Raw genomic sequence first — 113965 nt, forward strand, 5'->3', positions numbered from 1 at the left:
CGGTCGCCGAACGCGACAGCGGCGATCCCATTGCAAGCCAGGTGTCGAAACGCCTGCCCGCCGACGATTGAGGAGAAGGAAAATGACCGCGATCCAGCCGATCGAGCGCCTCGACACGCATGAGGTGTTCAACCAGCCGCCGCCGTTCGAAGATGTGAACCTGTTCACCGGCGACCGCGCGCTGGTCGATGCCGTGGAACGGGCGGGGGCTGGCGAACATGGCGACCGGCTGACGACGCTCGGCGCGCGTTGCGGTTCGGCGGAGGTGATCGAATGGGGTGTGGAGGCGAACCGGCAGGTGCCGGTGCTCGAAAGGTTCGACCGCTATGGCCACCGTATCGACGAGGTGCGCTTCCACCCCGCCTATCATGAACTGCTGCGCCTCGGCCTCGACAGCGGCTTTGCGGCATCGGCGTGGGACGGCAGCGCGCGGGGGCATACGCTCCACGCCGCGATCCTCTTCCTGACCGGGCAAGCCGATTCGGGCACGAGTTGTCCGATGACCATGACGTATGCCTCCGTGCCCGCCTTGCGCGCCGAGGCGTCGGTCGCCGACGCCTGGGTGCCGCGCATCGCGGCCGGCCGCTATGACCCGGCATCCCGCCCGGCGACCGAAAAGGCGGGCGTCACCGTCGGCATGGCGATGACCGAGAAGCAGGGCGGCAGCGATGTGCGCGCCAACACGACCCGCGCCGAGCCGACGGGGGAAGAGGGCTGGTACAGCCTGACCGGGCATAAATGGTTCTGCTCGGCGCCGATGTGCGACGCCTTCCTGACGCTCGCCTATTCCGAAGGGGGGCTGACCTGTTTCCTGGTTCCGCGCTGGCTGCCCGACGGGACGCGCAACGCGGGTTTCCACGTCATGCGCTTGAAGGACAAGCTGGGCGACCGTTCGAACGCTTCGTCGGAAATCGAATATCACGGCGCGCTGGCGCAGCGGCTGGGGCCGGAAGGGCGCGGGGTCGCGACGATTATCCAGATGGTGCAGCACACGCGGCTCGATTGCGTGATCGGATCGGCGCAGCAGATGCGCGGCGCGCTTGCACAGGCGCTGTGGCATGCGGCGCACCGTTCGGCCTTTCAGAAAAGGCTGGTCGATCAGCCGGCGATGGCGGCGGTGCTCGCCGACCTTGCGGTCGAAAGCGAGGCGGCGACCGCGCTCGGCTTCCGGCTCGCGCAGACGTTCGACGAAGGCGATGCGCTCGCGCGGCTGCTGACGCCGATCGCCAAATACTGGGTTTGCAAGCGCACGCCGGGCTTCGTTTACGAGGCGATGGAGGTGCTCGGCGGCGCGGGTTACGTGGAAACGGGGCCGATGCCGCGCCTGTTCCGCCAGTCGCCGCTCAACGCGATCTGGGAAGGGTCGGGCAATGTCATCGCGCTCGACGTGCTGCGCGCTATCGGGCGCGAACCCGAAGGGGTGGAGGCGCTTCACGCCTTCCTGGCCGCCCAGCGGGGACGCGATGCGGCCTATGACGCCTGGGTCGATGCGATCGACCTGACCGGCGCACAGGAAGGCACGGCGCGGCTGCTCGTCGAACGGCTCGCCCTCGCAGCGCAGGCCGCGACCCTCATTGGGCAGGACAACCCGATGGCGGAAGCCTTCTGCCGCCTTCGGCTGGCCCCGCGGGGCAGCGCCTATGGTGCATTCGATGCGGCGCTGGACGTGCGGCCGATCATCGACCGCGCGATGCCCGCATCGTGAGCGTTCGCATCGCCAACGACGGCGCAGTGCGTACCGTCACCATCGACCGCCCCGATTGCCGCAACGCCGTCGACCCGGCCACTGCGGACCTGTTGCGGCAGGCCTTCGTCGATTTCGAAAGCGACGACAGCGCGGCGGTCGCGGTCCTGACCGGCGCGGGCGGCCATTTCTGCGCAGGCTTCGATCTGAAGACCGTGGGGGCCGGCAAGGACCGCTACGAACCCGAAGGCGAGGGGCCGATGGGGCCATCGCGAATGCTGCTGACCAAACCCGTGATCGCGGCGGTCGAGGGCTATGCGGTGGCAGGCGGCCTCGAACTCGCGCTGTGGTGCGATCTGCGTGTCGCATCGCGTAGCGCGATCTTCGGCGTCTTCTGCCGCCGCTGGGGCGTTCCGCTGGTCGACGGCGGCACCGTTCGTCTGCCCCGTATCGTGGGGCAGGCGCGTGCGCTCGACATGATCCTTACAGGTCGCCCGGTCGATGCGGCCGAGGCACTGGCGATAGGGCTCGCAAGCCGCGTGGTCGACGAAGGCAGCGCGCTTGCCGCGGCTCAGGCGCTGGCCGCGGAGATCGCGCGATTTCCCGCGCAGTGCCTGCGCACCGACCGAATGTCCGCCTATCGCCAGTGGGACCTCGATCTTGCCGAAGCGCTGCGCTTCGAAGGGCGCGAAGGCGCGGTGCCGCTGGCCGCCGAAGCGGAAGCCGGCGCACACCGCTTCGTCAGCGGCGCGGGACGCGAAGGGCGGTTCGACTGAGACGGTGGACCGGCGCCGTCTCGCCGGGAATGCCCCTAACGGTCGGTGCCGCCGCGATCCGGGCGTGCGAACTCGATCAGATCCCACCGGTTGCCCCATGGATCGGCCCAGACCGCGACACGGCCGTAGGGCTCGTCTCTGGGCGCCTCTTCGAACTGCACCCCGGCCGCTTGCATCATGCGATAGTCGGCGTCGAAATCTTCGGTTTCGAGAAAGAGCCAGACACGTCCGCCCCCTTGCTCCCCGATCGCGGCGATCTGCCGTTCGTTCGCGGCCCGGGCGAGCAGGATTTCGGTTTCGCCGCTCGGCGGCGCTATCCTGACCCAGCGTTTGGCCCCTCCGAGATCGGTATCCTCGAGACACCGAAAACCGATATTTCCGAAGAAGGCCAGCGCCTCGTCGTAGTCGGGCACGAGCAAGGAGAACAAGGCGATGCGTCTCGGCATTTGGGCAGGGCTTCTCTTCTTTTCCACGGACGAAGGCGGCGTTACCGACCGTGGGGCGATCGCGCTAGCAGTGCCTGTCTTGCGCCCTCCCGTCGGCTGCCCGAGTGTCGCGGCGCCGATCCCCGATCCGCTCAGATCACCGCCAGTTGCCGGTTGGTCAGCGAACCGCCGTACTGCCGCTGCAGCCGCACCTTGCGTTCGAGATCGTCGATGATCGCACCGCTGAAATCGACGCCGCTGAGGTCTTCCATGAAGCTGATTCCACCCGGAGTATCGACGTTCAGCTCCATCATCTTGTTTCCGGCAATGTCGAGCCCGGTCAGGTACATGCCGTCGTCGATGAGCTTGGGCCCGACGATTTCCGCGATCGTCAGCGCGGCTTCGTCGGGCGCCCGCATTTCGACGCCGCCGCCGGCCGAAACGTTCGACCGGTGATCCTCCGTCTGGCTGAACCGGTGCAGGCAGGCATAGGTATCGTCGACTCTGAGGGGGTGGCCGTTCAGGGTAATCATCCGCAAGTCGCCATCTTTCGCCGCAGGAAGATATTCCTGCACGATGGCATAGCCGTCGCGGATTACCGCTTCGGTGATCTGGTTGAGGTTTTGCCGGCTCTTCTTGTCGATGATGAAGACACCCTGACCGCCCGAACCCTGAAGGGGTTTGATCACGCCTTTTCCGCCGTGCGCGTCGAGAAATCGCTTAACCTCCTCGGGTTCGCGGGTGATCGTGGTCTGCGGCCGCACGCTTTCGGGAAATCCCTGGAAATACGTCTTGTTGACCGCGTCGGTGAGATGTCGGGGATCGTTGAGCACGATCGTCCGCCCGAGCGAGGCGAGCTGCGCGAACAGCAGGCTGGACGATGGCGCCCAACTGCGCGTGGTCAGCTCTTCGGCCGGATCGCTGCGCAGCATGAGTATGTCCCAATCGGCCAGGCGAATGCGGGTTCGCTCCCTTTCCGGGGCCTGCAGATGCGCCAGATAGCCGGTATCGTCCTCGAACGTCTCGATCTTGCTGAGAGTGGCCATGGCACAGATGCCGTCCTCCCAGTCGTAGATGAAATCGCCCAGGCCGACGAGTGCGACCTCGTGCCCGCGCGCAACGGCTTTGCGCGCCAGGCGGACCGTGGTGTAGTTGTCCTGCTCGGTCGCCACGTCGTTGACCACGAAGGCCAGTTTGATCGTCTCGGTCGTCATCGTTCGGGGCTTTCCTGATAGAGGGCCGCAAGCGGCAGTTCGCGCGCTTGCCCGAGCCGGTCGCGGGCCGCTGCGTCCGCGTAGTACGAGGGCAGCAGATCGGGCGGATGAAGGATGCCGTCCGCGATCAGCTTCTGCAGGCTGGGCAACTGCTTGAGCGCGAATTTGCCGAGGAAGAGGATCGGGAAATCGCCATCGTGGTGCAGATGGGCGAGAAGCTCCGCGAGGCCTTTCAGATAGAGCGCGTCCTTGGTCAGGCCGCCGCCGCGCTTGGCGCGCACGGCCGTGTCGAACGCTTCCTTCGATCGGATGCCGTGCTCTTCGACCAGGCAGGCGTAGATTTCCGGTCCCGCCTTTCGTTCCACGGCCATGTGCACCGCGACGACGCGGGCGGCGATGATCCGCAGGCGCTCGGCGGGAAGGTAGCCGGCGAGATATTCGCCGAGGACGGCGAGCCCTTCCTGCAGAATGTCATAGTCGGCGAGGCCGCCGGCCAGCGTATGAAGGGGTTGCCGTCTGCCGTTGTAACGGGTCACGACATGGGTGCCGATCTCGTGCTCGATCAGGGGGCGCACGCGATGGCCCGACACGCGGTAATCGTGGGCAACGTGAAAATCGTCCCCCGCGACATACATCGATGTGCCGGGTGTGGGATCGACCACGACCCCGCAGCGGAAGTCGGGGCAGCGCTCCCGATAGCCGGCGATGGCGGCCCGGGCCGCCTCGCATACTTCCTCGACGCCGACGTCCTCCTCGTCCGGGGGAAGAATCGGGACCGCCTCCAGCACGTCCAGCGCGGTCTGCAGCAAGCGTTCGCTGACGTGCCCGAACAAGTCGATACTGGCGAGGATAAAGCCGTCCTTGCCGCGCATCCGAACCAATTCGATCTGACGGTCCAGTTCGCGCTGCTTTTCGAGCAGGAGTGCTTCGATCAGCGGGTTTTCGATGTCGCGGACCGGCAGCGCGAAAAGTTCGCGCCGCAGGACGGGCGCGTCCTGCTCGAGCCCTTCGCCGAACCGGCTATCGGGCATCGAACGGAACGAGGAGGCGCGAAACGCTTCCCAGATCTCGTCGATATTCGTCGGCGTCAGGCGAGTGAGCCAGTCGATCCTGCGGTCCATTTCGGCCAGTGCGCGATCGACCGCCAGAGCGGCCGGGCAAAGGCCGTTGCCGGGACTTTCCCGACGATTGGCGGAACCGGGGAGCATTGTCACGTCCCGCCGTTCCCGCGCTCACCGCGCTCTGCCGGGTGAGCGGCAAGCCAACGGCGCGCCTGGTCCACTGCTGCATGGAAGCCGGCGCGCAGATCCTGGAGGGCGAGAATGTCGGCCGTGTGCCCCCATTCGTCCATGAAGATCTTCTTGTACTCGAGCGTCAGGACGCAGGCGGCATCGCCGAATTCGGCATGCAGCCATTCGGGAAAGTGTCCCCCGTCCTCCCACCGGACGTTGATCCGAACGTCGGGTGGGCGCCCGGCGACGGGACGCGAGCGCAGCGCCGCGGCGAAACGGTCGAGGAGACCGCCATAGATTGCCTTGTTCAAAGTGGTTGCGCCCAGATCGATATCGGGATTGGCACGCGGATCCGACGGCTCCGCGTGCCGACCGTCGCGGCGGTGGTTATAGCTGTGCAGGTCGAGCACCAGGACCCGGCCGTGGGCCGCGATCATCGTCTCCATGCGGGCGGCGATCCAGTCGTAGAATTGCCGGTGAAGCGCCAGCGAGACGTCCTTCTCGGCATCCGGCAGTGCGGCATTCCAGATCCGCAGACCCCAGGTGTCTTCGGGATCGGTGGTCACGGCCTTGTCCGGCGGCCGGTTGAGGTCGAATTCGAAGCGCGACCGGTTGGCACGGACGATCGTATCGCCCGCGGGAAGGAAGAAGTCGGTCAGCGGATCTTCCTCCCGCAGACGCTCGTCCTCGCCGATCTCGAGCCAAGGGCGAAGCGAAGGGCGGATCGTATGGCCGGCATGGATTGCGGCGATCATGACCGGCCCGGGCTGGACCACGGCGTCCCAGGGCGGCGCTGCCCGGATCGTTTCGGCTCGTTCGCTTTCCGGCGCGTCTGTTCCGTGCGGTGCGGCCCCGAATCTCAAATTCGCATGCTGCATGTCCGACGAACGGGATCGCGCCGAAGGTGTTCCGCGCCGGGGGCGATCTGAACGAACCGAAACGCCCGCTGGAGGCGGGAAAGGCGAACGTATCCGTCTGCCGGACGAAAAATCGAAACCGCCAGGCCCGCGGCCGGTTCGCATATCCGGTGCACTGCGGCGGCAGTGCCCGCGGTGCCTTCTTGCCGCCGCGTTCAGCCCCGCCGGGGGCTGAACGATCGCGGTGCGGCGGGTACCTGCTTGCAATCGGGTTGGTCGGAGACGCTGCGAAGCAGCGCTATCATCGCCTCGCGTCCCCGATCGGAGAGATTGACGATGACCCTCCTTTGATCGAGTTGATCGGTGCGGCGTTCGATCAGCCCCGCGTCTTCGAGCCGATCGATAAGACGCATCGCAGAAGTTGGCGTGGTATTGCACGCCAGCATCAGATGCTTGACGTAGACGATGCCGCCTTCCTCACCGTTTACAAACAGTTCGAGAAGAATGTCCCACGCCGCATCCTTCACCAGGTTTGGAGGGATCACGTCGCCTATCGTCTTGCGAGCCCGAATAAAGCGCCGCGCGTGCTCGACAAGCTGCCGCTCCTCCACCGACCGGCCTTCACCGGCGCGGGCCAGAGATTCCACCGTTCTGCGGGATGTCGGTGAAATATTCGATTTTTCATTATAGGGTTTAGTTCTCATAATCTTCATAACTTTTTCTATACCATTTCTCTGCCTTCACGATTTAGAAAGAAATATTACTAACATTTGTTAATTTGTTTGTCGCCATATGTCAGATCTGACACGATCTGGTGCAGCCCGGTGCTGTGCGATCCTTTGAACAGGACAAGATCGCCATCGGCCAGTTCGGCAGCCAAAGCCTCTTTCAATCCGGCAAGCGACGAGGGGCGGCCCGCCCTGCAATGTTCGGGCAGTTCGGCCCAGAAGCCGTCGTAGAGCGGGCCGAGCGCATAGATCCGGTCGATCGGTTCGCGCGCGATCCGCCGGGCGAGAGCGGTGTGATATTCGATCGCATTCGGACCCAGTTCCGCCATTTCCCCCAGCACCGCGATACGCCGCCTGGCCCCGGCCCTGGAGCCGAGCAGCGCGATCGCGGCTTCCATCGATCCGGGGTTGGCATTGTAGGCTTCGTCCAGGATCGCCACTCTGGCGCCGTTGATCTCGGCAGCGAGTTCCCGGCCCCGGCCTTCCAGCGCGGAGAAGCTCGCCAGCCTGGACAAGGCCGGCCGGGGATCGTGGCCGAGGGCGGAAAGGGTCGCGACCACGGCCAGCGCGTTCAAGGCCATATGTTCGCCCGCCGCGCCGAGGGTGAAGGTCAATCGCTCGCCGCCCACTTCCGCCGCGACACGGCTGGAGCCGCTGTCGTAGTCGATCAGCCGGACGTGGGATTTGTCCGATCGGCCGAAGTTGACGACGCGCAGGCCGCGGCTTCGTGCGGCCAGGTGCACCCTTTCCCATTCGGCCATATCGCGGTTCAGTATCGCCACGCTGCCGGCGCGCATCCCTTCGAAGATCGCGCTCTTGCGCCGGGCTATGGTGGCCAGATCGCGGTGATATTCCAGATGGGCGGGCAGGACATTGGTGAAGATCGCAATGTCGGGACGCGTCAGGCGGGAATTCTGCGCCATGCGGCCGATCGCTAGTTCCAGCACGACATGCGGCACGCCCCACGGGATCGACGCCAGATTCCACGCGATGCCGTGCGGCAGATTGGCGCTGTGCCGCGTCTGCCCGACCGGACCATAGGCCGAAAGCGCGTGTGCCAGCATCGCGACCGTGCTGGTCTTGCCCGCGCTGCCCGTCACCCCGATCACTTTGCCGGACATCTGCTCGCGCGCATATCGCCCCAGATCGAGGATCGCGGCATTGACATCTTCGACCTGGATCGAGGGCGTGGCCGAGTCGGGAAACCGTTCGGCATCCTCGCCGATCAGGGCGGCTGCCTTGTCCGCAAGATGGCGGGCGGAGGCCGGGGCGACGCCCCTGACGCCTTCGGGCGGGCGCAGCACGATGGCGTCGCCTTCGCGGAAGGCCGGCGCATAAGTGCACAGGCCGCTCGCCTTCCAGTCCGGCGGCGGGGGGGTGTGCCAGCGTCCTCCCGTCGCACGTGTCATGTCCGCGGCGGCCCAGTGCCGCTCCTCTCCCGCGGAGGCATGGGGAGCCCCACTGTCTTCCGCCCCCCGCGCGAGGAGATATTTGCGATAGGCGACCAGGCCGGAGAGGTAATGCTCGACGTCGTCGATGCGAATGCGGAAGGCATGGTGGCGGATGAAGAAACTTCCGGCGATCTTGGCCGGACGCGCGAAAAACATCGCCAACTCGGGCCAGAAGTGGCCGTTGAGCAGGTAGTGCGCGCGATGATCGAGCGCACGGTAGAATCGCGGCAGATCGACGCCCTCCAGAAGCCGGCTCCGTTCAGGATCCCGCCGCAGCCGCGAAACCATGCTCTCCGCCGCCGTCATCAGCTCCAGCAATGTCGGGAACGTGGTGATCCGTTCGAGCACGAAGTCGATATGGGTGCGAAAATTGTCGATGCCGAACCGGAAATAGCGGTCTTCGGGCCGATATCGGGTCAGCTCGTTGACCGCATAGCTCAGCCAGTGATCGTGCGCTTTCCAGTGCTGCTGCGCGATAAAGCGATCGAAGGCCTTTTCGACTGCGACAAGCCAGCGCTCGTCGCCGGTCGCTTCGTACAGCCGCATGAGAGCGAAAGCGGCCTCGCCGTCGTAATAGATGATCCGGAAGCGCTCCTTCTCCTCCAGCGTAGGATGGACGAGGACATGGCGGAATGTGCCGGTTTCATCGTCCTGCATGTGCAGGATCCCCAGACCCAGCCGCTCGGCCAGCGCCAGGCTCTCTTCGCTGCCGGTCAGGGCATGGTGCTTGAGCAGCGCGAGGATGGCGACGGCATTGCCGCCGAGCTTGATCTCTCCGCCCACGTCGACGAGGAACGCCGCGTCACTTTCGCCGGCGAGAGAGACAGTTTCGATCAGCTCTCCGGTCAGAAACGCCCGCGCCCGCTCGACAGCCCGTTTCAGGTCGGGGCTGCGCGTTACCTCCCACGCTTCGAGCATGGCATAGACCGTGCTCGCATGGCGCAGCGCATTGTAGGCGCGGATCGGCCGGTCGAAGCAGGGGTGCCAGCCGTAGTGGAACTTTCCGTCCTCGCCGACTTGCGAGGCGAGATACGTGCTTCCCGCCTCGATCAAGCCGGTCACCTCGTCCGGGCCGAGACGATCGATCGTGCGTCGTCCGGAATCGAGACCTGCGTTCGCTATCGGGTGCACCGTCCGATCGTCCCCGGCGAAGGCCCCCCGCGTCGTGAACAGCCAGACCGGGTCCCCGTCCGCGAACGACAGATCCGTCAGGCCGTGACGCCGGGCGGCATAGATCGCGAAGTTCTTCTCGTTCAGCACTGCGGCGGCGGTCCGGTTCCCGCCGTAGAGCATGGCGTTCGCGTTGAGTTCGGTTTCGAGGAAGGCGTGCCGGAACTCCGGGTCGAGCGAAATGCCGAGGCGGAAATAGTTGCGCTTGATATTGCGCAGCGCGGTTTTCAGTTCGGCCCAGGTTCGACGTTCGACCGCATCGACCCAGTCGACCCGCACCCATCGGGCGTCCGCGCCCTGGGCCAGGGCCTGGCGGGTTCCGACATCCCAGGCCTCTTCCGCCGTTCGCCCGGTCGCCGTCAGCGTTTTCGCGCGCCTGTGACCGTCCGTGAAGGAGAAGAACAGAATCGCCCGCGCTTCCCCCTCGACCAGCGTCGGCGCTGCCTCGCCGAGGCATGGCCGAAGCCGGTCGAGGCGGGTGGCCAGGCCATTGCTCATCGCTCCCGCAATGCCTCCCGCGCCCTGTTTATCGGTTTCATCAGATACTGCAGGACAGTCTTCTGCCCGGTGTGAACGTCGACGGTGGTGATCATGCCCGGTACGATCGGAAACCGTTCGCCTGCGTCGTTGACGAGGGCATTCGACTTTGTGCGGATGAACACGCGATAATAGTAGATTTCGGGGTTCACCTCGTCGCGGATCGTGTCGGGCGATATCGTCGCGACTTCGCCCTCCAGCCCGCCGTAGATCGAATAGTCGTATGCGGTGACCTTGACGGTGGCGCGTTGGCCGGGGTGAATGAAGGCGATGTCGCGCGGCGACATGCGCGCCTCTATCATCAAGCGGTCTTCCAGCGGGATGATCTCCATCAACCGGCCGTTCGGCGGGATCACGCCGCCCACGGTGGAAACCTGGATGCTCTTGACGATTCCCTTGACCGGCGAGCGCAGGGTCAACCGGTTCAACGTGTCGGAACGGCCGCGCACCACCGGTGCCAGCGCCTCGACCTCTTCGTTCGCCTGAGCAAGTTGCTGCCGTGCCTCGACCTGATATTGGGACCGCAGATCCGCCTTCTTCAGTTCCAGGTCCGCCAGCTGCCGTTGAAGGCGAATGACCTCCACATTGCTGGCGGCTCCGACCTCGATCAGCGATTCGCCGATCGCAACCTCGCGCCGGATGAGCGCTATCGACTGGTCGATCAGACGTTCGGATTCGGCCAGGCTGGCCCGCCGGGTATCGTAGAGGCGCCGCTCCGCCTGCTTGAGCTCGGGAAAATCGTCCAGCTCGGCCGGAAAGGTCAACGGCGTCCGGTTGACCTCCGCCTGCAACCGCGCCGAAGCCGCCAGCGCGGCCCGATACTTGGCCGCGCTCTCCTCGAACGTCGAACTGGCCTGGGTCGGATCGAGCTGAGCGAGAATCTGGCCGGTCTCGACGATATCGTCCTGCTGGACGTGCAGCCGGGCAAGGATTCCGCCCTCGAGCGTTTCGATCACCTGTTCGCGCATCGTCGGCACCACGCGTCCGCTGCCGGTCGCCACTTCGTCGAGGGTGGCAAACCAGGCCCAGGCGATGACCGTTGCGAACAGCAGGCACAGTATCCAGACGAGGCGGTTCGACAGCTTGAGGCGGGGATCGCTCCGCTCGTCGAAAAGCCCTTCGTCTGTTGCAGCCAGCGCGGTCATGCTGCCTGGCCTTTGCCGTTCACCGCGCCGTGCATCGTTGCGAGCGCGGCCTGCTTGGGCTGGTCGAGCGTGATCCTGCCGTTGTGCAGGACGACGATCCGGTCGACCAGTTCGAGCGCGCGCATGCGGTGCGTCGCGATGACGACCGTGCGGCTTCGGCTCCACTCGCCGAAGTGCCGGATGAAATGCCGCTCGGTGGCTTCGTCCATCGAGGCGGTGGGTTCGTCGAGCAGAACCACCGAGGGCTGGCGCAAGAGCAGCCGGGCGAGCAGCAGGGCCTGGGTCTGCCCTCCCGACAAGCCTATACCGCCTTCCTGGATGATGTAGTCGAGCCCCGATTGCGTGCGGCGGACGAAATCGGCGGCGCCGACGATATCCAGCATGTCCGCGATCTCGCGGTCGGAGGCGTGGGGGGCGCCCATCGTCAGGTTGTCGCGCAGGGTGCCGTGGAACAGCCTGCTGTTCTGCCCCAGCAGCCCGATGTCGCGGCGCACGTCGGCGGGATCGATCTGATGCAAGGCCAGGTCGTCGACCGTAACCTCGCCCCGGATCGGCGGGAGCAACCCGGACAACCCTTGCAGCAAAGTCGACTTGCCCGCCCCGTTGCGACCGAGCAGCGCGATCTTTTCGCCGGCCGCGATTTGCAACCGCTTCACGGTCAGCACGGGGGGCGCGCTGAGGTCGCCGTAAGCGAAAACCGCCGAGCGAAGTTCGAAATCGCCCTTGATCGCCGGCACTTGCAGGCGCTGGCCTTGCTCGGGAGTATCGACCGGAAGCGCCATGATCTGATCGACGCCCTGAATGCCGACTTTCGCCTGCTGAAGCCGGTTGAGAACCTGGGTCACCTGCCCGATCGGCGCCATCATCCGCGAACCGAGGATGGAGGCCCCCACCAGAGCGCCGGTGGTCATGTCGCCGGCAATCACCATGGGGGCGCCGAAAAACACGATCGTGGCATAGACCGCGTTCTGGATATTCTGCGCCCAGGCGGTGAGGGCGTTGGTCAGGCTGCGCAGTTTCAGCTGCGCCTCGCTGGCAACGGCGTTGAAGTGATTCCACCGGCGTTGCAGCGGTTCCTCGGCCTGGAGCGTCTTGACATCCTCGATCCGCTGCACCGCCTCCACCAGAAGCGCGTTGCGAAGGGAGGATTCGCGCATCGCTTCGGTCGCATGCGCCCGCAACTTTCGTTGCGCGAGCAAGCCGGGCACGACCAGCAACAGCAGGGCGCATAGCGGCACCAGCGCCAGAGGGCCGGCGATGAACCAGAAGACGCCCAGGAAAAGCAGGAAGAACGGAATGTCGGCGATGGCCGCCACCGTGGTCGAGGTCAGCAGTTCGCGCACCTGCTCCAGGTCGCGCAACTGGGCGATGAACGTGCCGGTGGACGCGGGGCGGTCGCTGTTGCGCACGCGCAGCGCGTGGCCGAACACCCGATCGGAAATGCGCAGATCGGCCCGCCGGCCGAGCACGTCGATAATCGTCGTTCGCAGCTTGGTCAGCGTAAAGCTGAATCCGATGGCGACCAGCACGCCGATGAACAGGACATAGAGGGTGGTGAAGGATTCGGCCGGCACGACCCGGTCGTAAACCTGCATCGAAAACAGCACCCCGGCCAGGGCAAGCGAGTTCGTGACCAGCGATGCGATCACGATGCCCGGGTACATCCGGCGGTCCAGCAGCAGGATCCGGCGCAGCCAGTGATCTTCGTAAGGGCGGATATAGGTGTCGACCCTGGCATCGGGGACGGCGCCGGACGGGCGGGGGATGACGAAGACGGCGCTTGCCTCGACCAGATCGGCGAGCGCCATCCGCTGGTGCAACCCGTCTTCGCCGGCGACGGAGAGATTGACGGTTCCGTCGTCGCCCACCCCCGTCACCACGGCCAGGTCGCCGTCGCCGAACTGGGCGATGAGCGGCAGGCGCCAGCTGCTGAGCGAAAGCGATCCGGGTTCGGCAAAGCGCACCTGCAGGCCGGCATGCCGCGCGAGCGCCCGAACCCGTGCCTCCCACCCCCGGCCGTCCTGCCACTGGTCGGACAGGCGCGCAGCCTCCGCCGATACGGGCAGGCCATATTGCCGCGCGATCTGCCGAAAGGCCTCGATCCAGTTGCCGGGCCGAAACGCCCTTTCGTGAACGACGTCCGCCGTCACAGGATCGCCCCCCCGACAACGGTTCCGCTCAGACCGAAGGCGTCGCGCGCGGCGCCGGAGGTCACCAGGCAATCGATCTGCAATCGGCGCAAGTCGTGCCGCGTGTTCGCCCGGTCGAACCGCACCTGGTGCAGTTCCTGTTCGGCATTGAGCAGATCGACCAGCGTCTTGGTGCCCATCTGAAGGTATTGCAGGCGATAGAGCTTGCCCGTCTCGCGCATGCTCGCCTCGCGGAAGGCCAGAGTGTCGATCACGCGATCGAAACTTTCGACCTGCCGCTGCCCCTCGGCCAGAAGGCGGCTGACTTCGTTGTGTATGCGCGCTTCGGCCGCATCGGCCGCGCCCAGGGCATGGGAGGCTCCGCGCACGCGGGCACGGTTGGCCCCGCCGTTGTAGAGCGAAGTCGATACGTTGATGCCGAAGTTGTATTCCTCCCGATCGCCGAACGGGTCGTGGATGTCGGTGGCGCCGCTTACGGAAAGCGACACCGTCGGCAGGCTTTCGGCCTGCGAACGCTCGAATTCGGCCAGGGCCCGGTCGCGCTGCGCCCTCACTTCGCGGATGGCCGGCACGGCGGCCCAGTCCGGCGTTCCGCGCTGGCACGACTGCATGAGGTTTTCGGGAAACTCCATCGAGACCGGGGGCGCCCGATCGCGGCCGAGAAGATGGGCGAGCGATGCCTGCCAGCGCTGGCGCTGGGCCTCGATCTCCTCGATCGTGGCCCGTGCGGAATAAACCCGGGCATCGGCCTGAAGCAGGTCGGCCTTGGTCGCCGCGCCGCGTTCGTACCTGTGCTGCACGAGTTCACTGATGCTGCTGACGCTTTCCAGCTCGTCGACGGCGATCTGCCGCAGCGCCTCGATCCGCTGAAGTTCGATGACCGCATAGACGGTGTCGCGGATCAGCGTGTCCACGGCGATCAGAAGCCGGGCCTCCCCGATGCGCGTATCGGCCTCTGCCGCGGCGACGGTGCTGCGGACTTTGCCGAAGTCGTATAGCATCTGCGACACCGAGATGTTGGCGCGCGGACGCCAGCGGCTCTGGCCGATATTGTCGTAGCCCGATCCCACCCCGGCGTTGATCCGGGGCAGGTATCCCGCTTCGGCAACGTCGATCTCCTCTGTTCGCGAGGCGAGATCGGCCTCCGCCTCTTCTATCGAGGGATGCCAGGCGACGGCTTCGCGCGCCGCGGCGCCGATCGTGAGGGGCGAGCCGTGGTCGGGCGGCAGGGCGGCAAGACCTGAGGGGAAGCAGGGCGCACAGGTCAAGACGAATACCGCAAACCATCGATACTTTACAATTTCTCGTTCAGACTTCCCACACCTCACTTGTACCGCCTTGTCGCGGTGCGCGTCGCTCGATTCGACTTGCACAGTTAACCACTGCTTCCTCGGTACAATGGATCAGATTACTGAACTGTTACTATTTTCGAGTTCATCAATACGATCGGTATTCAGATAGCTGAGCGGGTCGAGCGTAACGTCCGGTCCGGTTGAGGAAACCGGTGCAGCATTGTCGCCGGTATTTGCGATCTGGAATGCTTCCTGGTCGCTGTTTTCGAGCAAATAGTGATCGAGAACGGGATCGAGGCTTCCATCATCTTCTTGAATTAGAGATGTCATAAAGCCGTTACTCGACATCGGCGAGAGGGCCGACAGGTCCGTACTGTCCTCGTTCGTGAGAGCGAACGCGTCCAGCGGCACGATATCCTGTTCCATCGTGCCGAAGGCAGCGAAGGCCGCAGCGGCATCGGGGGGACCGGCGAAGTCCAGCGTCACCGAAAGCGTTGCCGTTTCCGTGTCGCCGTTCGGCGCCAGGAGCGTGTAGGTGAACGTATCGACGTCCCCGTATGCGCCCGTGAAGCTGGGGTTGGCTTCGTACGAATATGTGCCGTCGGGATCGATCGTCAGCGTGCCGTAGGTTCCGGCGACGACTGTGCCGGCGCCGGCCACCAGGGTGCCGTTGACCTGCGAAACGACCGATCCGGCAGGCGCGACATCCGCACCGCCAGCGCCCGCATCGGTGACGACGTTGCCCGACACGGTTCCGCTGACTGTGGCGGGGGGCTCATATTCGGTGATCGTATCCGACGTGGATTCGATCGACAGATTGCCCAGCAAGGTTGCGTCGAGCAGCCCGCCGTCATTGCCGAGCGTGACGTAATAGGTCGCACCGCCGGAAAATTCGGGCAGGACCAGTTCGTCTGCCGCCCAGCTGGCGCCGAGTATTCCGCCGCTTCCCTGAAGCCAGTCGGCTTCGAGGTGGACGCGGGTTGCCGTGCTGCTGCCATGCTCGACCCGGTAGACGATCAGGTCGAAGTCGACGTCGCCGAACAGGCTGAGGTCCAGGAGAGCGCTGCCGTCTCCATCCACGCTCACTTGCCTGGTGGCATTCTCCGCGACATCGAATGTCAGGAAGTCGCTGCCGCCGAGAAGCGTTGCGTCGATGGTGTCGCCAAGCAGCCCGACGTTGAGCAGTCCGCCGATGTTGGCAGTCTGCGTCGGCTGGGTCGACGTATCGGGCGTCACATCGAGGAAGAGCGTGACTTCGTTGTCGACCGCGACGAGCAGATCGGGCGCGGTGACCGTTGTCGTCGCCGATGTGTTGCCCGCGGCATCGGTCGCGGTGACCAGCAGCTCCTCGCCGTTGGTCTGCGCCGGGATGGTCACGGTGTAAGTGCCGTCGGCCCCGACCGTTCCGGTTCCGAGTTCGGTCGTGCCGTCGGGGGCATAGACGGTGATCGTCGCCCCGGCCTCGCCGGTTCCGGTCACCGTGGTGCCGGTGGCATCGTCGACATCGGCGGTGGGGGCATCGGGCGCAGTGAGGTCCGGCGCCTCGACAGGCGTCGCCGGGGATTCGTTACCCGCGCCATCTGTCGCCGTGACGAGCAGGTCCTCGCCGTTGGTCTGCGCCGGGATGGTGACGGTGTAAGTGCCGTCGGCCCCGACCGTTCCGGTGCCCAGTTCGGTCGTGCCGTCAGGGGCGTAGACGGTGATCGTCGCCCCGGCTTCGCCGGTTCCGGTCACCGTGGTGCCGGTGGCATCGTCGACATCGGCGGTGGGGGCGTCGGGCGCAGTGAGGTCCGGCGCCTCGACAGGCGTCGCCGGGGATTCGTTTCCGGCGTCATCTGTCGCCGTGACGAGCAGGTCTTCGCCATTGGTCTGGGCAGGGATGGTCACGGTGTAATTGCCGTCGGCCTCGACCGTTCCGGTGCCCAGTTCGGTCGTGCCGTCAGGGGCGTAGACGGTGATCGTCGCCCCGGCCTCGCCGGTTCCGGTCACCGTGGTGCCGGTGGCATCGTCGACATCGGCGGTGGGGGCATCGGGCGCAGTGAGGTCCGGCGCCTCGACAGGCGTCGCCGGGGATTCGTTACCCGCGCCATCTGTCGCCGTGACGAGCAGGTCCTCGCCGTTGGTCTGCGCCGGGATGGTGACGGTGTAGGTGCCGTCGGCCCCGACTGTTCCGGTGCCCAGTTCGGTCGTGCCGTCAGGGGCGTAGACGGTGATCGTCGCTCCGGCCTCGCCGGTCCCGCTCACCGTGGTGCCGGCATCGTCGATCTCGGCGGTGGGGGCATCGGGCGGAGTGAGGTCCGGCGCCTCGACAGGCGTCGCCGGGGATTCGTTTCCGGCGTCATCTGTCGCCGTGACGAGCAGGTCTTCGCCATTGGTCTGGGCAGGGATGGTCACGGTGTAAGTGCCGTCGGCCCCGACCGTTCCGGTTCCGAGTTCGGTCGTGCCGTCGGGGGCATAGACGGTGATCGTCGCCCCGGCCTCGCCGGTTCCGGTCACCGTGGTGCCGGTATCGTCGATCTCGGCGGTGGGAGCCTCGGGCGGGGTCGTATCGGCGGCGACCAGGTCGATCGTCAGCGTGGCCGTGTCGCTGGTGCCGTCGGCATTGACGAGGCGATAGGTGAAGACCTCCGCGTTGCCGACTGCGGCGGTATCGTCGTTCGGCGTATAGGTATAGCTGCCGTCGGCATTGATGAGGAGCGTCCCGTACTGGCCGTCGACAACGAGGCCGTCGGTCACGGCGACGAACGTCCCGCCGCCGGTGTCGATTTCCAGCACCGCGCTGCCCGATGCCAGATCGTCGTTCGCCAGGATATTGCCGCTAACGGGATCGCCGTCTGCGGTGGTCGTGTGGAATTCGCTATCGAGCGTAAGCGTGATACCGGCTGCCAGCAGGCCGCCGCCTTCGTAGATCACGCGGTAATTGCCGGGCGACAGGTCGTCGGCCGTAACCTGGACCCGGTTGTCCGCCAGAATGTCCAGCGTGAGCAGGTCTAGCAAGCCGCCGCCGGACGTGCTCGCGATATCTTCGAAAGAACCGTCGGGCAATTCGCGCTGCAAAGTGAACTCGACGTCCGACAGCACGGTCGCGATGCTGTCTACGGAAAGCGTAAACACGGTATCGACTTCGGTCCGGTCGGCGACCGTGAAGTCATAGGTTTCGCTGAATGTACCGACCGCCAGAAGATAACTCGTGCTGGTGCTGTCGGTCGTCGTCTCGACAGTCATCGCGAACTCGACCTCAGCGCTGTCGTCGATTGCATCGGCATCGGCGTCCGCGTCCGCGTCTGCATCGGCGTCAGCATCCGCATCGGCATCGGCGTCAGCATCTGCATCGGCGTCCGCATCGGCATCCGCGTCTGCATCGGCGTCAGCATCAGCGTCTGCGTCAGCATCGGCGTCGGCGTCGGCGTCGGCATCCGCATCAGCATCGGCGTCTGCGTCGGCATCTGCATCAGCGTCCGCATCGGCATCCGCGTCAGCGTCGGCATCCGCATCGGCATCTGCATCAGCGTCCGCATCGGCATCCGCGTCGGCGTCGGCATCCGCATCGGCGTCGGCGTCGGCATCCGCATCGGCGTCCGCATCCGCATCGGCGTCCGCATCGGCGTCCGCATCCGCATCCGCATCAGCGTCTGCGTCAGCGTCAGCATCGGCGTCGGCATCCGCATCAGCGTCAGCGTCCGCGTCAGCATCCGCGTCCGCATCGGCATCCGCATCCGCATCCGCGTCCGCGTCAGCGTCTGCATCCGCATCCGCATCCGCGTCCGCGTCCGCGTCGGCATCAGCATCGGCATCAGCATCCGCGTCCGCGTCCGCGTCGGCATCGGCATCCGCGTCAGCGTCAGCGTCTGCGTCGGCATCAGCGTCAGCATCCGCGTCTGCATCCGTATCGTCGGGGCGGCGGTTGCTGTCGCCGCCGCTGGCCGCTGCAGCCAGGCCGGCTGCACCGAGAAGGCCGGCGAGGGGGAGGACCACGCCGGCGCCGGTGCCTGCCTGCGACGAGCTTGCTGCGACGTCCGGCAGCAGATCATCCATCTGCACGAGTTGCTCGAATTCCAGCGGACCCGGGCGAGCGATCCAGAGGCTGCCGTCCGCTTCCTGCAGAACGATTTCGCCCACACTTTCGCTGCCGACGAAGGCGTTTGCGATTCTGACGACTTCACCCGAATGGAGGCGAATGACCAGGTCGTCGCCTTCGCGAACGATGCTGGCGATGTCTGCCCGCTCGAGGGATAGCTTTACGACGCTCGGCCTATCGAGAGCAATTGCATCCATCTCGACGACGCGAACTTCACCGGTCACCTTGTCGTAAATCTCGGCAGGCATACGCGAGCCCCTTCTGCCAGAAGTTGGACAATGTTATAGATATTTTACAATAAACTTCGGTTAACAAACCCTGTTTAACGAATGTGTTCTCAATGGCTACTGCCTCGAATCTTGAAATATATGTGCGATTTTGAAGTGACAACAGCAATCGGTAAGATCTCTCCGCTTTCGGAATAATTTTGTTTTAATTGACGGGTGCTGATTCCATTCGGGCGCGTGGCGCTTTGGGGCGACTTGCATATTGCACCGATTGGAACATAATGAGAACATATGTCCGATTCGCCAAACCTGCGCAGGGCCTCGATGCTCGTGCCGGGGCCTTCGTCAGCGAAAGTTGCCGGGGCGCTGGGGTTCGGCGTGCCCGCTGTCGACCGGTGGCTGAAGGGCGGCTTGCGGCGCGACGGAGTGCATGAATTCTATGCTCCGTCCGATGGCGAGGGGGCAGGCGCGACCGCCTTTGCCCTGCTGGTGGGCCGCCTGATCTGCGATGCAACCCTGCCGCTGATATGGTTGCGCACGAACCGCGGCAATCGAAACGAGCGGCCCTATGCGCCGGGTCTGGCCGAACTGGGGATCGATCCCGACACCGTGTTTCTGGTGGAGCTGGCAGAGCTGGCCGACCTGCTGGTGGCGACAGTGGAAAGCGTGCGGCATGGCGGCGCGGGGGCGGTCATCCTGGAAATGCAGGGGCGGGCCCGGCCGTTCGACCTCACCGCTTCGCGCCGGCTGGCCCTGGCGGCGGAGCGCAGCGGCACGGCGGTTCTGGTGATTCGCGGCAAGGCCCGGCCGGTGGCCAGCGCCGCGCATACCCGCTGGCAGGTATCGGCCGCGCCTTCGCCCGCCTTGCCTGCCAATGCCCCGGGGCACCCGGTCTTCGACTTGCGCCTGCTGCGCCAGCGCGGAGGGCCGGAAGGGCTCCACGTGCAACTGGAATGGAACCGTGAACAAGCTGCCTTCCGAACGCCGCTATATGGCGATTCATCTGCCGTTCCTGCCCGCGGAACGGAGGATCGCAGACGGCGCCGCGCCGCCTGACACGCCTTTCGCCATTATCGAGAAGCAGCGCGGGGCGCTTCGCATCGTGGCGCTGTCTCCGGCGGCGGCGGCATTGGGCCTGGAACCGGCGATGGCCCTGGCCGATGCGCGCGCGCTGGTTCCCGATCTGCCTGCCTTCCCCCACGATCCGGGGACCGATCGGGCCGTCTTGATGCGCGTGGTGGCGGCCTGCGAACGCTATACCCCGATGGTGGCCGCGGATGGCGCGGATGCCCTGGTGCTGGACCTGACGGGCTGTTTCCCGGCCGCGGGCTGGACGCAGGAAACGATCGCGCGGGATGCCACGGCCCGGCTCGCGCGGCTGGGCCTGCGGGGCAGGGCAGCCCATGGGGCGACGCCCGATGCCGCGCTGGCCCTGGCGCGTTTCGCCGTCTCCGCTGCCGAGGATCTTCCGGTGGCCGCACTGGCCCTGGACGCGGAAACCCACCTGGCGCTCCGTCGTGCGGGACTGCGGACGATCGGCGCGCTCAGGGATCGTCCGCGCGCACCGCTGGCCGCGCGCTTCGGCCGCGAACTGCCGGTGCGGCTGGCGCGTCTGCTGGGCGAGGAAGACCGAAGGATCACCCCCCATCGGCCGGCAGGAACGATCCGCGCCGAACACCGCTTTGCCGAACCGATGGCGACGGTTTCGCCGCTGCTCGACGTGATCGAGCATCTCGCCGAACGTCTCGAAACCCGGCTTGCCGGGCGAGGGGCGGGAGGGCGCCGGTTCGATGTCGCGCTGTTCCGCACCGACGGCCACGTCGCGCGGCTCACGGTGACATGCGGCCGCCCCTTGCGCGATCCCCCGGCGATCCGGCGTCTGTTCGCCGAACGTCTGGAATCGCTCGCCGACCCGCTCGACCCCGGCTTCGGGTACGACATGGCGAGGATGACCGTCCCGCTGGCCGAGCGGATGGAGAGCGAGCAGCCCGATCTGGCGGACGGGGGGAAGGGGCGCGCGCGAACCGATCTGGCCCCGCTGATCGACCGGCTGACGGTCCGTTTCGGCCCCCGCAGCATCAGCCGTTTCCATCCGTGCGACGCGCACCTGCCGGAATATGCGGCCCGCGCCGTGCCGCCCGAAAGCGACACCTGCCCCTGGCCCCGCCCCGAACCGGGCGAGCCGCCGCTGCGCCCGCTGTTCCTCTACGACCCGCCGAGACGGGTCAGCGTGGTGGCCGAAGTGCCCGACGGCCCGCCGCGCCGTTTCGTCTGGCGCGAAAAGCATTACCGCGTGGTTCGCCACGAAGGGCCTGAACGGATCGCCTATCCGTGGTGGAAGCACCCGGAAGGGTGCGGGCCGACGCGCGATTACTATCGGGTGGAGGACGAGACCGGGCAGCGTTTCTGGCTTTTCCGCCACGGCCTCTATGGACGCGAGAGCGACCATCCGCAGTGGTATCTGCACGGCCTGTTCGCATGACCGCGGCCCGGCCCTTCTACGTCGAACTGGCGGCGGCGACGAATTTCTCCTTCCTGCGCGGGGCCAGCCCGCCTGCGGACATGGTCGCCCGCGCGCTGGAACTGGGCCATGCGGGGATCGGCATTGCCGACCGCAACACCGTGGCCGGGGTGGTGCGCGCGCACGTCGCGCTGCGCGACGCGCTCGACAAGGCGGAGGAGGAGGGCCGGACGCCGCCCCGCTTCCGTCTGCTGGTGGGCGCGCGCCTGGCCTTTGCCGACGGGACGCCCGACATCCTCGCCTATCCCGTTTCGCGCCGCGGATGGGGGCGGCTGACGCGCCTGCTCACCACCGGCAACCTGCGCGCCGAGAAAGGCGCCTGCCTGTTGCACGAAAGCGACCTGTTCGATTTTCTCGACGACTTGCAGCTTATCGTCCTGCCGCCGGCGGACGATGCGCTGTTGAAGCGCCTTGCCGAAGCCGCGCCTTGCCGCGTGTGGCTGGGCGCTGCCATGCTGCGCCACGGATGCGACGCGCGCCGCCTTGCCGGGCTGCGCGAACAGTCTGCCGGCACCGGCGTGCCATTGATTGCGCTCAACGATGCGCTCTATGCCGATCCCGGCGTGCGGCCGCTGCACGACGTGATGACCGCGATCCGCGAGAAGACCACTGTGCAGGCGGCAGGGCGCCGGCTCGCCGTCAATGCGGAACGCCACCTGAAATCGCCCGAGGAGATGGCGCGCCTCTTTTCCGCCGCGCCCGAGGCGCTGGCGGCGACGGAAGATTTCCTGGCGGGCGTCGATTTTACGCTCGACCAGTTGCGCTACGAATATCCGCACGAGCCGGTCCCGCCCGGATATACCCCGCAGGCATGGCTCGAGGAACTCGTCTGGAGCGAGGCCCGGGCCCGCTGGCCGCAAGGGATGCCGGCGAAGCTGGAGGCCCTGCTGCACGAGGAACTGGGCATTATCGCGGCCGCGCAGTACGCGCCCTATTTCCTCACCGTGCACGACATCGTGCGGTTCGCGCAGAAGAAGGGGATCCTGTGTCAGGGGCGCGGCTCGGCGGCCAATTCGGCCGTCTGTTTCGTGCTCGGCATCACGGCGGTCGATCCGGCCGAACACAACCTGCTCTTTTCCCGCTTCATTTCGCCCGAACGCAAGGAGCCGCCCGATATCGACGTCGATTTCGAGCACGAGCGGCGCGAAGAGGTGATGCAGTATATCTACCGGCGTTACGGGCGCCACCGGGCGGGAATCGCGGCCACGGTGATCCATTACCGCTCGCGCAGCGCCGTGCGCGAGGTGGGCAAGGCGCTGGGCCTGAGCGAGGATGTCACCGCACGACTCGCGAACACGGTCTGGGGCAGCTATGCCTCCACTTACGACCGCCGGCGCTGTGTCGAAGGCGGGCTGGACCCCGACAACCCGGCGATCGCGCGGGTCAATGGCTTCGTGGAGCGGATCCTGAACTTCCCGCGCCACCTGTCGCAGCATGTCGGCGGGTTCGTGCTGACGCAGGACCGGCTGGACGAGACGGTGCCGATCCACAACGCCGCGATGGACGATCGCACGTTCATCGAATGGGACAAGGACGATATCGACGCGCTCGGCCTGATGAAAGTCGATGTCCTGGCGCTGGGCATGCTGACCTGCATCCGCAAGGCTTTCGCCCTGATCGAAACCCATCTGGGCAAGCAATATCGGCTCGACAGCGTGCCGGACGATGCGCCCGACGTGTTCGCCATGCTCCAGCGGGGCGACAGTATCGGGGTGTTCCAGGTCGAAAGCCGGGCGCAGATGAACATGCTGCCCCGCCTGCGCCCCAGGGAGTTCTACGATCTCGTGATCCAGGTGGCGATCGTCCGCCCCGGCCCGATCCAGGGCGACATGGTTCATCCCTATCTGCGCCGCCGACAGGGGGTGGAGAAAGTCGAATATCCCTCGCCCGCCCCGCCGCACGATCCCGACGAGCTGCGCGGCCTGCTGGGGCGAACCAACGGTGTGCCGCTGTTTCAGGAACAGGCGATGAAACTGGCCATCGTCGCCGCCGGATTCACTCCGTCGGAAGCCAACAAGCTGCGCCGGGCGATGGCGACGTTCCGCAATCTGGGAACGATGGAAAGCTTCGAAGACAAGCTGGTCGAAGGGATGGTCGCACGCGGTTACCAGCGCGATTTCGCCCATCGCTGTTTCCGGCAGATCGAAGGGTTCGGCAGTTATGGCTTCCCCGAAAGCCATGCCCTGGCCTTCGCCCAGCTGGTCTGGGTCTCTTCCTACATCAAGTGCCGCTATCCGGCGGTGTTTGCCGCCGCGCTGCTCAACTCGCAGCCGATGGGATTCTATGCGCCGGCGCAGATCGTGCGCGATGCCCGCGAGCACGGGGTCGACGTGCGCGCGATCGACATCAACCACAGCCATTGGGACTGCACGCTGGAACGCGCCCCCGACGGCGCTTTGGCGCTCAGGCTGGGGATGCGCCAGATCGAGGGATTTCGCGAAGAGTGGGCCCGCAGCATCGCCGCCGCCGCGCCTTGCGACAGCATGGAGGCGCTTGCCCGAAAAGCGCGCCTGCCGCAGCGCGCGCTGCGCCTGCTGGCCGGCGCCGATGCGCTGCGTTCGATCGGGCTGGACCGGCGCAATGCCTTGTGGGAGGCGCGGCGAACACCGCCCGACGAGCTGCCGCTGTTCGCGGCGGCGCGGGCGCGCGAACTGGGCGAGGAGCCGCCCGCCGCCCTGCCGGCCATGCCCCTGTCGGAACAGGTCGCGACCGATTACCAGACCACCCGCCTTTCGCTGAAAGCCCATCCGATGACGTTTCTGCGCCCGGTGTTCGAGCGGGAAGGCGTTCTGCCCTGCGCCGCGCTGACCGGTTGCCGCAACGGCGCGCGCGCGCAAGTGGCCGGGGTGGTGCTGGTACGCCAGCGCCCCGGCAAGGGCAATGCCATCTTTGTCACGCTGGAGGACGAAGGGGGGATCGCCAATATCGTGATCTGGGCGCGCCTGTTCGAACGGTTTCGCCGTCAGGTAATGGCGGCCAGGCTGATGGTGGTGGAAGGCGAAGTGCAGAAAAGCCCCGAGGGGGTGATCCATCTGATGGCCAGCCGCATCCACGACCGCACGGCGGAACTCGCTCGCCTGTCGGAGGATCGCGAGGCGAGCCCTCGGCTTCCGCAGACGGATGAAACCGTCCCTTCCCGCCACCCCCGCGACGTGCGCATCCTGCCCCGATCGCGCGATTTTCATTGATATCGCGCATTCGATGCCGCCAAATCGCCAGGCCAGCGCCCGGCAACGACGGGGGCGACGCTGCGGCATGCGGTCCGCTCCGTGCCGCCGGATGACGAGAGAACGGGAAAGGGAGCCGAACGCCAATGTATTCGCTGTTGCCGGGGTTGCGTGTGGTGGAAGCCTCTTCCTTCGTCGCCTGTCCCACCGCCGGGCTCTATCTGGCGCAGATGGGGGCGGAGGTCATCCGGGTCGACCAGGTGGGGGGAGGGCCCGACTATCGCCGCTGGCCCAAGGCGCCGGGCGGCGGCAGCTTCTATTGGGAAGGGCTGAACAAGGGCAAGCTGTCGGTGGCGATCGACCTGTCCGCTCCCGAAGGGCGCGAACTGCTCGCGCGGCTCGCCACCCTGCCGGGGGAGGGGGCGGGCGTCTTCCTGACCAATTTCCCGGTGAACGGATTCCTGTCGTGGGAGAAGCTGTCCGCCCTGCGCCCCGACCTCGTGCTGACGCGCGTGATGGGCCGGCCGGACGGCGGGCCGGCGCTCGATTACACGGTCGCATCGGCGCTGGGCATTCCCTTCGTCACCGGCCCCGAAAGCCTGGGCGAGGAACCGGTCAATGCCGTCCTGCCGGCGTGGGATCTCCTCACCGGCGCCTATGCCGCCTTCGCCACGCTGGCCGCGCTGCGGCACCGCGACGCGACCGGCGAAGGGCAGGAAGTTCGCGTGCCGCTGGCGGATGTGGGCATCGCGACGATCGCCAATCTCGGCCAACTGGCCGAAACGCTGCAGGGCGGCGACCGCAAGCGCTATGGGAACGCGGTGTTCGGCGCGTTCGGCCGCGACTTCGTCACCCGCGACGGAGAGCGGATGATGCTGATGGCGATCACCCCGCGGCAGTGGAGGGGCCTGGTGTCCGTGCTGGGCATCGGGGAAGATGTCGCGCGGATCGAGGCCGAGCGGAACACTTCGTTCGCGACCGACGAGGGCGAACGCTTCCGCCATCGCGACGCCCTGTTCCCCCTGGTCGAACAGGCGGCCGCGCGCCGCGACAGCGGCGAACTGGCGCGCGCGCTGGACGCGGCCGGTTGCTGCTGGGGCCCCTATCGGCGGATGGAGCAGGCGGTTCGCGATCCCGAGATGGTCGGCGACAACCCGCTGTTCTCCGAAATCGCGCAGCCCAGCGGAGAACGCTACGCAGTGCCGGGCGCCATGGCGACCCTGCCCGGGCTGGACCGGCACGACCCGAAACCGGCGCGCGCGCTGGGCGCCGATAGCGAACGCGTCCTGATGGACATCGCCGGGCTGGACTCGGGCGCGTTCTCCCGCCTCGTCGACAAGGGAATCGTCGCGCAGGCCGATTGAGGCGCATCGCCGATGCCGCGAGCCCCAGCGAAGGCTGGGGCCTCAGGCCGCTGGCGCTGCGTTTGAAACTTCCCGAGCCCCAGCGCAGGCTGGGGCCTCAGGCCGCTGGCGTGTCGCTCGATACTCTCCCAGCGCAGGCTGGGGCCTCAGGCCACTGGCGTGTCGCTCGATACCCTCCCGAACCCCAGCGCAGGCTGGGGACCGGGCCGCCGGCACACCGCCCGATACCCTCGCGAGCCCCAGCGCAGGCTGGGGCCTCAGGCCGCTGGCGCTGCGCCCGATAGCACGAGGTCCCAGCCTGCGCTGGGACTCGGAATGGGGGGCGGGTTATGGCAAAAATAGCTTGACAATTGTAACCCATTGGGTTATAGGAGCCCCGCCAGTCCACTCTGGCAAAAGCGACGGGGGCGGAGCGTGTACGCGTCACGCAGGCCGCTTCGTCCAGACGGCCGGTGCCTCGGGGGGCTAGTGACCTTCAGAGAAAGCCCCCTTTGCCGGTATGCGAGGAGTTTTCGGGGGACCTGTCCCTTCCCGCCCTGCGGTGGGCCTCAACGCCGCAGAGCCAGGGATACCCCCGACGGATACGGTGCCGGCGAGCCCTGGCCGTATCTCGCCTCGCAGCCCTCAGGGCCGAGCGAAAGGTTGCCGTAACCCCTTTCGCCGTTCGCAACGATGTTACCAAGGCAACCCTGTGACGCCCAGGTGGCAATCCTGTGATGCCCAGGCGGCACCGGCCGATTCCGTCCGCTTGCCTGTATGCCCCGGCGCAAGGTCCGCACTCGCCAGCGGATGGTGGGGTGTGGGTGGTCGCCTTCTCCACCTTCCTCTCCCCCCTCCGTTTCCCCCTCTCCGATCCCCAGCGCAGGCTGGGGTCTCGTGCTAGCAGGCGACACGCCAGCGGCCTGAGGCCCCAGCCTGCGCTGGGGCTCGGGGAGGTATCAGGCATAGCGCCAGCGGCCTGAGGCCCCTGCCTGCGCAGGGGCTCGGCAACAACTTCGGGCCGGTCGGGCTTACGCCGACAGGGATTGCGACGGCGATGCCGGCAGCCGGGGCAGGGGGTTCAATGCCAGGCTGACCTGATTGCGGCCCGCTCGCTTTGCCCGGTAGAGCGCGGTATCGGCGCGGCGCGAAAGGTCGTTCAGGCTGTCGGCGAGGGTCAGCTGCGCGACGCCGAAAGAAGCCGTAACCACATGTTCGACGCCGAGTTCGACCGGGGGCGCTGCAGAGAACCGTTCGCGCACGCTTTCGGCGAAGCGGCGCCCGTCGGCGAGATTCGTGCCTGCCAGCAGGACCGCGAATTCCTCCCCGCCGAGCCTGCCGACCACGGCCCCGCCGCTCGCGGTTTCCTTCAGGAGGGCCGCGAAATGCGCGATGACGGCGTCGCCCGTCGCGTGGCCATACGTATCGTTGACGTTCTTGAAGTGATCGATGTCGGCCGCCACCAGCGTCAGCGGATCGCCGGTCGACCGCGCCGAGGCCAGCGTGTGCCGGGCATGGGTATCGAACCCGCGGCGATTGAGAATCCCCGACAGCGCGTCGGTTTCCGACCGCGCCATTATCTCGGCGGTCGTATCGCGCATCATCACCAGCAACAGCACGAGAGCCAGGGCGACGAGCGTTATTGCGCCGATGCTCTGGGAAATCGCGGCATAAGTGCTGGTCATGTATTCTTGCGAGGAACGCGCGGTCCCCACCAGCCAGCCGATCGCGGGCTTGGACAAGTATGTCAGCGCGACGAGCGCGTTGAGCGCGATCAACAGCAGGTCGAGCGGTTCGCGCCGGCCGGAGCGCCATATGACGAAGCAGGCGAGGACCTGCATGGCGAAATAGGGGAACTGGTAGATCAGGCCGCGCAGCGCGGTGCCGTAAGGAAGGCTGAAGATCACGGGAAGCGCGAGGATGCTGGCGAGCCAGATCGCCGCCAGCACGTTGGCATAAGGCTCCACCCCGTAATGGCGCGCGACGCCGACGAGACAGATGGTCAGCGTGAGCAGGTAGACGAGGAAGATCGTGGCCGCCGTCGGCAGCGGATTGGCCTGCCAGGGAATGGCGAATTCGAGCAGGACCGTCAGAATGCCCGTGGCATAGCCGACCGCGAGCCACCGGGCGCCGCGTGCGGACCTGTTCATCGTGGCAACGACGCCGAAAGCAATGGCGAAGATGGCTGCAATGAACGTGTTGATGCCAAGAACGAAAGCGGCAGTCATCGAACTCCTTTCGACGCGATGACCGGCCCCATGCGCGAGGAAAGGAAAAGGACGGTTAATGCCGGCGAATTTCGACCCGGAGGGCGTGCCGCGAACATCGCCCGATCCGCCGCGGCGTCAGCGTCCCGCCTCGGCCGGGCGGGCGCGGGGCCGGCGGAGCGCGGCGGACGCCCTGCGCCGCCACCAGAGGCGATAGCCGGACCAGGACAGGTAGAGCGTCACCGCCCCGGCGAGCGTGATCAGCAGCCGCCCGGGAAGGCCGAACGCATGGCCCGAATGGAGCGGGTACTGCCATGCAAAGAACGCATCGCCCGCGCTCTCGCCCCGGTCGTGCCGCTGCGCCACGATCGTGCCGCTGGCCATGTCGACGTAAGTCCACAGCCGGCCCTGGTTATCCATGTCGCGGCGGTCGAAAGTGCGCACCGCATAGACGCCCCGATCGGCGTGGGGCCGCACCGCATAAGGCGATCCGAAACGCGGCGATACTTGTGCCAGAGCGCGGTCGATGCCGACGGGGTTGGCCGGGGGATCGCGTTCGGGCATGGCGTAGTGCAGCCGCTCGCCGACAGGTGAAACGGTGCGCACGATATCGCGGCTCTCTTCCCCGAACGTCAGCGTCACGCCGGTAACCGCCAGGACCAGCGTGACCGGCCAGAGCCAGAGGCCCCAGGCGCGGTGGCGGTCCCAGGCCCGTCGCAGGCTGCCGCCGGGGCCGGATATGCGAAAGGCCCGGACAGCGCCGCGCAACCGCGGGAACGCGAGCGATAGCGCGATCAGGTGATCGACAAGCCAGGCCAGGCCGACGAGGCCCACGAGGACAACCCCCGGCTCGCCCGCCAGAATGTCCGTATGCAGGCCGTAGAGCAGGTCGGGCAGATTGTGGCGGTGCAGGCTCAGCGCGCCGCTTTCGCGCCATCCGGCGATGGCCCCGCTGCCCGGGTCGGCAAAGACCTGCATCGCCCGGCTGCTCCCGTCGGCCAGCGACTGGCGGCCCAGCAGCCAGTGCGTATCCCCCGGCCTTTGCGCGAGGAGGATGTTGTTCGCGGCAAAGCCGGGAAGCGCCGCCTCCGCCGCCGCGACCACCGCGTCGAGCGACGCCGGCGGGACCGCGGCGGCAGGCGCGCTGCGCAGATCGGGATTGAGCGTCCGATCCAGCTCGTCGTACCAGGTGATCGCGATTCCGGTAACGGCGAGCAGGATGAGCCAGGCGCCGGCCAGGATTCCGAACCAGCGATGCCAGAACCGGAATGCGGGCCGCATCCGCATCGCGGTCAGAAACGGACCGATGCGCTCAGGCGGACGTTGCGCCCCGCCTCGGGCAGTCCCGATACGATCCCGTAGTCCGGGATGGCGGTGTAATCGCCGACGCTGGCGTGGGCGATGTAGGTCTCGTCGAACAGGTTGTAGACGCCGGCCAGAAGCGAGAGGCGCTCGTCGCCGAAGGGCTGCCAGCGCCCGAACAGGTCGACCACGGTATAGCCGGGCTTGTCGATCGTGGCGGTGTCGATCCCGAACAGCTCGGCATCGCGGAACAGGACCTCGAGATCGTCGACCCGTTCGAAACGGGTCAGGCTGGCTTCGAAACCGAGCGCGGGGGCGGGGTCGTAGCTTGCCGTCACGTTCCAGCTGTCGCCCAGCGTGTTGCCCAGCGCGAGATGTTCGTAGCCGTTGATGGGCCGGCCGTTCAGCCGCGGCGAATAGTGATTGTAATGCGCGCGCAGGCCGAACGCATCGCGGCGATAGCCGGCGCGCAGTTCGATGCCGTCGGACCGGAATGTCCCCACGTTCTCGAAATAGGCCCCGTCCTGCGGGGCCGGGCCGCTATAGAGCTGATCGAGGATCACGTCCTCGATCTCCATGTTGAAATAGGCGACCGATGCGAACAGGCCGTCCGCCTCGTAAGCGAGGCCGGCTTCGAAATTGCCGACCCGTTCGGGCCGCAGGCCGGGTTGCAGGATGTCGCGGCCCGGGCGGTGCTCCAGGGTGAAGGCGTCGCCGATCTCCTTGCCGCGGAAGGCCTCTGCATAGCCGATATTGGCAGTCAGCGCCGGCGCGATCTCGTAATCGACGCCGACATTGAACGACAGGCCGTCGCTGTCGGTCTGCGCGCCATATGTGCGCAAGTCGAGCGCGTAGGAATCGTAGCGCACGCCGAAGCTCACCAGCACGGGGTCGAGGACCTGCCAGCGATCCTGCAGGTAGAGGCCGAACAGCTCGCCTTCCTCCTCGAAGCGGCCCACCGTCGGGTCCCAGGCCCAGTCCTGCCACATGGCGGGATCGTCGCGATATTCGCTGAAGACCGCATCCCTGCGATATTCCGCGCCCACCGTCAGGTCGTGCGCCCCCGCGCGGGCGCGCAGGCGCAGATCGCCGCCCCAGTTCTCGATTTCGGCCCCGTAGAGGCCCCAGCGGTCGAAGCGGTCGAGTTCGAATTCCGCCCGCGTCCAGTACCCGGTGGCTTCGAGCGAGAGCGGCCCGCCGAAGTCATAGCCGTAGTTCGCAATCGCGGTGCGCCGCTTCGCCTCGGCCGGAAACAGCGTATCGTCGGCGCGGACCGGCCAGTTGGGCCGCGCCCCGAATTCGCCTTCCTCGTCGCGCTGTTCGTAGCTGAGCGAGAAGCGATGGCCGCCGCCGACCTCGCCCCCGATCTTGACGAAGCCGAGGTTCTGTTCGGCCGCGGTGCCGCGGATCGTGTTGCCCGCCCCGTCGTCGAACGCGTCGAGATCGGAATGGACGTAGGAACCCACGATTCCGACATCGCCGATCAGCCGGGCGTAGAGAGTGGCCGACAGCTTGTATCCGTCGTTGGAGAACCAGCCTGCCTTGGCCATGCCGCCGACGGTCCTGCCCGGTGTCAGGAGATCGGCGGCGTCGCGGGTGCGAAAACGGATGGCGCCGCCGATCGCGCCGAATCCCGAGGTCGCCTCTCCGGCGCCGGTCTGGACCTCGACCTGTTCGAGAAGCTCCGGCTCGATCGCGACGCGGCCGATGTGGTGGAACAGCGTCCCCTGAACCTGCGCGCCGTCGATGCTGACGTTCAGCAGCGAATCCTCCAGGCCCCGGACGTAGATCTTCTGCGCGATCCCCAGCGACCCGCCGACCGCGACCGATGGCACGCGGCGGAACAGGTCGCGCAAGTCGTTGGCCTGCGTGAGTTCGATCTCCTCGCGATCGATCGAGGCATCGGTCAGCTTGCCCACGACCACGATCGGCTCTCCCCCCTCCACCGGCAGGGCGACGGGGGCTCCATCGCCTTCCGGCGGCGAGGCGTCTTGCGCCTGGGCAAGCGACGGCAGGACGATCGCCGCGGAAGCGAACAGGACGGCGCGCGAAACGAATGGCATTGGAAACCCCCTCTACGGTCGGAACCGGCCACCTATAGAGATGCGAGTGCATGTCAATAGCGACAAAAGGGGGCGACCGGATGCTTCCGGGCGCGAAGCCGAATTCCCGCGTGCCGACAGGATGACGAGCCGCTTGCCGGTCGGCCGGATCGGGAAATCGCCCCGCCGCAAGTCGAACGAGAACGTCTTGCCGATCCGCGCCACAGCGAAAAAATTTCGCGCCGGCCAAGGCGAAGGGGCGAGGTCTCCGTCCAAGGGGCGAGGTTCGGGTTCGACATCACGGCGCGGGCACGCCAGCGGAGGGGCGGCTTCTCGCGTTCGGGCTTCCGTGCCTCGCCATGTCTGGAAAGGAAGAAGAATGAAGGTCATCGTATTGATCGGTGCTGCTGGACTCGCCCTCGCAAGCACTTCCGCATATGCGCAGGACGTATCGGGTTTCCGGGTCGAAGGGCGTGTCGGCTGGGAAACGGGAAGCGTCGACGCGGCCATTCCCAACCCCGACGACGACGAAGACGAGGAGGGCGACGAGTTCCTCCTGGCTTCGGCGGACGACGACCGCCCGTCCTACGGCGCGGAAATCGGTTACGACGCCCAGATCGGGCGCAGTTTTGTCGTCGGCGCCTATGCGGGTGCCGATTTCTCGAGCAATTCGATGTGTTCCGAACTGGTCGAGGACGATCTGGCCTGCGGCGAACTCGATCGCACGTTCACCGTCGGCCTGCGCGCCGGCGTGCCGATCGGCGAGAACTCGCTGATCTATGCCAAGGGCGGGTATTCGAACGGCAAGTTCAAGGCGAGCTACGATCCCGACGTGACCGACAACGACGACGAGGAGCCGGGCGAAGTCGCGCGATTTTCCGACACGCGCGACGGGTATCACGCCGGCGCGGGCGTCGAGGTCGGCATTTCGTCGAGCGTCTACGCGAAGCTGGAATATACCTATACCGACTTCGGCGAAGGCTCGTATCTGCTCGACGAGGAAGACGAAGTTGCCTTCGACATGAGCACGGATCGGCATCAGGTCCTGCTCGGCCTCGGCGTGCGGTTCTGACAGCGAGAGGGGGAGGCCGCCTGCGGTCTCCCCCGATGTGCCGATCGCCGGCCGCGGGCGGGGCCGATGCGTTCGAAAAAAATCGGGCCGCGATGTCACACCGCGTGCCCGAGCCTCGTCATGCAAGCGATACGCGCAAAGGAGATCCTTGGATGACGACCGTGAAACTGAACCCCTATGCCGCCGCGCCGCAACTGATGAAGACCTGGACGACGGCCTCCGTCGCGATTGCGGAAAGCCTGGAGCCGAGCCTGATCGAACTGGTCAAGATTCGCGCCTCGCAGATCAACGGCTGCGCCAACTGCATCAACATGCACACGATCGAGGCGCGCGCGAAAGGCGAGAGCGAACAGCGCCTCTATCTTCTTGCCGCCTGGCGCGAAGCGCCGTGCTATACCGAGCGCGAACGCGCCGCCCTGGCCTGGACCGATGCGCTCACGCGCCTGTCCCAGGGGCACGAACATGCCGCGGCCTACGCGGCGCTTCAGGCCCAGTTCACGGAAGAGGAGCAGGTGAAGCTGACCTTGATGATCAATGTGATCAACGGCTGGAACCGGCTCGCGGTCGGGTTCAGCTTGTGGATCGAGCCGGAAGAGGCCAGGGCGCTGGTGTGACGGACCTGGAGGGCTCTGGGGCGGAGGCCGGGGCGGCCACTGGCGCGGACACCGGGGCCGGGGATCCGGTGGACGCGGCTGCGGTATTTCAGCCGCACCGTCCCATGCTGCTGCGCGTGGCCTACCGGATGCTCGGCTCGGTTGCCGATGCCGAGGACGTGGTGCAGGAATGCTTCATACGCTGGCTCGACACCGACCGCGCGCCGGTGCAGCGGCCCGAGGCGTTCCTGCGCCGCATCGTTACCCGGCTCTGCCTCGACCAGCTCAAGTCCGCGCGGCGCCGGCGGGAAACCTATGTCGGGCCGTGGCTTCCCGATCCGGTGATCGAGCCGGACGAGCCGGAGGACGTCACCCTGCCGCTCATGCTGGCTCTGGAGCGTCTGTCGCCGCTCGAACGGGCGGCGTTCCTGCTGCACGACGTCTTCGGCGAAAGCTACCAGGCGATTGCCGCGGTTCTGGAGCGCGATGCGGCGGCCTGCCGGCAGCTTGCCGCGCGCGCTCGTGCCCATGTCCGCGAGGCGCGCCCTCGCTTCGCGGTCGACCGCAGCAAGGGGCTGGCCATCGCGGAGGAGTTTTTCGCCGCTTCGCGCAGTGGGGATATCGCAGCGCTCGGCGCCTTGCTCGCCAGCGATGTCACCGTGCATTCCGACGGTGGCGGGAAACGCCCGGCCGCGATCGTGCCGGTGATCGGGCGGCAACAGGTTCTGCAATTGCACAAGGCGCTGGCGATCATTTTCGCCAAGCACCCGTCGCAACTGCTCGAAACCGCGGTGATCAACGGATTGCCCGGTTTCGTCACGCGCGAGAGCGACGGCGAGCTTCAGACGACCGCCTTCGAGATTGACGACGGGCGGATCGCGGCGATCTACGTCATGCGCAACCCGGACAAGCTGCGCCATCTCGACACCTGGCGGCGCGCTTCGGCCGGGCCGGGCGCACATGCAAATTTGCCGCCGAGGATGGATTAAACGGCGCGGGCCATTCGTTTCTCCGGCGAGCGGCCGCGCGAAGCGGTCCGCGCACCAAGGAGATGCCTTTCATGAATATCAAGTTTCTTCTCCCGCTGCTCGCGCTCGGCGCCGCCGGTGCGGCCACCGCCGCCATCCCGGCGCTCGCCGAGGAACGGCTCGCGCGCGCCGAAGAAGCGCGGATTCTGACCAGCCCGATCGCCGGCATCGAAAACGGCCTCTGGTTCGATTACCGCATCGACATCACCGAGGCGCAGGAGGAACTGGCGAGCGACCTGCGCCGGGCGAGCGATCTGGAGGACCGGCGCGACGCCTGGGAAGAATATGCCCGCGAACTGAAGCACGAGCGCGAGGATTATATCCACGACATGGCCAAGCGCGGCTATCGCCAGGGCAACGTCTATATCGACCGATAACACCGCTGCCTTTGCAGCGCTCCGTGCGCTGCGGGGAAGGGCCGTCCCCCCCGGCCCTTCCCCCTTTTTTTGGCGGCACAATCGCCTTTTTCTTGTCCGAAACTGCACGCGAACGCCCGGTCGAGCCACCGGCGGAGAGGTGCAATCAGCGCCAGCCGGCCGCGCGTGCCGCGGCTTCCGCTTCGGCATCGAGGGCCGGGCCTTGCGCCATTTCCTGCGCGCGCGCCAGTATGGAAGCCTCGTCGGCGCCGGCCATGCGATATTCGCTCTGCGCGCCGGCCGATCCCTCGCCCTGCGCTTCGATCCGCCAGCCCTGTTCGTCCCGGCAGGCGATTCCGCTGCCCTGCGTTCGGCTGAAGGCGCGGCAGAATTCGCCCTGCGCGTCGCGGAAGCTCAGGAGGATGCGCGTATCGGCGTCCGGTGCCTGTTCGGCGACCAGCGTGCTGTCCAGCGCCGCGGCGAGCGAGGCCCCGGCATAGGCGGGGTCCTCCTCCCCGCGGGGGAGGAACACGACCAGCGCGAGAGAGGCGGCGAGCGCAGGGCCGACGACCCAGCCCCAGCGGGGGACCGCGCGCCGTTCGCGGCGCCGCTCGCGCGCTGCCGCCAGATCGGCGACTTCGGCCTGCGGCGGCGCTTCGCCGGCCTGCAGCATTGCCGCCAGCCGATCGGGCACCGGTTCGTCGAGCATTGGCGCGAAATGGCCGGAAAGCCGGGCCCTGAGCGCGCGGTGCGCCTCGACCTCGCGGGCCAGTGCCGGATCCGTCTCCACCGCCGCGGCGACTTCGGCGGCGCGCGCTTCCGGCATTTCGCCGTCCGCGAAAGCGGCCAGTTCCTCGCGCGCGATGGTCATGATGCCTCTCCCAGCAGTTCGAGCAGCGCGTCGCGCCCGCGAACCAGGCGCGAATTCAGCGTCCCCACCGGGCAGCCGACGATCTCGGCCGCTTCCTTGTAGGCATAGCCTTCGACCATCACCAGCAGCACGGCTTCGCGCTGATCGGGCGGAAGCGACTGCATCGCGCGATCCACCATCGACAGCTCGACCGTCGATTCCTGGGCACCGTCGGCGCCGACCGCCAGGCCGGCTTCGTCCGCCACGAACGTCTGCCTGTGTCGCGTGGCGGCCCGGCCTTCGTCGATCCAGATATTGCGCATGATGCGATACACCCAACTGTCGAGCCGTGTGCCCTCCCGCCATTTCTGCCGGTTCGCCAAAGCGCGCTCGAGCGTCATCTGACAGAGATCGTCACCGTCCGCGGGGGTGCCGGCCAGCCCGGTCGCGAAGCGGCGCAACCGGGGTAGCAGGGCCAGCAAGTCCTTGTCGAACGATGCGCTCAGTGTCTCTGCCTTCCGTGGATTAAACGTGCGAAGCGATCCGTTTCATCCATGCTTAATCCGATTCAGGAGATAATTCACAGCCGATGCTCAGAATTTTCCTCATCTCGGCCGCGCTTTTTCTGCTCGCGGGTCCGCTCGCGGCGCAGATCGCGCTGCCGGGGGTGCAGGTTCCGCGCGTGGGCGATGTGGTCGGCCCCCTGACGGACGAGATCGATGCGCGGCTGGATCGCACGACCCGGCTTGCCACACGCCTGGCGCAGGACCGGCTGCGGGATATCGACCGGTTCGTGCGCCGTCACGATGATCTGGTGGAGCGCGACGCCAACGGCGATCCCGCGCGGCGCGGCGAACTGCTGGTGCTCGACGCCGACCGCGCGATGCTCGACCGCGCCCGGGCCGCCGGATACCGCGTCGTCGAAACGGGCGAGATCGGCGGGCTGGGCATTCCTTTCGCCCGGCTCGGCACGCCCGCGAAGAGCGACCTGGCGGAGGCAGAGCGCGATCTTGCGCGGCTGCTGCCCGATGCTACCGTTTCGGCCGATACGCTCTATTTCCAGTCGGGCGCCGCGACGCCCCCGCCGCTCCCGATGGCCAGCCGCGCGGCTGCCGCCGCCGGCGGGCAGGGCGCGGGCGTGCCGGTGGGCGTGATCGACGGCGCCCCGGGCAAGGCCGTGCCGGTTGCCGCCGTCCGCGGCTTCGCGGAAGGCGCGCCGATCGCCAGCAACCACGGCAGCGCGGTCGCCTCGCTGCTCGCTTCCGCCGGGGCCGGGCCGATCCATGTGGCCGACGTCTACGGCACCGACAAGGCCGGGGGGAACGCGCTCGCGATCGCCCGCGGCCTGGGGTGGCTGACCGGGCAGGGCAGCCGGGTGGTCGTCGTCAGCCTGGTCGGACCGAACAATCCCGTGCTCCGGCGTGCGGTCGACGCTGCGCGGGCGAAAGGCGTGGTGGTCGTGGCCGCGGTCGGAAACGGCGGACCGGCCGCGCCGCTGGCCTATCCCGCAAGCTACGACGGGGTCGTCTCCGTCACCGCGGTCGACCGTCGGCGCCGCGCATTGATCGAGGCGGGGCGCGCGCGCGATCTCGACTATGCCGCCCCCGGGGCGGACGTTTTCGGGCTGAACGCGAAGGGCAAGCGTGTCCGCCTGCGCGGAACCTCCTTCGCCACCCCGCTGGCCGCCGCGCGCGTCGCGCGCGCTCTGCCAGCGGGCCCGAACTGGCGCGCCGTGCTCGACGAGGAGGCGATCGATCTCGGGCGCAAGGGGCGCGACGACACGTTCGGCCGCGGCCTCCTGTGCGCCGGGTGCCGCGGATACTGAGCCGCTTTTTTCGCCGCCGGCGGATTAAAGCATCGGGCCGGTTCGTTTTCCTTTCGAAGCGGGTGCCACCTGTCATTCCGGTGCCCGCCGAAAGGAAAGGAAGTCATCATGAAAAAGCTTCTTCTTGCCGCTTCGGCTCTCTCGTTCATGGCCGTGCCCCAGGCGCAGGCCCAGCTGCTTTCGGGCAGCGGTATCGGCCAGGTGACCGGCTCCATCGGTTCCCCGCTCGACACGGTTCGCAGCCTGCCCGGCGAAACCCTGCGCTCCACCGTGCGCGGCGAAGCGCGCGGAGAGGCCCGCGGCGAAGCCCGCACGCGCGGCAGCCAGAGGGTCGATCGCCGTTCGGGCCGGGTTTCGGCCGATCGTTCGATCGATACCGATGTCACCGCGGCGACGAGCGATTTGCTCGAAACGCCGCTGGGTTCCACCCGCGGCTCGGCCTCGGGCAATGCCGCCGCGTCGGGCTCGGGCCGCGCGGAAGCGCAGCTCGTCGGCACGGACGCCGTGGGCGCCGTTGCCGGTGAAGGCGTCCAGCAGGTGCGCGGCGGTGTCGCCGCCGTCCGCAATGTCGCCGTGCCCGCCGCGACCGGGGCGCGCGATAGCGCAACCGGCGTCGCGGGCCAGGCCATGGGCGCTGCCAGCGCGGCCGGGTCGGCCAGCGGCAGCGGTTCCGCCGCGGGCGAGGGTTCGGCGAACGGCCTTGGCGGCGTGTTCGCAGCCGCCGGCAGCGCGGCCGCCGCGGGCGAAGGCGCCTTCGCGGTCGCGCCCGGGATGCCGGTCGTCGCGCCGGACGGTGCGACAGTCGGCACGGTGAGCCAGGTGGTGAGCGATTCGCGCGGCCGGGTCGAGCAGGTGATCGTCGAGACGCGGGGCCGCGATCTCGCGATTCCCGCCGGCAACCTCGCCGCCGGTGCCGATGCGCTGGTGATCGCGCAGGGCGCGGGTTCGGTCGCCGCCACCGACGACTGAGCGCGCGGATAGACACGGGCCTATCGGGGCGGCCGGGTCCACCACCCGGCCGCCCTTCGCTTGCCCGGCCGACGTGCCCGGCCGGCGGGGCCGGAAATTCGTTCGGACCCTCTTTGCCGGCCGTGCGTTCACCCCTGCGATGGCTGTGTCTCCTCCCGCGTGGCATCCCTATTGCGGCGTTGCGCCGGTGCCCGACGCATGGTGGGCAAGCTGGAACCCCGATCCCGTGCTGTTCGCCGCGATCGGCCTGGCCGGCGTCGTATGGTGGCGTCGCAACGGCCGCGACCGGGCGACCCGCAAGCCGGCAGCCGCGGCGCTGGCCGTCATGCTGCTGCTGTTCGTCACGCCGCTCTGCGCCCTGAGTTCGGCCCTCTTCACCGCGCGCGTGGTGCATCACGTTCTGCTGGCGACCCTGCTGGCGCCGCTGCTGGTGGCCGCGTTCGATATCCGCCGCGTGCCCGGATCGCTGGCCGCATGGACCGCGATCCAGGCGCTCGTCTTCTGGGCCTGGCATCTGCCGGCGGCCTATTCCGCCGCGCTCTCCAGCGATGCGGTGTTCTGGGCGATGCAGCTTTCGATTACGCTTAGCGCCGCGCTCTGGTGGGCGAAAGTGCTTCGTGCCGAGGCGGGCGCCGCCGTCCTCTCGTTGCTCGCGACAATGGTGCAGATGGGCCTTCTCGGCGCGATCCTCACATTCGCGGGTCGCGCCTATTATGCACCGCACTGGCTGACGACACAGCCCTGGGGGCTTTCGCCGATGGAGGACCAGCAGATCGCCGGCATCGTCATGTGGGCGCCGGCATCGGCGATCTACCTGCTTTGCGCCCTGGCGATCCTCTACCGCTCGTTCGCGGCAGAACCGGCCCGATGATCCGCGCCCTGCGCGACTGGGCGGACCGGTACCGCAGCCGGGGCAAATATACGCCCGTCGGGGTGGCGTTCCACTGGCTCATGGCCGGCGTCGTGCTCTACCAGCTGTTCACCGGCTGGATGATGCAGCGCAACCTGGCCGGCGCGGACAAGCTGGAGGCCTATGCCGATCACAGCCAGATCGGCCTGACGCTGCTGCTGTTCGGCGTCTTGCGCCTGACCTGGCGGCTGATGGTGCCCGGGCCGATCAACGACGCGGACCAGCCGGGCTGGCGCGCCGATGCGGCCCATGCCATTCATGCCGCATTCTACGCCCTGTTCGTGATTGTCCCGATTTCGGGATGGATCATGTGGTCGGCGATTCAGCCCGCCCGCCCGCTCTATCTTGCGGGAATTGTTCCCGTCCCCGCCATGCCGTTCCAGACGCTCGACGTCGAATGGCAATATCGGCTGCTCGACATGGCGGAGGACGTGCATGTCGTCGGCATCGTCGCGCTCACCCTGCTCGTTCCGGCGCACGCGGCGGCGGCGATCAAGCACCATTTCTGGGATCGGGACGACGTGTTCGAGGGCATGTTGCCGGAAGTCCCCGACGATTACGGCCATCCGTCAGGGCCGCGCTATAGTCCGAAAGAGGCGCCAGCTCGCGCTCGTGCAGACGATGGCTGATACGGATCATCGCGCCCAGCGGGTCGCCGTAACGCTTGCCTGTACGCCACAGGCGCAGCTGGCGTTCGAGGTAGCGGGCGGGCTGGCCGGCAAGCGGCGGATTGCCGTGGCCGACGCCGCGCCCGTCGTCGCCGTGGCAACTGGCGCACGAGGGCAGGCCGCGATCGGGATCGCCCCGGTGATAGAGCGCGACGATGTCCGGCGTGCAGCTGCGGGGCGGGGGCTCCGCACTGTCCCCTTCCTCCTGCGGCGGGACGGGGAGGGCGGCGTAATATTCGCCCAGCAATACCCGGGCCCTGTTATCGAGCCTCCCGGCGATCCATTGCATGTGCGGGTCGCGCCGCTGCCCGCTGTCGTAGAATTCGAGCTGGCGCACGATATAGCCCGCGTCGAGCCCCGCGAGCCGCGGAACGAGCGTGCCGTCGCCTGCGCCGTCGAGGCCGTGGCAGGTGACGCAGGCCCCCGCCGGGCCGGCCGCACCCCCGCTCAGCGACAGAAGTTCGCCGCTGGCCTCGAACGCGCTGGGTTGCGGCGCGACGTTGTCGCAGGCCGCAATCCCCGCCGCCGCCGCGATGACGATCACTCTGGCGAGGGCGCTGTTGACGGCGAAAACCATGCCATCCGGGAACATGCGCCGGGCCGCGCGGTTCCCATTGGCATGCGGGGCGGCGTGGCATGAGAACTGTCGAACGGGTATTGGGACACGCCGCGGCACTCGCCTGCGCAGTCACCCTGGCCGCGTGCAAGCAGCCGCCGGGATCGCGCTATACTTTCGATTCCTCCGTGCGCGAACACGGGCGCAAGGTGATCGAGCGGGCGGGGTGCGCCGCTTGCCACGAAATTCCCGGAATCGACTGGCCCGAAGGGCGCACCGGCCCGTCTCTCGCGGGATTCGACGATATCGGCCCGATCGCGGGCGCGCTGCCCAACACGCCGGCCAATCTCGCCCGCTTCGTGCGCGACGCGCCGTCGGCAAAGCTTGGATCGACAATGCCGCCCATGCCGATTTCGGCCGAGGAAGCCCACGCCGTGGCGGCTTATCTCTACGGGCTCGACGGTGATTGAGGCGCTCTGGGGATGGCCGCCGCCGGTGTTCGATCCGGCCGGGCCCTATGCCTCCAGCGTGACCACGCTGGCCTGGGTCCTGCTCGCGATGGGGCTGGCGGTGACCGCGATCGTCGTCGCCGCGCTGTGGATCGCGCTGCGCGGCCCCGCTTCGCTGAAGCGGAAGCTGGGCGGCGAAAAGACCGTGTGGATCGGCGGCGTGGCTTTCCCGGCCGTGGTTCTGACCGCGTTGCTGATCTGGGGCCTGACGCTCACCGCCGCGCTGACCGAGGACATAACGGGCGATGAGATGCGCGTGCGCGTGACGGGGGAGATGTGGTGGTTCCGCGTCGAATATCTTGATCGCGAAGGCAATGTCGTGGTGGCCGACGCGAACGAGCTGCACCTGCCGGTGGGCAAGCCGGTGGTGATCGAGCTGCAATCGGCCGACGTGATCCACAGTTTCTGGGTCCCCCACCTTTCGGGCAAGAAGGACATGATCCCCGGGCGCACGACGCTGCTCAGGGTGCAGGCCGACCGGGCCGGCCGCTTCGGCGGCGTGTGCGCCGAATATTGCGGCGGCCCGCACGCGCTGATGGGCTTCGTCGCGATCGCGCACGAGGAGGGCGAATACCGCACCTGGCTTGCCGGCCGGGCGCGGCGGCAGGCGGCCCCGGCTCTGCCCGGCGCCAGCGCGGGTCGCCGGCTGTTCATGGACAGCGGCTGCGCGGCCTGCCACCGCGTTGCGGGAACCGAGGCCACCGGCCTGGCAGGCCCGGACCTGACCCATGTGGGCAGCCGCGAGACGCTGGGCGCCGGTATCCTGCCCAACAACCGCGGCACGATGATCGGCTGGATCGGCGACAGCCAGTCGATCAAGCCGGGCAATCGCATGCCCAGCTACGACATGCTTTCGGCCGACGAGCTGGAGGCTATCGCAATCTGGCTCGAGCAGCAGAAATGAAGTCCGAAACCGGCTTCGACCACGATCTCTATCGGCTGTTTCCCACCCATCGTCCACGCCCCGAAGGCGAAGTGGAGGAGCTGGAGCGGATCTGGGACAATCCGAAGGGCTGGGGCCTGCTGACGGTCGTCAATAACAATTACATCGGGTTTTTCTACGTCGCGACGGCGTTTCTGTTTTTCCTGCTGGCGGGGATTCTTGCGCTGGGTATGCGGGTGCAGCTGGCCGCGCCGCTGCAGGAATTTCTGCCGCAGGAAACCTACAACCAGTTCTTCACCATGCACGGCACGGTGATGATGTTCCTGTTCGCGGTGCCGATGGTGGAAGCGATCGGCATCATGCTGCTGCCGCAGATGCTGGCCGCGCGCGACCTGCCGTTCCCGCGCCTTTCGGCCTATGCCTTCTGGGCCTATTTCGTCGGCGGCTTGTGCTTCTTCGCCTCGCTCTTCGTCGGCCTTGCACCCGATGGCGGGTGGTTCATGTATCCGCCGCTGACCTCGATCGCCTACAGCCCCGGGATCAACACCGATTTCTGGCTGCTGGGGATCGGCTTTATCGAAATCAGCGCGATCGCCGGCGCGATCGAGATCATCGTCGGCGTCCTGCGCACGCGCGCGCCGGGCATGACGCTGGACCGGATGCCGATGTTCGCCTGGGCGATGCTGGTGTTCGCCGTGATGATCGTGATCGCTTTCCCCAGCGTGATCCTGGGCACGCTGCTGCTGGAGCTGGAGCGGGCCTTCAACTGGCCGTTCTTCGATCCGACGCGCGGCGGCGATCCGCTGTTGTGGCCGCACCTGTTCTGGTTCTTCGGCCACCCGGAAGTCTACATCATCTTCCTGCCCGCCGCCGGGTTGATGAGCATGATGGTGGCCACCGTCGCGCGGACCCCGCTGGTCGGCTATCGCCTCAACGTCCTGGCGCTGGTGGCGACCGGGTTCATCAGCTTCGGCGTCTGGGCGCACCATATGTTCACGACCGACATGCCGCGCGTGTCGGCCGGCTATTTCAGCGCGGCGAGCATGGCCGTCAGCCTGCCCGCCGGAATTCAGGTGTTCTGCTGGATCGCCACGCTTGCAGCGGGCAGGATACGCTGGTCGGTTCCCGCGCTGTTCGTGGTCGGCTCCATCCTCATTTTCGTGATGGGCGGGCTGACCGGGGTGATGGTCGGCATGGTGCCGTTCGACTGGCAGGTCCACGATACCTACTTCATTGTCGCACACCTCCATTATGTGCTGCTGGGCGGCATGGTCTTCCCGATGTTCGCCGCGTTCTATCACTGGAACGGGATGACCAGCCGCAATCCGCTCAGCGAGCGGCTGGGGCGATGGGTCTTCTGGCTGATGTTCACCGGCCTCCATATCACTTTCCTGCCGATGCACCTGACCGGGTTCATGGGCATGCCCCGCCGCGTCTATACTTATCTGCCCGACCGCGGGCTGGACCTGCTGAACCTGGTTTCGACGCTCGGCGCCTTCACGATCGCCGCCGGGGTCCTGCTGTTCCTGTTCGACCTGGCGCGCAATTTCCGCTTCACGACCGATCACGACGCGGGCAATGTCTACGGCGGCGGGACGCTGGAATGGCTGCCGACGGGGATGTATTCGACCCGCTCGATTCCCCTCGTGAAAAGCCGCGAGCCGCTGTGGGACGATCCGGCGATCTGCGACGACGTGGCCGCGGGCAGATATTTTCTGCCCAACAGCGTTACCGGCCTGCGCGAAACGATCATCACCTCGCCGGTCAATGCCGAGCCGCAATACCTCCAGCTCATGCCCGGGCCTTCGCCCTGGCCGGTCGGGGCGGCTGCGTTCACGGCATTCTTCTTCCTGTCGCTGACCGTGCAGGCCTATGCCTTCGCCTGGTTCAGCGGGGTGGTGGCGACGGTCTGCGTGCTGCGCTGGCTGTGGGAAACCGACCGGCCGATCGGGCAGAAGAGCGCAGACATCGGCGCGGGGATCATCGTGCCGATCGCCATTACCGGCCCGCACAGCCACGGCTGGTGGGCGCTGAACACCCTGATCGTGGTCATGGGCATGATCGCGGTGATGGGCGGTTTCAGCTATCTCTACCTCTACGGCATTCACCCGGAGGTCTGGATCGACGCGCCGCCGCTGCACCAGACATTGCTGGTTGCGGGGTTGCTGGTTGCCGCGATGGCGCTGGCCTGGGCGGCTCGCCGCCTGCTGGCCCGCCACGAAGCGGGCGTGTTCCCGGGGCAGGGGCCCTGGCTGACCGCGGCCGCCAGCGCGCTCGTGACGACGGGTGCACTCTATCTCGACGTGTCGGGGTGGCAGGCGGCGGGCCTTGCTCCGGCGGCCAGCGGGCAAGGGGCTACCGTTTTCGCAATGCTCGCCTATCAGGGATGCCTGGCCGCGGTCGGCATCGTCATGGCGCTCTATCTCGGGTTGCGCAGCGGCCGCGGGCTGCTGACCACGCCGACGAACGTGACCATGGACGTGGTCGGGCGGTTCCTGTTCTACGCCGCCGCACAGGGCCTGGCGCTGAGCCTTCTCATGCGGCTGATCCCGGGGTGACGATCGCATGAACCCGCATTTCGACAATCGGCTCGACTGGATCGCCCTGGGCGGCGCCTTCACGGTGTGGACCGCGCATTTCATGGCGGCATGGTCGATCGGTTCGATCCTTCCCGGGCGCCCGATCGTCCTGTGGCTGACACTCGCGATAACGATAGCCGCGCTGGCGGCGCTTGCCGGCCTGTGGCGCTGGCGCCGCGTTCGCTCCCCGGTTTCGGTGGCCGGCCTGGCGATCGCGCTCGCCGCGCTGGGCGTGCTCTACGACTTCCTGCCCGCCCTGATGGCCTGACGCCGGTTTCCCGATACCGAGTTCAGGGTGACCATCTTTCAAAGATGCAAACGCCTTTCTCATCATACTAGCCCGAAAGGATTCCGCTCAGGATTGCGGTTATCCCTGCGGCGTAGACCACCAGGACCGCGATACTGTCGTATCCCATGCGCAGCCGTGCCTTGTCGCGCCTTTCGACCAGCCCGATCATTATCAGCGCGGTGAGAAGGACACCGATCAACGCCATCGTCATCGATGCCCGGTCCACCTGCTGCAACACCGGCGGCCCTCCGTCGAGCACGTCGATCAGCAGGATCAGGACGACGTCGAACATGTTGCCGCCGAGAATGTCGCCGATCGCCAGTTCCGCCCGGCGCAGCCGCACGGCGGCGATCGCCGTGCTCAGTTCGGGCAGCGACGTCGCCACCGCGAGCAGGGTCAGGCCGACGATACCGGTATCGGTGCCGGTCTGCTCCGCAAGGCCTTCGGCAGAGAGGGTCACCACGGTCCCGCCGGCGAAGATGGCGAGGGCGGCAAGCGCTACGGCCAGCCCCAGCCGTGCATTGCCGATTTCTGGCCGGTCGAGCGCCTGCCTTTCCACCCGCGATTCCGTTGCAGGGACCCAACCGCCCGCAGCCACTTCGCGGTTGAGCTGCGACAGGCAGATGGCATAGACCACTGCGATCAGAACGGGAAAGAAGCCCACGCTGCCCAGGGGCAGCTCCCAGTCGCCGATCATCACCCCGATTGCCGCCAGGACCAGCAGCACGATGCTGATCCCGGCGTTGAGAATGGTGCGCGTGCCGGGCACCATGCTGGTCAGCGCACTCTTGCCGACGAACAGGTCGGCCAGCGCGATTACCACGACCTGGAAAGCGATGCCGCCCAGCAGATTGTTGACCGCCATCGCCGGGTTGCCCGACAGCGTGGCGACCGTGGTGGTGGAAATTTCCGGCAGCGAGGTGATCGCCCCGAGCAGGAGCACGCCGATCACCGCCTGTTCGATCCCCGATCGGTGCGAAACCTCGTCGGCATAGCGCGCGAGCCGCGCCCCGGCGAACCAGACGATGGCGGCTCCGGCCAGGAACAGCATGGCCAGCCATCCGATCGGGAGCGCGGTCAAATCGGGCATCGATCACCCTCCCAGGTAAGCCGACATGAACAGCAGAAGCACGAAGCCGGCGGCGAATGCCGGGCTCGAAACCTTGCGCGCCGTGCCGGGGGCGTCGGCTTCGGGCACGAGATCCTCTATCGTGGCGGTCAGCAGCAGGCCGGCGAACAGGGCGAGGACGAACCCGGTCAGTGCCTCGCTCGCATCCTCCAGCACCAGAAAGCCGCCCAACGCGCCGGCGATCGGTGCGACCGGAAAGGCCAGGGCCGCGATCAGGCGCTTGCGCCGGGCGACGTGGTTGGAGCGCAGGGCGGCGGCAATCGCGAAGCCGCCCGGCAAGTTGCCGAGGACCTGCGAGGCCGCGAGCAGGAGGCCGAGTTCGGCCGCGACCGCGCCGCCGCCGCCGGTCATCAGGCCGTCGGTAAACAGGTCGACCGCGATCGCGGTGTAGGCGCCCCACACGAACGAACCCGAATGGCGCGCCTTGCCCTGGAAACGGCGGCTCAACCGGACCAACACGACCGAGACGACGGCGCCGACGAGGATCGCGATCGCCATGGCCCAGATGGTGCTGCGCTCCTGGGCGCGGGGCACGAGTTCGATCGCGGCGACGGCGGTGGCGATCCCTGCCGCCATGTGCAGCGCGGCCCCGGTCAGCCACGGCGGCGGCTTGCGCCATTCCGCCAGACCGAAGCCGAACAGACTGCCCGCTGCGGGCAACAGGGCGAGGAGAAGCACGGTCGCCAGAGTCATTCCGGTGCTCTCTCGCCCTCTGCGCGCGCGGCGACGGGACGGACGAGCCTACTCGCGCGGAAGGGCATAGGCGACCAGTTCGTCGCCGACGGGCGTTTCCATGAAGTGGTGCCCGCCGGCCATGATGACCACGTATTGCCGGCCGTTCGCCTCGTACGTCATCGGCGTGGCCTGGCCGCCGGCGGGCAGGACATCCTGCCACAGGGTTTCGCCGGTGCGCAGGTCGATCGCGCGGAACAGGTTGTCCGTCGCCGCGGCGATGAAGATCAGCCCGCTGGCGGTGACGACGCTGCCGCCGTTGTTGGGCGTCCCGATATCCAGCGGCAGCATGGACGGTATGCCGAAGGGGCCGTTGCGTCGGGCCGTGCCGAACGGCCGGTCCCAGATCGTCTCGCCCGTGCGCAAGTCGATCGCGCGGATGCCGCCATAGGGCGGCTCCTTGCACAGCAGGCCGGTGAAGGGCAGGCGCCAGCCGGCGTTGACGTCGATCGCGTAGGGCGCGCCCATCTGCGGGTCGCCCGCGCCTTCCGCGCCGCCGCTCATCGCGCCGCCGCGTGCCTCCCCGCGCGGCGCCCAACCTTTCTCGTTCGCTTCGGCGCGGGGGACGAGGCGGTTGTAGTTCGGCATGTCGTTGTAGTTGGCCACGATCACGCCGTGCCGCGGGTCGATGGCGATACCGCCCCAGTCCGAACCGCCGTTGTAGCCCGGGTACTGGACCCAGCGCCGGTCCGCCGTCGGCGGCGTGTACATCCCGTCATAGGCGGCGCGGCGGAACTGGATGCGGCAGGCGAGCTGGTCGAGCGGCGACATGCCCCACATGTCGCGCTCCTCCAGCCGCGGCTGCGCGAGCGTATGAAACAGCGAAAAAGGCTGGGTCGCGGCGCGCTCTTCCGGCTCGACGCCGCCCTGGGCGACGGGGCGCTCCTCGGCCCGCGAGATCAGCCGGCCGTCGCGGCGGTCGAGAATGTAGATGTCGCCCTGCTTGCTGGCGAGGACGACGGCGGGGATTCCTCCGGGCAGATCGATCAGCGTCGGCTGCGAGCCGAGATCGTAGTCCCACACGTCCTTGTGCACGGTCTGGAAATGCCAGCGCGGCCGCCCGGTTTCGGCGTCGAGCGCGACCAGCGCGGTGGCATATTCGTTTTCCGCCGCGCTGCGCGCCCCGCTCCAGTAATCGCCCGCCGAATTTCCCATTGGCAGGTAGACAAGGCCGAGTTCCTCGTCGGCGGAGGCCATCGTCCACATGTTGGGCGTGCCGCGGGTGTACGTCGCGTCGCCTTCGGGGCGCCCCTGGCGATCGGGCGCGCCCAGGTCCCAGGCCCAGGCCAGCTCGCCGGTAACCGCGTCGAACGCCTGGATCACGCCCGAGGGTGCATCCAGCTTCTGCCCGTCGAGCACCTGATGGCCGGTAACGATATTGCCGCGCACGACGACCGGGGGCGAAGTGATCGACACCATGCCCGGCACCACCGGCCCCATGCCCTCGGTAATATCGACCGAGCCACCGTCGCCGAAATCGAGGCAGGGGCGGCCGGTGCGCGCGTCCACCGCGACGATCCGGGCATCGAGCGTGCCCTCGATAATCCGGCGCGCGCACGGTGCATCGGGATCGCCCTCGCTCGCCTCGTGATAGGCAACCCCGCGACAGGCGGCGGTATAGGGAATCCAGTCGTCCGACACGCCCGGATCGTGGCGCCAGCGCTCACGGCCGCTCGCGGCGTCGAGCGCGATCAGGATGTTCGTCGCGGAACACAGGTACAACGTGTCGCCGATCTTGAGCGGGGTGGTCTCCGCGCCATAGCTGTTGTCGTTCATATCGGCGGGAAGATCGCCGGTGTGCGCGACCCAGGCCCGTTCGAGGCGACCGACATTGTCCGGCGTGATCTGGGCGAGCGTGGAATAGCGCTGCGCATCGGCCGTGCCGCCATAGGCGCGCCATTCGCTCCCGGCGGCCTGGAACCCGCCCGCCGCGGCGAAGTCTGCCCGGGGAAGGGGGCGGGTCGTCCTCTCCCCGGCCTGCGCGACGAGGAAGAAACCGCCGGCCACAAGCGCGAGGCACCCCGCCGCCAGGGCGCCGGCCCCGGCCCATCCGAACGGGCGCCGCTGCATCAGCGGCGCGACGAGGATGACCAGGACCATCAGCACGGCCGGGCCGACGATGCGCGGCACCAGCGCCCAGCCGTCCAGCCCCGATTCCCACAGCGCCCAGGCGACCGTGGCCAGGAATGCCAGCGTATAGAGCGCGATGCCGGCGACGCGGCCGCGGGCGATCAGGATGCCGCTGACGCCGACGGCAAGGCCGGCCAGCAGGTAGTAGATCGATCCGCCGAGCGCGGCGAGCCAGGCTCCGCCGGCGAAAAGCGCAAGGCCGATCAGCGCGAGCAGGATGCCCAGTGCGATTGCTGCCCAGCGGCGGGGGCCGCCGCTTCCCGTGGCGGTCGAAACGTCGTCCATCGTTCGCATCCTCCATGCTTCGGGAGGTCTGCGCACGGTCGGGCCGGTTCCGGGTCTTGCCGCCGCACGCCCTCGCTAAGGGTAATGTGCGTTGGGGAACGCGGTTCCGCGAACCGGGGGATCAGTAGCTGCGCGGCATCCCCAGAACGTGCTCGGCCAGATAGGACAGGATCAGGTTGGTGGAGATCGGGGCCACCTGGTAGAGGCGCGTTTCGCGGAACTTGCGCTCTATGTCGTATTCTTCCGCGAAGCCGAAGCCGCCGTGGGTCTGGATGCAGGCGTTGCCGGCTTCGACCGAGGCGTCGGCGGCGAGCATCTTGGCCATGTTCGCCTCCGCCCCCATCGGCTTGCCCGCTTCGTAAAGCCGCGCGGCCTCCTGCACCATCAGTTCCGCCGCGCGCATATTGGCGTAAGCGCGGGCGATGGGGAACGAAATGCCCTGGTTCGCCCCTATGGCGCGCCCGAACACCTTTCGCTCGCCGGCATAGGCCGCGGCCTTGGCGATGAACCACTTGGCATCGCCGACGCATTCGGCCGCGATCAGCGTGCGCTCGGCATTCATGCCCGACAGGATGTAGCGGAAGCCCTTGCCTTCCTCGCCCACCAGCGCGCTCGCGGGAATGCGCATATTGTCGAAGAAGACCTCGGTCGTCGCGTGGTTCATCATCGTGCGGATCGGGCGGATCGTCAGCGACTTGCCCGCGACCTCGCGCATGTCGACGATGAAGGTCGAAAGCCCTTCGGTCTTCTTCGCCACCTGCTCGCGCGGGGTCGTGCGCGCAAGCAGCAGCATCAGGTCCGAATGCTCGGCCCGGCTGGTCCAGATCTTCTGCCCGTTGACGACGTATTCGTCCCCCTCGCGCACCGCCGTGGTGCGCAGCGCGGTCGTGTCGGTGCCGCTGGTCGGCTCGGTGACGCCGAAGGCCTGGAGCCGCAGCTCGCCGCTGGCGATCCGGGGCAGGTATTCGCGCTTCTGCTCCTCCGACCCGTGCCGCAGGATCGTGCCCATGATGTACATCTGGGCGTGGCAGGCCCCGCCGTTGCACCCTTCCGCCTGGATCGTCTCGAGGATCGCGGCTGCCGCGGACAGGCCCAGGCCGGAGCCGCCGTATTCCTCCGGGATCAGGACGGACAGCCAGCCCGCCTCTGTCAGCGCGCGCACGAATTCGGTCGGATATTCGCGCGCGGCATCGAGCTTGCGCCAGTATTCCCCGGGAAACTGCGTGCAGAGCCGGCGCACGCCTTCGCGGATTTCGGGGAAATCTTCGCTGTCGCGGGGGCTCAGGTCCATACCGGTTCGCGCGCGGTCACAGGAACGCGCGCAGTTCCTCCAGGAAATCCGGGAAGCGGTCGTGGTGGACCCAGTGCCCGGCGTTGTCGTAGGCGCTGACGGTCGCATTGCGGAAATGGCGAATGCGCCCGTCCTTTTCGGGATTGGAGGCCCAGCTGTCGTTGCCGTAGATCAGGCGCGTGGGGCATTCGATCCGGTTCCACAACGCCTCGAGCTGCGGATAGGTCATGTCCTCGGGCGGCCAGGCATGCAGGTGCGGATCGAACTTCCAGCTGAACGTGCCGTCCTCGTTACGCATGACGGCATGCTGGGTGAGGTGCAGCGCCTGCTCTTTCGACAGATAGCTGTTCGCCTCGTGCATGCGGCTCAGCGCGTCATCGAACGTGGCATAGCGGCGCGGCTGGCGGGCTGCCGCCTCACGCTTCTTGTCGAAATATTCGCCCCAGATCGCTTCCGGCCCCATCGCCTCGCGCTCTGCCTGCCGTTCGGGGGAAAAGCCGAGGCCTTCGATCGCGACGATCTTGCGGACTTTGTCCGGGTAAAGCCCGGTGAAACGCAGCGCCACGTTGCCGCCCAGCGAATGGGCGACGATCGTTACCGGAGCGAGATCGTTGAGCACGACGAGCTGGGCGAGGTCGAAGACATAACCCATGACCGGGTAATAGCCCGTCCGGCTCCACCCGCTGTCGCCGTGGCCGCGCAAATCGGGGCAGATCACGTGCCAGTCGTCGCGCAGCGCCTTGGCCGTCCAGTCCCAGCTGCGGCAATGGTCGCGCCCGCCGTGGAGCAGGATCAGCGGCGGCGCCTCGGGATTGCCCCAGTCGGCGTAGTGAAGCTTGGTGCGCTGCGAGATGTAGCTGCGCGATACGGGTCCGATCAGGTCCATGGGCAGGTCGCTATCCTCAATCGACGAAATCGTCGACCCGTTCGATCACGACGGCCGGCGCCATTCCGCCCGCCGCGCACATTGTGACGAGGGCATAGCGGCCGCCCGTCCGCTCCAGCTCGTCGAGCGCGGTGCCGATCAGGATCGATCCGGTTGCACCGATCGGGTGGCCCAGCGCAATCGCGCCGCCGTTCACGTTCACTTTGTCTTCCGGCAGGTCGAGATCGCGAATGAACTTCGCCGCCACGACGGCAAAGGCCTCGTTGATTTCCCACAGGTCGATATCGTCCTTGGAGAGGCCGGCCTTGGCGAGCACTTTCTTTGCAGCGGGAACGGGTGCGTTGAGCATCAAGGTGGGGTCGTCGCCCTGGTTGGCGGTCGCGACGATCCGCGCGCGCGGCTTCAGCCCATGGGCCTGCGCATACTCCTTGCCGGCAAGCAATACGGCGGCGGCGCCATCGACCACGCCCGAACTGTTGCCGGCATGGTGGAAGTGGCGAATTTCCAGATCGGGGTATTTCTGGTTGATGAGCCCGGCGAATGTCGTGCCATCGGCATCCAGCGGGGTTCGGGCGATCTTCTCGAAACTCGGCTGCAGTTCGGCCAGCCCCTCTGCCGTGGTCTGCGGGCGGGGGAATTCCTCACGGTCGAGGACGACGTTGCCGTCGGCGTCGGTCACGGCGACGAGCGACTTGTCGAACCGCCCCTCCTCGATCGCGCGCGCGGCGTTGCGCTGGCTGCGCAGGGCAAGCGCGTCGAGTTCCTCGCGGGTGAAGCCCTCCATCGTCGCGATCGCATCGCCGCAGACGCCCTGGTGGCTTTGCGGGTGCACCTCGCGCAGCCGCTCGTTGCCCGAACCCATGCCCAGCGGCATGATCCCCGCTTGCATCTCCTCCTGCATCGAGCTGGCGGTATAGCTCATCATCTCGGTCCCGCCGGCGACGACGAGGTCGGCCATGCCGCTCATCACTTGCGCTGCCGCGAGGTTCACGCTGGTGATCCCGCCGCCGCAGAACCGGTCGAGCGTCATGCCCGAAGACGTGACGTCGTAGCCGGCGTCGAGCGCGGCCATGCGCCCCAGGTCGCCGCCCTGCTTGCCCTTCTGCGTGCTGGTCGACCAGATCACGTCGTCGACGTCCCTGGTGTCGAGCGCGTTGCGCTTCGCGATCGCCGCAAGCACGGTGGCGGCGAGGTGTTGCGGGTGCATATGCGCCAGCGCGCCTTTGCCGACTTTGCCAATGCCCCGGGGTGTGCGCACCGCATCGATGATATAGGCCTCTGGCATCGCGGCAATCTCTCCTCTCTTGGCGGAATCGGGTTGACGCATGCGTAAGGCTTGGTCAGCAAGGGCACAAGAACAGTTTCGATAAGAAATGGAGTGAGAGGATGAGCGAGGAGATCCTGACGGAGGTGCGCGAGGGCGTGCTGATCGTCACCATCAACCGGCCCGACGCCAAGAACGCGATGAACAAGGCCGCGGCCGAAGGCATCGCGGCAGCGATGGACCGGCTCGACGCGGAAGACGACCTGCGCGTCGGCGTGCTGACCGGGGCGGGCGGCACGTTCTGCTCCGGCATGGACCTCAAAGGGTTCCTGCGCGGCGAATCGCCGATGATCGAGGGGCGCGGGTTCGGCGGTGTCGTCCAGGCTCCGCCGAAGAAGCCGCTGATCGCCGCGGTCGAAGGATATGCGCTGGCCGGCGGCCTGGAACTGATGATCGCCTGCGACCTCGTCGTGGCCGGCGCCGATGCGCAATTCGGCATTCCCGAGGTGAAGCGCGGGCTGGTCGCGGCCGCCGGCGGGGTGATGATGCTGCCCGATCAGATCCCCGAACGGATCGCGATGGAACTGGCGCTCACCGGCGATTTCATCGATGCCGCGCGCGCTTACGAGCTGGGTCTGATCAACCGGGTGGCGGAGGGCAGCGCACTCGACGCCGCGCTCGAACTTGCGGGCCGGATCGCCGCGAACGGTCCGCTTGCGGTGCGCGTTTCGAAGCAGATCGTGCGCGAATCGCGGGCCTGGCCGATGGACGAGCGTTACGACCGCCAGGCTGCCCTGATCGGGCCGGTCTTCGTGAGCGAGGATGCGCGCGAGGGCGCGGCTGCATTCGCGGAAAAGCGCAAGCCGAACTGGAAGGGCAAATAGCGTGGCCGGCCCACTGACCGGCCTGCGCATCGTCGAATTCGCCGGAATCGGCCCCGGACCGTTCTGCGGCATGATGCTTGCCGACCACGGCGCCGAAGTCATTCGGATCGATCGCCCCACCGGCTCGCGCGGCGGATCGCAGCCGGTGACCCGCAAGGACGTGCTGGCCCGCGGACGCAAGTCGATCGCGCTCGACCTGAAGAGCGAGGAGGGCGTCGCCCTTGCTCGGCGCATCTGCGCGAGCGCGGATGGATTGATCGAGGGGTTCCGTCCCGGGGTGATGGAGCGCCTGGGGCTGGGGCCGGACGAGCTGCTCGGCGACAATCCGAAGCTGGTCTATGGTCGCATGACGGGCTGGGGCCAGACCGGCCCCTATGCACCTTATGCGGGGCACGACATCAATTATATCGCGCTTGCCGGCGCACTGGCGCATTTCGGTCGCGCGGGCGAGAAGCCGACTCCGCCGATCAACATGGTCGGCGACTTCGGCGGGGGCGGCATGATGCTTGCCTTCGGCATGGTCGCCGCGCTGCTCAACGTCGCGCGCGGCGGGGAAGGGCAGGTTATCGATGCGGCGATGACCGATGGCACCGCGGTGCTCATGGGCATGATCCACGGGATGAAGAACTCGGGCGTGTGGTCGGAAGACCTCGGCGCCAACATGCTCGACACCGGCGCGCACTTCTACGACACATATGAGACGAGGGACGGCAAGTTCGTCTCCATCGGCAGCATCGAGCCGCAGTTCTACGCTGAGCTGCGCCGCATCCTCGGGCTGGAGGAAGATCGCGACTTCGACGCCCAGCACGACCGGGCGAAGTGGGACATGCTCAAGGACAAGCTCGCCGCGCTGTTCAAAACGAAGACCCGCGACGAGTGGGACGCGCTGATGGAGCATACCGACGCCTGCTACGCCCCGGTCCTGACCATGAGCGAGGCAGCGCGCCATCCGCATAACGTGGCGCGCCGGGCGTTCGTGGAGGTCGACGGCGACATCCAGCCGGCGCCCGCCCCGCGCTATTCGCGCACCGCGCCCGATTCGCCCCCGGCTGCCCCGCTGCCGGGCGACGACAGCGACGCGATCCTGCAATCGCTTGGCCTCGATGCCGCTGAAATCGCCGCCTTGCGCGACAGCGGCGCCGTCGTCTGACCGTTTCGAGAGGAGACACCGCCAATGCCCGTTATCGACGTTCCCGATCCCGAATTCATGCGGGACGAGGAGATTGCCGTGTTCCGCGACGCGGTCGGCAAGTTCTTCGATCAGCACGCGCCGGCCAAGCGGGTCGAAAGCTGGCGCGAGAACGGCCAGGTGGACCGCGAATTCTGGCGCGAAGCCGGCGCGGCGGGAATCCTGGGCATGACCGTGCCGGAAGAATACGGCGGCCACGGGGGCGATTTCCGGCACGACCTCGTCGTTCTCGACCAGCAGGCGGCCAAGGATGTCGATGGCTTCGCCAGTTCGCTCCACAATGTCATCATCCTGCCCTACATCGTGCGCCACGGCACCGAGGAGCAGAAGAAGCGCTGGCTGCCGCGCCTCGTTTCGGGCGAGCTGATCAGCGCGATCGCGATGACCGAGCCAGGGGTCGGCTCCGACCTCCAGAACGTTGCCACTACGGCGGTGAAGGACGGCAACGGCTATCGCATCAACGGCGCCAAGACATTCATCTCCAGCGGCCAGCTGGCGAACTTCATCGTCGTCGTCGCCAAGACCGATCCCAACGAGCGGGCCAAGGGCATCAGTCTCCTGTGCCTCGAAACCGAAGGGGCGGAGGGGTTCCGCCGGGGCAAGAAGCTGGACAAGGTCGGCATGGACGCGGCGGACACCAGCGAGCTGTTCTTCGACGATGTCTTCGTGCCGGCCGACAATGTCCTGGGCGGGCAGGAAGGCCGCGGCTTCTATCAACTGATGGGCGAACTGCCGCAGGAGCGGCTGGTGATCGCGGTCGGTGCGATGAGCACGATCGAAAAGGCGCTCGATACAACCGTCGAATACGTCAAGCAGCGCAAGGCCTTCGGCCAGACGATCTGGGACTTTCAGAACACCCAGTTCGTTCTCGCCGACCTCAAGGCGCGCGGGACCGCGGCGAAGGTTTTCCTGAACGACTGCATCGCCAAGCTGCTACGCGGCGAGCTGGACGTGACCACTGCCTCCATCGCCAAGTACTGGCTCACCGAACTGCAGGGCGAGGTGGTCGACAAGTGCCTCCAGCTCCACGGGGGCTGGGGCTACATCAACGAATATCCGATCGCGAAGATGTTCCGCGACAGCCGCGTCACGCGGATCTTCGGCGGATCGAACGAAATCATGCAAATGCTGATTGCACGCTCGATGTGATCCCGCGCCGGTCCAGGCTCTGCAGGGGCGCGAACGGATATCTCAATCCGGTATCGGTTCGCGCCCCACGACTCTGAGGCCATAGCCTTCCAGGCCGACCACTGTCCGCTCGCTGTCCGACAGCAGGACCATCTCGCTCACGCCGCGATCGACCAGGATCTGCGCCCCGATGCCGTAGTCGCGCAGTTCGCCGTCGGGGTGGGGGTGACGTCCGATTTCCGCCTGCAACATTTCCGGGCGGTCGGGCATGATGACGACGATCAGGCCGGCCCCCCGCTCGCCGATTGCAGCCATCGACCGCTGGAGCTGGCGCTTGCGCGCGCCCGACTGGCCCAGCACGTCGTCGAAAATCGAGATCGCGTGCATCCGCACCAGCGTAGGCTGCTCGGGATCGACGTGCCCCTTCTGCAGCACGACATGCGTCGCGCCGGACACTTTGCTGCGATAGGTCATTGCGCGCCATTCGCCGCCATAATCGGAATGGAGCGTGCTTTCGCTGACCTGTTCCACCAGATGATCGTGGCGCAGGCGGTAGGCGATGAGGTCGCGGATCGTGCCGATCTTCAGATCGTGACGACGCGCGAAGGCGATCAGATCGTCCATTCGCGCCATCGTGCCGTCTTCGTTCATGATCTCGCAGATCACGCCCGAAGGATTGAGCCCGGCCAGGCGGGAGATGTCCACGGCGGCTTCGGTATGGCCGGCGCGAACCAGGACCCCGCCGTCGCGCGCGACCAGCGGGAATACGTGGCCGGGACTGACGATGTCTTCCGGTCCCTTGCCGGCATCGATCGCCACCGAAATGGTGCGCGCCCGGTCCGCCGCCGAAATGCCGGTGGTCACCCCCTCGCGCGCCTCGATCGAAACGGTGAAGGCGGTCTGCATCGATTCGCGATTGTTCCTGCTCATCGGCTCGAGGCCCAGGCGCTCCACCCGCTTGCGATCGAGCGACAGGCAGATCAGGCCCTTGCCGTGCGTCGCCATGAAATTGATCGCCGCAGGGGTGGCCATCTGGGCGGGGATGACGAGGTCACCCTCGTTCTCGCGATCTTCGTCGTCGACCAGCACGAACATGCGCCCGTTGCGCGCTTCGTCGATAATTTCCTCGATCGTGGCAAGGACCGGCCGGTCATCGTTGTCGCGCAGGAAGGCCGCCAGCTTGTCGAGCGTTTCGGAAGTCGGATTCCAGCTTTCCTCGCCGCAGTCGCGCAGGGTATTGGCATGAAGCCCCGCGGCGCGCGCCACGCCCGCTCGAGACATATTTCCCGAAGAAACCAGATCCTGGATCTTCTGCTTGATCGACTTTGCGCTGAGATCGGTCATGGCCTGCAGGTACACATCGTTGTGTGATTCCGCAAGAGACGGGCAACATTACAATGTGAATGGCGGGTGGATTCCTGCGATGGCTGGGGTGGCCACATGGGGCCGGGGCGGGTCGACCGAGCACAAGGACTTTCGGTTCGAAACGACAAGGATATGTCACCAACCCGTCACAAGAGCGCGGCAACCCGTTCCCAAACAAAGGGGACAGCCGGGCGTGGGCGTCATCAATATATTTCTGACGGCTGACATTGCCGACACGATCGAGGAGCTTGAGCACGACGGAACGCGCTTCGTCTTCGCGCGATTGCATCCCGATGGGCCGCACCAGCTTCTGGAAGGTCCGATGTGGGCTTTCGTCGACTGGGTGATGGACGACCTCGCCGGGCTGGAGATGTGCCGCCGGCTCCGCGCGGATGCTCGCACGGCCGACGCGCACATTACCATGGTGCTCGAGAACGACGATATTGAGGATCGGCGGCGCGCGCTGCGTGCCGGGGCGGACGATTACATGGTCGGACCGCTCGACCGCACGACAGTGCTCGACCGCGTTCTGGCATTGCAGTCGCACCAGCAGCGCCGCCATTCGTCGCAGCGGCTCGAAATCGGAGACCTGACCATCGACATGGCCGCCTTGCAGGCGCGGTGGGCCGGGCGCCCGATCCAGTTGCGGCCCAATGAATTCCGGTTGCTGCGCTTTTTTGCGGAGAACCCCAACCAGGTCCTCTCCCGCACCGAGCTGATCGCCGGGCTGGGCAAACTGGAACCGCCGATCGACGAGCGCACCGTCGATGTCTGGATCGGGCGTCTCAGGCGGGCGCTTCGTGCGGCTGGAGCAAACAGTCCGTTACGCACCGTCCGTTCGCTGGGCTACGTCTACGACGCCCCTTGACGAAAAAAGGCCGCTCCCGAAGGAGCGGCCTTTCCACTGCGAGGCCCTGTGTGAGGCGAGGCTCAAGCGCGGTCAGAACTTGGCCGACAGCGACAGCGCGAAACTCTGTCCGACCTCGTAGGTGTTGATTTCGATGCGGTTGGTTCCGTTCGACTGAAATTCGTAATGGTCGCGCCCGAAAATATTGCGCGCTTCCAGTTTGAGTTCGACCGGGACGCGGAACAGATCCAGCCCTTGCCGATAAACGAAGTCCACCCGCAGCCCCGGATCCTCGACAATATCGGGAAGGGAGGCCGTGCCGCGTGCAGTCACCCGCTCGCTGGCGTAGGAAAAGAGCATGGTGAACTGCTGGAGACGATCGACATCCTCCAGCCCCAGCTGGACATTGACCAGATGATCGGACTGCCCGGTCAGGGGAACGCCATCGCGGAAATAGTTGGTCGCCGGCCGTTCGCCGCCAGGGAAGATCAGCGTCGTATCGTCCGGCCCAACCTCGATCTTCGAATCGGTGTAAGTGTAATTGGCGACGGTCACGATCCGCTTGGTCTCGAACCAGCCGCCCCAATCGAGCAGGTCATAGTTGTGCTGGAATTCCAGCTCCGCCCCGTGCAGCTTGGCACTGGGGGCGTTGGCGAAGCTCGCGATCTGGACGTTGTCGGAGAACGACGAATAGACTTCTATCGGCTTGTCGATATCCTTGTAGAAGCCGGCGAGCGATACCCGGTTGCCCTGTCCGAAATAATATTCGAGACGCGCTTCGTAGTTCGTCAGTTCGCTGTCGACCAGGAACGGGTTTCCGTTGTACTGGCGGCCGGTTTCCGGGTCGTAGTAAGTCTGGAAGATCAACTCGCGGAACTGCGGCCGCGCGATCGTTTTCGACCCGCTGATGCGTGCCTGGAGAGAATCGGTGATCTCCCAAGTGATCGTCCCGGCGGGAAGGTAGTAATCGTTCTTGAGCAGTGTCGAACTGCCCGAATTGGTCGGGGTGGCGAAGACCTCGACGGGGTTCACGCTCTGCTTGGCATCTTCGTAGCGCACGCCGAGATCGATAGTCAGGCCTTCGATCGGATTGATGCGCGACTGAAGATAGCCCGCGTGAATCTCCAGCGCTGCTGCGAAGGCAGGATCGGATTGCGTGGTTTCGATCAGGCCGATGTCGTAATATTCAATTATCGCATCGCCGAGCAACAGATCGGGACGCAGCGTGCCCACCGCATCCTCGAACCCGGAATCGGCATCGAACAGGAATTCGCGCCGTTCCGAATAGCGGTCGGTATCGGTGTAGGCATAGCCCGCAGTGAGGCGGAGCCAGTCGGTCAGGGCGTAGCCGATATCGACTCCGCCGTACCACAGCTCTTCCTTGAGATGCGAGAAGGTGACCGAGCCGCTGCCCCGCTGGCGGTCGAGCACATTGACGAAGATATCCCCCAGCGGGTCGTTCTCGTTATTGGTGCGGACATATGTGAAACTGTATTCATAAGGCGCCTCGCGACGGGTCTGCGCGTATCCGCCGCGCAGGTCGATATCGAGCGCGCCGAATTCCAGCTCTGCAACCAACTGGCTGTCTATGAGCTGCCGCTCGTACCAGCTGGTATCCTGGACGAATTCGGTATCGTTATCGAGAAGGTCCTCGCCGAGCGCGTGGCGCGTCTGCTTCAGCGTGTCGCGGATATAGAGGTTGGTCCAGCGAAAGCGGTGATCGCCGACTTCAAGGCCGAACCCAAGCAGCCCGTTCACCAGAATCCGGTTGTCGGTAACGAACTTGCGGAAATCCGTTCCGAGATCGAGATCCGTGCTGATCGGACTTTGCGAGATGATCGAGCGGTTGCGCCACTTGTTGCTGATGCCGGCCGTCGCGATCACGCCGAACCGGCCGTCGCCGAAGGCGGGGAAGGACGTGCCTGCGGTCAGGCTGGCGGACCAGTTTACCGGCAGTTCCTCGACCTTCTGCGTTACCAGGAGGTTGGGATTGCCGAGTTGCTTCGCGATGGCCTGCTGGTCGACCTCGACATCGCTCATCCGCAGGCCGCTCGCGAAGAATTCGCGCAGGGCGGGCGGGGCGTTGCGGGTCCCGTCGTCGAATCCAAACCAGTCGAAATCGGAACCGTAGTAGTCGTTTCCAGTCGAGAACGTGGTCTGCTCGTCGCCGCTGATGCCGGCGCTGATCTCGAAGAAGCTTTCATCCGGGATGGCGCGGGTCGTCAGATTGATGACACCGCCGCCGAACTCGCCGGGAAAATTGGCCGAATAGGTCTTCTGCACGAGGCTGGACGCGATCACGTCGGTCGGGAAGATGTCGAGCGGGACCACGCGGCTCAACGGCTGCGGGCTGGGAAGCGGCAGGCCGTTCAGCAGCGCGAGCGAATAACGATCGCCCAGCCCGCGGACGTAGACGAATCCCTGACCCTGGACCGACAAACCGGTGACCCTGCCCAGAGCACCCGCGATGTCGCCTTCGCCGGTGCGCGCGATCTGCTCGCTTGTGAGCACCGAAACGACCTGGGTCGAACTGCGCGTCACGTCGCGCGTGCGGCGACCTGTGACGATGATCTCGCCCCCGCCGCCGGGAATGGAGATTTCCGCTTCCTCTTCGGGAGCGGCCACGCTCTCGTCGCCTTGTGGCTGCTGGGTGCTGCCTTCCGCATCCGTTCCGGATTCGCCGACCGTGCCTTGCGCCAGGGCGACGCCGGGAATGGTGAGTGCGGTGGTGAGCAGAAGCAGCCCCGCCAACTGCTTGCCAGTGGACATCGTGGGTGACCCCCTTCGTCTAGACGTCTGAAAACCGTTAGGTCCAAAAAGTGCGGGGAGGCGGCCCGCCGGCAAGCGGGGCGCCTCCCCGGATCATCGTCCGATCAATAGACCGGCAGCGAGGTGCAATCGCTGACCGCGTTGTCGAAAGTCACCGCCGCCGAATTGCAGGTCCAGCCGGCGTACCAGGTGTCGGCATCGTCGCGCACCGCACCGATGTAGTCCGCATTGTCGAAAAAGCTCGACAGGACGGTCGGATCGAAGGCGGTCACGCCGCTCTCGTTGGTGCCGTTGATGAAAGTCATCGACAGCGTCGAGGTGAAGTTCGAGTTGTTGTTCGAACCCCCATCGAAGAGCGCCTGGGTTTCGGCTGCGGTCACGTCGCCGCCATCCCGGAACGGAGTGTCACAGTCCATGACGAACGATTCGAACCGGACCGGGCCGACATCGTCGAGCCCGGCGTCCGCAGCGCGGACCGTTTCCTCATCGTCGATGCGCAGGCAGGGCGTGCCTTGCGATGCGTCGACCAGCACGCTGTTCGCGATCGTGTAGTCGGCTCCGCCGCGAATGCGGATCGCCTGATCGTTGGTGCGACGTTGGATGAAGGTCGCGTTGACGACCTGCGTGTTCTGGCGCGGGGTCGACTCGATGAACACATTGCTCGAATCGGCTTCGATTATGCCGTCGCCGACTTCGTTGCGCTGCACGGCGATCACGTATTGCAGGTTCGCTTTCACACCCGTGTCGGTGTCAAGCGAATCGTCTTCCGCCCCGACCACGATCAGGTTTTTCATGTTGACGAAGCCGCCGAAGAATTCGACGCCATCGTCCGAGCTGTTGTAGCTCATGATGTGGCTCAGCTCGGTGCCCGTGCCGGTGCCGCCGGTTGTCAGCGACTGGAGTTCGTTGTCGCCGGACAGGACGAAGCCCGAATAGCGGATCTGGACGTAGCGCATCGTGCCCGAACTGTCGTTCGCAGTAGCGCCACCGAAGAATGCGGGTTGAGCCGCACCTTCCACCTGGCGTTCGCAGTCGACTGTGCCGGGCGCCGCGCCGTCTGCGACGCAATCGGTCACTGGCGCACGGCCGGCGAGGACAACGCCGCCCCATTGGCCGGACGAGTTGTCGTTGTTGAGACCCAGCACATTGTCGCGGCTGGTAAAGATGATCGGCATCTCCTCAGTGCCGACGGCGTTGATCTTGTTGCCGCGGTTGACCATCAGGAACGATGAGCCGCTGGCGTAAAACATTGCGCCGGGTTCGATGGTCAGGGTCACGTCTGTATCGGCGTCAGAAGCGACCGGGCCGCCATCGGTGCCGACGTCCACGCGACCGTTCATAAAGTACAGCAACCCTTCGACATAAGGGAGCGTCGAGGAGGAATTGAAGCGGTTTGGCAACTGGCAAATGCGATACTCGCCGGTCGGACCGCTGATCGTGCCGCCATCGGTAAGGCCCTGGGGGTCTGCGATCGTCGGACAGCCGGCCGCGGGCGAAACGGTCGCGGGCGGCGGCGGGGGAGGAGGCGGAGGCGGCGGAGGCGTTGCGGGCGGATTGATAATCACGTTGCCGCCAGTGCCCGGCGAAGAAATCTCGTCGGCACCGCAGCCGGCCAGAATGGCCAGGCCGCAGCCGAGAACGATGGAGCGTTGAATGGTTTTCACAGCGAGCGGTCCCCTCAAAAAACCGAGAATCGATTGGTCGCGAATTCGAGATCGCGATCCGCGGACTAGGACCGTGGCGTGACACTTTCTTTGCAAGACCGGAGTTTAAATTCACGGCTGCAATCATGACTATAATATGACAAATATGACATGCAGAGCGAGGCCGCTCGGAATAGTTACAAATTAATGACAGTATGACATTTTAGTTGCAGCGAGCCTTGATCGGGCTCATTCTTTCATCCGTTAGTCGACGAAATGGAGAGAGATTATGGCTATTGGTTCTATGATCGTGGGTCTGGTCCTGACGACGCAGGCCGGTGCCTCGGCCGACGTGGCTTACGACGAACTCGTCGCAAATCGTAATCAGGCAGCGATCGCGGTTCTCGAAGAGGCGGCCGATGCCGGCGCCGACGATCCTGCGCTGTTGATTAACCTCGGCATTGCCTATGCGCGGGCGGGGCGCGAGCAGGAAGCGCGCGAGCTGTTCCGATCGGCCGCCCGAAGCGAAACGGCATTGCGCCTCGAAGTTGCCGGGGGCGACTGGGTCGATTCCCGCGATCTCGCCCGGCGTGCCTTGCGTATGCTCGATCGCGGCGAGTTCGCGCCTTCGAGTTCGAGCCGGGTGACCATGCGCTGATCGATGAAGCGAGGCCTCTCGCTTCGCGCCGCAGGAACAACAAACGAAACCGTGGCTCGTCCGCCCTTTTTCGGGTAAGGCTGCGCACGTCAGCTGTACGCTTGCGTAGATGACGCAATTGCCCGATTCTATCCAACTTGCTGTCACCAACCTGTCATGTACGGTGCGCAAGGGAGGTGGACGGAGGGTTCGATGATTCTCAAGCGGTCGCCACTGCTCGCCATTGCGGCATGTCTGGCGGGAATGACGAGCCCGGCCCGGGCGGACGTCATGGAAATCGATGCACAGGGTGCGCGCTGGATTGCCGGCGCGCTGAGTGCTGTCGATTCCGGCGATGCGAGCCGCGTGTCGGATGCCGAGGGCGTCGCGCCGGTCGAACTGGCGGCCGATTATCCGCTGCCCGCGCAGGCGGTTGCCGATCCGGCGCTCCATTCCGCCGCGATCCCGCAGGCTTATGCGCGCAAGGTTCACGAACTGGCCCGCCGCTTCGATCTCAGCCCTGCGCTGATCGAAGCACTCGTATGGCAAGAGAGCCGGTGGCGCCCCGATGCGGTGTCTCCCGTGGGAGCGCGCGGTCTGGCGCAGCTCATGCCGGGAACCGCGCGCGAGCTGGGTGTCGACCCGGCCGATCCCTTTGCCAACCTCGAAGGCGGTGCGCGCTATCTGCGCGCGCAGATCGACCGTTTCGGCGGCGATCTGGAGAAGGCCCTGGCCGCCTATAACGCCGGCCCGGGCCGGGTCGAGCGCGCCCGCGGTATTCCCGCTATCCGCGAAACCAGACAATACGTGGCGGCGATCATGGGCCGCCTTTCCAACCATTCCCGCGAGGATTGATACCCGATGCGATCGCTTACCCGTCTTGTTGCCCTGACATTGTTTTTCAGCCCCGCCGCCGCGCTGGCGCAACAGGTGGCCGATCCGCAGGGGTCCGGCCCGATCGTGGCGGCGCTCGGCTGGCTACAGGGCACGTTGCTGGGCAACGTTGCCACCGCCGTTGCCGTCATGGCGGTCGCGGCGGTCGGGTTCCTGATGCTGACGGGCCGGATGAACTGGCGGTTCGGGGCCACCGTGATCATCGGATGCTTCATCCTGTTCGGCGCGGCATCGATCGTTGCCGGCATTCAGCAGGCCGCCGGGGGCTGACGTGGACCAGCTCGTCCGCCATCCCGTCCATCGCGCGCTCACCCGGCCGCAGATGTTCGCCGGGGTGACGTACAACTATTTCATCATCAACGCGGCGGTGACGACCGAGCTGTTCCTGATCACGGGCAGCTTCCTCGCCTTGCCCGCCGCGCTGGTGATTCACGGCGTGGGCTATTTCGCCTGCCTGCGCGAGCCGCGCGTGTTCGACCTGTGGATCACGAAAGTCAGCAAGTGTCCGCGCGTGAAGAATTTCAAACGCTGGGGCTGCAACAGCTACGCGGCGTGAGGGCCTGAAAGGGGTCGATGCGATTATGAGCAAGTGGATCGGAGCCGCCGCCTGGAGCGCGAAGGAAGCGCGCGCCGGCGACCGCCTGCCCTATGCGCGCCTGATCGACGAGAGCACCGCGCTGCTGCGCGACGGTTCGGTCATGACCGCGCTCCAGGTCCCCGGCCTGCTGTTCGAAACCGAGGACAGCGACGCGCTGAATGCCCATGCCGCGACGCGCGAGGTGGTTCTGCGCTCGACGCTCGATGCGCGTTTCGTCATGTATCATCACGTGGTCCGCCGGCGGGTCGAGGTCGAGCTGGAGGCCGAGTTCGACGATCCGCTCAGCCGGCATATCGACGCGCGGTGGAAGGAGCGGCTCGGGTCCGGGGCGCTGTTCGTCAACGACCAGTTCGTTACCCTCATCCGGCGGCCGGCGCGGGGCAAGGCAGGCCTCGCCGAACGTGCGGCGAAGATGTGGAGCCGCAAGGGGCGCAAGGAAATCGAAGCCGATCCGAAAGACGTGCGCGCGCTGAAAGCCGCAGTCACCGGGCTCGTCGCTGCGCTCCAGGCTTACGGAGCGGCCGTTCTGGGCGATTACGAGGGGGCCGGGGGGAAAACGAACAACGAACTGCTCGAGCTTCTCAGCGCGCTCTACAACGGCGAGATGCGGCCGGTGCGCCGACCGCATGAAGACGCCGATATCGGGCATATGCTTCCCTATCGCCGCGCCAGTTTCGGCCTCGATGCGATGGAACTGCGCGGGTCGAGTGCTCCCGATTTCGCCGCGATGCTGAGCCTCAAGGAATATCCCGACGCGACCTCGCCCGGGCTCCTCGATTCGCTGTTGCGCCTGCCGTGCGAGATGATCGTGTCGGAAAGCTATGCGCCGGCCGAGCGGCAGACCGCGCGCGAGCGAATGGATCTCGCGCTGCGTCGCCTGCGGTCGGCAGACGAAGAGGCTGCGGCCGAGCGGGCCGACATGCTTGCGGCGCGCGATGCCCTGGGCAATGGCGCGGTCGGCTTCGGCGACCATCACCTGACCGTGCTGGTGCGCGAGCGCGACCTTGCCCGGCTGGACGAGGCGACGGCGTCGTGCGCCGCGGCGCTGGCCGATACCGGCGCGATCGCGGTGCGCGAAGATACCAATCTCGAGCCGGCATTCTGGGCCCAGTTCCCGGGGAACGAGCAGTATATCGTGCGCCGGGCGATGATATCTTCGGCCAATATGGCCAGTTTCGGGTCGCTCCACGGCATGGCCCTGGGCCAGGCGCAGGGCAATCACTGGGGCGAGGCGGTGACCCTGCTCCAGACCACCAGCTCGACGCCGTTCTTCTTCAATTTCCACAACGGCGACCTCGGGAACTTCTCGGTCATCGGGCCTTCGGGGTCGGGCAAGACCGTGGTGATGAACTTTCTCGCCGCGCAGGCGCAGAAGTTCAAACCGCGCACGATTCTGTTCGACAAGGACCGGGGCGGCGAACTGTTCATCCGCGGGATCGGCGGCCGTTACGACCGGATCAATGCCGGCGAACCGACCGGGTTCAATCCGCTCGCATTGCCCGATACACCGGTGAACCGGGCCTTTCTGCGCGACTGGCTCGGCGTGTTGCTCAAGGCCGAAGGGCCGGAAGAGCTGGCGACGATCAGCCAGGCGGTCGATGCCGCATACGGCAACGATCCTTCGCTGCGCCGCCTGCGCCACTTCAGGGAACTGCTGTCGGGGGCACGGCGGCCGGAGGCCGGCGACCTGGCGGACCGGCTCTCGGCATGGATCGGCGAGGGGGAGCACGGCTGGCTGTTCGACAATGCGGAGGACCTGCTGGACCTGAGCAACCGCGTGCTCGGCTTCGACATGACTGCGCTGCTCGAAAATCCCAAGCTGCGCACGCCGGTCATGATGTACCTGTTCCACCGGATCGAGGAGCGGCTGGACGGCAAGCCGACGATGATCCTGATCGACGAGGGGTGGAAAGCGCTCGACGATCCGGTGTTCGCGGCCCGTATCCGCGACTGGCTGAAAACGCTGAGGAAGCGCAATGCGCTGGTCGGTTTCGCGACCCAGAGCGCGCGCGACGCGCTGGAGAGCCGCATTTCCACCGCATTGGTGGAGCAGACGGCGACCATGGTGTTCATGCCCAATTCGCGCGCCCGGGCAGAAGATTACTGCGACGGTTTCGGGCTGACGTCCCACGAACTGGCCCTGATCCGCAGCCTGCCGGCGCACAGCCGGTGCTTCCTCGTCCGCCAGCCCGATGCGAGCGTGGTCGTGCGGCTCGATCTCTCCGGCGCGCCGGAGGTGCTGACGATCCTTTCGGGACGCGAAAGCTCGGTGCGGCGGCTGGATATCCTGCGGGCCGCGGTCGGCGACGATCCCGCGGAATGGTATCCGGCGCTCACCGGGCATGGCTGGCCCGGCGGAAACGGGGTGGCGGACGACGAGATGGCGCAAGGGGACATGCCCTTCCGCCTCGCCGCGGAATGAGCGCGGCCTGCCAGAATGCCGCCGCGGAAGCGGGCAATGGCGTTGCCGCTGCGCTCCGCGCGGTCGATTGCACCGCGGGCGAGTTCACCGCGCAGGCGTTCGGTCGCCTGTTCGCGCCGGGCGGAGCCCTGACCTCGGTCCTGACGATCGCGTTGACGCTGTTCGTGGCGCTTTTCGCCATCGCGCTGCTGCTCGGACGGACCAATCTCGGGATCAGGTCGCTGACCCCGCGCATGGTCACCCTGGGCCTGGTGGTGACGTTCGCGACCAGCTGGGTGGCTTACCAGAGCGTGGTGTGGAACCTTGCGATCGGCGCCCCGGACTGGCTCGCGACGATCCTGGCGGGAACGGACGGCTCGGCGACCGAAGTGTTCGCGCAGAAAATCGACGTCGTGTTCATCGCCGTGCAACAGGCGACGCAGGGGCAGGAGGATATCGGCGCCTTTTCGCCTGCAGGCATCTTGTGGATGGGCGCAATGCTGTTTCTGCTGGGCACGGTGGGCGTGTTGGTCACGGCACGGATCGGGCTGGCCGTGCTTGTCGCGCTGGGGCCGATTTTCGTCGTGATGGCGCTGTTCAACGGCACGCGCGGCCTTTTCACCGGGTGGCTGAAAGGGGTGGTGATGCTTGCCCTGACGCCGCTGTTCGCGGTGCTTGCCGGGGGCGTGATGCTGGAACTTGCCGTGCCGATCCTCGCCACGTTGTCGGCAACCCCGGGCCAGGTCGACCCGCAGGCTGCGATGGCGTTCTTCCTGATCGGCGCGGTGCATGTCGCGCTGATGATCATGGTGATCAAGGTCGCCGGAACGATGGTGGCCGGCTGGCGGGTTTTCGGCCTGGTGCCGCAGGACGTGCCCGAACGGGGCGAGCGTGCCCCGGCCTCTGCCCAGGCCCCATCCTCCGCATCGGCCGCTCCCCGGACAACGTTCGCAGCACAGTCGCCGGCGCCCCAGCGGCGCATAGCGATGGGTGCGGTGCCGACCGCAGTGGCCGCCAACGATAGCGGTCCGCCCTCGATGACGACCCGTGAAACGCGGGTGGTGACGCCATCGGGCGGCGCCCAGGCGCAGCCACTCAGCCCCTCCCAATCGCGCACGAGCGGAATCGGCAGTCGCTTCCGCGCACCGCAGAAGAGAATTTCGGAGAAGTCGAAATGAAACGCGTGGCCCTAACCGCGCTCGCTATCGCAATGCTCGCTTCGCCACCGGCGCTGGCGCAGGACCCCCGCCTGGTCGAGCGACTTTACGACCCCGCTCGGGTGGTGACGATCGAAGGCCGAACGAAAGTGCAGGCCACGATCCAGTTCGGCGAAGACGAGCTGATCGAGAACGTCGCTATCGGCGATTCCGAAGCCTGGCAGGTCACCCCCAACAAGCGTGCCAACCTGCTGTTCATCAAGCCGCTTTCGCCGACGGCCAAGACCAATATGACCGTGGTGACGAACAAGCACACTTATCTGTTCGACCTGGTGGCCAGCCCCCGGGCCGAGCCGCTCTATGTCCTCCGTTTCACATATCCGGAAGAACCGGAGGAAGAGCAGCCCATGCTCGCCCAGGGGCCGAATGCGGTCGAGCTGGCCGCTGCCACCGATCCTTACGCGGTTGTCGATCCAGCAGAACTCAATTTCGCCTGGGACGGGCAGGGCGATACCGCGCTCCTGCCCGAGCGCACTTACGACGACGGGAATGCGACTTTCCTTACCTGGCCCGCCGGTCGTTCGGTGCCGGCAATCCTGGTCAGGGACCACGAAGGGACCGAAGGGCCTGTCAATTTCACGGTGCGCGGGGACACTATCGTCGTGGACGGGGTCCCCCGCGAAATCGTCCTGCGCTCGGGCGATGACAGTGCCACTCTGACGAACACCGGGCCCGTGCGGCCCGAATGGTCGCGCGGACAGGCCGCGCTGGCCCAGGCAAGGGAGAAGAGGTGATGCGACTTGCCATGCGATTGCCCGCCCGCAAGCAGGGTGGTGCAGCGAACGATATCGATCCGCGCGAGCAGGAATCGGCCGAGATCATCGACCTCGCCAGCCGCAATGCTTTCCCTGTCGTCACGCAGCGCAAGGGCAAGTCCGATTCGCTCGGGCTGGTGGCCGGTGTTGCCATCGTTGCCCTGCTGGGTGCGGCGACCTTTATCGGGATGGATTCGACGCGCATGGCCGAACCGGAAGGCGTCGGCGGCCAGCAGCCCGCCCCGGCCTCGGCGCAGCCGGCCACGCCGCAGCCGGCGCAGGAACCCGCGACGCCCGCAGCGGCCGCGCCTGCCCCGCAGTCCGATCCGGCCCCTGCGCCGGTTCTGGCGGCCGATCCGGGCGCGTCGCCCGCGCCAATGGGCAATCCCTATGCCAGCCCCACGGTGGTGTTCGATTCGAGCGCGCTTCCCGCTCCCGCGGCAGGCCCGGCCGCCCCGGGCGCGGGCGAAGGCGCCTCCGCCGCAACGGGCAATTCCGCGTCCGACTTCGCCAGCCGCATCGGCGGGGTGGGGGGCGCACCCGCCCAGGCGAAGGCGATGGTGAATCCGCGGACCACCGTGACCCAGGGCACGCTGATCCCCGCCGTGCTCGAAACCGCGATCGACACCAATGTGCCCGGCTTCGTGCGCGCGGTGGTCAGCCAGGACGTGCGCAGTTTCGACGGGACGCGCGTGCTCGTGCCGCGCAGCAGCCGGCTTGTCGGCCAGTACCAGTCCGGCGTGCAGGGCGGGCAGAAGCGGGCCTATGTCATCTGGACCCGCCTGATCCGGCCCGATGGTGCCTCGGTCAATCTCGCCTCGCCCGCGATCGGGTTCGATGGCACGACCGGGCTGGAGGGCGATGTCGACAACCGGTTCTTCCAGCGCTTCGGCTCGGCCCTGCTGCTTTCGGTCGTCGGCGGACTGTCGGCGCTCGGATCCGGCGGCGCCTCGGTCGTGCTGGGCGGGGCCGGACAGTCCGCTGCCGGCGTGGCCGCCCAGCAGGATAGCCAGATCGGGCCGACGATCCGCGTGCGGCAGGGCGAGCCGATCCGCGTGTTCACCGCACGCGATCTCGATTTCAGCCAGGTTGCGGCGGTCAGGTAAGGCGAGAGGCCATGGCGGCGGATATCCACTCCCTGCGGAGCGAGAGCGGCGGCGAGCGCAGCGTCTATCTCGACGCCTATCTCGCACCGTTCCGCGAATGGCTCGATCGCGATACGGTGACGGAAATCCTCGTCAATCGGCCGGGCGAGGCCTGGATCGAGGATGCCGCCTCGCCGGGAATGCAGCGGATCGAAACGCCGCATATCGACGACAGGCTGGTCCAGCGCCTGGCCGAACAGGTCGCGCGGGTCAGCCATCAGGGTATCAACCGCGAACATCCGCTGCTGGGTGCGACATTGCCCGATGGCGCGCGCGTGCAGTTCTGCGGCCCCCCCGCAACGCGACGGCACTGGGCCATGGCGATCCGCCGGCATCGCCGGCTCGACCTGCCGCTGGACGCTTACGATACCGGGCCGCTTGCGGAAGCGACGCCCCCGCCGATGCCCGATCCCCGGGCGGAGCCGATCGCTTACCTTCGCGAAGCCATTCGCCAGCGGCGCACGATCTTGATCTCGGGCGGGACGAGCACCGGCAAGACGACCTTCCTCAATGCCATGCTGGGGGAGATCCCGCGCGAGCAGCGCGTCGTGCTGGTCGAGGATACGCCCGAGTTGAAACTGCCCGGCGAAAACGGCGTCGGCCTGGTCGCGGTGAAGGGCGAACTGGGCGAAGCCAAGGTCACCGCCAACGAGCTGCTGCAGGCGGCGTTGCGCCTGCGCCCCGACCGGGTCGTGCTCGGCGAATTGCGCGGAGCCGAAAGCGTCAGCTTCCTGCGCGCCATCAACACCGGCCATCCGGGCAGTTTCTCGACCATTCACGCCAACAGTCTGCGCGGCGCGCTGGAGCAGCTCGCCCTGATGGTCATGCAGACCGGGATCGGCCTGACGCGAGGCGACACGATCGCCTATGCCGCTTCGGTGATAGATGTGATCGTTCAGCTCGGTCGCGGGAACGATGGCAAGCGCGGTATCGCGCAGATCGCCAGCACCGCTTCGCTGCTCTGACCGCGATTTTGCGCACCCGGTTAGCAAACCGGTGAACAAGGTGCATAAATAATTCCCCTTACGGAAGCCCCCGCCCCGAGGGCAATTGACGTAGGGGAATGGAGGGGTTTCGGAAATTCGGCGATGCAATCGTATGCGGAAATTTCCGCATTGCAGAGAGCGACTTCACGGCAACCCTATTGCCAAGCGCGTGCGTTATGAAATACTTTCCTTGCAGTTTAAGTCGCAAGAGACGGCTGGACACAAGGAGAGGACGAATGAGGGTGAAGGCAACCCTGCTTGCCGGCATTTGCGCCGGCGGGCTCGCATTTCCCGTTACCGCGCAGGAAACCGATACAGGGGAAAGCCCGGTCGTGACCGGCGGCCCGGTAATCGTGGTAACTGCACAACGGCAGGACCAGAGCCTGCAGGAAGTCCCGATCGCGGTCAGCGCGTTCACGGCCGAAGCGCTGGAAGCGCAGCAGATCGAGAACGCGAGCGACCTGCAGCTCACACTGCCGAACGTCTCGTTCACCAAGAGCAACTTTACATCGTCGAGTTTCACCATTCGCGGGATCGGCGATCTCTGCGTCGGCGTGACCTGCGACAGCGCGACGGCCATCCATACCAACGGCTCGCCCCTGTTCGGCACGCGATTGTTCGAGACCGAATATTTCGATCTTGAAAGGGTCGAGGTGCTGCGCGGCCCGCAGGGGACCCTGTTCGGCCGCAACGCAACCTCGGGCGTGGTCAACGTCGTGACCGCAAAGCCCGACCTTTCCGGGTTCGGGGCCGCGGCGGAGCTGGAATACGGCAACTACGAAAGCATCAAGGCCAAGGGCATGATCAACCTGCCCATCGGCGAGGTGCTCGGCCTTCGCGTGGCCGGCTTCTACCTCAACCGCGACGGATATACCCGCAACCTCTACGACGGATCGCGGATCGACGATCGCGACATGTACGCGGTGCGCGGCTCGCTCCGGTTCGAGCCCGGGCCGGATACGACACTGGACCTGATGGGGTATTACTTCCGCGAAAACGACAACCGGCTGCGTATCCAGAAGCAGACCTGTCAACGCGATCCGACCGGGGTGCTCGGGTGTCTGAATGCCCGGCGCGATTTCGACAGCACCAATGCCAATTCCACTCTGGCATCGGTGCTGACATCGGAAGAGCTTTTCGCGATTCAGGGCCTCCCGCCGGGTTTCGGCCTGGGAAGTCTTTACGGACCGGACGGTTTCGCCAATTTCGACGAGCCGGACGACGTGCGCGTCGTCAACACACCGGTGACACCCGAATATTTTGCCGACGAGCTGCAGCTCCAGGCCCATCTGGAGCAGCGCTTCGGCGCGATGAGCCTGTCGCTGACGGGCCTGTATCAGGAAACCTCGGTCGACTCCCGCCAGGATTACAATCTCGGCGTGCTCGACCGCTCGGGATATGCGGCTGCCCTCAATCAGCTGGCGTTCTTTGCGGCCAACGACGTGATTTTTCCCGGCTCGTCGGCCTACTTCGCGCCGATTGCCGAGGCGTTGATCCCTGGCGGACCCGACGGTCCGCTGTGCACGTCGGACAACGACATGGACAATCAGGGCGCGTTCGAAGGGAATGCGATCTGCGGCGAGGTTCCCCTGTCGTACGACCGTTCGCACCAGGAGCAGAAAGCGTGGTCGGGCGAAGTGATCCTGAGCAGCGATTTCGACGGGCCGCTCAATTTCCTGATCGGCGGCATCTATGCCGAGTCGGAAGTTTCGGAGAACAGCTATTACGTGAATGCATTCGGCCTCGACTATGCGGCCGGCATACTCGGCACGTTCTCCGCGCTGGGCGGGGGGCTCGAACCGTCGTATCTCGCCACGTCGATGTACCGGAACAACACGCAGTATTTCAAACTGAAGAGCTTCGGCATCTTCGGCGAACTCTATTACGACATTACCGATCGCCTCAGCTTTACCGCCGGTCTGCGGTATAACGACGACACCAAGGAGGTGACTGCGCGCACCACGTTCGCCAGCTTCCTCAACCCCTTCGCCAACGACGGGGATCCGTTCGATTCACCTTATGTGGGAAGCTTCGATGCGGATCCCGGCATGGATGGGAACCAGCTGTCGCAGCAGCGCGAGGTTTCGTTCGACGAGATCACCGGGCGCGCGGTGCTCGATTTCGAAATTTCGCCGGACAACAAGGTCTATGCTTCGTACTCGCGCGGGTACAAGTCGGGAGGGATCAATCCGCCGCTGTCGCCCGTCTTCGACGTCAGCGAGAGCTTCGGGCCCGAGCAGATCGATGCGTTCGAGATCGGTTCCAAGAACACGTTCCTCAACGGAACGTTGCAGGCGAACCTCACGGCCTTCTACTACAAGTACAAGGATCTGCAGCTCAGCCGGATCGTCGCGCGAACGTCTGTCAACGATACGATCGATGCGGATATCTGGGGGCTCGAGTTCGAATCGATCCTTCGCCCGTCGCCGCAGTGGACGATCAACATGAACCTCAGTTACCTCAACACGAAGGTTGCCGGGGATCAGTTCTTTTCCAACCCGCGCGATCCGGGCGGCGGCGACCCGGATGCGGTGATCATCAAGGATATCTCGAACGGATCGCTCTGCGCGGTGACCGGTGCCGGAGCGAACGCGTTCGTTGCCGCTGTCAACAGCCCGCTTGGCTTGCAGGGGCCGGCGCCATTCCCGTCCGACGGCCAAATTGCTTCCACTGGCGCCTTCGGAATCTGTGCCGCATTGGCTGCGGGTGCGGCTGGGGATATCGGCGAATTCAACCCCGCACTTGCTCCCCTTCAGCCGCTTCTCGATAGTTTCGGACCGGTAGGCGTGCTCAGCCCGGGTGTCGAGGTGAACTTGCGCGGGAACAAGCTTCCCCAGGCGCCGGAATTCAAAGCCTCGATGGGCGTTCAGTACACGGCGGAGTTCGGCAATGGCATGTCGCTGGTGCCGCGTTTCGACGTGGCGATGACCGGCACCCAATACGGCAATGTCTTCAACGGCAGCGTCAACCGGATCGAACCGTTCGTCCAGGCGAATGCGCAGATCCAGTTGAACGGGCCCGACCAGAACTGGTTCGTGCGCGGTTTCGTGCAGAATATCTTCGACTGCAATTCGACCACGGGCCTTTACGTGACGGATGCCTCGTCGGGGAACTTCACCAATATCTTCACGCTGGATCCGCGCCGCTACGGTATCGCGATCGGCGCGCGGTTCTGACAACACATTCCGCTTGGGGGAGGGAGGGGCCGGGCCTTGTGTCCGGCCCCTTTTCTTGTCCCTTGCCCTACCGGATATCGCGCCCGGTGGCGAAGGGCGAGAAATCGGTGCCGGTATCGTAGATATCGACTCCTTCGCGCCGCTTGAGCGCGCCGACCGCAAGATAAGTGACCGGCGTCAATATCGCTTCCCACGTCGTCTTGATCAGCCATTGCGACAGCACGACCTGCCACAGCAGCTCCACGGGCCAGCCTGCCAGGCCCCAGAACGCGAGGGGATAGAAAATCAGGCTGTCCAGCCCCTGGCCCACCACGGTCGATCCGATCGTGCGGGTCCACAGGGCCTTGCCGCCGGTCCAGACCTTCATTTTCGCAAGGACGAAGCTGTTGGCGAACTCTCCCGCCCAGAAGGCGACCATCGAGGCGAGCACGATCCGCCAGGAGTTGCCGAAAACGAACTCGTAGGCGTCCTGTCCGGGCCATCCGGCCGCGGGGGGCAAGGTGACAACGACCCAGGCCATGAGCGCCATGAAAGCAAGCGCGGCGAAACCGGTCCAGATAACCCGCCGCGCGCGGGCATAGCCGTAAACTTCCGTGAGCACGTCGCCGATGATGTAGCTGATGGGAAAGAACAGCACACCCGCGCCGAACGACCATTCGGTGCCGTCCGGAAGCGTCACATAGGATGGCTTGGACGCTCCGATGATGTTCGACAGCAGCAGGATGGCGACGAACGCCGCCATTATCAGATCGTAGTACCGGAAAGCCGGCGGAGTCTCGCCGCCGGTCTCGATGCGCTGCGGTGCATGGGCCATGCCGCTGCCTATCCCGATTTGCGCGACTGGAAAAGCGCGCTATGGCTCCACCCGCAAGCGCCCGTAGCTCATCTGGATAGAGCGCGAGACTTCTAATCTTGAGGCAGCAGGTTCGAGTCCTGCCGGGCGCGCCATTTCTCGTCGGTTATCGGGATGACCCTCGCCAGACGGGATTGCCCTAAAAGCGGGCACGCCTGTTCGACAGGGGGCGAGACCGGACGAAATCGCGGGTTCAGGAGGCGTCGTCCGTCCGTTCGAACCCGCCTCCCAGCGCGACGAACAGGGTCGCCTGATTCTGCAGGGCGGCGCGCCGGGTTGCGAGCAGCTGCTGCTGGGCGGTGAACAGGTTGCGTTCGGCATCGAGGACTTCGAGATAGTCGGCGACCCCCTCGCGATAGCGCAGGCGCGCGATCCGCGCGATTCGTTCCTGCGCCACGACGGCACGCTCGAGCGTTGCGACCTGTTCCGCAAGATAACGGCGCCCGGCCAGGGCATCGGACACTTCGCGGAAGGCCGTCTGCACCGTACGATCGTAATTGGCGACTTCCTCGACCTCCAGCGCGCGGGCCAGGTCGAGGTTCGCCTCTCTCGCGCCCCAGTCGAAGATCGGCAGGCTGATCGACGGGCCGAAGCTCCAGCCGAAACCGTCGGAATCGAACAGGTTGTCGAGACTGTTCGAAGAAAAGCCCGCGCTGCCGGTCAGCGAGATGGTGGGAAAGAAGGCCGCTCGTGCCGCGCCGATATTGGCGCGGGCTGCGCGCAGCCGTTCCTCGGCCGCGATAATATCCGGCCGGACCAGAAGAAGATCGGACGGCATGCCCGCCGCCAGTTGGCGGGCGTTGCCCTGCGCGGCGAGGGGCATGCCTTGCGGTAGCGCGGCCGGCTCCCTCCCACCCACGAGAACGAGGAGCTGATTGCGCAAGCGCGCCAGCGCGAGCCGCTCGGCAGCCAGTTGCTGCTCGGCCTGGGTCAGGAGCGTTTCCGCCTGGCGGTAGGGAAGGGCCGAGGTCACCCCGGAATCGAGCCGCAGCCGCGCGATGTGCAAGCCTTCGCGGCGACTTTCGGTGGTCGCTTCGGCCAGGGCAATCTGCTCTTCGGTTTCGACGATCTCGAAATAGGTGTTGGCCGTGTCCGCGATCAGGGAAAGGTAGAACGCGCGCTGCGCAGCGATTGTCGCAAGATATTCGGCGCGCGCGGCCTCGCTGAGGTTGGCGACACGCCCCCAGAAATCGAGTTCGAATGCGCTGACGCCCACGCCGATCTGGAAACGGTTGCCGGTGACCGAGACGGCGGGCTCCGCGGGGTTCGTCGTGATCGTCTGACGCGCGCGCGTGCCGCTGGCATCGGCCACGGCGGTGGGCAGCTTGCGGCTGTCTTCGATACGATATCGCGCGCGGGCCTGCTCGATCCGGGCCGTTGCGGCCAGAAGGTCGCGATTGTTCTCCAGCGCGCTGGCGATCAGCGCCTGCAACCGGGGATCGGCAAACCACTCGCGATAGGAAAGGCGGGAGGCGACAACGGTGCCGTCCGGGCGCAGATCGGCATCGTATGCGGGCACGACCGAGAGATCGGGGCGCGCATGTTCGGGCGCGAGGCTGGTGCAGCCGGCGAGCGCCATCGGCAGCAGGATCAAGGCAATCGGGCGTTTCATCGGTCAGGCTCCTCCCCGGCACCCGGGGGCGGCGTATCGTCGATATGTCCGGCTGCGACCGGCTGTTTCCGGCTGATGTTTCGACGAACCAGCAGATAGAGCATGGGGATCAGGAATATCCCGAGCACCGTTGCCGCGATCATGCCGCCCATGACGCCGGTTCCCACTGCGATCCGGCTGGCGGCACCGGCCCCGCTGGCGAGCGCCAGCGGCACCATGCCCATCGTAAAGGCGAGCGATGTCATGATGATCGGGCGCAGACGCAGCCGCGCGGCGGCCTTGACCGCATCGATCCGACGCAGGCCACGCTCTTCCTCCTCGATCGCGAATTCGGCGATGAGAATGGCGTTCTTGGCGGCGAGGCCGATGATCGTGATGAGGCCGACGTTGAAGTAGACGTCCGCCGAGAGGCCCCGCGCCATCGAGAACACCACCGCACCGAGCACACCCATCGGCACGATCAGCAGGATCGCGAGCGGAACGGCCCAGGATTCGTAGAGCGCGGCCAGCACCAGGAACACGATCACGACCGACAGACCCAGCAGCAGGCCGATCTGTCCCCCGGCCTGTTTCTCTTCGAAGGAAATGCCGGTCCATTCGTAGCCGATGCCCTGGGGCAACTGGCTGGCGAGCCGTTCCATTTCCTCCAGCGCGGCGCCCGAGGATTCGCCGGGCGCGGCCATGCCCGACAGGGTCATTGCCGGATAGCCGTTGTAACGCGAGAGGCTGGCCGGCCCGGCCGACCATTCGACATCGGCAAAGGCGCTGAACGGCACCAGTTCGCCCTGCTGATTGGGGATACGCAGCGACAGCACGTCCTCGGGCTGCATGCGATAGGGTGCATCGGCCTGGACCAGGACCTGGAGCACACGTCCGTCGCGGTTGAAGTCGTTGGCATAGGCCGAACCGAACGTGATCGACAGCGCCGCGTTCACGTCCGCCAGCGAAAGGCCGAGCGCACGCGCCTGGACCCGGTCGATGTTCACCTCCAGCTCCGGGCTGGGGCCCTGATCTTCCGGGCGCAGGTTGGCAATCACCGGGCTTTGTGACGCCATGCCGAGCAACTGATCGCGGGCAGCCGTGAGCGCCTCGCGCCCCAGCCCCGCGCGATCCTGCAGTTTCAGGGTAAAGCCGCTCGCAGTGCCCAGCGACTGGATGGAAGGGGGCTGGATGACGAAGGCCGTCGCGCCGTCGACTTGCATGAACGTGCCCATGGCTTGCCCCAGCATGGCTTCGGCGCTGCTTTCGGGCGCCGTGCGTTCCTCCCACGGCTTGAAGCTGGAGAACATGATCGCGTTGTTCTGCCCCTGGCCGAAGAAACTGAATCCGCGCACCACGACGAGGTTCTGGACTTCCTCGCGATCGAGCCAGAAATCGGTGATCGGTTTCAGCGCTTCGTCGGTGCGTTCCTGCGTCGCGCCGGGAGGCGCCTGGACCGCTGTGATGAGGTAACCCTGATCCTCGGTCGGCAGGAAGGCGCTGGGCAGGCGCACGAACAGCAGCGCCGTCACGGCGGCGAGGGCGAGGAAGACCGCGAAGGCCCGCAGCGGGCGCGACAGGATCTTGTCGTTGGCGCGCCCGTACTTGTCCGTCATCTCGGCGAACCACCGGTTGAAGCGGGCAAAGAACCGGGCAAGCGCGCGCCGGCCGTGCTCGAGCCGCCCGCGCCATCCGGGCGGCAGTTCGGATTGGTTGTCGTCGACCGTTTCGGCATCGTGACCGAGCGCCATCGGTTTGAGGAACGTCGCGCAGAGCGCCGGCGTCAACGAAAGAGCGAGGAATGCGGAGAAGAAGATGGCGATTGCCAGCGTGACCGAGAACTGGCGATAGATTCCCCCTGTCGATCCGGGGAAGAATGCCATCGGGATGAACACGGCGACCAGCACCAGGGTGATGCCGATGATCGCGCCCGTGATCTGGCCCATCGCCTTGCGCGTGGCCTCCAGCGGAGGCAGGCCTTCTTCGCGCATGATCCGCTCGACATTCTCGATCACGACGATCGCATCGTCCACCAGGATGCCGATGGCCAGCACCATCCCGAACAGCGACAGGACGTTGATCGAGAAACCGAACAGCCACAGGCCAAGGCACGCGCCGGCGAGCGCGATGGGCACGACCAGCGTCGGGATCAGAGTCGCTCGCCAGTTCTGCAGGAACAGGAACATGACAAGGAAGACCAGGATCATCGCTTCGACCAGGGTCTTGACCACTTCCTCGATCGAGGCCTCGACGAACGGCGTCGTGTCGTAAGGGATCGACCAGGTCGCATCGCCGGGAAGGGTGGAGTCCAGCTCCGCCAGACGCTCCTTCACGCCCCTGGCCGCTTCGAGCGCGTTGGCCCCGGTGCCTAGCTGCACCGCCATGCCTGCCATCGGCTTGCCGTTCAGCTCGGTCGAGCTGGCGTAAGTCTGCGCCCCGAGTTCGACGCGCGCGACTTCGCCCAGCCGGACCACAGCAGCGCCGCTGTTCGCGCGCAGGATGATGTTTTCGAACTCTTCGGGTGTCGTGAACCGGCCTTCGGTCGAGATCGTGGCGTTGATCTGCTGCCCGTCAACGATCGGCTGCGCGCCAATAGCACCGCCGGCAGTCTGACTGTTCTGCTCGCGGATCGCGGCGAGAACGGCGCTGGGCGAAAGATTGTACGATGCCAGGGCATCGGGATCGAGCCAGATGCGCATGGCGTAGCCCGATCCGAACAGCATGACGTCGCCCACGCCGGGCACCCGGCGCAGTTCGTCGATCACCTGGTTGGTGGCGATATTGCCCAGGTCGGTGCTGTCCAGCGCGCCGCTTTCCGATGTCAGCGCGACGATCATCAGGAAGGTGTCGTCCGCCTGGCGCACGGTGATGCCCTGGCGCCGCACCTCTTCGGGCAACCGCGCTTCGACGGTGGAAAGGCGGTTCTGGACTTCCGTCTGCGCGATATCGATGTCGGTGCCGGCCTCGAACGTGACGGTGATCGTCGCGGTGCCGTTCGACTGGCTCGACGACGACATGTAGAGAAAACCCTCGACGCCGTTGAGCTGCTGTTCGATCACCTGGGTGACGTTTTCTTCCAGCGTCTCGGCATCCGCGCCGGGGTAGACCACATTGATCGCAAGCGAAGGCGGAGCGACTTCGGGATACTGCTCGATCGGCAGTGCGCGCAGCGCGAGTAGCCCGGCGAGCAGAATGCCGAGAGCGACCACCCATGCGAAAATGGGGCGATTGATGAAGAACTGGGCCATGGTTCAGCGTGCCCCGGCGTCGGGGGCGCTCGCGCCGGTGGCCGCGGCCTTCGGTTTGCTCCCGGACGCGGCATCGGTGCTTTTCACAGGAGCGCCGGGCTGGATCTTCTGCAGGTTGCTGACGATCACGACGTCGCCGGGCCGAAGGCCGCTTTCGATGATCCAGAGCCCGTCGACCATCGCGCCAAGCTTCACCGACCGTAACGCGGCCTTGCCTTCACCGTCGACGACGAACACCGTGCCGCCGCTTTCCCCCAGGGTAACGGCCCGTTGCGGGATCGCGATTCCTTCGTTGATCTGTCCGGCGAAGATCTTCGCCCGCACGAACTCGCCCGGCAGCAACAAGCCCGACGGGTTGGGAAATTCGGCGCGCAGTTCGACGGTGCCGGTCTGCTGGTCGACCGAGAAGGCAAGAAAATCGATATATCCGGGCACAGGATATTCGGTGCCGTCGCTGAACGTCAGTCGCACTTCGATGCGATCGTTCTCGTCCAGCGCGATCTCGCCCGCCGCTACCGCTCGTCGCAGGGCGAGGACTTTGCTCGCCGACTGGGCGAAGCTGACGTAGACCGGCGAAATCTGCTCGATACGCGTCATCAGTGTGCCTTCGCTCTGGCTCACCAATGCGCCTTCGGTCACTTGCGCGCGGCCTGCGCGCCCTGCGATCGGCGCGCGGACGGTGGTATAGCCGAGCTGAAGCGACGCTGCCTCGAGCTGGGCGCGGATCTGGGCGACGTTCGCATCGGCTTCGCGAGAGGCGGCCAGGGCGGCGTCGTATTCCTGCTTGCTGATGGCGTTTTCGGCCACGAGCGGGCGATAGCGTTCGACAACGGCGCGCGCATTGGCGGCGGTCGCACGCGCGCGTGCCAGACTCGCCTGCGTCTGCGCATAGGCGGCCCGCAATTCGCGCGGGTCGATCCGAAACAGCGGCTGACCGGCCGCTACGTCGGTCCCTTCCTCGTAGAGGCGCTTCTCGACGATGCCGGTCACGCGCGCGCGAACTTCCGCCACGCGCACGGGCTCGACCCTGCCGGGCAGCTCCACGACATTGGGGATCGCCCGATTCGCAACCACGAACGTCTTGACCGGAATCGGTTGAGGCGCGGGCGGTTCCTCCATTCCCGAACACGCGGAAAGAAGGACACAGGCAAGCGTGCCGGCTAGGATGCGCTTCATCGGAGGGCTTTCAGTCAGGTTTTGTGCAGGTGCGAAGGTGTAATAAGCATTACACCATTGTCATGCAACCCGTATTCGTGGAGCCTTGGCGGATGAATTACGAATTCGAATGCGACCGGCTCGATCGCCGGCGCCGCGCGATCGTCGATGCCGCGCGATCCCTGTTCATCGAGCAGGGGTACGAACGCACCACGCTGGGGCATATCGTCGATCGTGCCGGCGGCTCGCTGGCGACCATCTACAAGCTTTTCGGGAACAAGGAGGGATTGCTCGACGCCGTCGTGTTCGAGAAGGCCGTTTCGGGCGAAAGCCTGATCCGCGAGGTGGCGGGGCGCCACGAATGCCCGGCCGATACGCTGCGCGAACTGGCTAGCCTGTTGTACCAGCGCTTTCTCGATCCCGACGACCTGTCGCTGGTCCGCATGGTCATCGCGCGCAGCATCGACGACAGCGACTTCGCACGGCGTTTCTTCGAAACGACCGCAATGCACACGCGCAAGGCGCTGGAGGAAGTTTTCGAAGGATGGGCCGCTGCCGGGGTGAAACTGGACGGCCAGCCCGATATGCTTGCCGAGATATTCCTGGGTCTGATCGTCAGCGATATGCAGACCGATGCCATCAGCCACGGCGTGATGGCCCGGCCCAGCGCGGAACGTATCGATGCGCGAACCGAATTTTTCCTGCGGGGCGCAGGACTCGGCGAAAATCCGCAATGGCCCCGGAGCACGGAGATGTGGTCGGCGGAGCGGGCCTAGAGACGCTTCATCGAGACGGCACCGGGCCGGTGCCGTTTCAGCCTTGCTGAAAACGACGCTAGCTTCGTTGCGCTCCGTCGAGAGGTTCGGCGGTCACCGGATAGCCGAGATCTTCGGGAATGCAGATCCACCGCGTCCCGCCGCGCTGTTCGACAAAGGGGGTGATCGTGCGCTGGGGAAATGCGGCGCAGTCGCGGAGAGCGGCCGCGAAGTCGGGAAATTGCGCGATCCGCTCCAGGTTGCGCCGGGTCGGGAAGATCACCGTCAGATCCCCCCGGTCCGCGGCCGCCAGGGCATCGCGGGCCGTGATCCAGAACAGCCGCGTGTTCTCGGTTTCGTCGACCGTCACATCGACTGCACCCGTGCCGAGATCGGCGAGATAGAAACGGGTGTCGAAAACTCGCGGCAGGCGCTCGTTCTTGGGATACCAGCGGGCAAAGGGGACGATGGCCGACAAGTCCAGCGTCCAGCCGGTGACGTCCAGAACCCGGCGAAGCGTACCGGTCTCGAGCAACAGCGCGCGCGCTTCGCGGGCTCGCGCGGCGTCGATTGTCCCCCGCAAGCCGATGGCAAGGCCGGTTTCCTCCAGCGTTTCGCGGATCGCGGCGATGCGGTGGGCCGCCTCGTCGACGTCATCGATATCGGGCAGATCGCCTGCCAGGTCGCGATCCGCCTGATCGACGCGGCCGCCCGGGAAGACCGCCGCGCCGCCGGCGAAGCTCATCGAGCGGGAGCGGGTGACCATCAGCAGTTCGGGCGGCGATCCGTCGGGTCCCTTGCGGAACACCACGACGGTGGCGGCGGCGATGCCGGTTGGCGTATCGTTCATTCCCGGCAATGTGCAGTGCGCCCGCACTTATGCCAAGCGCGAATTGCCGTCGGAATTTTTGACATCGGCGCGCAGGGTTAATGCGCCTTCACCATCGTATCGGCCGATTGTGCGAGCGTCCGCCGAACTGGCACGGGAGATGCATCGCCGGACGTACCCAAGTGGTCTTCGATACGAGGCGGCGCCACCCCCAGTCTCCGGGCGCCGCCTCACCGACCCCAACGAAACGGCCCGCGCCGGGAAACCGGGGCGGGCCGTTTTCACGCCGGCACGGTGGCGATTCTTCTCAGGCCTTGGCGACCTGCTTTTCGTCGAGGAGCTGCTGAAGCTCGCCCGCTTCGAACATTTCCATCATGATGTCGCTGCCGCCGACGAACTCGCCCTTCACGTAAAGCTGGGGGATCGTGGGCCAGTCCGAATAGGCCTTGATGCCCTGTCGGATCTCCATGTCCTGGAGGACGTCGACGCCTTCGAAGGCGACGCCGCAATGGTCGAGGATAGCGACCGCGCGGCTGGAGAACCCGCACTGGGGGAACAACGGCGTGCCTTTCATGAAGAGCACCACGTCTTTCTTGCCGACGATGTCGGTGATGCGTTCGTTGATATCGGCCATGGAAATTTTCCGTTCAGGTATCGTGTCGTGAACGTCAGGTGGGCACTTCGGTCGTCAGTTGCAAGGCGTGGAGCACGCCGCCCATCTTTCCGCCGAGGGCATCGTACACCATCTTGTGCTGCTGAACCCGGGTCTTGCCGGCGAACTGCGGCGCGATCACCCGCGCGGCCCAGTGGTCCCCGTCGCCCGCGAGGTCGGTCATGACCACTTCGGCGCCCGGCAGGGCGGCCCTGATCATCCCTTCGATCTCGGGTCCCGACATCGGCATGGCGAAATCAGCTCTCGCTCATCAACTGGCGGCGGGCCTCGACCGCTTTTTCGTCCAGCTTGGCCCGGATGTCGGCTTCGCTGACATCGCATTCGGCGGCGGTGAGATCGCCGAGCAGCTTGCGGATCACGTCCTCATCGCCCGCTTCCTCGAAATCGGCCTGAACGACGGCTTTCTTGTAAGCGTCGGCTTCCTCGGCGGTGAGGCCCATCAGGCCCGCGGCCCATTCGCCCAGCAGACGGTTGCGCCGCGCCGCCACGCGGAACGCGGTTTCGCCGTCCATCGCGAACTTGGCTTCTTCCGCGCGCTCGCGATCCTTGAAGTCGGTCATGCAGTCCTCTCGTGAGGGGGTGAATCCTGACGACGGGATAGAGACACGCCCGGCGCGGGGCAAGCGTGCAATCGCCGCGTCAGTCCATCGTGACGACGAGTTTGCCCACAGCTTGCCGGCTTTCCAGCCTGGCGATCGCTTCGCCGCCGCGTTCGAGCGGGAAAGTTTCGGAGATCAGCGGATCGATCTTGCCTGCCTGGAGAAGATCGAACAGCTCGTTCGCCTGGGCGCGGAACCGCTCCGGCTCGCGGGCGGTGAACGCGCCCCAGAACACGCCGCAGATGTCGCACGACTTGAGCAGGGTCAGGTTGAGCGGCATTTTCGCAATGCCCGCCGGGAACCCGACCACCAGAAAGCGCCCCTCCCAGGCAATGGCGCGCAGGGCCGGTTCGGAATATTGCCCGCCGACGATGTCGTACACGATGTTCGCGCCTTCGGGGCCGCAGGCGGCCTTGAACTTGCCGGCCAGTTCCTTGCTCGCCGCCTTGTCCATTTCCCCCTTGGGGTAGATCACCACATCGTCCGCCCCGGCCTTGCGTGCGACTTCGCCTTTCTCCTCGCTCGAGACGGCGGCGATCACCCGGGCGCCGAAGGCCTTGCCCAGCTCGACCGCCGAAAGCCCGACACCGCCGGCAGCGCCGAGGATCAGCAGCACGTCGCCTTCCTTGATGTGGCCGCGATCCTTCAGCCCGTGGATCGTGGTGCCGTAGGTCATCATCAGCGACGCGGCCTTTTCGAACGGCACGCCATCGGGAACCTTGAACATGCGCGCGGCCTGCACGCAAACCTTCTCCGCCAGGCCACCGTTGCCGATCCCGGCCAGCACCCGCTCGCCGATCTGCCATCCTTCGACCCCTTCGCCCAGCGCTGCGATCGTGCCGGCGATCTCCCCGCCAGGGGCGTAGGGCCGCTCCGGCTTGAACTGGTAGAGGTCGCGGATCATCAGCGTGTCGGGAAAGTTGATCGCGCAGGCTTTCACCTCGACCAGGACTTCGCCCGGGCCGGGGGTGGGCTCGTCGATCTCGTCCAGCGTCAGCGTTTCCGGGCCTCCGACGGCATGGGTGCGAAGGGCTTTCATGCGGCATTCTCCCTTGGTTCTGCGAGCCAGGGCATCTCGCGTGCCTGGCGTTTCTCGTAATCCGCGATGGCGTCGTCGCGCGCCAGCGTCAGGCCGATTTCGTCCAGCCCCTCCAGCAGGCAGTGCTTGCGAAAGGCGTCGATCTCGAACCCGAAGCGGTCCTGGAACGGCGTGGTCACGGTCTGATTCTCGAGATCGAGCGCGATCGGATCGGTGCGCGCGACTTCGAGCAGGCGATCGACCTGATCCTGCGGCAGTTCCACCGCGAGGATGCCGTTCTTGAACGCATTGCCGGCGAAGATGTCGGAAAAGCTGGGTGCGATCACCGCGCGAATGCCGAGGTCGAGCAGCGCCCAGGCGGCGTGTTCGCGGCTCGACCCGCAGCCGAAATTGTCGCCCGCGATCAGGATCGGCGCGCCGGAAAAGTCCGGGTCGTCGAACGGATTGCCCGGCTGCGCGCGCAGCGTTTCGAACGCGCCCTTGCCCAGGCCTTCGCGGGTGACCGTCTTCAGCCAGTGGGCCGGGATGATGACGTCGGTGTCGACATTCTTGGCGCCGAGCGGGATCGCGCGACCCTCGATGGTCGAAACCGGCTCCATCAATCCGTCTCGGGCTTTTCGCCGGAGGGAATCGGCCCGGGCTGGGTCGGCGTGTTCTTCGCCTTGCGCTTCGAAGCGTAAAGCAGTGCGGCGGCGATGGCGGCGGAGCCGATCGCGCCGGCGAGCGCGGCCTTTCCGCCGAGCGAGGAGGGGAGCTTCTTGGTCATGCCCCAATCCATGCGCGGCTGCCGGAATCTTGGCAAGGGGTCACCTGAGGAAATCCGCTAGGCGCGCCCAAAGACGCTCTTTCTCCGCCAGCGGCATGGCGGCGTAGGCGGGGGAGGACGAGGGCAGGTCGAGCAGCGTCACCGCCGCGTGGCCGGCGAGTTGCGGACGCCCGACCGCCGCCGCTTTCCGGCCGTTGAACGCCACCGCGCGCAAGGCGGGAAGCGCGGCGACAAGCTGCGCAAGCGGTGCAGGTTCCGCCGCGCGGATCGCGGCGTCGCCGCTGCCGGTCCGCCGCGCCGAGGCGACCGTATCCCACAGCGCGATGCCGCGCGCCTTGAGCGCGGCAAGCCGGGCTTCGTAGTCCAGCGCGGGGAGATCGACCCCGATCGCCTTCCCCACCAGGTGCCAGAACCGGTTCCGCGGATGGGCGTAATAGCGCCTGGCCGCCAGCGATGCTTCTCCCGGCAAGCTGCCCAGGACCAGCACCCGCGCATCGGGCGCGGCGACGGGGGCAAAGGCGGACTTGCGGCCGCTCAACCCGTCAGCTCGCGCACGTCGGTCAGGTGCCCGGTCACGGCGGCGGCGGCGGCCATGGCGGGGCTCATCAGGTGGGTGCGCGCACCGGGGCCCTGGCGGCCGACGAAGTTGCGGTTGCTGGTGCTGGCGCAGCGTTCGCCGGCGGGCACTTTGTCGGGGTTCATCGCGAGACATGCCGAGCAGCCGGGCTCGCGCCATTCGAGGCCCGCCTCGGTGAAGACCTTGTCCAGCCCCTCGGCCTCCGCCTGGCGCTTGACCAGGCCCGATCCGGGCACGACGATCGCCCATTTCACGCCGGGCGCCTTGCGGCGGCCGCGCAGGACATCGGCGGCGGCGCGCAGGTCTTCGATCCGGCTGTTGGTGCAACTGCCGATGAAGACGTTCTCGATCGCGACGTCGGCCAGCCGCTGCCCGGGCCGGAGGTCCATGTAGGCCAGGCTCTTGCGCGCGGCCTCCTGCTTGGACGGATCGGCAAAGCTTTCGGGCGCTGGCACGCGGCCGCCGATGGGGACGACGTCTTCAGGACTGGTCCCCCAGGTGACCGTCGGTTCGATCTCTGCCGCATCGATGACGACCGACTTGTCGAACGTCGCCCCCTCGTCGGTGCGCAGCGTGCGCCACCAGGCGACGGCGCGGTCCCAGTCCTCCCCGCGCGGCGCGTAGGGCCGGCCTTTCAGGTAGGCAAAGGTGACATCGTCCGGCGCGATCAGTCCGGCGCGCGCGCCGCCCTCGATGCTCATGTTGCAGACGGTGAGGCGCCCCTCGACGCTCATCTCCTCGAACACGCGGCCGCGGTATTCGATGACGTGGCCGGTGCCGCCCGCGGTGCCGATGGCGCCGATCGCGTGCAGGATCAGATCTTTCGGCGTGACCCCGGGGCCGAGCGTGCCCTCGACCCGCAATTCCATCGTCTTCGACTTGCGCAGCAGGAGGGTCTGCGTGGCCAGCACATGCTCCACCTCGCTGGTCCCGATGCCGAAAGCGAGCGCGCCGATCCCGCCGTGGGCGGCGGTGTGGCTGTCGCCGCAGACGATCGTCGCCCCCGGCAGCGAGAACCCCTGTTCCGGCCCGACGACGTGGACGATGCCCTGCTCGGGCGCGGTCGCCTCGATATGGCGAATGCCGAAATCGGGCGCGTTGCGTTCCAGCGCGGCGAGCTGGGCGGCGCTTTGCGGATCGGCGATCGGCAGGCGATTGCCCGCCGCGTCCACCCGCGCCGTCGTCGGCACGTTGTGGTCGGGCACGGCCAGCGTCAGGTCGGGCCGGCGAACCGTGCGCCCGCCGGCGCGCAGCGATTCGAAAGCCTGCGGACTGGTCACTTCGTGCACCAGGTGCCGGTCGATGAAGATGAGGCCGGTGCCGTCGTCGCGGGTTTCGACGACGTGAGCGTCCCAGATCTTCTCGTACAATGTGCGGGGGCGGCTTGCCATGGCGTCCGGGCTATGCCTCCGCTCCGGGAGCGGCAAGATGGGAAAACTTGGGCGCGCTCAAGGCTTGCCGGCAGTGGGCCGGGCGGGGCGAGATTGGCAGTGCAATCGCGGCCGTTTTCTGATAGCTTACAGGCATGTCAGCAAAACCCTTTGCCTTTCCGATCAAGGTCGTGCCCGAAGATATCGATTTCATGGGCCACGTGAACAACGCCCGCTACCTCAACTGGGTGCAGGATGCCGTGCTCGCGCACTGGCGCAAGCTGGCCCCGGCGGAGGAGGTTTCGGGCAAGGCCTGGGTCGCGCTCAAGCACGAGATCACCTATCGCAAGCCTGCCTTCCTGGAAGACGACGTGATCGCGCGCACTGTGCTGGAAAGCATCAAGGGCGCGCGTGCGTTCTATTCCACGGTCATCCACCGGGGGGAGGAAGTGCTGGCCGAAGTCAAATCGAGCTGGTGCTGCATCGACGCCGAGACGCTGCGCCCCGCGCGGATCGGCGAAGAGGTCGCGCGGTTCTTCTTCCCGCGCGAGCAATAGCGTATAAGGGATCGCGCCATGAGCGTGATCGTGCCCGTCCTGATCGTCCTTGCCACCATCGTCGCGATGGAAGGCGTGGCCTGGGCCAGCCACAAGTACGTGATGCACGGCTTCGGCTGGGCCTGGCACCGCGACCACCACGAGGCGCACGACAACCTGCTGGAGAAGAACGACCTGTTCGCGCTGGTCGGCGCGGCGGCGAGCGTTGCGATGTTCGCGCTCGGCAGCCCGTGGATCATGGGCGAGGGGGCCTGGCCGCCGGCGACCTGGATCGGGCTGGGCATCCTGGGTTACGGCGCGATCTACACGCTGGTCCACGACGGGCTGGTCCACCAGCGCTATTTCCGGTGGGTTCCGCGCAGCGGCTATGCCCGGCGGCTGGTCCAGGCGCACAGGCTCCACCACGCGACCGTCGGCAGGGAAGGCGGGGTCAGCTTCGGCTTCGTCTTCGCACGCGACCCGGCGAAGCTGAAAGCCGAGCTGAAGGCCCAGCGCGCGGCGGGGATCGCGGCCGTTCGCGGCAGCACGAAAGCCTGAGACCGGCGCCCGGCGGCAGCCCGCGCGGTTGACACTCGATGGCTCGGTTGTGCATGTGTCAACCCTCAGATTCCCTTGCGAAATCAGCTCTTTGCCCGGTGCTTTACGACACCGGCTGTGACCTTTCGATTTGCCCGCCACCCCCGGTGTGACCTTTGCCGCGGCCCGCGCAGTCCGCGCGGCCCGCGCGGCGCAAGGCCGGGCCGGCGGCAGCGAATCCAACAGGGGGCGGGCAGCATCCATCCCATCGGTCTGGCAAATTTCCGCCGTGTAGGAAAATGGAATAACGGCCCGGTTTGCCGATTGCGGAAACGGCGCGGCGGGGGAGGGGCCGGCGACGCGGCAACCCGCGCCCGCAGGGCCGCGTGTCACTCGTTGCGCGTCGCGATCCAGGTGCCGCAGACAAGCAGGATCGCGATCGAAATCCAGTACCAGGGGTGGCCCAGCGTGTACCAGGTGAAGACCGCGCCGACGGTCATCGCCCCGATCGCCATCGTCTTGGCGCGCCGGCTGATCGCGCGGCGTTCGCGCCAGTCGCGGATCTGCGGCCCCCAGTGCGGATGGTCGAGGATCCGCCGTTCCCATTCCGGGTTGCTGCGCGCGAAGCAATAGACCGCGAGCAGCAGGAACGGGACGGTCGGCATCAACGGCAGGAAAGCGCCCAGCGCGCCCAGCGCCACCGCGACGATCCCCCCGGCGAGATAGATCCGGCGCACCGTGGCCCCCTCTTTCGTTTCTCGTTTCGTTTCTCGGCGTCGCTTGCCGGCGCCTGGAGTCGTTTTCAGCAAGGCTGAAGCGGCACCGGCCCGCACCCCCACCCGGCCACCCATAGGATACCCTGCCGTTGGGTGGCCGGGTGGGGGTGCGGGCCGGTGCCGTATCAATGAAAACGACTCTAGCGCATGTAGTTGACGTATATCGCGTGGATCAGCCCGGGTACGAACAGGATGATCGTGAGGATCAGGTTTATCAGGAAATCGCGATTCAGCCCATGCTTCAGGGCCACCCCGAGCGGGGGCAGAAGGACGGTCGCGATCAGGATGACAATGGGCATGAAAAACGCTCCTGGCTGGCTTGGCGCTCGCCGCCGCCGCCCCGCGGGTGGCGGAGCAGGCAGGCGGCGCGGGGCCGTTTCCTTCACAGCGTTTTCGAACGCTTGCGGTTCCGCCCGGTTTCAGCCGGCGGCAATCCGCGCGGCGTGATCGCGCACCAGCGCGATCATGTTGGGCACCCCCTGCGTGCGGTTCGAACTGAGCTGGTTCCTGAGGTCGAACGGGGCGAGCGCTGCCGCCACGTCCATTTCCGCCACTTCGCGCGCGGGCTTGTCCTGAACCGCGGCGATCACCAGCGCGACGATCCCCTTGGTGATCGCGGCATTGCTGTCGGCCAGGAAATGCAGCCGGCCGCCTTCCACGGTGGGATAGACCCAGACCGCGGCGGAGCAGCCGCGCACCAGCGTGGCATCGGTCTTGAGCGCATCGGGCATCGGTTCCAGCTCGCGCCCCAGCTCGATCAGCAGACGATAGCGCTCGTCGCCTTCGAGAAATTCGTACTCTTCGCGGATGTCGTCGAGGGTTCGCATGAGGCGGCAGGTAGGCGCCGCAACGCGGAAACGGAAGACCCGGGCCGTATCGGGATTCGCCGTATCGGGATTCGGATGTTTGCAGGCCGGTGCCGAGACAGCCTTGCTGAAAAAAACCCTGATTGTCCTTAATCCCCTGTTATGCTGAACGCGGTTCAGCACCCATCGTGCCGCCAGGCATTGTCGGCGCAAGAGGAGGCATGGCGGCCTTCACGGCCTAGGGGTCCACGCCGCTGGCGATGGCTTCCAGCTTGCGGATGCGTTCTTTCAGATCGGCGATCTCGATCCGCGCCGCGCCCATTTGCGCGCCGCCTTCGATCTCGCGTGTCGGGCGCGGGCCGGAACGGTCCAGCTCGTGTGTCTTGAGCGCGAGCCAGCCCTGCCAGGCGTGCAGGGCGGCGAGGGCGACGATGCCGATCGCGACGAGCGCTGCGGCAGCGATGATAATCTGTTCGCTCATGGGCATTGCTCCTTTCCACTCGCATTCGGCGGGAAGCGGCCGCCGTTACTTTTCCCGCAACCGTTCGATTTCGTCGGCGATCGCCCGGGCTTCGCGGCCGTCGACGGTGATCTTTTCCAGCACCTTGATCCGTTCGCGCAGCTCCTCGATCTCGCGCCGGGTCTCGGCATCGGGGGGACTCGCGGGTTCGGCGGGCCTTGCTGGGTCGGCCTGGCCTTGCCCGTGGCGCCGCCGCCGTTCCTCGCGCCGGGCGTTGACGATCTGGACAATGCCCCAGATCGCGACGATCACGACGATGGCGGTCCAGAAACTCATTGCAGCTTCTCCCGGCTCTCGACCGACCGCAGATCCTCGATCTCCATCGCCAGGTCGGCCCCGCGATCGGTCGCGATCCGTTCGAGCACGCGCATGCGCTGTTCGAGCTTTTCCACCTGCGCGGCGTATTGCGCGGCCTTTTCCGCGGTCTTGTCCGCCATCAGGTCCATCTGCCTCTCCTTGTGCCGCAAGTGGCGCTGGTACATCTCGTTGCCGACGCCGAGCACCAGCGCGGTGAGCGCGATCACGAAGACGAAGATGACGATCAGGTCCCCGTCCATCAGTTCGCCTCCCGCTCGTCGCGCAGCCGCCCGATCTCGTGTGTCAGGTGATAGCCGCTGTCGGTGACGATCCGCTCGACATTGGCCAGCCGGTCCTTGATGGAGCCCAGCTCGGCGCGCAGCTCGGCATTTTCCCGGGTCAGCAACTTGACCCGTTCGGCCGCCTGGTCGTTCTTCGGATAGACCGCCTTGCCCCAGCTGTTTTCGAGCGGGTAGCCGTTCTTGACCCGGATCCATGTATTGGCGACCCAGCCCAGCGACAGCGCGATCACCCCGCCGATCACGGCGGTTTCGGTCAGGAATTCCATCACACGTTCTCCTTGCGCGCGCCATCGAGGGGGACGCCGGCGCCTTGCTCCTCGACCCGGTGCTGATCACGCAGGGCCTCGATCTGGGCCGATACGTCGTAGCCGCGGTCGGTCACGATCCGTTCGAGCACGCGAACGCGATCTTCCAGATCCTTGATATGGCTGGCATATTGCGCGGCCTTTTCGGCGGTCATTTCGGCGGTGGATTTGACATTCATCTCCGCCATTTTCTGCTGATGCTTGGCCCAGATGGCGACGATCGGGATCATCAGCGCGATGATCGGGATCATCACTCCCAGCGTTCCTGCGTCCATTGCTCTGCTCCCCTTCTCCGTTCGGTTCAGCGCAGCCGTTCGATTTCGGCGGTGAGGCGCGGGTTGGACGAGACGTAGTAGGTTTCCACTTCGGCCAGGCGGCGGTCGATGTCGCGCATCCGGGCGCGGATCTCGCGCGCGGTGCGCTTCGGGCTCTGCCGCACGCGCTGCCAGTATTGCTGCTCTTCCCGGTCGACATAGAGGTGCGCCGGCTTCTTGTTCAGCAGGATGCCGGCGATGAAGTAGAACGGGATCGTCATGCCGCCGGCAACGAACGTCAGGCCGATGAAGCCGAGCCGGACCCACAGGGCATTGACCCCGGTATAGTCCGCAATGCCCGAGCAGACCCCCATCAGCTTGGCGTTCTGCTTGTCGCGGTAAAGCGTGGTGCGCGGGCTGTTCACTGGCTGGCTCCCTTCTTCTCGGCGAGCAGGCGGTCCAGCTCGCGCAGTTTCTCGTTGTCGATCTCGCGGTCGTGGACCAGGCGGGCGGGTTTGAAATCGGGGTTGTCGCTGGCGACCAGGCGCTCGACCGTGTCCATCCGTTCGTCGAGCCGTTTGGCGAGGCTGTAGAGTTCCTCCAGCAGCGCCTCGTCGTCGGTGGTGATCGTGGCGGAGGTCTTCCACTTGGTGATGTAGTGGAGGATGATCCACGGCAGAGCGATGAAGATCGCAACGATTGCAAGCACTTCTTCCACCGATCAGCCCTCCTTGCTCGTGTCGTCGCCGCTCGAGTCTTTCAGGCCGAGCGCGCGCTTCATCGCTTCCAGCTCCTCGTCGACCTTGTCCGACCCTTCGAGCGCGGCGATCTCTTCCGAGAGCGAGAGCTGGCCGCTGCCGTCGGACAGCGAAAGCGCGTCGGCGCGGCCTTCGGCGTAGTCGACCCGGCGTTCGAGCTGGTCGAACCGGGCGAGCGCCTCGTCGGTGCGCTCGGTGCTCATCAGTGTGCGCAGCTTGACGCGGTTCTCCGCGCTTTCCAGGCGCGCGGCGATCGCGGTCTGGCGGCTGCGCGCCTCGCGCAAGCGGTGCTGCAGCTTGGCGATATCCTGCTCATAAGCGCGCAGCGCGTCGTCGAGCACGGCGATTTCCTGCTTGAGCTGGTCGGCCATGTCGGCCGCCTTCTTCTTCTCGACCAGCGCGGCGCGGGCGAGATCCTCGCGATCCTTGCTGAGCGCGAGCTGGGCTTTCTCGGCCCAGTCGGCCTGGAGCCGCTCGAGTTTTACCGTATGGCGATGCATCTCCTTCTGATCGGCGATCGTGCGCGCGGCGCTCGCGCGGACTTCGACCAGCGTTTCCTCCATCTCGAGGATGATCATGCGGATCATCTTGGCCGGGTCGTCGGCCTTGTCGAGCATGTCGTTGAAGTTGGCGGCGATGATATCGCGCGTACGGCTGAAAATGCCCATCAAAGGTGCTCCGTTGAAATTGAAATCGCTCGACCAGCCCCCTCCGGCGCGGGCGTGCGAGCGGCCCTGGGTTGGCCTTCCCCGGGTCGGTCTTCCCTGCGTCGGGCCCTGCGTCGGGGTGGGGCTGGTGCGCAGGCGTTCGACCTCCTCGTCCAGGCGCGAGGGGCGGTCATGGGCCGAAGCGCGCGGGGACTGGGGGGTGTCGCGCTCCGGCCCAAGGGGGGTGGATCTGCCCTTGTCGAGATCGGTGGGCTTGCTCACGCCAGCTCCACCTGTTCGCAGCCGATCGTCGCGGCCATCGCCGGGTTCGCCTGCATCTGGCCGCTGAGCGCCACGAACAGGGCCATCGCGGCGATGCTGGCGATAGAGGCCTGCCCCAGCTTGCTCTGGAAAAAGCGGCGGTCGTACATCGTGTGGGTCCTCCCTAACTCGGTTTCGTTCACCATTGAGCAAGGGGTGTGCCAGTTTCGAAATATGGTGGAATAACAGGTGCCTGCTGGATTTCATCCGATCCAGGATTGGTTTCTGTTGCCAATAATCGGCAGATATCACTATAGGTTGGGGCATGGATCGGGAAAACCAGTTCATCGGCCAGTCGGGGGCCTTTCTCGACGCGGTCGAGCGCGCCAGTCGCGCGGCCCCGATGCGCCGCCCGGTGCTGGTGATCGGCGAACGCGGCACGGGCAAGGAACTCATCGCGGAACGTCTCCATCGTCTCTCGACCCGGTGGGACGAGCCGCTCGTGACGATGAACTGCGCCGCGCTGCCCGAAACGCTGATCGAGGCGGAGCTGTTCGGCCACGAGGCGGGGGCCTTCACCGGCGCTACCAAGGCGCGGGCCGGACGGTTCGAGGAAGCCGACAAAGGCACGCTGTTTCTCGACGAACTGGGCACGCTGTCGATGGCGGCGCAGGAACGGCTGCTGCGCGCGGTCGAATACGGCGAAGTCACGCGGATCGGATCGAGCCGCCCGATCCGGGTCGACGTGCGGATCGTCGCCGCGACCAACGAGGACCTGCCCGCGCTGGCCGAGCGGGGCGAGTTCCGCGCCGACCTGCTCGACCGGCTGAGCTTCGAGGTCATCACCCTGCCGCCGCTGCGCGTGCGCGAGGGCGATGTCGAAGTGCTCGCCGAATATTTCGGGCGGCGCATGGCGGCCGAGCTGCACTGGGAAGGCTGGCCGGGCTTTGCCGACCACGTCGCGCGCCAGCTGGAGGACTATCCCTGGCCGGGCAACGTGCGCGAGCTGCGCAATGTCGTCGAACGCGCGGTCTATCGCTGGGAAAGCTGGGAAGAGCCGATCGGCCATGTCCAGTTCGACCCGTTCGACAGCCCGTGGAAGCCGTTCGAACCCGCCACCAGGCGGGCCGGGCGGGAAGGGCGCGCACCCCCGCCTCGGGCCGCGGCGGGGGCCGGGGCCGGGCAGGACTTCGATTCGATCGACGATCTGCGCGCCGCAGTCGACACTTACGAGCGCCGTATCGTCGAACATGCGCTGGGCAAGAATCGCTGGAACCAGCGCCAGACGGCGCGCGCGCTCGGCCTCAGTTACGACCAGCTGCGCCATTGCATCAAGAAGCACGGGTTGATGCAGGAAGGCGATTGACGCTTGCCAATCCCGGCCGCGAAGTCTATCTGGCCATCAATCCCGACATTGTCGCGACACTGGAGGGGCTGGCGCCGCGAGGGGCCGGCCACGAGGCTCTTGCCGAAACCCCCGTATCGCGCATGTCGCGCAACCTGGAGACCCGATGGCCGATCTGGCGCGCCTGACCGAGATTGTCGAACCCGAAGCCCGTGCGCTCGGCTTCGAACTCGTGCGCGTGAAGATGATCGCCTCCGAAGCCGGCGACGGCGGGCAGGCGCTGCAGGTCATGGCCGAAGATCCGGCGACCGGGCAGCTCGTGCTCGACCAGTGCGCCGCGCTCTCACGCCGCATCTCGGACAGGATCGACGCGCTCGAGGAAGCGGGCGAGGTTCTGGTCGAAGGCGCCTATCACCTCGAAGTCAGCTCCCCCGGGATCGACCGGCCGCTCACCCGGCCGAAGGATTTCGAGAATTGGGCCGGGCACGAGGCCCGGATCGCGCTTGCCGAGAAGATCGACGGGCACCGCAACTTGCGCGGGGCGATCGCCGGGTTCGCGGACGGCAAGGCGCTGATCGACGACCGCAAGGCGGGCCGCATCGCGGTGCCGCTGGACGCAATCCATTCGGCGAAGCTCGTCCTCACCGACGAACTCATCGCCGCCACCAGACCGATCGACGCCAGCGGCGCCGAAGATATTGTCGAAGAAGAGAAGGCTGACGACTGATGGCCAGTGCAATTTCCGCCAACAAGGCCGAGCTGCTCGCGATCGCGAATGCGGTCGCTTCGGAAAAGATGATCGACAAGGCGATCGTCATCGAGGCGATGGAAGAAGCGATCCAGAAAAGCGCGCGCAATCGTTATGGCGCGGAGAACGACATCCGGGCCAAGCTCGACCCGCAGACCGGCGACTTGCGCCTGTGGCGCGTGGTCGAAGTGGTCGAGGAGGTCGAAGACTACTTCAAGCAGGTCGATCTCGAAGCGGCGAAGAAGCTCGATAGCGACGCCAAGCTCGGCGATTTCATCGTCGATCCGCTGCCGCCGGTCGATCTCGGCCGGATCGACGCGCAGAGCGCCAAGCAGGTGATCTTCCAGAAGGTCCGCGATGCCGAGCGCGAGCGCCAGTACGAGGAATTCAAGGATCGGGCGGGCGAGATCATCACCGGGGTGATCAAGTCGGTCGAATTCGGCCATGTGATCGTCAACCTCGGCCGCGCCGAAGGCGTCATCCGTCGCGACCAGCAGATCCCGCGCGAAGCCGCCCGGGTCGGCGAGCGCGTGCGCGCGCTGATCACCAAGGTGGAGCGCAACAACCGCGGGCCGCAGATCTTCCTCAGCCGCGCGCACCCCGACTTCATGAAGAAGCTGTTCGCGCAGGAAGTGCCCGAAATCTACGACGGCATCATCGAGATCAAGGCCGCCGCCCGCGACCCGGGCAGCCGTGCCAAGATCGGCGTGATCAGCCACGATTCCAGCATCGACCCGGTCGGCGCCTGCGTCGGCATGAAGGGCAGCCGCGTGCAGGCGGTGGTGCAGGAACTGCAGGGCGAGAAGATCGATATCATCCCCTGGTCCGAGGACACGGCGACGTTCGTCGTCAACGGCCTGCAGCCCGCGACCGTCAGCCGCGTCGTTCTGGACGAGGACGAAGGGCGGATCGAAGTCGTCGTGCCCGACGACCAGCTCAGCCTCGCGATCGGTCGCCGCGGCCAGAACGTGCGCCTCGCCAGCCAGCTTACCGGTCACCAGATCGACATCATGACCGAGGAAGAGGCGAGCGAGAAGCGGCAGAAGGAATTCGCCGAACGCTCCAAGATGTTCGAGGAAGAACTCGACGTCGACGAAACGCTGTCGCAGCTGCTCGTCGCCGAAGGCTTCGCCGAGCTGGACGAAGTCGCCTACGTCGAACTCGCCGAGCTGGCCGCGATCGAAGGTTTCGACGAGGAACTGGCCGAGGAACTCCAGAGCCGCGCGCTCGAGGCGATCGAACGGCACGAGGAAGCCTCGCGGACCGAACGCCGCGAACTGGGTGTCGAAGACGCCCTGGCCGAAATCCCGCACCTGACCGAAGCGATGCTGGTCACGCTGGGCAAGGCGGGGATCAAGACGCTCGACGATCTGGCCGATCTGGCGACCGACGAGCTGATCGCCAGGAAGCGCGAGGCCCCGCGCCGCCGCCAGAACGCCGACGGTCCGCCGATGCGGCGCCCCTCGGCGCGCGAGCAGGACAAGGGCGGCGTGCTGGGCGAATACGGCCTGAGCGAAGAGCAGGGCAACGAGATCATCATGGCCGCGCGCGCGCACTGGTTCGAGGACGAAGAACCGGCCGCGCCCGCGGGGGACACCGCCACCGAGGAGGCCGCCGATGCGGACTCCGAACAATGAGCGCCTGACGCCCGACATCGCCGAGGCCGGCCGCGCGGACACGTCCGCGCCGGAACGGCGCTGCATCCTTTCCGGGGAGCACGGCGCGCGCCATGCGCTGGTGCGGCTTGCAATCTCGCCGGACGGCCAGGTCCTGCCCGATCCGCTGGCGAAAGCGCCGGGCCGGGGCGCCTGGATCGGCGTTTCGCGCCGCGAACTGGAAGAGGCGATCGCCCGCGGGCGCCTGCGCGGCGCGCTGGCGCGGGCGTTCAAGGGGGCGCCGCTGACAGTGCCGGACGACCTGCCGCAGAAGGTGGATCGCGCCCTCGTCCGGGTCCTGCTCGACCGGCTCGGACTCGAAATGCGCGGAGGAAGGCTTATCTTGGGGTCGGACCGGATCGCCGAACATGCGCGCGCCGGGCGCGTTGCGCTGCTGCTCCATGCCGGCGACGCCAGCGAAGACGGATCGAGGAAGCTCGATCAGGCCTGGCGCGTCGGGCGCGAGGCCGAAGGCACCGGGGAGCGGGGGATTCGCTTGCCACTGGACCGGGCGGCGCTGTCTGTGGCATTGGGCCGCGACAATGTTGTCCACCTGGCGCTGGCCGACGCTGCCGCGGCCGAGCGGGTCGGTTCGATCCTCGCGCGCCTGCTGCATTTCAGGGGGCTGACACCCGACGAACATGACGGTGCGCCGGGACAGCCCGGGGCGCCGGGTTTCCCGGTCGCGGCCGGGGACGAGCATATCGAGATTGAAGGATAGACGAGTTTTATGAGCGACAGTGACAACGAACGCCCCCGCAAGCCGCTCGGCCTGAAACGGTCGGTCGACGCGGGCGAGGTCAAGCAGACCTTCAGCCACGGGCGGACCAACAAGGTCGCGGTCGAGGTCAAGCGCCGCCGCAAGCTCGTCAAGCCGGGCGAAGCCGCGCCGCCGCCCCCGCCGCCCCCTCCGCCGCCGCCCCCGCCACCGCCGGCTGCCCCGGCGGCGAAGAAGGCTGCGCCGAAGAAGGCGCCCGCGGACGAAACCCCGCAAGAGCGGGTGGCGCGCCTCCAGCGCGAGGCCGAGGAAGAACGGTTGCGCCTGGCGGAAGAGGCCCGTCGCCGCGACGAGGAGGCTGCGCGCAAGGCAGCCGAGGAAGAGAAGCAGCGCGCCGAGGAAAAGCGCAAGGCGGCCGAACAGGCGGCGAAGGAAGCGGCCGAGAAGCAGGCCGAGACCGCCGACACTGCCGAGGCCGCCACTGCCGAGGCCGGTGGCGCCGACGGCACTGCGGATGCCGCGCAGGGCGAGGATATTGCCGCCGCGCAGGCCAAGAGCCCGGCGGCCAGGGGCGCTGCGGCGCCCGCGCCGCGCCGCTTCACCCCCGTCGCCCGGCCCGAGCCCAAGAAGCCGGAAAAGAAGAAGAAGGACGACAAGCGCCCCGCCGTCGAACGGCCGGACAAGCGCCGTTCGGGCCGCCTTACGGTAACCAAGGCGCTGAACGAGGACGAGGGGCGCCGCGCGCGCTCGCTCGCCGCGCTCAAGCGCGCGCGCGAAAAGGAACGCCGCCTTCAGGGCGGGCCGTCGAAACCGCGCGAGAAGCAGTCGCGCGATGTCGTCGTGCCCGAGGCGATCACCGTGCAGGAACTCGCCAACCGCATGGCGGAAAAGGGCGCCGACCTGGTGAAGGCGCTGTTCAACATGGGCATGATGGTGACCGTCAACCAGACGATCGACCAGGATACGGCGGAGCTGCTGGTCGAAGAATTCGGCCACAATATCAAGCGCGTGTCCGAAAGCGACGTCGATATCGACACTAGTGCGGAGAAGGACCCGGAAGAATCGCTGAAGCCGCGCCCGCCCGTGGTCACGATCATGGGCCATGTCGATCACGGCAAGACCAGCCTGCTCGACGCGCTGCGCGGCACCAACGTCGTGCGCGGCGAAGCCGGCGGCATCACGCAGCATATCGGCAGCTACCAGGTGAAGACCAAGGGGGGCGACGCGATCACCTTCCTCGACACGCCGGGCCACGCCGCGTTCACCGAAATGCGCGCGCGCGGGGCGAACGTGACCGATATCGTCGTGCTGGTGGTCGCCGCGGACGACGGGATCATGCCGCAGACGGTGGAGGCGATCAATCATACCAAGGCCGCCGGCGTGCCGATGATCGTGGCGATCAACAAGATCGACAAGGACGAGGCCAATCCGCAGCGCGTGCGCGAGCGTCTGCTCGAGCACGAGGTGATCGTCGAGGCCCTGTCGGGTGACGTGCAGGATGTCGAGATCTCGGCGCTCAAGGGCACCGGGCTCGACGAACTGCTCGAGAAGATCGCGCTTCAGGCCGAGCTGCTGGAACTCAAGGCCAATCCCGATCGCCCTGCCGATGCGACGGTGATCGAGGCGCAGCTCGACAAGGGCCGCGGCCCGGTCGCGACGGTTCTCGTCACCCGCGGCACGCTGCGGCGCGGCGACACGTTCGTCGTCGGCACCGAAAGCGGGAAAGTCCGCGCGATCGTCAACGACCAGGGCAAGCAGATCAAGGAAGCCGGCCCGTCGATGCCGGTCGAGGTCCTCGGCCTCGGCGGCGTGCCGATGGCGGGCGACCAGCTCACCGTGGTCGAGAACGAACAGCGCGCCCGCGAGGTCAGCCAGTATCGTCGGGAGAAGGCGACCGAGAAGCGCACCGCGCTCGCCCCCACCAATTTCGATACGATGTTCAACAACCTCCAGTCGAACGTCATCGAATATCCGGTGGTGGTGAAGGCCGACGTGCAGGGCAGTGTCGAGGCGATCAATTCGGCGCTGCACAACCTCTCGAACGACGAGATCAAGGTCCGCGTGCTCCACGCCGGCGTGGGCGCGATCACCGAGAGCGACGTGCAGCTTGCCGCCGCCTCGAACGCGCCGATCCTCGGCTTCAACGTTCGCCCCAATCCCAAGGCGCGCGAGCTGGTGAAGCGCGATAACGTGCGGATGATGTACTACGACGTCATCTATCACCTGACCGAGGAGATCGCGAAGGAGATGGCGGGCGAACTGGGGCCGGAGCGGATCGAAACCGTGGTCGGCCGCGCCGCGGTCAAGGAAGTGTTCCGTTCGGGCAAGCGCGACAAGGCCGCCGGCCTGCTGGTCGAGGAAGGCGTGATCCGCAAGGGACTGCATGCGCGCCTCACGCGCGAGGATGTCATCGTCAGCGCGACCACCATCGCCTCGCTCCGGCGCTTCAAGGACGACGTGGACGAAGTCCGCGCCGGCCTCGAATGCGGCGTGGTGCTGGCCGACACGAACGACATCAAGCCGGGCGACCAGCTCGAAGTCTTCGAAGTCGAGGAGCGCGAGCGGACGTTGTGATGCCGCGGGGGGCGGGCGCCGGGCCGGCGCCGCGGCCCTTCGGGTGCGATTGACGAGGGGGTAACGCATGCCGTCCGTTCTTGCCGTACGCCATCTGGATTTCGAACATCTCGGCGTGTGGCACGGCGCGCTGGAGCGCCGCGGGTTCGAGATCGCCTACTGCGATCCCGCCCGGGCCGACCTGGGATCGATCGATGCCGCCGCGCCCGATCTCCTGGTCGTGCTCGGTGCGCCGATCGGCGCTTTCGACGACGAGCACTATCCGTTCCTCGCGGGAGAAGTGGCGCTGATCGAACGGCGCCTCGCTTCGCGGCGGCCGCTGCTGGGCATCTGCCTCGGCGCGCAGCTCCTGGCCCGTGCGCTGGGAGCGGGCGTCGCGCCGATGGCGGAGAAGGAAATCGGCTTCGGCCCGCTCACGCTGACCGATGCCGGCGCGGCGTCGCCCTTGCAATGTCTGGAGGGATGGCCGGTGCTTCACTGGCACGGCGATCGGTTCGAGGTGCCCGACGGCGCGACGCTGCTCGCCGCCACCGAGCATTGCCCGCACCAGGCCTTTTCCGTCGGCTCCCGGATTCTCGGGCTGCAATGCCATCTCGAAGCCGATGCCGCGGAAATCGAGGCGTGGCTGGTGGGGCACAGCGCCGAGCTGCTGGCGAGCGGCGGCGATCCGCGCACGATCCGGGCCGACGCGGCGCGGTTCGGCCCGACGCTGGCCGATCGCGCGGAAAAGGTGCTCCACCGCTGGATAGACGGTTGGGAGTAGAGCGTGCCGTGCCCGATGGTTTAACAAGATGGACGATTGATATGGCCGGACAACCAACCACCCCCGAACAGCAGTCGGTGCGCGTCCTCAAGGTGGGCGAGCGGGTGCGGCATATCCTGTCGGAGCTGCTCGCGCGCGGGGAAGCGCACGACGAAGTGCTGACCGCCCATTCGGTCAGCGTCACCGAAGTGCGCATGACGCCCGACTTGCGCAATGCGAAGGCTTACGTGAAGCCTCTGCTGGGCGAGGACGAGGATGCCGTGCTCAAGGCCTTGCGGACCCACACGGCCTTCTTCCAGCGCGAAGTGGCCAAGCGCCTCGGCCTCAAGTTCGCGCCCAGGCTGCAGTTCCAGCCCGACGAGAGCTTCGACGAGGCCGAGCGGATCGAGCGCCTGCTGAACGACCCGAAAGTCGCGCGCGACCTCGACGAGAACTGACCGGGCCGGCCGCTAGAGGTCGTTTTCAGCAAGGCTAAAGCGGCACCGGCCGGTGCCGTTTCAATGAAAACGACGCTACTCCGCCAGCGCCGGGCCGGTCGGCTGGATCGTGGTCGGCGCTTCGATGAAGACGCCGGCCCCCGGCCCGAGCGGCAGGTCGAGCGCGACCCAGCCGATCGTCATTGCCAGACCGGCGAGCAGCAGCCCGAGCGAATAGGGCAGCATCGTCGCGGCCAGGCTGCCGAGGCCGAAATCCTTCTGCCAGCGCTGGCAGAAGATCAGGATCAGCGGGAAATAGACCATCAGCGGGGTGATGATGTTGGTCGCCCCGTCGCCCACGCGATAGGCGGCGGTGGCCATTTCGGGCGAAATGCCCAGCAGCATCAGCATCGGCACCAGCACCGGGGCGAGCAGGGCCCACTTCGCGCTGGCCGAGCCGACGAAGATGTTGAGCACCGCCGCCACGAGCACGATCGCGCCCAGCAGCGCCCACGACGGCAGGCCCGAATTGCCGAGGAAATCGGCCCCGTTGACCGCGAGGATCAGGCCGAGGTTCGACCAGGCGAACATCGCCACGAAGTGCGCCGCCGCGAAGGCGAGCACGAGGTAATAGGCGAGATCCTCCATCGCGCCGGCCATCATCTTCACCAGACCGCGATGGTCGTCGATCGTTCCGGCGGCCTTGCCGTAAGCCCAGCCCGCCAGCAGGAAGAGGAGGAAGAAGCCGGCCACCAGGCTCTGATAGAACGGGGTCAGCCGCGCTTCGGGCGTTGCCGTTTCGTCGATCAGTGGGGTGCCGGGGCCGAGGGTGAAGAACAGCCACAGGCCGATCACGAACAAGACCGCCAGGCCCGCCATGCGCAGGCCCCTGCGTTCCGGCCCGGTCAGCTCGCGGTCGCCGTCCTCCCCCGTGGCGGGGGCGGCTTCGCCGCGCTGTTCGGGCGACACGCCCTGTCCGGCCATCGCCGCGTTCCAGGGGCCGAGCCGGGGTTCGATCATCCGGTCGGTCACGAACCAGATCACCGGCAGGAAAATCCCTGTCATCGCCGCGATGAAATACCAGTTGCCGGCGATATTGGCGGTGAAATCGCCGAATACGGTTTCGACCGAAGCCTCGGTAATGCCGAACAGCAGCGCATCGAGCTGGCCGGGCAGGAGGTTGGCCGAAAAACCGCCCGACACGCCGGCGAAGGCGGCGGCTATGCCGGCCACGGGATGGCGCCCGGCGGCGTGGAAAATGATCCCGGCCAGCGGGATCAGCACGACATAGGCGGCATCGGCGGCGAGATTGCCGATCATGCCGACCAGCGCGACGATCGGGGTGAGCAGGAACGTCGGCGCATTGCGCACGCCCGCGCGCATCGCGGTGCCGAACAGTCCGGCCCGTTCGGCCACGCCGGCGCCCAGCATCACCACCAGGACATAGCCCAGCGGGTGGAAATGGGTGAAAGTCGCGGGCATTTCGACCCACAGCCGCCGGATGTTCTCGGGCGAGAGCAGGCTGGTCGCCGCGATCACCCGCGCCTCACCGGTCGCCTCGTCCACTTCGGTCGGGTGAAGCACCGACCAGCCGAGCAGGCTGGCGATCACGGAGATCGCGACCAGACCGGCGATCAGCCAGAAGAACAGAAACACCGGATCGGGCAGCTTGTTGCCGCTCCGTTCGATCCAGCCGAGAATACCCTTCTGCGTCGGGGCTGCTGCGTCTGCCACTCGTCGATCCTCTTCCTTGGTCCTTTCGGCGACGGCTAGCATCGCCGCGCGGCGATGTCGCCCCGATTAACCGGTTCTGCACAACGCTACTAGTTGACATTGGCAACTAATATGGCAGGATCGCGCCATGTCTTCGGTGCAAACGTCGGAAATCGATCAGGCCGTAACCCGGTTGCGAGCCTTCAATCGCGGGTTCTCGCAGCTCATGGGTCTGCTCGAGCCGCGCTACATGGGCAGCGAGATGTCGCTGGTCGAGGCGCGCGTGCTGTACGAGATTGCGCAGCGCCAGCCCGTGCTGGCGCGCGACATCGCGGCCTCTTTGCGGCTCGATCCCGGCTATCTCAGCCGTCTGATCCGGCGCCTGATCGAGCGGGGGCATGTCGCGCGCGGACGGGGGAAGGATGCACGCGAGCGGCCCCTGGCCTTGACCTGCGCGGGAACGGCGGCCTTTGCCGCGCTCGACAGCGAAACCGCCGCGCAAACCGCGCGCCTTGTCGAGCCGCTGGGCGAAGACCGCGCCCGGCGTCTCGGCGTGCTGCTGGCAGAGGCGGGGGCGCTGCTGTTCGGCGCCGAGCCGGCGGACTGGCATCTGCGGCCCTTCCGTATGGGCGACATGGGGCTGATCACCGCGCGCCAGGCGGACTTCTATCACCGGCACTACGGCTGGGGGCGGGGCATGGAGGCGCTGATCGGCGAGATCACCGCTGCATTCCTGCGCGATTTCAAGCCGGGGCGCGAACAGTGCTGGATCGCCGAGCGCGACGGGCGGATGCTGGGGTCGGTCTTCCTTGTGGAAGAGAATGTCGAGACCGCCCGCCTGCGGTTGCTCTATGTCGAGGAAGAGGCGCGCGGCACCGGTATCGGGCGCGCCCTTGTCCGCCAGTGCAGCGATTTCGCGCGCGAGGCCGGATATCGCCGGATCGTGCTGTGGACTCACGCGGTGCTGGAAAGCGCGCGGCGCATCTACGCGGCCGAAGGCTACCGCATCGTGGATCGGCACACGCACGACGATTTCGGCAAGCCCGAACTGAGCGAGAGCTGGCTGCTGGAACTGTGAGCAATCGCGCCGGTGCGATTGGCAGGCCGGGACGCCGAGTTTAGCGACCGGATATGGCCAAGCTCTATTTCTACTACGCCAGCATGAACGCGGGGAAATCGACCACCCTGCTGCAGGCGGACTTCAATTATCGCGAGCGGGGGATGCACACGATGCTGTGGACCGCCGCGCTCGACGATCGGGGGGAGCATCGGGCGATCGAAAGCCGCATCGGCCTGGGCGCCGAGGCGCAGCGCTACGACGCCGAGACCGACCTGTGGCAGCGCGTGACGGCCGCGCACAAGGCGGAGCCGCTCGGCTGCGTGCTGGTCGACGAGGCGCAGTTCCTGACCCGCGAACAGGTCTGGCAATGCGCGCGGCTGGCGGACGAGGCGAATATCCCGGTACTCTGCTATGGCCTGCGGACCGATTTTCAGGGCGAGCTGTTTCCCGGATCGGCCGTGCTGCTGGGTATCGCCGATGCGCTGGTCGAGCTGAAGGCGGTCTGTCACTGCGGCCGCAAGGCGACGATGAACCTGCGCGTGGACGCCGCCGGCGCGGCGGTGAAGCACGGCGCCCAGACGGAGATCGGCGGCAACGAGCGCTATGTCGCGCTGTGCCGGCGGCATTTCTCGCAGGCTCTGGCGGATTGACGGCCTTTCGGGCGCCGGAACCGGAACGGCGCTTGGCCGCAGGTCCCGCGCACCCTATCTACCCGCCATGACGGAAACCCTCATCCTTGCCGCGATCCTGATTCCCTGCCTGGTGATCGCGATCGTCTTCCACGAAGTCGCGCATGGATGGACCGCGCTCGCGCTCGGCGATCCGACGGCGAAGGAGCAGCGGCGGCTGTCGCTCAATCCGATCCGCCACGTCGATCCGGTCGGCACGCTGATCGTTCCCGGTGCGCTGGCATTGTTCGGCGGGCCGGTGTTCGGCTGGGCCAAGCCCGTGCCGGTGCGCAAGAACCGGCTCGACAATCCCCGCTACGGGATGATGGCGGTCGCCGCCGCCGGGCCGGGGACGAACCTGGTGCTGGCGGCGATCGGGGCGGTCGTGCTGGGGCTGGTGGCCGCTTCGCTGGTGGCGCCGCCCGCCGGGGCGATGGAATGGCTGCTGACCGGCCTCAACTATTTCATCGTGATCAACATCTTCCTCGCGCTGTTCAATCTCCTGCCGATCCCGCCTTTCGACGGCTCGCATATCGTGGAGGGGCTGCTGCCGCGGTCGATGGCGGCGCAGTACGCGCGGCTGCAGCAGGTCGGCATGTTCCTGTTGATCGCGCTGATCGCGATCACCTGGGCCTTCCCCGGCAGCGGAGTGATCGAGAACGTCGTCCTCCCCCCGGTCGAATGGCTGCGCGAGAAATATCTGGCGCTCGCGCTCTGGGTTGCAGGGGGCTGACATTCCGCACGGCTGGCTCATCCTCGACAAGCCCCGCGGGCTCGGCTCGACCCAGGCGGTCGGCGCGGTCAAGCGCAACCTGCGCGAGGGGGGCTATCCCAAGACCAAGGTCGGCCACGGCGGCACGCTCGATCCGCTGGCCGAAGGCGTGCTGCCGATCGCGCTGGGCGAGGCGACCAAGCTTGCCGGGCGGATGCTCGATGCCAGCAAAGTCTATGAATTCACGATCGCCTTCGGGGAGGAGACCGACACGCTCGATGTGGAGGGCGAAGCGATCGCGCGATCCGGCCACCGCCCGGCCCGCGACGAGATTGCGGCGGTGTTGCCGCAGTTCACCGGCGAGATCGAACAGACGCCGCCGGCTTATTCGGCGGTGAAGATCGACGGCAGGCGCGCCTACGACCGGGCCCGGGCGGGCGAGGCGGTGGAGATGAAAGTGCGGCGGGTGACGATTCGCGATCTCCAGATGGGGGCCGCCGAAGGCGGTGGAGGGGGCATAGCGCGCCATTCCCCCTCCGACGGCCCTGACGGGCCGCCACCTCCCCCAAAGGGGGAGGAGTTGGAGGACGTCACCTTGCTCGCCCATGTTTCCAAGGGCACCTACATCCGCTCGCTCGCGCGCGATATTGCGCGGGCTCTTGGAACCGTCGGCCACGTTACCTATCTGAGGCGCGTCAAGGCCGGCCCGTTCGCGCTCGAACAGGCGATTTCGCTGGACATGCTCAACGAAATCGGTAAGGGCGCGCGGCTTGAAGACCTTCTCCTGCCGCTGGAGGCGGGGCTGGACGGTATCCCGGCCCACGATCTCGATCCGGAAAGCGCGCAGGCGGTCCGCCAGGGCCGGGTTCTTTCCGGAATGCCCCATCCCGACGGGCTTCTCCTCGCGAAATCCGGCGGCGTGCCGGTCGCGCTGATGGAAGTGGCGGCGGGGACGGCGAAAGTCGTCCGGGGCTTCAACATCCCCGATACCGCGGAGTGAATGAATGTCGGTTACTGCCGAAAAGAAGACGGAAATCATCAAGGACAATGCCCGCGACACCAATGACACGGGCAGCCCCGAGGTGCAGGTCGCGATCCTTACCGAACGTATCCGCAACCTGACCGAACACTTCAAGGACCACCACAAGGACAACCATTCGCGCCGAGGCCTTCTGACGATGGTCAACAAGCGCCGCAGCCTGCTCGCCTACCTCAAAAGGAAGGATGTCGAGCGGTACAATGCGCTGATCCAGAAGCTGGGTCTTCGGAAATAGGATTTCGCGGGCGGCTCCCTTCGCGGGAGCCGTTTGCTTATAGTCGCGAGTCCCAGCGAAGGCTGGGATCTCCATCCACCGGCGGAGCGCCAGTGGCATGAGGCCCCAGCCTTCGCTGGGGTTCGCAAAATGTGAGGTTATCCTTCGCAATCCGGCGGAGGGGCCTTTGGGGCAAGCAACAAGGCCCCGCACCGGACCGGGACGGCTAGCCCGGCAAGTAGGCCCCGCCGCGCAATAGGGCGCTGCGGGTTCACGAAGGAAAACACATGTTCGACACGAAAACCGTATCGCTGGAGTGGGGCGGAAAGACCCTCACTCTGGAAACCGGGCGTATTGCCCGTCAGGCCGATGGCGCCGTTCTGGCCACTTATGGCGAAACCGTGGTGCTGTGCGCCGTGACCGCCGCGCGCACGGTGAAGGAAGGGCAGGACTTCTTCCCCCTCACCGTCCACTACCAGGAGAAATTCTCCGCCGCGGGCCGTATCCCGGGCGGCTTCTTCAAGCGCGAACGCGGCGCGACCGAGAAGGAAACGCTTACCAGCCGCCTGATCGACCGCCCGGTCCGCCCGCTGTTCCCCGAAGGGTTCTACAACGAAATCAACGTGATCGCGCAGGTCCTGTCGTACGATGGCGAGACCGAGCCCGATATCGTCGCGATGATTGCCGCTTCCGCCGCGCTGACGATTTCCGGCCTGCCTTTCATGGGCCCGATCTCGGGCTGCCGCGTGGGCTATATCGACGGCGAATACGTCCTCAATCCGTCGCAGGCCACTGCACTGGAAGAGGGGCGCCTCGATCTGGTCGTCGCCGCCACGCACGATGCGGTCATGATGGTCGAGTCCGAAGCCAAGGAACTTTCCGAGGACGAAATGCTCGGCGCGGTGATGTTCGCGCATGACGAGAACAAGAAGGTCGTCAAGGCGATCGTCGATCTGGCCGAGCAGGCTGCAAAGGCGCCGTGGGAACTCGACCCGGTCGAGGACAAGTCCGCCACGCTCGACGAATTGCGCGAATTGATCGGCGACGATCTCGCCGCCGCTTACAAGCTGACCGACAAGCAGCAGCGCCAGAACGCGATTGCCGATGCACGCGCCAAGGCGCGCGCGCATTACGAGAGCCTGGATGAGGCCGATCCGGCGGAATATCTCGGCAAGCTCAAGCTGGTGAAGAAGCTGGAAAGCGACATCGTGCGCAAGGCCATCCTCAAGGATGGCCAGCGCATCGACGGTCGCAAGGTCGACGAGGTTCGCCCGATCGAAGCGACCGTCGGCCTCCTGCCGCGGACGCACGGTTCGGCGCTGTTCACGCGCGGTGAGACACAGGCCGTCTGCACGACCACGCTTGGCACCAAGGACAGCGAGCAGATGATCGACGGGCTTGGCGGCCTGTCCTACGAAAACTTCATGCTGCACTACAACTTCCCGCCCTATTCGGTCGGCGAAGTCGGGCGTTTCGGCGGGTCCAACCGGCGCGAGATCGGCCACGGCAAGCTCGCCTGGCGCGCGCTGCATCCGATCCTGCCGTCGCGTGAGGACTTCCCCTATACGATCCGCATCCTTTCCGACATCACCGAGTCCAACGGCTCGAGTTCGATGGCGACGGTCTGCGGCGGCTGCCTCGCCATGATGGACGCCGGCGTTCCGATCGAACGTCCGGTTTCCGGCATCGCGATGGGTCTGATCCTGGAAGGCGACGAGTTCGCCGTGCTCAGCGACATCCTCGGCGACGAGGATCACCTGGGCGACATGGACTTCAAGGTCGCCGGCACCGAAGCGGGCATCACCAGCCTGCAGATGGATATCAAGATCGCCGGGATCACTCGCGAGATCATGCAGCAGGCGCTGGCGCAGGCCAAGGAAGGCCGTGCGCATATCCTGCGCGAGATGACCAAGGCGCTGGGCAGCGCCCGCGCCGAGGTTTCCCAACATGCCCCGCGGATCGAGACGCTGCAGATCGACAAGTCGAAGATCCGCGACGTCATCGGCACCGGCGGCAAGGTGATCCGCGAGATCGTCGCCGAAACCGGAGCCAAGGTCGATATCGACGACGAAGGGGTGATCAAGATCAGCTCTTCCAATCTGGATGAGATCGAAGCGGCCAAGAACTGGATCCTCGGCATCGTCGAGGAGCCGGAAGTGGGCAAGATCTACGAAGGCAAAGTCGTCAACATCGTCGACTTCGGCGCTTTCGTGAATTTCATGGGCGGTAAGGACGGTCTCGTCCATGTCTCCGAAATGAAGAACGAGCGGGTCGAGAAGCCGACCGACGTCGTCTCCGAAGGCCAGGAAGTGAAAGTCAAGGTCCTCGAGATCGACAATCGCGGCAAGGTTCGCCTGTCGATGCGCGTCGTCGATCAGGAAACCGGCGAGGAGCTGGAGGACACCCGTCCCCCGCGCGAACCGCGCGGTGATCGCGGCGATCGTGGCGGCGGCCGTGGCGGCGATCGCCGCGGTGGACGTGGCGGTCGCGGTGGCGGCGGCGGCGACCGCGGTCCGCGCCGCGAAGGCGGCGGAGAGCGCGGCGGCGAAAACCACGTCCCCGACTTCCTGAAGGACTGACGCCGGACAGCCCTGCCGCGCGCAGGGCCCGGCACAAGCAGGAGGGGTCGCGAAAAACTTCGCGGCCCCTTTCGCTATGTATGGAGAGACGCCGATGCTGCCCCGCGAAACGCTTGCCACAGCCCGTATTCCCGGCGGCGATACGTTGACCCTGGTCAGCCACGGGCGCGATTTTGTCATCATGCTCGGCCGCGACGAACTGATGGGCACGCGCATGCGCTTTTCGGAAGAGCAGCTCGCGCAGCTCACGCTGGAGCAGATCGATGCGCCGCGCCCGCGCGTCCTGATCGGCGGATATGGCATGGGCTTCACGTTTCGCGCTGCGCTGGCGGGCCTTCCCGCCGCGGGCGTCGCGGTTGTGGCCGAAGTCGTGCCCGAGATCCTCGAATGGGCAAAGGGGCCGCTCGCCGCGCTGACCGGCGATTGCCTGGACGATCCGCGCGGCGAAGTCGTGATCGCCGATGTCGCGGCCCTGATCGACGACGCCGTGGATGGCACGACAGAGCGCTACGACGCGATTCTGCTCGACGTCGACAACGGCCCCGACGGGATCGTGCGCGACGGGAACGAGCGGCTCTATACCCGCACCGGCATCGCGCGCCTGCGCGATGCGCTGACGCTCGGCGGTCTGCTGGCGGTCTGGTCGGCGGCGCCCGATCACAAATTCGCGCGCCGGTTGAAGGATGCGGGCTTCGCGGTGGATGAGCGCACAGTGCGCGCGCGGCCCAACAACAAGGGGCCGCGCCACACGATCTGGTTCGCGCGCCGGCCGTCTTGAGCGGTCAGCTTCCTGCCAGGCGCATTTGCCCCAGGAAATCGCGCTTGCCCACCTCGACTCCTTTCATGCGCAGGATGTCGTAAGCGGTCGCTGCGTGGAAATAGAAGTTCGGCTGGCTGAAGCTCAGCAGGAAGTCCTCGGCCGTGAAATCCCGCGTGAAATCGCGGATCTGGAAGCGCATCGGCCGGCCGATCCATTCTTCCATTTCGGCTTCGTCGAGCGCTTCCAGCGCCGCGATCGCGCCATCGAGCTTGTCGCGCAGCGCGTCGAAACTGTCGGGCGGGGGCGTCATGTCGGGGCTGAACGTGCCCGCACGAACCCCTTCGATCGCTCCCTGGGTGTGCACGGCGACGCTTTTGACCTGATAGTCGAATGCCAGCATGTCTTCGATCAGGCGGCCACCGATGATTTCACCGTGGCTGCATCCTTTCTCGCCGCACCACGCCTCGGCCTTGTCGACAAGGCTCCGGGTCGAGCCGAGCATCTGCAGGGCGCTGGGAACGAAGGCAGCGTGAAGCGAAAGCGGCATGGGCGATTCTCCCGTAAAGCTGGTCCGGCGGTGTGATCTAACCGCCACCTCGGCCCCTGGCCAGTCGCATCAGTCCAGCGAGAGGATCGCGCCGGCCAGCCGTTCCACTTCGCGCTTCTCGTGGCTTACCAGGACGGCCGGCACGGTGATCCGGGTCACGATGCGCTCGAGCATGGCCATGATCCGTTCGGCCCGGTCGGGGTCGAGCGAGGCCAACGGTTCGTCCAGCAGCAGGAAGGCCGGGCGCGAGAGGATCGCCCGGGCCATCGCCACCCGCCGCGCCTCTCCGCCGGACAGCGTGGCGGGGCGGCGATCGAGCAGGGAGCCGAGGTCCAGAAGCGCTGCGACCTCGTCTGGCGCCGGCCAATCGGCGGAAGGGCAGAGCGCTTCCCGATCGGCCGTCGCGCCATAGGTCAGGTTGTCCTGCACCGTAAGGTGAGGAAAGAGCCGCATATCCTGAAAGACGTAACCCGCTCGGCGGGCTTCGGGCGGGAGGTCGATGGCGGCGCCGGCATCGAAAAGAACGCGGCCCCCGACCGCGACTCGCCCTGCCAGCGGTCGTCGCAACCCGGCCAGGCAATCGAGCAGCGATGTCTTGCCTGCACCGGAAGCGCCGGTTACCGCGAGAATGCGTGCGGATGTAGCAATCGCTACCTCCCGCTCACGCTTGCCGGCGCGATATGTCAGCGCGAGATCAAACGACATGCGCCTGCTTCCCGGAAGCTCGCCGGACGAGCCATTCGCTGGCCATCAGCGCCGCCAGCGACAGCAATACCGCGATCAGCGCGAGGCGGGCGACCGCCGCTTCCCCACCAGGGGTCTGAAGAAGGGTGTAGATCGCCAGCGGCAGGGTGCGCGTTTCGCCGGGAATATTCGCCGCGAACGTGATGGTCGCCCCGAACTCGCCCACCGAACGGGCAAAGCCGAGCACCAGCCCCGCGAGAATACCGGGAAGGCTGAGCGGCAGGGTAATCGTGCGAAAAGCGCGCCAGCGGCTTGCTCCCAGCGTGCGCGCGGCCGCAACGAGGCGCCGGTCCACGGCCTCGATCGAAAGACGCATGGCGCGCACCATCAACGGCAGAGCCATGACGCCCGCCGCCAATGCGGCCCCGGTCCAGTGAAAGGCCAGCGAGAGGCCCAAAGCGCGGTCCAGCAAGCCGCCTAGCGGTCCGTTGCGCCCGAATACCAGTAGCAGGAGCCACCCGGTGACCACCGGTGGGATGACGAGCGGCAGGTGCACCAGCGCATCGAGCAGGACTTTTCCGGGAAACCGCCGGCGCGCGAGCAGCCAGGCGAGGGCATAGGCCAGCGGCAGCGCGGCTGCCATTGCAACCAGGCTGACGCGCAGCGAGAGGCCGATCACTTCCCATTCCGCGGGCGAGAGCATGGCTCAGTCGTCCCCCGGAAGCGGTGCAAAACCGTGGTGCAGGAAAACGCGCCGCGCCGCCGGCGAAGCCAGGTGGGCCAGGAAAGCCCCACCGTCGGGATGCTTCGCGCGCGCCAGGACTGCGGCGGGATAGCGAACCGGCGGATGGGCGCCGGCCGGCACCCGCGCGGCCACGAAGACCTTGGGCGAGGCGGCGGCATCGCTGGCATAGACGATCGCGGCGTCGACTTCGCCCCGCTCCGCCAAAGCCAGCGCGGCGCGGACATTGTCGGTCACGATGGTGCGCGGCGCGATCGCTGCCCACAGGCCGAGCGATTCGAGCGCCGCGCGGGCATAACGGCCGGCGGGTACGGCCTGCGGATCGCCGATCGCGACGATCCCCTTGCCCAGAGCCGCAGCTACGGATCGGCTTTCGGATATATCGTCGCTCGCGCCTGCAATGGCGGGATGCACGACGACCAGCGTGTTCGACACCAGATCGCGCGGATCGCCCCGGGCGAGGTACCCGCCGCGTTGAAGGCGGTCCATCCACGCCCCGTCGGCCAGCACGACGATATCGGCTGGCGCGCCGGCTTCGACCTGCCGGGCAATTGCGTGCGATCCGGCGTAGGACAACACCGGTCGCGGATGGCCCGCCGCCACCCATTGCGCGGCGGCTTCGTCGAGCGCGCCCTGCAGACTTGCCGCGGCAAGAACGACCGGTCCGCGTTCCTGCGGCGGCGCGCAACATGCCAGCAGCAGGACACCGATGAAAACGACAAGCCTGGACACCGCACCACGTCCGCCGTCAGGCCGTCACGCAGAGCGCGGCCATCGACCGCTTGCGATGCTCAACGAACCCGCGGTCCGCCGAAGGGCAGCGGGGGAGGGGGCCGGCGCGCGCCGCGCGGAAGCTGCGCCTGATAGGCGCGGCCGCAGTGCTCGACGCAATAGGGAAAGCCGGGGTTCACGGGCTCGCCGCAGAAGTGGAAATCCGGCTCCCCGGGATGACCCATCGGCCAGCGGCAGACCTTGTCGCTCAGGTCGAGCAGGCTGGTCTTGTCGGCGATCTCGGGGCTCGGCTTGGCCGGGACCAGGCGGCGCGGCGGCGCCGGAGGGATCGGCGCCTGCTGGTCGCCGGGGCCCTGCCGCAGGAAACCGCCGGGCCCGACCGAGACGATCTTGGGCAGGCCTGGGCCGGGATTGGGCAGCGGCTGCGACTGACCGCCCGATCCCTGGCTGGCGGGGCGCGGCGGCGCGGCGGCCGGTGCACTGTCCGCCGCCTTGGGCGCCGGGCGGGGCGGCGCCGGCTTCTTCGCCGCGGGCCTGGCGGCGGGTGCCTTGTCCGCTTTCTTCGGTTCGTTGGCCTTGACCGGGGAAGGGCGCGATTTCAGCCCTAGGCGGTGCGCCTTGCCGATCACCGCATTGCGGCTGACCCCGCCCAGCTCGTCGGCGATCTGGCTGGCAGTCGCGCCGCCTTCCCACATCTTCTTCAGCGTGGCGATCCGTTCGTCGGTCCAGCTCATTCGATTTCCATTCGCAACAAATTCCATGGGGGCGGCTTGCCAGCGGAAGCAACGAGCACTAGTCGCGCCGGAATGGCCGATCAAGCCCGCACCCCCGCCAGTTCGCCCGACGACAAGGGCCT

The 113965-nt window shown here is 66.6% G+C and carries 107 protein-coding genes, 1 tRNA gene and 1 pseudogene (2 of these 109 only partly in view); 53 read left to right on the plus strand and 56 right to left on the minus strand.

Translation table 11 applies throughout. The features are described 5' to 3' along the window. The 3 genes in view from V5F89_RS07740 to V5F89_RS07750 are tightly spaced (at most 11 nt apart) and all read left to right on the plus strand, a layout consistent with a single transcriptional unit that may run on beyond the window. Positions 1–71, plus strand: the end of a protein-coding gene (locus V5F89_RS07740; RefSeq protein WP_338445084.1) for a crotonase/enoyl-CoA hydratase family protein. It extends 796 nt beyond the left edge of the window; 71 of the gene's 867 nt are visible here — the last part of the coding sequence; the start codon falls outside the window, past its left edge; the stop codon is at positions 69–71. An 11-nt stretch (positions 72–82) separates the two neighbouring features. After that, complete coding sequence (locus V5F89_RS07745; RefSeq protein ID WP_338445085.1) at positions 83–1705, plus strand: acyl-CoA dehydrogenase family protein; 1623 nt, start codon at positions 83–85, stop codon at positions 1703–1705. Continuing rightward, on the plus strand, positions 1702–2460 hold the full coding sequence (locus V5F89_RS07750) for a crotonase/enoyl-CoA hydratase family protein (protein ID WP_338445086.1): 759 nt from the start codon (positions 1702–1704) through the stop codon (positions 2458–2460). Before V5F89_RS07745 ends, V5F89_RS07750 begins: the two co-directional genes overlap by 4 nt. 35 nt (positions 2461–2495) lie before the next feature. On the opposite strand, the gene V5F89_RS07755 is transcribed toward V5F89_RS07750, so the two are convergent. The 10 genes from V5F89_RS07755 to V5F89_RS07800 all read right to left on the minus strand — a co-directional run bounded on the left by V5F89_RS07755 (position 2496) and on the right by V5F89_RS07800 (position 18987). Further along, on the minus strand, positions 2496–2906 hold the full coding sequence (locus V5F89_RS07755) for a VOC family protein (protein ID WP_338445087.1): 411 nt from the start codon (positions 2904–2906) through the stop codon (positions 2496–2498). A 131-nt stretch (positions 2907–3037) separates the two neighbouring features. Then, a complete protein-coding gene (locus V5F89_RS07760) occupies positions 3038–4099 on the minus strand; it encodes a glutathione synthase (protein ID WP_338445088.1) in 1062 nt (353 codons plus the stop codon). After that, positions 4096–5307: a tyrosine/phenylalanine carboxypeptidase domain-containing protein gene (locus V5F89_RS07765; RefSeq protein ID WP_338447538.1), complete on the minus strand. Its 1212-nt coding sequence runs from the start codon at positions 5305–5307 to the stop codon at positions 4096–4098. Before V5F89_RS07765 ends, V5F89_RS07760 begins: the two co-directional genes overlap by 4 nt. A 2-nt stretch (positions 5308–5309) precedes the next feature. Further along, entirely contained in the window at positions 5310–6194 is an 885-nt protein-coding gene (locus V5F89_RS07770; protein ID WP_338445089.1) for an N-formylglutamate amidohydrolase, read from the minus strand. A gap of 209 nt (positions 6195–6403) precedes the next feature. After that, complete coding sequence (locus V5F89_RS07775; protein ID WP_338445090.1) at positions 6404–6901, minus strand: MarR family winged helix-turn-helix transcriptional regulator; 498 nt, start codon at positions 6899–6901, stop codon at positions 6404–6406. 50 nt (positions 6902–6951) lie between these two features. Next, positions 6952–10035: a Mur ligase family protein gene (locus V5F89_RS07780; RefSeq protein WP_338445091.1), complete on the minus strand. Its 3084-nt coding sequence runs from the start codon at positions 10033–10035 to the stop codon at positions 6952–6954. Continuing rightward, positions 10032–11219, minus strand: a complete 1188-nt coding sequence (locus V5F89_RS07785; RefSeq protein WP_338445092.1) for an HlyD family type I secretion periplasmic adaptor subunit — start codon at positions 11217–11219, stop codon at positions 10032–10034. The genes V5F89_RS07780 and V5F89_RS07785 overlap by 4 nt, the downstream gene beginning before the upstream one ends. Further along, on the minus strand, positions 11216–13369 hold the full coding sequence (locus tag V5F89_RS07790) for a type I secretion system permease/ATPase (protein WP_338445093.1): 2154 nt from the start codon (positions 13367–13369) through the stop codon (positions 11216–11218). Before V5F89_RS07790 ends, V5F89_RS07785 begins: the two co-directional genes overlap by 4 nt. Then, positions 13366–14637 (minus strand): TolC family protein, encoded by a 1272-nt coding sequence (locus V5F89_RS07795; RefSeq protein WP_338445094.1) that lies wholly within the window; start codon positions 14635–14637, stop codon positions 13366–13368. Before V5F89_RS07795 ends, V5F89_RS07790 begins: the two co-directional genes overlap by 4 nt. A gap of 135 nt (positions 14638–14772) precedes the next feature. After that, the gene (locus V5F89_RS07800; RefSeq protein ID WP_338445095.1) at positions 14773–18987 is read right to left on the minus strand and encodes an Ig-like domain-containing protein; all 4215 of its coding nucleotides are present in this window, start codon (positions 18985–18987) and stop codon (positions 14773–14775) included. Between the two features lie 270 nt (positions 18988–19257). Here V5F89_RS07800 and V5F89_RS07805 point away from each other — a divergent pair, with 270 nt between their 5' ends. The 4 genes from V5F89_RS07805 (at position 19258) to V5F89_RS07820 (ending at position 26018) form a co-directional block, all read left to right on the plus strand. Continuing rightward, positions 19258–20022, plus strand: coding sequence for a hypothetical protein (locus tag V5F89_RS07805; protein WP_338445096.1), 765 nt, complete (start codon positions 19258–19260; stop codon positions 20020–20022). After that, positions 19928–21448 (plus strand): DNA polymerase Y family protein, encoded by a 1521-nt coding sequence (locus V5F89_RS07810; RefSeq protein ID WP_338445097.1) that lies wholly within the window; start codon positions 19928–19930, stop codon positions 21446–21448. The genes V5F89_RS07805 and V5F89_RS07810 overlap by 95 nt, the downstream gene beginning before the upstream one ends. Beyond that, positions 21445–24675, plus strand: coding sequence for an error-prone DNA polymerase (locus tag V5F89_RS07815; RefSeq protein ID WP_338445098.1), 3231 nt, complete (start codon positions 21445–21447; stop codon positions 24673–24675). Before V5F89_RS07810 ends, V5F89_RS07815 begins: the two co-directional genes overlap by 4 nt. A gap of 125 nt (positions 24676–24800) precedes the next feature. After that, positions 24801–26018: a CoA transferase gene (locus tag V5F89_RS07820; protein WP_338445099.1), complete on the plus strand. Its 1218-nt coding sequence runs from the start codon at positions 24801–24803 to the stop codon at positions 26016–26018. Between the two features lie 1010 nt (positions 26019–27028). Here V5F89_RS07820 and V5F89_RS07825 read toward each other — a convergent pair. The 3 genes from V5F89_RS07825 to V5F89_RS07835 form a co-directional block, all read right to left on the minus strand. After that, entirely contained in the window at positions 27029–28225 is a 1197-nt protein-coding gene (locus tag V5F89_RS07825) for a GGDEF domain-containing protein (protein WP_338445100.1), read from the minus strand. 117 nt (positions 28226–28342) lie between these two features. Further along, positions 28343–29485, minus strand: coding sequence for a PepSY-associated TM helix domain-containing protein (locus tag V5F89_RS07830; RefSeq protein ID WP_338445101.1), 1143 nt, complete (start codon positions 29483–29485; stop codon positions 28343–28345). Between the two features lie 11 nt (positions 29486–29496). Continuing rightward, a complete protein-coding gene (locus V5F89_RS07835) occupies positions 29497–31569 on the minus strand; it encodes a TonB-dependent receptor domain-containing protein (RefSeq protein WP_338445102.1) in 2073 nt (690 codons plus the stop codon). 358 nt (positions 31570–31927) lie between these two features. On the opposite strand from V5F89_RS07835, the gene V5F89_RS07840 reads away from it, so the two are divergent. The 4 genes from V5F89_RS07840 (at position 31928) to V5F89_RS07855 (ending at position 34618) form a co-directional block, all read left to right on the plus strand. Beyond that, positions 31928–32620, plus strand: coding sequence for an outer membrane protein (locus tag V5F89_RS07840; RefSeq protein WP_338445103.1), 693 nt, complete (start codon positions 31928–31930; stop codon positions 32618–32620). Between the two features lie 152 nt (positions 32621–32772). Continuing rightward, the gene (locus V5F89_RS07845; RefSeq protein WP_338445104.1) at positions 32773–33234 is read left to right on the plus strand and encodes a carboxymuconolactone decarboxylase family protein; all 462 of its coding nucleotides are present in this window, start codon (positions 32773–32775) and stop codon (positions 33232–33234) included. Positions 33235–33302: 68 nt separating this feature from the next. Then, positions 33303–34202, plus strand: a complete 900-nt coding sequence (locus V5F89_RS07850; RefSeq protein WP_338447539.1) for a sigma-70 family RNA polymerase sigma factor — start codon at positions 33303–33305, stop codon at positions 34200–34202. A 71-nt stretch (positions 34203–34273) separates the two neighbouring features. Next, positions 34274–34618, plus strand: a complete 345-nt coding sequence (locus tag V5F89_RS07855; RefSeq protein WP_338445105.1) for a hypothetical protein — start codon at positions 34274–34276, stop codon at positions 34616–34618. 145 nt (positions 34619–34763) lie between these two features. On the opposite strand, the gene V5F89_RS07860 is transcribed toward V5F89_RS07855, so the two are convergent. Then, entirely contained in the window at positions 34764–35468 is a 705-nt protein-coding gene (locus tag V5F89_RS07860) for a hypothetical protein (protein ID WP_338445106.1), read from the minus strand. Further along, the gene (locus V5F89_RS07865; RefSeq protein WP_338447540.1) at positions 35465–35953 is read right to left on the minus strand and encodes an RNA polymerase sigma factor; all 489 of its coding nucleotides are present in this window, start codon (positions 35951–35953) and stop codon (positions 35465–35467) included. The genes V5F89_RS07860 and V5F89_RS07865 overlap by 4 nt, the downstream gene beginning before the upstream one ends. Before the next feature lie 83 nt (positions 35954–36036). On the opposite strand from V5F89_RS07865, the gene V5F89_RS07870 reads away from it, so the two are divergent. From V5F89_RS07870 to V5F89_RS07885, 4 genes are all read left to right on the plus strand, one after another. Then, positions 36037–37272, plus strand: coding sequence for a S8 family serine peptidase (locus tag V5F89_RS07870; protein ID WP_338445107.1), 1236 nt, complete (start codon positions 36037–36039; stop codon positions 37270–37272). Between the two features lie 108 nt (positions 37273–37380). Continuing rightward, positions 37381–38241: a PRC-barrel domain-containing protein gene (locus V5F89_RS07875; RefSeq protein WP_338445108.1), complete on the plus strand. Its 861-nt coding sequence runs from the start codon at positions 37381–37383 to the stop codon at positions 38239–38241. Positions 38242–38380: 139 nt separating this feature from the next. Further along, the gene (locus tag V5F89_RS07880; protein WP_338445109.1) at positions 38381–39112 is read left to right on the plus strand and encodes a cytochrome c oxidase assembly protein; all 732 of its coding nucleotides are present in this window, start codon (positions 38381–38383) and stop codon (positions 39110–39112) included. Next, a complete protein-coding gene (locus tag V5F89_RS07885; protein WP_338445110.1) occupies positions 39109–39780 on the plus strand; it encodes a cytochrome b in 672 nt (223 codons plus the stop codon). Before V5F89_RS07880 ends, V5F89_RS07885 begins: the two co-directional genes overlap by 4 nt. 46 nt (positions 39781–39826) lie before the next feature. Here the strand turns inward: V5F89_RS07885 and V5F89_RS07890 are convergent. After that, positions 39827–40411, minus strand: a pseudogene (locus tag V5F89_RS07890) (c-type cytochrome); the annotation flags it as partial. A 44-nt stretch (positions 40412–40455) separates the two neighbouring features. Between V5F89_RS07890 and V5F89_RS07895 the strand changes: the two are divergent. Genes V5F89_RS07895 through V5F89_RS07910 form a run of 4 tightly spaced genes read left to right on the plus strand, consistent with a single transcriptional unit; the run spans position 40456 to position 44614 of the window. Further along, a complete protein-coding gene (locus V5F89_RS07895) occupies positions 40456–40845 on the plus strand; it encodes a c-type cytochrome (RefSeq protein ID WP_338445111.1) in 390 nt (129 codons plus the stop codon). Next, the gene (locus V5F89_RS07900) at positions 40838–41788 is read left to right on the plus strand and encodes a cytochrome c oxidase subunit II (RefSeq protein ID WP_338445112.1); all 951 of its coding nucleotides are present in this window, start codon (positions 40838–40840) and stop codon (positions 41786–41788) included. The genes V5F89_RS07895 and V5F89_RS07900 overlap by 8 nt, the downstream gene beginning before the upstream one ends. Continuing rightward, positions 41785–44325: a cbb3-type cytochrome c oxidase subunit I gene (locus V5F89_RS07905; RefSeq protein ID WP_338445113.1), complete on the plus strand. Its 2541-nt coding sequence runs from the start codon at positions 41785–41787 to the stop codon at positions 44323–44325. The genes V5F89_RS07900 and V5F89_RS07905 overlap by 4 nt, the downstream gene beginning before the upstream one ends. Positions 44326–44332: 7 nt before the next feature. Then, positions 44333–44614 carry a hypothetical protein gene (locus V5F89_RS07910; protein WP_338445114.1) on the plus strand — a complete coding sequence of 94 codons (282 nt, stop codon included), beginning with the start codon at positions 44333–44335 and terminating at the stop codon, positions 44612–44614. Between the two features lie 67 nt (positions 44615–44681). Here V5F89_RS07910 and V5F89_RS07915 read toward each other — a convergent pair whose 3' ends face one another. From V5F89_RS07915 to V5F89_RS07940, 6 genes are all read right to left on the minus strand, one after another. Next, positions 44682–45725: a hypothetical protein gene (locus tag V5F89_RS07915; RefSeq protein ID WP_338445115.1), complete on the minus strand. Its 1044-nt coding sequence runs from the start codon at positions 45723–45725 to the stop codon at positions 44682–44684. A 3-nt stretch (positions 45726–45728) separates the two neighbouring features. Then, positions 45729–46457 carry a hypothetical protein gene (locus V5F89_RS07920; RefSeq protein WP_338445116.1) on the minus strand — a complete coding sequence of 243 codons (729 nt, stop codon included), beginning with the start codon at positions 46455–46457 and terminating at the stop codon, positions 45729–45731. Positions 46458–46505: 48 nt separating this feature from the next. Beyond that, positions 46506–48911, minus strand: coding sequence for a membrane-bound PQQ-dependent dehydrogenase, glucose/quinate/shikimate family (locus tag V5F89_RS07925; RefSeq protein ID WP_338445117.1), 2406 nt, complete (start codon positions 48909–48911; stop codon positions 46506–46508). A 121-nt stretch (positions 48912–49032) separates the two neighbouring features. Further along, complete coding sequence (locus tag V5F89_RS07930; RefSeq protein ID WP_338445118.1) at positions 49033–50202, minus strand: acyl-CoA dehydrogenase family protein; 1170 nt, start codon at positions 50200–50202, stop codon at positions 49033–49035. 16 nt (positions 50203–50218) lie between these two features. After that, the gene (locus V5F89_RS07935) at positions 50219–51088 is read right to left on the minus strand and encodes an alpha/beta hydrolase (RefSeq protein ID WP_338445119.1); all 870 of its coding nucleotides are present in this window, start codon (positions 51086–51088) and stop codon (positions 50219–50221) included. Between the two features lie 16 nt (positions 51089–51104). Beyond that, positions 51105–52373: an acetyl-CoA C-acetyltransferase gene (locus V5F89_RS07940; RefSeq protein WP_338445120.1), complete on the minus strand. Its 1269-nt coding sequence runs from the start codon at positions 52371–52373 to the stop codon at positions 51105–51107. Between the two features lie 101 nt (positions 52374–52474). Between V5F89_RS07940 and V5F89_RS07945 the strand changes: the two genes are divergently transcribed. From V5F89_RS07945 to V5F89_RS07955, 3 genes are read left to right on the plus strand one after another with little or no spacing between them, the layout of a single operon-like run. Continuing rightward, the gene (locus V5F89_RS07945; RefSeq protein ID WP_338445121.1) at positions 52475–53236 is read left to right on the plus strand and encodes a crotonase/enoyl-CoA hydratase family protein; all 762 of its coding nucleotides are present in this window, start codon (positions 52475–52477) and stop codon (positions 53234–53236) included. Between the two features lies 1 nt (position 53237). Further along, entirely contained in the window at positions 53238–54386 is a 1149-nt protein-coding gene (locus V5F89_RS07950) for a CaiB/BaiF CoA-transferase family protein (protein WP_338445122.1), read from the plus strand. 24 nt (positions 54387–54410) lie between these two features. Beyond that, on the plus strand, positions 54411–55574 hold the full coding sequence (locus V5F89_RS07955; RefSeq protein ID WP_338445123.1) for an acyl-CoA dehydrogenase family protein: 1164 nt from the start codon (positions 54411–54413) through the stop codon (positions 55572–55574). Positions 55575–55616: 42 nt separating this feature from the next. Here V5F89_RS07955 and ribB read toward each other — a convergent pair whose 3' ends face one another. Beyond that, positions 55617–56897: a 3,4-dihydroxy-2-butanone-4-phosphate synthase gene (ribB, locus tag V5F89_RS07960; protein ID WP_338445124.1), complete on the minus strand. Its 1281-nt coding sequence runs from the start codon at positions 56895–56897 to the stop codon at positions 55617–55619. Positions 56898–57111: 214 nt separating this feature from the next. Between ribB and V5F89_RS07965 the strand changes: the two genes are divergently transcribed. Next, positions 57112–57786 (plus strand): response regulator transcription factor, encoded by a 675-nt coding sequence (locus V5F89_RS07965; RefSeq protein WP_338445125.1) that lies wholly within the window; start codon positions 57112–57114, stop codon positions 57784–57786. A 72-nt stretch (positions 57787–57858) separates the two neighbouring features. Here the strand turns inward: V5F89_RS07965 and V5F89_RS07970 are convergent, their stop codons facing one another. Beyond that, entirely contained in the window at positions 57859–60534 is a 2676-nt protein-coding gene (locus V5F89_RS07970; protein ID WP_338445126.1) for a TonB-dependent receptor domain-containing protein, read from the minus strand. Between the two features lie 104 nt (positions 60535–60638). Beyond that, complete coding sequence (locus V5F89_RS07975) at positions 60639–62198, minus strand: hypothetical protein (RefSeq protein WP_338445127.1); 1560 nt, start codon at positions 62196–62198, stop codon at positions 60639–60641. Positions 62199–62466: 268 nt separating this feature from the next. Between V5F89_RS07975 and V5F89_RS07980 the strand changes: the two genes are divergently transcribed. From V5F89_RS07980 to V5F89_RS08025, 10 genes are all read left to right on the plus strand, one after another. Next, positions 62467–62835 carry a hypothetical protein gene (locus V5F89_RS07980; RefSeq protein ID WP_338445128.1) on the plus strand — a complete coding sequence of 123 codons (369 nt, stop codon included), beginning with the start codon at positions 62467–62469 and terminating at the stop codon, positions 62833–62835. A gap of 192 nt (positions 62836–63027) precedes the next feature. Continuing rightward, positions 63028–63669, plus strand: coding sequence for a lytic transglycosylase domain-containing protein (locus V5F89_RS07985; RefSeq protein ID WP_338445129.1), 642 nt, complete (start codon positions 63028–63030; stop codon positions 63667–63669). 6 nt (positions 63670–63675) lie between these two features. Then, positions 63676–63978, plus strand: coding sequence for a TrbC/VirB2 family protein (locus V5F89_RS07990; RefSeq protein ID WP_338445130.1), 303 nt, complete (start codon positions 63676–63678; stop codon positions 63976–63978). A gap of 1 nt (position 63979) precedes the next feature. Beyond that, positions 63980–64264, plus strand: coding sequence for a VirB3 family type IV secretion system protein (locus V5F89_RS07995; RefSeq protein WP_338445131.1), 285 nt, complete (start codon positions 63980–63982; stop codon positions 64262–64264). Positions 64265–64289: 25 nt separating this feature from the next. Beyond that, positions 64290–66728 carry a VirB4 family type IV secretion/conjugal transfer ATPase gene (locus V5F89_RS08000; RefSeq protein WP_338445132.1) on the plus strand — a complete coding sequence of 813 codons (2439 nt, stop codon included), beginning with the start codon at positions 64290–64292 and terminating at the stop codon, positions 66726–66728. Further along, positions 66725–67885 carry a type IV secretion system protein gene (locus V5F89_RS08005; protein ID WP_338445133.1) on the plus strand — a complete coding sequence of 387 codons (1161 nt, stop codon included), beginning with the start codon at positions 66725–66727 and terminating at the stop codon, positions 67883–67885. Before V5F89_RS08000 ends, V5F89_RS08005 begins: the two co-directional genes overlap by 4 nt. After that, positions 67882–68658: a TrbG/VirB9 family P-type conjugative transfer protein gene (locus tag V5F89_RS08010; protein WP_338445134.1), complete on the plus strand. Its 777-nt coding sequence runs from the start codon at positions 67882–67884 to the stop codon at positions 68656–68658. The genes V5F89_RS08005 and V5F89_RS08010 overlap by 4 nt, the downstream gene beginning before the upstream one ends. Continuing rightward, positions 68658–69785, plus strand: a complete 1128-nt coding sequence (locus tag V5F89_RS08015) for a TrbI/VirB10 family protein (protein ID WP_338447541.1) — start codon at positions 68658–68660, stop codon at positions 69783–69785. Before V5F89_RS08010 ends, V5F89_RS08015 begins: the two co-directional genes overlap by 1 nt. A gap of 11 nt (positions 69786–69796) precedes the next feature. Beyond that, positions 69797–70789 (plus strand): P-type DNA transfer ATPase VirB11, encoded by a 993-nt coding sequence (gene virB11, locus V5F89_RS08020; protein WP_338445135.1) that lies wholly within the window; start codon positions 69797–69799, stop codon positions 70787–70789. A gap of 257 nt (positions 70790–71046) precedes the next feature. Beyond that, complete coding sequence (locus tag V5F89_RS08025) at positions 71047–73986, plus strand: TonB-dependent receptor (RefSeq protein ID WP_338445136.1); 2940 nt, start codon at positions 71047–71049, stop codon at positions 73984–73986. 67 nt (positions 73987–74053) lie between these two features. On the opposite strand, the gene V5F89_RS08030 is transcribed toward V5F89_RS08025, so the two are convergent. Beyond that, the gene (locus tag V5F89_RS08030) at positions 74054–74800 is read right to left on the minus strand and encodes a queuosine precursor transporter (protein WP_338445137.1); all 747 of its coding nucleotides are present in this window, start codon (positions 74798–74800) and stop codon (positions 74054–74056) included. 57 nt (positions 74801–74857) lie between these two features. On the opposite strand from V5F89_RS08030, the gene V5F89_RS08035 reads away from it, so the two are divergent. Continuing rightward, positions 74858–74934, plus strand: a tRNA-Arg gene (locus V5F89_RS08035). Between the two features lie 98 nt (positions 74935–75032). Here V5F89_RS08035 and V5F89_RS08040 read toward each other — a convergent pair. The 3 genes from V5F89_RS08040 to V5F89_RS08050 are packed head-to-tail and all read right to left on the minus strand — an operon-like array spanning position 75033 to position 80854. Then, a complete protein-coding gene (locus V5F89_RS08040; RefSeq protein ID WP_338445138.1) occupies positions 75033–76451 on the minus strand; it encodes an efflux transporter outer membrane subunit in 1419 nt (472 codons plus the stop codon). Beyond that, positions 76448–79678 (minus strand): multidrug efflux RND transporter permease subunit, encoded by a 3231-nt coding sequence (locus V5F89_RS08045; protein WP_338445139.1) that lies wholly within the window; start codon positions 79676–79678, stop codon positions 76448–76450. Before V5F89_RS08045 ends, V5F89_RS08040 begins: the two co-directional genes overlap by 4 nt. Positions 79679–79681: 3 nt before the next feature. Beyond that, entirely contained in the window at positions 79682–80854 is a 1173-nt protein-coding gene (locus tag V5F89_RS08050) for an efflux RND transporter periplasmic adaptor subunit (protein ID WP_338445140.1), read from the minus strand. A 92-nt stretch (positions 80855–80946) separates the two neighbouring features. Here V5F89_RS08050 and V5F89_RS08055 point away from each other — a divergent pair, with 92 nt between their 5' ends. Then, positions 80947–81609: a TetR/AcrR family transcriptional regulator gene (locus V5F89_RS08055; RefSeq protein ID WP_338445141.1), complete on the plus strand. Its 663-nt coding sequence runs from the start codon at positions 80947–80949 to the stop codon at positions 81607–81609. Between the two features lie 58 nt (positions 81610–81667). Here V5F89_RS08055 and V5F89_RS08060 read toward each other — a convergent pair whose 3' ends face one another. The 9 genes from V5F89_RS08060 to leuC all read right to left on the minus strand — a co-directional run bounded on the left by V5F89_RS08060 (position 81668) and on the right by leuC (position 87462). Next, positions 81668–82438, minus strand: coding sequence for an NUDIX hydrolase (locus tag V5F89_RS08060; protein ID WP_338445142.1), 771 nt, complete (start codon positions 82436–82438; stop codon positions 81668–81670). Between the two features lie 286 nt (positions 82439–82724). After that, on the minus strand, positions 82725–83051 hold the full coding sequence (grxD, locus tag V5F89_RS08065) for a Grx4 family monothiol glutaredoxin (RefSeq protein WP_338445143.1): 327 nt from the start codon (positions 83049–83051) through the stop codon (positions 82725–82727). 34 nt (positions 83052–83085) lie between these two features. Then, positions 83086–83319, minus strand: coding sequence for a BolA family transcriptional regulator (locus V5F89_RS08070; protein WP_338445144.1), 234 nt, complete (start codon positions 83317–83319; stop codon positions 83086–83088). 7 nt (positions 83320–83326) lie between these two features. Further along, positions 83327–83650, minus strand: coding sequence for a DUF1476 domain-containing protein (locus V5F89_RS08075; protein WP_338445145.1), 324 nt, complete (start codon positions 83648–83650; stop codon positions 83327–83329). 79 nt (positions 83651–83729) lie between these two features. Then, on the minus strand, positions 83730–84728 hold the full coding sequence (locus V5F89_RS08080) for an NADPH:quinone oxidoreductase family protein (protein WP_338445146.1): 999 nt from the start codon (positions 84726–84728) through the stop codon (positions 83730–83732). Continuing rightward, entirely contained in the window at positions 84725–85327 is a 603-nt protein-coding gene (gene leuD / locus V5F89_RS08085; RefSeq protein WP_338445147.1) for a 3-isopropylmalate dehydratase small subunit, read from the minus strand. Before leuD ends, V5F89_RS08080 begins: the two co-directional genes overlap by 4 nt. After that, the gene (locus V5F89_RS08090) at positions 85327–85494 is read right to left on the minus strand and encodes a hypothetical protein (protein ID WP_047807813.1); all 168 of its coding nucleotides are present in this window, start codon (positions 85492–85494) and stop codon (positions 85327–85329) included. The genes leuD and V5F89_RS08090 overlap by 1 nt, the downstream gene beginning before the upstream one ends. Before the next feature lie 40 nt (positions 85495–85534). Further along, the gene (locus V5F89_RS08095) at positions 85535–86032 is read right to left on the minus strand and encodes a DNA-deoxyinosine glycosylase (RefSeq protein WP_338445148.1); all 498 of its coding nucleotides are present in this window, start codon (positions 86030–86032) and stop codon (positions 85535–85537) included. Further along, the gene (gene leuC, locus V5F89_RS08100; RefSeq protein ID WP_338445149.1) at positions 86029–87462 is read right to left on the minus strand and encodes a 3-isopropylmalate dehydratase large subunit; all 1434 of its coding nucleotides are present in this window, start codon (positions 87460–87462) and stop codon (positions 86029–86031) included. The genes V5F89_RS08095 and leuC overlap by 4 nt, the downstream gene beginning before the upstream one ends. 134 nt (positions 87463–87596) lie before the next feature. Between leuC and V5F89_RS08105 the strand changes: the two genes are divergently transcribed. Next, complete coding sequence (locus tag V5F89_RS08105) at positions 87597–87998, plus strand: thioesterase family protein (protein ID WP_338445150.1); 402 nt, start codon at positions 87597–87599, stop codon at positions 87996–87998. Between the two features lie 18 nt (positions 87999–88016). Continuing rightward, complete coding sequence (locus tag V5F89_RS08110; protein ID WP_338445151.1) at positions 88017–88535, plus strand: sterol desaturase family protein; 519 nt, start codon at positions 88017–88019, stop codon at positions 88533–88535. A gap of 368 nt (positions 88536–88903) precedes the next feature. Here V5F89_RS08110 and V5F89_RS08115 read toward each other — a convergent pair whose 3' ends face one another. The 12 genes from V5F89_RS08115 to V5F89_RS08170 all read right to left on the minus strand — a co-directional run bounded on the left by V5F89_RS08115 (position 88904) and on the right by V5F89_RS08170 (position 93610). Continuing rightward, positions 88904–89251 carry a YbaN family protein gene (locus V5F89_RS08115; RefSeq protein ID WP_338445152.1) on the minus strand — a complete coding sequence of 116 codons (348 nt, stop codon included), beginning with the start codon at positions 89249–89251 and terminating at the stop codon, positions 88904–88906. Between the two features lie 179 nt (positions 89252–89430). Next, positions 89431–89589: a YqaE/Pmp3 family membrane protein gene (locus tag V5F89_RS08120; protein WP_338445153.1), complete on the minus strand. Its 159-nt coding sequence runs from the start codon at positions 89587–89589 to the stop codon at positions 89431–89433. 120 nt (positions 89590–89709) lie between these two features. Next, positions 89710–90117, minus strand: coding sequence for a SufE family protein (locus V5F89_RS08125; RefSeq protein ID WP_338445154.1), 408 nt, complete (start codon positions 90115–90117; stop codon positions 89710–89712). Positions 90118–90334: 217 nt separating this feature from the next. After that, positions 90335–90577 carry a hypothetical protein gene (locus V5F89_RS08130; protein WP_338445155.1) on the minus strand — a complete coding sequence of 81 codons (243 nt, stop codon included), beginning with the start codon at positions 90575–90577 and terminating at the stop codon, positions 90335–90337. A 45-nt stretch (positions 90578–90622) separates the two neighbouring features. Then, positions 90623–90892, minus strand: a complete 270-nt coding sequence (locus tag V5F89_RS08135; protein WP_338445156.1) for a hypothetical protein — start codon at positions 90890–90892, stop codon at positions 90623–90625. After that, positions 90889–91173 carry a hypothetical protein gene (locus V5F89_RS08140; protein WP_425334341.1) on the minus strand — a complete coding sequence of 95 codons (285 nt, stop codon included), beginning with the start codon at positions 91171–91173 and terminating at the stop codon, positions 90889–90891. The genes V5F89_RS08135 and V5F89_RS08140 overlap by 4 nt, the downstream gene beginning before the upstream one ends. Then, positions 91173–91481, minus strand: a complete 309-nt coding sequence (locus V5F89_RS08145) for a hypothetical protein (protein ID WP_338445157.1) — start codon at positions 91479–91481, stop codon at positions 91173–91175. Before V5F89_RS08145 ends, V5F89_RS08140 begins: the two co-directional genes overlap by 1 nt. Then, a complete protein-coding gene (locus V5F89_RS08150) occupies positions 91481–91795 on the minus strand; it encodes a hypothetical protein (protein WP_338445158.1) in 315 nt (104 codons plus the stop codon). Before V5F89_RS08150 ends, V5F89_RS08145 begins: the two co-directional genes overlap by 1 nt. A 26-nt stretch (positions 91796–91821) precedes the next feature. Continuing rightward, on the minus strand, positions 91822–92199 hold the full coding sequence (pspC, locus tag V5F89_RS08155; RefSeq protein WP_338445159.1) for an envelope stress response membrane protein PspC: 378 nt from the start codon (positions 92197–92199) through the stop codon (positions 91822–91824). Next, a complete protein-coding gene (pspB, locus tag V5F89_RS08160) occupies positions 92196–92492 on the minus strand; it encodes an envelope stress response membrane protein PspB (RefSeq protein WP_338445160.1) in 297 nt (98 codons plus the stop codon). The genes pspC and pspB overlap by 4 nt, the downstream gene beginning before the upstream one ends. Before the next feature lie 3 nt (positions 92493–92495). Continuing rightward, positions 92496–93461 carry a phage shock protein PspA gene (gene pspA, locus V5F89_RS08165; protein ID WP_425334342.1) on the minus strand — a complete coding sequence of 322 codons (966 nt, stop codon included), beginning with the start codon at positions 93459–93461 and terminating at the stop codon, positions 92496–92498. Further along, on the minus strand, positions 93458–93610 hold the full coding sequence (locus V5F89_RS08170; protein WP_338445161.1) for a hypothetical protein: 153 nt from the start codon (positions 93608–93610) through the stop codon (positions 93458–93460). Before V5F89_RS08170 ends, pspA begins: the two co-directional genes overlap by 4 nt. Before the next feature lie 155 nt (positions 93611–93765). Between V5F89_RS08170 and pspF the strand changes: the two genes are divergently transcribed. From pspF to rbfA, 8 genes are all read left to right on the plus strand, one after another. Next, positions 93766–94806: a phage shock protein operon transcriptional activator gene (gene pspF / locus V5F89_RS08175; protein ID WP_338445162.1), complete on the plus strand. Its 1041-nt coding sequence runs from the start codon at positions 93766–93768 to the stop codon at positions 94804–94806. Next, positions 94803–94973: a hypothetical protein gene (locus V5F89_RS08180; RefSeq protein ID WP_338445163.1), complete on the plus strand. Its 171-nt coding sequence runs from the start codon at positions 94803–94805 to the stop codon at positions 94971–94973. The genes pspF and V5F89_RS08180 overlap by 4 nt, the downstream gene beginning before the upstream one ends. Then, on the plus strand, positions 94952–95512 hold the full coding sequence (gene rimP, locus V5F89_RS08185) for a ribosome maturation protein RimP (RefSeq protein ID WP_338445164.1): 561 nt from the start codon (positions 94952–94954) through the stop codon (positions 95510–95512). The genes V5F89_RS08180 and rimP overlap by 22 nt, the downstream gene beginning before the upstream one ends. Continuing rightward, positions 95512–97170 carry a transcription termination factor NusA gene (nusA, locus tag V5F89_RS08190; protein ID WP_338445165.1) on the plus strand — a complete coding sequence of 553 codons (1659 nt, stop codon included), beginning with the start codon at positions 95512–95514 and terminating at the stop codon, positions 97168–97170. The genes rimP and nusA overlap by 1 nt, the downstream gene beginning before the upstream one ends. Then, complete coding sequence (locus V5F89_RS08195; protein WP_338445166.1) at positions 97151–97909, plus strand: DUF448 domain-containing protein; 759 nt, start codon at positions 97151–97153, stop codon at positions 97907–97909. The genes nusA and V5F89_RS08195 overlap by 20 nt, the downstream gene beginning before the upstream one ends. Before the next feature lie 9 nt (positions 97910–97918). Further along, positions 97919–100480, plus strand: coding sequence for a translation initiation factor IF-2 (infB, locus tag V5F89_RS08200; RefSeq protein ID WP_338445167.1), 2562 nt, complete (start codon positions 97919–97921; stop codon positions 100478–100480). 67 nt (positions 100481–100547) lie between these two features. Then, positions 100548–101243, plus strand: a complete 696-nt coding sequence (locus V5F89_RS08205) for a glutamine amidotransferase (RefSeq protein ID WP_338445168.1) — start codon at positions 100548–100550, stop codon at positions 101241–101243. A gap of 41 nt (positions 101244–101284) precedes the next feature. Then, the gene (gene rbfA / locus V5F89_RS08210) at positions 101285–101680 is read left to right on the plus strand and encodes a 30S ribosome-binding factor RbfA (protein WP_338445169.1); all 396 of its coding nucleotides are present in this window, start codon (positions 101285–101287) and stop codon (positions 101678–101680) included. A gap of 75 nt (positions 101681–101755) precedes the next feature. Here the strand turns inward: rbfA and V5F89_RS08215 are convergent, their stop codons facing one another. Next, on the minus strand, positions 101756–103393 hold the full coding sequence (locus V5F89_RS08215) for an AbgT family transporter (protein WP_338445170.1): 1638 nt from the start codon (positions 103391–103393) through the stop codon (positions 101756–101758). Positions 103394–103520: 127 nt separating this feature from the next. Here V5F89_RS08215 and V5F89_RS08220 point away from each other — a divergent pair, with 127 nt between their 5' ends. From V5F89_RS08220 to V5F89_RS08250, 7 genes are all read left to right on the plus strand, one after another. Then, the gene (locus V5F89_RS08220; protein ID WP_338445171.1) at positions 103521–104450 is read left to right on the plus strand and encodes a bifunctional helix-turn-helix transcriptional regulator/GNAT family N-acetyltransferase; all 930 of its coding nucleotides are present in this window, start codon (positions 103521–103523) and stop codon (positions 104448–104450) included. A 53-nt stretch (positions 104451–104503) separates the two neighbouring features. Further along, positions 104504–105082, plus strand: a complete 579-nt coding sequence (locus V5F89_RS08225; RefSeq protein ID WP_338445172.1) for a thymidine kinase — start codon at positions 104504–104506, stop codon at positions 105080–105082. A 67-nt stretch (positions 105083–105149) separates the two neighbouring features. Next, entirely contained in the window at positions 105150–105833 is a 684-nt protein-coding gene (locus V5F89_RS08230; protein WP_338445173.1) for a site-2 protease family protein, read from the plus strand. Further along, entirely contained in the window at positions 105820–106812 is a 993-nt protein-coding gene (gene truB, locus V5F89_RS08235) for a tRNA pseudouridine(55) synthase TruB (RefSeq protein ID WP_338445174.1), read from the plus strand. The genes V5F89_RS08230 and truB overlap by 14 nt, the downstream gene beginning before the upstream one ends. 4 nt (positions 106813–106816) lie before the next feature. After that, on the plus strand, positions 106817–107086 hold the full coding sequence (gene rpsO, locus V5F89_RS08240; protein WP_338445175.1) for a 30S ribosomal protein S15: 270 nt from the start codon (positions 106817–106819) through the stop codon (positions 107084–107086). A 266-nt stretch (positions 107087–107352) separates the two neighbouring features. Next, positions 107353–109644, plus strand: a complete 2292-nt coding sequence (gene pnp / locus V5F89_RS08245; protein WP_338445176.1) for a polyribonucleotide nucleotidyltransferase — start codon at positions 107353–107355, stop codon at positions 109642–109644. A gap of 94 nt (positions 109645–109738) precedes the next feature. Continuing rightward, on the plus strand, positions 109739–110422 hold the full coding sequence (locus tag V5F89_RS08250) for a spermidine synthase (RefSeq protein ID WP_338445177.1): 684 nt from the start codon (positions 109739–109741) through the stop codon (positions 110420–110422). A 4-nt stretch (positions 110423–110426) separates the two neighbouring features. Here the strand turns inward: V5F89_RS08250 and V5F89_RS08255 are convergent, their stop codons facing one another. From V5F89_RS08255 to V5F89_RS08275, 5 genes are all read right to left on the minus strand, one after another. Next, positions 110427–110951, minus strand: a complete 525-nt coding sequence (locus tag V5F89_RS08255) for a DUF1993 domain-containing protein (protein ID WP_338445178.1) — start codon at positions 110949–110951, stop codon at positions 110427–110429. A 69-nt stretch (positions 110952–111020) separates the two neighbouring features. Further along, complete coding sequence (locus V5F89_RS08260) at positions 111021–111656, minus strand: ATP-binding cassette domain-containing protein (RefSeq protein WP_338445179.1); 636 nt, start codon at positions 111654–111656, stop codon at positions 111021–111023. After that, on the minus strand, positions 111646–112338 hold the full coding sequence (modB, locus tag V5F89_RS08265; protein ID WP_338445180.1) for a molybdate ABC transporter permease subunit: 693 nt from the start codon (positions 112336–112338) through the stop codon (positions 111646–111648). The genes V5F89_RS08260 and modB overlap by 11 nt, the downstream gene beginning before the upstream one ends. 3 nt (positions 112339–112341) lie before the next feature. Further along, positions 112342–113109 (minus strand): molybdate ABC transporter substrate-binding protein, encoded by a 768-nt coding sequence (gene modA / locus V5F89_RS08270; RefSeq protein WP_338445181.1) that lies wholly within the window; start codon positions 113107–113109, stop codon positions 112342–112344. A gap of 59 nt (positions 113110–113168) precedes the next feature. Beyond that, a complete protein-coding gene (locus V5F89_RS08275; protein ID WP_338445182.1) occupies positions 113169–113843 on the minus strand; it encodes a GcrA family cell cycle regulator in 675 nt (224 codons plus the stop codon). Between the two features lie 72 nt (positions 113844–113915). Between V5F89_RS08275 and V5F89_RS08280 the strand changes: the two genes are divergently transcribed. After that, on the plus strand, positions 113916–113965 hold the 5' portion of the coding sequence (locus tag V5F89_RS08280; protein WP_338445183.1) for an ABC transporter permease. The gene runs 853 nt beyond the window's last position; only the first 50 of its 903 coding nucleotides appear in the window; it begins with the start codon at positions 113916–113918; the stop codon falls past the right edge of the window.

The organism is Pelagerythrobacter marensis (assembly GCF_036700095.1).
GTDB classification, from domain to species: Bacteria; Pseudomonadota; Alphaproteobacteria; order Sphingomonadales; family Sphingomonadaceae; genus Pelagerythrobacter; species Pelagerythrobacter marensis_A.

Coding starts and splice junctions, on each gene's coding strand:
- V5F89_RS07845 (WP_338445104.1), top strand. CDS start 32,773: ATGACGACCGTGAAACTGAACCCCTATGCCGCCGCGCCGCAACTGATG.
- V5F89_RS07855 (WP_338445105.1), top strand. CDS start 34,274: ATGAATATCAAGTTTCTTCTCCCGCTGCTCGCGCTCGGCGCCGCCGGT.
- V5F89_RS08195 (WP_338445166.1), top strand. CDS start 97,151: ATGCGGACTCCGAACAATGAGCGCCTGACGCCCGACATCGCCGAGGCC.
- V5F89_RS07930 (WP_338445118.1), bottom strand. CDS start 50,202: ATGGACCTGAGCCCCCGCGACAGCGAAGATTTCCCCGAAATCCGCGAA.
- V5F89_RS07945 (WP_338445121.1), top strand. CDS start 52,475: ATGAGCGAGGAGATCCTGACGGAGGTGCGCGAGGGCGTGCTGATCGTC.
- V5F89_RS07785 (WP_338445092.1), bottom strand. CDS start 11,219: ATGACCGCGCTGGCTGCAACAGACGAAGGGCTTTTCGACGAGCGGAGC.
- V5F89_RS08025 (WP_338445136.1), top strand. CDS start 71,047: ATGAGGGTGAAGGCAACCCTGCTTGCCGGCATTTGCGCCGGCGGGCTC.
- V5F89_RS07760 (WP_338445088.1), bottom strand. CDS start 4,099: ATGACGACCGAGACGATCAAACTGGCCTTCGTGGTCAACGACGTGGCG.
- leuC (WP_338445149.1), bottom strand. CDS start 87,462: ATGGCAAGCCGCCCCCGCACATTGTACGAGAAGATCTGGGACGCTCAC.
- nusA (WP_338445165.1), top strand. CDS start 95,512: ATGGCCAGTGCAATTTCCGCCAACAAGGCCGAGCTGCTCGCGATCGCG.
- V5F89_RS08230 (WP_338445173.1), top strand. CDS start 105,150: ATGACGGAAACCCTCATCCTTGCCGCGATCCTGATTCCCTGCCTGGTG.
- V5F89_RS08010 (WP_338445134.1), top strand. CDS start 67,882: ATGAAACGCGTGGCCCTAACCGCGCTCGCTATCGCAATGCTCGCTTCG.
- V5F89_RS07935 (WP_338445119.1), bottom strand. CDS start 51,088: ATGGACCTGATCGGACCCGTATCGCGCAGCTACATCTCGCAGCGCACC.
- V5F89_RS07765 (WP_338447538.1), bottom strand. CDS start 5,307: ATGCTCCCCGGTTCCGCCAATCGTCGGGAAAGTCCCGGCAACGGCCTT.
- V5F89_RS08220 (WP_338445171.1), top strand. CDS start 103,521: ATGTCTTCGGTGCAAACGTCGGAAATCGATCAGGCCGTAACCCGGTTG.
- V5F89_RS07880 (WP_338445109.1), top strand. CDS start 38,381: ATGGCTGTGTCTCCTCCCGCGTGGCATCCCTATTGCGGCGTTGCGCCG.
- V5F89_RS08075 (WP_338445145.1), bottom strand. CDS start 83,650: ATGACCGACTTCAAGGATCGCGAGCGCGCGGAAGAAGCCAAGTTCGCG.
- V5F89_RS07755 (WP_338445087.1), bottom strand. CDS start 2,906: ATGCCGAGACGCATCGCCTTGTTCTCCTTGCTCGTGCCCGACTACGAC.
- V5F89_RS07805 (WP_338445096.1), top strand. CDS start 19,258: ATGTCCGATTCGCCAAACCTGCGCAGGGCCTCGATGCTCGTGCCGGGG.
- grxD (WP_338445143.1), bottom strand. CDS start 83,051: ATGGCCGATATCAACGAACGCATCACCGACATCGTCGGCAAGAAAGAC.
- V5F89_RS08260 (WP_338445179.1), bottom strand. CDS start 111,656: ATGTCGTTTGATCTCGCGCTGACATATCGCGCCGGCAAGCGTGAGCGG.
- V5F89_RS07885 (WP_338445110.1), top strand. CDS start 39,109: ATGATCCGCGCCCTGCGCGACTGGGCGGACCGGTACCGCAGCCGGGGC.
- V5F89_RS07970 (WP_338445126.1), bottom strand. CDS start 60,534: ATGTCCACTGGCAAGCAGTTGGCGGGGCTGCTTCTGCTCACCACCGCA.
- V5F89_RS08125 (WP_338445154.1), bottom strand. CDS start 90,117: ATGCGAACCCTCGACGACATCCGCGAAGAGTACGAATTTCTCGAAGGC.
- V5F89_RS07835 (WP_338445102.1), bottom strand. CDS start 31,569: ATGCCATTCGTTTCGCGCGCCGTCCTGTTCGCTTCCGCGGCGATCGTC.
- V5F89_RS07985 (WP_338445129.1), top strand. CDS start 63,028: ATGATTCTCAAGCGGTCGCCACTGCTCGCCATTGCGGCATGTCTGGCG.
- V5F89_RS08005 (WP_338445133.1), top strand. CDS start 66,725: ATGAGCGCGGCCTGCCAGAATGCCGCCGCGGAAGCGGGCAATGGCGTT.
- V5F89_RS07955 (WP_338445123.1), top strand. CDS start 54,411: ATGCCCGTTATCGACGTTCCCGATCCCGAATTCATGCGGGACGAGGAG.
- V5F89_RS07920 (WP_338445116.1), bottom strand. CDS start 46,457: ATGACTCTGGCGACCGTGCTTCTCCTCGCCCTGTTGCCCGCAGCGGGC.
- V5F89_RS08275 (WP_338445182.1), bottom strand. CDS start 113,843: ATGAGCTGGACCGACGAACGGATCGCCACGCTGAAGAAGATGTGGGAA.
- V5F89_RS08045 (WP_338445139.1), bottom strand. CDS start 79,678: ATGGCCCAGTTCTTCATCAATCGCCCCATTTTCGCATGGGTGGTCGCT.
- V5F89_RS07925 (WP_338445117.1), bottom strand. CDS start 48,911: ATGGACGACGTTTCGACCGCCACGGGAAGCGGCGGCCCCCGCCGCTGG.
- V5F89_RS07745 (WP_338445085.1), top strand. CDS start 83: ATGACCGCGATCCAGCCGATCGAGCGCCTCGACACGCATGAGGTGTTC.
- V5F89_RS08110 (WP_338445151.1), top strand. CDS start 88,017: ATGAGCGTGATCGTGCCCGTCCTGATCGTCCTTGCCACCATCGTCGCG.
- V5F89_RS07915 (WP_338445115.1), bottom strand. CDS start 45,725: ATGCCCGATTTGACCGCGCTCCCGATCGGATGGCTGGCCATGCTGTTC.
- V5F89_RS07830 (WP_338445101.1), bottom strand. CDS start 29,485: ATGCGGCCCGCATTCCGGTTCTGGCATCGCTGGTTCGGAATCCTGGCC.
- V5F89_RS08120 (WP_338445153.1), bottom strand. CDS start 89,589: ATGCCCATTGTCATCCTGATCGCGACCGTCCTTCTGCCCCCGCTCGGG.
- ribB (WP_338445124.1), bottom strand. CDS start 56,897: ATGACCGATCTCAGCGCAAAGTCGATCAAGCAGAAGATCCAGGATCTG.
- V5F89_RS08250 (WP_338445177.1), top strand. CDS start 109,739: ATGCTGCCCCGCGAAACGCTTGCCACAGCCCGTATTCCCGGCGGCGAT.
- V5F89_RS08030 (WP_338445137.1), bottom strand. CDS start 74,800: ATGGCCCATGCACCGCAGCGCATCGAGACCGGCGGCGAGACTCCGCCG.
- V5F89_RS07910 (WP_338445114.1), top strand. CDS start 44,333: ATGAACCCGCATTTCGACAATCGGCTCGACTGGATCGCCCTGGGCGGC.
- V5F89_RS07980 (WP_338445128.1), top strand. CDS start 62,467: ATGGCTATTGGTTCTATGATCGTGGGTCTGGTCCTGACGACGCAGGCC.
- V5F89_RS08225 (WP_338445172.1), top strand. CDS start 104,504: ATGGCCAAGCTCTATTTCTACTACGCCAGCATGAACGCGGGGAAATCG.
- rpsO (WP_338445175.1), top strand. CDS start 106,817: ATGTCGGTTACTGCCGAAAAGAAGACGGAAATCATCAAGGACAATGCC.
- leuD (WP_338445147.1), bottom strand. CDS start 85,327: ATGGAGCCGGTTTCGACCATCGAGGGTCGCGCGATCCCGCTCGGCGCC.
- V5F89_RS08205 (WP_338445168.1), top strand. CDS start 100,548: ATGCCGTCCGTTCTTGCCGTACGCCATCTGGATTTCGAACATCTCGGC.
- V5F89_RS07905 (WP_338445113.1), top strand. CDS start 41,785: ATGAAGTCCGAAACCGGCTTCGACCACGATCTCTATCGGCTGTTTCCC.
- V5F89_RS08080 (WP_338445146.1), bottom strand. CDS start 84,728: ATGAAAGCCCTTCGCACCCATGCCGTCGGAGGCCCGGAAACGCTGACG.
- V5F89_RS07820 (WP_338445099.1), top strand. CDS start 24,801: ATGTATTCGCTGTTGCCGGGGTTGCGTGTGGTGGAAGCCTCTTCCTTC.
- virB11 (WP_338445135.1), top strand. CDS start 69,797: ATGGCGGCGGATATCCACTCCCTGCGGAGCGAGAGCGGCGGCGAGCGC.
- V5F89_RS07940 (WP_338445120.1), bottom strand. CDS start 52,373: ATGCCAGAGGCCTATATCATCGATGCGGTGCGCACACCCCGGGGCATT.
- V5F89_RS08170 (WP_338445161.1), bottom strand. CDS start 93,610: ATGTACGACCGCCGCTTTTTCCAGAGCAAGCTGGGGCAGGCCTCTATC.
- V5F89_RS07870 (WP_338445107.1), top strand. CDS start 36,037: ATGCTCAGAATTTTCCTCATCTCGGCCGCGCTTTTTCTGCTCGCGGGT.
- V5F89_RS07875 (WP_338445108.1), top strand. CDS start 37,381: ATGAAAAAGCTTCTTCTTGCCGCTTCGGCTCTCTCGTTCATGGCCGTG.
- V5F89_RS08015 (WP_338447541.1), top strand. CDS start 68,658: ATGCGACTTGCCATGCGATTGCCCGCCCGCAAGCAGGGTGGTGCAGCG.
- V5F89_RS07800 (WP_338445095.1), bottom strand. CDS start 18,987: ATGCCTGCCGAGATTTACGACAAGGTGACCGGTGAAGTTCGCGTCGTC.
- V5F89_RS08140 (WP_425334341.1), bottom strand. CDS start 91,173: ATGGACGGGGACCTGATCGTCATCTTCGTCTTCGTGATCGCGCTCACC.
- V5F89_RS07775 (WP_338445090.1), bottom strand. CDS start 6,901: ATGAAGATTATGAGAACTAAACCCTATAATGAAAAATCGAATATTTCA.
- V5F89_RS07840 (WP_338445103.1), top strand. CDS start 31,928: ATGAAGGTCATCGTATTGATCGGTGCTGCTGGACTCGCCCTCGCAAGC.
- V5F89_RS08150 (WP_338445158.1), bottom strand. CDS start 91,795: ATGGACGCAGGAACGCTGGGAGTGATGATCCCGATCATCGCGCTGATG.
- pnp (WP_338445176.1), top strand. CDS start 107,353: ATGTTCGACACGAAAACCGTATCGCTGGAGTGGGGCGGAAAGACCCTC.
- rbfA (WP_338445169.1), top strand. CDS start 101,285: ATGGCCGGACAACCAACCACCCCCGAACAGCAGTCGGTGCGCGTCCTC.
- V5F89_RS07825 (WP_338445100.1), bottom strand. CDS start 28,225: ATGACTGCCGCTTTCGTTCTTGGCATCAACACGTTCATTGCAGCCATC.
- V5F89_RS08055 (WP_338445141.1), top strand. CDS start 80,947: ATGAATTACGAATTCGAATGCGACCGGCTCGATCGCCGGCGCCGCGCG.
- V5F89_RS08130 (WP_338445155.1), bottom strand. CDS start 90,577: ATGAGCGAACAGATTATCATCGCTGCCGCAGCGCTCGTCGCGATCGGC.
- V5F89_RS07815 (WP_338445098.1), top strand. CDS start 21,445: ATGACCGCGGCCCGGCCCTTCTACGTCGAACTGGCGGCGGCGACGAAT.
- V5F89_RS08255 (WP_338445178.1), bottom strand. CDS start 110,951: ATGCCGCTTTCGCTTCACGCTGCCTTCGTTCCCAGCGCCCTGCAGATG.
- V5F89_RS08040 (WP_338445138.1), bottom strand. CDS start 76,451: ATGAAACGCCCGATTGCCTTGATCCTGCTGCCGATGGCGCTCGCCGGC.
- V5F89_RS08145 (WP_338445157.1), bottom strand. CDS start 91,481: ATGGAATTCCTGACCGAAACCGCCGTGATCGGCGGGGTGATCGCGCTG.
- rimP (WP_338445164.1), top strand. CDS start 94,952: ATGGCCGATCTGGCGCGCCTGACCGAGATTGTCGAACCCGAAGCCCGT.
- infB (WP_338445167.1), top strand. CDS start 97,919: ATGAGCGACAGTGACAACGAACGCCCCCGCAAGCCGCTCGGCCTGAAA.
- V5F89_RS08135 (WP_338445156.1), bottom strand. CDS start 90,892: ATGAGTTTCTGGACCGCCATCGTCGTGATCGTCGCGATCTGGGGCATT.
- V5F89_RS07990 (WP_338445130.1), top strand. CDS start 63,676: ATGCGATCGCTTACCCGTCTTGTTGCCCTGACATTGTTTTTCAGCCCC.
- V5F89_RS08060 (WP_338445142.1), bottom strand. CDS start 82,438: ATGAACGATACGCCAACCGGCATCGCCGCCGCCACCGTCGTGGTGTTC.
- V5F89_RS08000 (WP_338445132.1), top strand. CDS start 64,290: ATGAGCAAGTGGATCGGAGCCGCCGCCTGGAGCGCGAAGGAAGCGCGC.
- V5F89_RS08070 (WP_338445144.1), bottom strand. CDS start 83,319: ATGCCGATGTCGGGACCCGAGATCGAAGGGATGATCAGGGCCGCCCTG.
- V5F89_RS07860 (WP_338445106.1), bottom strand. CDS start 35,468: ATGACCATCGCGCGCGAGGAACTGGCCGCTTTCGCGGACGGCGAAATG.
- V5F89_RS08090 (WP_047807813.1), bottom strand. CDS start 85,494: ATGACCAAGAAGCTCCCCTCCTCGCTCGGCGGAAAGGCCGCGCTCGCC.
- modB (WP_338445180.1), bottom strand. CDS start 112,338: ATGCTCTCGCCCGCGGAATGGGAAGTGATCGGCCTCTCGCTGCGCGTC.
- V5F89_RS08050 (WP_338445140.1), bottom strand. CDS start 80,854: ATGAAGCGCATCCTAGCCGGCACGCTTGCCTGTGTCCTTCTTTCCGCG.
- pspF (WP_338445162.1), top strand. CDS start 93,766: ATGGATCGGGAAAACCAGTTCATCGGCCAGTCGGGGGCCTTTCTCGAC.
- V5F89_RS07780 (WP_338445091.1), bottom strand. CDS start 10,035: ATGAGCAATGGCCTGGCCACCCGCCTCGACCGGCTTCGGCCATGCCTC.
- V5F89_RS08105 (WP_338445150.1), top strand. CDS start 87,597: ATGTCAGCAAAACCCTTTGCCTTTCCGATCAAGGTCGTGCCCGAAGAT.
- V5F89_RS07895 (WP_338445111.1), top strand. CDS start 40,456: ATGAGAACTGTCGAACGGGTATTGGGACACGCCGCGGCACTCGCCTGC.